The sequence below is a fragment of the Sphaerotilus hippei genome (assembly GCF_003201595.1).
GTDB lineage: Bacteria > Pseudomonadota > Gammaproteobacteria > Burkholderiales > Burkholderiaceae_C > Sphaerotilus > Sphaerotilus hippei.
On sequence record NZ_QJJS01000017.1, the window covers coordinates 1 to 102,526 of the forward strand.

The window sequence follows — 102,526 nt, forward strand, 5'->3', positions numbered from 1 at the left end:
GATCGCCCCCATCGCCATGGAAGAAGGTCTGCGCTTCGCCATCCGTGAAGGCGGCCGCACCGTCGGCGCCGGCGTCGTTGCCAAGATCCTGGACTAAGCTCTTTGTGTGACTGTGGTGGAGCGGTCCCGGTGACGGGACCGCTCTGCCCTTTCAATTCGCGGCCTGGCCTTGCTCAGGCCGCCTTGCTCTTTTTGAAGGAATCGTCATGCAAAAGCAAAAGATCCGCATCCGCCTGAAGGCGTTCGATTACAAGCTGATCGACCAGTCGGCCCAGGAGATCGTGGAAACCGCCAAGCGCACCGGCGCCATCGTCAAGGGCCCGGTGCCCCTGCCGACGCGCATGCAGCGCTTCGACATCCTGCGTTCGCCGCACGTCAACAAGACCTCGCGCGACCAGTTCGAGATCCGCACCCACCAGCGTCTGATGGACATCGTGGACCCGACCGACAAGACGGTCGACGCCCTGATGAAGCTCGACCTGCCGGCTGGCGTGGACGTCGAGATCAAGCTGCAGTGATCGCTTGACCGCCGCAGGCGACCGGCCTGCGCGGACTGAAAAAACCCCTGGGGCCTCACGGCCTGCAGGGGTTTTTTTTCGTCAGTCGGCCCAGCGCAGCATCGCCTCGTCGCGCCAGTAGGTGACTTCGCTGTAATAGAAGGACCACACGCACTCGGTGCAACCGCGGCCGCAGCAGCTGACCGGCACCTCGGGAGGTGCCGGCAGCTCGATGCCTTGCCGGGCGGCACGGGCCTGCACGGCCTCGATCAGCGCCTCGGCTTCACGGCGTTCGGCGGGGGTCCAGTTCATCAGGGCTTGGTCGGGAATCATGCGCGGTTTCTACCACGCGCCGGCCGACCCCGGACCCGCCGACCCTTCACTCGGGCTCGATGCCCGCCGCCTTGATGATGCGGCCCCACTTCTGGGTCTCGGCGCGCTGGAAGGCGGCCAGGCCGTCGGAGGTCGTGGTGTGGGCCTCCGTGCCGCTGCTCTCGAAGAAGGCCCTGGCCGGCGCGCTGCGGGTGGCCGCATGCAGCAGCTCGTTGAGGCGCTGCACCACCGGGGCCGGGGTGCCCGCCGGCACGTAGGCGGCAAACCAGTAGCTCATGTCGTAGCCCTTGACTCCCGCCTCGTCGATGGTGGGCACGTCGGGCAGCAGCGGCAGGCGCTTGTGCGTGGACACGCCCAGCGCCCGCAGCTTGCCCGAGCGCACATGCGGCACACCCGTGCCGGTGTCGGGGATCATCATGTCGATCTGGCCGCCCAGCAGGTCGGTGATGGCGTTGGGGTTGCTCTTGTAGGGCACGTGCAGGATCTCGGTGCCCGAGAGCTGCTGGAACATCTCGCCCGCCACGCGGCTGGAGGCGCTGCCACTGCCGAAGGTGAGCTTGCCCGGGGCCTTGCGGGCGGCCGCGACCAGTTCGGCCACGCTGCGGTAGGGCGAGCCGCTGTTGACCACCAGCACCTGCCCCCCACGCGCGAGCACGGTGAGCGGCACGAAGTCCTTGACCGCGTCGTAGCCGGTCTTCTTGTAGAGGTGCTCGTTGGCGGCGTGGGTCGTGTTGGTCGCGATCAGCACGGTGTAGCCGTCGGGGGCGGACCGGGCGACGGCCTGGGTCGCCGGCATGCCGCTGGCTCCGGCCTTGTTCTCGACGATGACCGTCTGTTTCGTGTCCGCGCCGACGGACTGGGCCAGGGCGCGGGCGAGCATGTCGGTGGCGCTGCCGGCGGCGAACGGCACGACGAAGGTGATGGGCCTGGCCGGGTAGGCCTGGGCCCGGGCCAGCAGCGGCGTGGCCAGCGAGGTGGCCAGAGCCAGGGCCAGCAGCGTGCGGCGAGGCCGCGCATGAGGGGAACGGGCAGCGATCATGGTTCTGGTCTCCGGTGGGATGTGTGTGGGCAAAAGAAGGATCAGCGGGCCGACCGCAGATGCGGCAGCAGCCTGGCATCGAGCTGCAGCGGCAGCTCCAGCAGCAGGAAGGACAGCGCCTTGCCGTGGCTGTCGAGGTTGAGCGTGTCGTTGACCCCGCCGTCGAGCACGTCGTCGAGCACGAAGTTCATCGCCTGCAGGTGGGGCAGCAGGTAGCGGCGCACGGCCGTGGGCTGCCGGTGGGCGAACTGAAGGGCGACGGCGGCGGGGGTCACCTGCTCGACCAGCGCGGGCCAGAGCGCCGGGTGCCAGGCGATGACGCTGATGTTGCTGCGGTTGCCCTTGTCACCGGTGCGCCCGTGGGCGGCCTGGTGCAGGGGCACGGTGATCGATGGGGATGCGCTCATGGCCAGGGCCTCGGGTTCAAGGGTTCAAGGGTTCAATGAGGCGCCAGCGTGAGGGCACCCGCTCGCGCGGCACCAGCCCGGACACGGTGTCCAGACGCGCGCGCAGCGAGGTGCGCACGCCCCCGCCACCCGCCGGGCCGCAGGTGTAGAGCGCCGTGACCTCCCGCGTGAGCCGCTGGGCGGCGTCGCGGTCGGGGTGGGCCAGGGCCACCCGCAGCCGCACGTCACGGGCGCCGTGGTCGGGTCGGGCCTCGATCCAGCGACCGGCGTCGTCGGCGAACACGCTGGCCACGCCGATCAGGTCCAGCCGCAGCGGCCCCAGGCCATCCAGCCGCTCGCGCAGCACCTCGCCGGCCAGGCGGGCCCGGCCCTCGGCTCGCACGCCGGCGTAGGAGATCTCGCCTTCGGCCAGCCAGCCGGTCTCGTGGCAGACGTTGACCTTCAGCGTCGCCGGTCGCGGATGGCCGCGCACCCCGCTCAGGCGCACCCGGTCGGGACCGACCTGCTCCAGCTCGGCAGCGGACAGGTCGGCCACGACGTCGGGGGTCAGGTAGGCCGCCGGATCGTGCACCTCGTAGAGCAGCTGCTCGAGCACCGTGTGGCGATGGATCACGCCCCCCGTGCCGGCCGGCTTGCCGATCGTGCAGTGGCCGTCGGCCTCGATCTCGGCGATCGGATAACCCAGCCGGGCCAGGCCCGGCACGTCCTTGACGCCCGGGTCGGCGTAATAACCCCCGCTGACCTGTGCGCCACATTCCAGCAGGTGCCCGGCCATGGTCGCCCGGGCGAGGCGATCCCAGTCGTCGCGGGCCCAGCCGAAATGGGCCAGGGCCGGGCCGACCACCAGCGACGGATCGGCCACCCGGCCGCAGACCACGATCTGGGCGCCGGCCAGCAGCGCATCGGCGATCGCCTCGGCGCCCTGGTAGGCGTTGGCCGACACGATGGACAGGCCCTGCAGCGCCGGCCCCATCACCTCGTCGAGCAGGGCACGACCCGCGGCATCGCTCAGGTCGTCGCCCTCGACCACCGCGATGCGCGGTGGCGCCAGGCCCAGTTCGGCCGCCAGCGCCTGCAGCCGGCGTGCCGCGCCGGCCGGGTTGGCCGCCCCGAAGTTGCTGACGATGCGCACCCCCGCCGCGAGGCAGCGGGCCAGCACCGGGCGGACCAGCTCGTCGAGCAGCGGCTCGTACCCGCCGTCCGGATCGCCACGCCGCGCCAGCTGGGCCAGCGCCAGCGTGCGCTCGGCCAGGGTCTCGAAGATCAGCACGGCCGGCCCACCGCTGGCGATCAGCGCGTCGACCACCGGGCCGGCCGCATCGGTGCGGTCGCCGGAAAAGCCTGCGGCGCAGCCCACGCGCAGGACGGATGTGTGTGCAGTCACGGGTTCGGGTCTCCTGATGCGCACTCTAGGCAGACCGGTTTATGCTGTGAATTCGAATTTTCAGATGAATTGATCGGAATGGCAGATGAATGTATCGCTGCGCCAGCTGCACGCCTTCCTGATGCTGGCCGAACAGCGCAGCTTCACCCGTGCGGCCGCGGCCTGCCACCTGTCGCAGCCGGCGTTCAGCGCGATGATCCGCAGCCTGGAGCACTCGCTCGGCCTGAAATTGTTCGACCGCAGCACCCGCCATGTCGCCCTCACGGCCGAAGGCGAGGCCTTCGTCGAACCCGCCCGGCGGGTGCAGGCGGAGCTCGAGGTGGCGCTGGCGGGCGCGCGTGACGCGGCGGCGCTGCGGCGCGGCCGGGTGTCGCTGGCGCTGCTGCCTTCGCTGGCCGCGGGCTGGCTGCCCGACGTGCTGGCGCGGTTCCGGACCGCCCACCCGGGCATCGAGCTGGAGGTGAGCGACGGGCTGTCGGAGGACTGCATCGCGCGTGTCGCCAGCGGCCGGGCCGACTTCGCGCTGGCGGCCATCCGCGCGGACACCCCCGAGCTGCAGGCCCGACCCTTCTGCCACGACGACTTCCACCTGGTCTGCCGGGACGACCACCCGCTGGCACGGCAGCCGGTGCTGACGGTCGAGACCCTGGCCGCCTGGCCCTTCGTGCACCTGTCCCGCGTCAGCAGCGTGCGCCAGTACCTGGAGGCGGCCTTCCATCCCCAGCCGATGAACACGCTGATGGAGGTCGACCAGCTCGCCACCGTGATGGGCATGGTGCGTGCGGGCCTGGGCATCAGCGTCGTGCCCGCCCTGGCCCTCTTCCACTTCGACCAGCCCGGACTGGTGACCCGGCCGCTGCCCTGGCCGGGCCTGACCCGCCAGATCTACCTGGTGCGCCGGCGCGACCGCAGCCTGTCGGTGGCGGCCCAGGCGCTGCACGACCAGGCCCTGGCCGAGCGCCCCTGAACAGACCGCGGGGGCGCGGTGATCAGGTCGCAGGCGGAGTCGCGGCCTCGATGAGGATGGCCCGGAAATCGTTCACGTTGGTCAGCGTCGGACCGGTCACGACCGAATCGCCCAGCGCCTGGAAGAAGCCGTGGCCGTCGTTGTCGTCCAGGTGGCGGCGTGGATGAAGGCCCAGGCGCCAGGCCCGGGCCAGCGTGTCGGGGCCGATGAGCGCACCGGCGATCTCCTCGACCCCATCCACCCCGTCGGTGTCGCCGGCCAGCGCATGCACCCTGGGCAGGCCGTCCAGCCCGAGGGCCAGGGACAGCAGGCACTCGACGTTGCGCCCGCCGCGGCCCTGGCCACGCACGGTGACGGTGGTCTCGCCGCCCGACAGCAGCACGCAAGGGGGCACGAAGGGCTGGCCGCGCAGCACCACCTGCCGCGTGATGCCGGCCAGCACCTGGCCGACGTCGCGGGCCTCGCCTTCGAGGCTGTCGCCCAGGATGTGGGGCGTCACCCCCGCCGCGCGGGCCACGTGCGCGGCCGCCTCGAGCGCGATCTGGGGGGTGGTGATCATGCGGGTCCGGCTGCCCGACAGACGCGGGTCGCCCGGCTTGACGGTCTCGCCTCGCCCGCTCTCGAGCAGGGCCCGCACCGCCTCGGGCACGCGGATGTGATGGCGCTCGAGGATGGCCAGCGCGTCGGCACAGGTGCTCGGGTCGGCCACCGTCGGTCCGGAGGCGATGTCCTGCGGAGCATCCCCGGGCACGTCGGAGATCAGCAGCGTGACCAGCCGGGCCGGATGGCAGGCCGCCGCCAGGCGACCGCCCTTGAGCGCCGACAGGTGGCGGCGCACGCAGTTCATCTCCGAGATGGTGGCCCCGCTGCCGAGCAGGGCGGTGTTCACCGCCTGCTTGTCGGCCAGGGTCAGCCCCGGCCCCGGCGCCACCAGCAAGGACGAGCCCCCGCCGGAGATCAGCGCGATCACCAGGTCATCGGCCGTCAGGCCGCTCACCAGCGCCTGCATGCGTTCGGCCGCCCGGGCTCCGGCGGCATCGGGCACCGGATGGGCCGCCTGCACGATCTCGAGGCGGGAACACGGCACCTCGTGGCCGTAGCGGGTGATGACCAGGCCTTCGAGCGGGCCGGGCCAGTGGTCCTCCAGCGCCCGGGCCATCGCAGCCGACGCCTTGCCCGCGCCGATGACGATGGTGCGACCCCGGGGCGGCGGCGGCAGGTGGGGCGGCAGGCAGGACGCCGGCTGTGCCGCGGCGATGGCCGCGTCGAACATCTGGCGCAACAGGATCGGGTGATCGGTCATGTCGTCTCGCGGTGAGGTCGCACCAGCCTCAGGTGGGTGATCTCAGAAGCCGCGCCCAGCCGCTTGGGCGGGCCCCAGTAACCGGTGCCGCGGCTGGTGTAGATCCAGAGGTCCTGCAGCCGGTGCAGGCCGGCGGTGAAAGGCTGCTGCATCGGCACGAACCATTTCCAGGGCAGGAACTGCCCGCCGTGGGTGTGGCCGGACAGCTGCAGATCGTAACCCGCGCCCGCGGCCAGCAGCGCGCTGCGCGGCTGGTGGGCCAGCAGCAGCCGCAGGCCCGCGTGCGCCGGGGCACCGGCCAGCGCGGCATGCGGATCGCTGCGGTGGCCGGGCTCGAAGTGGTGCGCGCCATGGTCGGCCACCCCGGCGACCACCACCGCCGCCCGGCCGTGCTGGATCACCACATGCTCGTTGAGCAGTACCTGCACGCCCAGCTGGCGCAGGTGGCGGATCCAGGCCGGCGCGCCGCTGTAGTACTCGTGGTTGCCCGTCACGAAATAGCTGCCGTGGCGCGACTGCAGCTCGGCCAGCGGCGCCACGTGCACGGCCAGCTGCTCGACCGAGCCGTCGACCAGGTCCCCGGTGATGGCCACCAGATCGGCCTGCAGGCGGTTGACCCGCTGCACGATGGCCCGCAGGTAGGCCGCACCGATGGTCGGCCCGACATGGATGTCGCTGATCTGCGCGATGGTGAACCCGTGCAGCGCGTCGGGCAGATCGGCGATCGGCACGTCGACCCGGACCACCGCCGCGGTCCGGCGGGCGTTGAACAGCCCGACGAGCGTGGCCAGCGCCGACAGCAGCAGCACGGCCAGCGCACTCCCGCTCGACCAGCCCGGGGCCGCCGCGGCGCTCCAGCCGGCCCAGCCGAGCATCGTCAGCGTCAGCAGCAGCAGCTCGCGCAGCACCGTGCCGACCAGCACGCTCGAGAACCAGCCCATCAGCAGCAGCCCGGCCCAGCCGAAGCCCTGGGCGAGGCGGTCGTGCCGATGGCGGGTGCCCAGCACCGACCAGGGGATCAGCACGGTGGACCCTGCCAGCAGGCCCCACAGCAGCACCGCCGTCATCGGCCAGTGGCCCACCAGGCCCCCGGACAGGCGCCAGGCCACGAGTCCGTGCAGCAGGGCCGACACGGCAAGAAAGGGCAACCAGGGTCTCATCGTGCGCAGATGAGGCCATGACCGCGGACCGCAAGCCCCGGCGCCGCGGGCCTTCGGTTCAGTGCAGCAGCGGCAGGCGGGCCACTCGCTGCTCGATGTCCGCCAGCACCTGGTTGTAGCCAGGCTCGCCCACGCCGCCGTACTGGCGACGGAAGTCGGCCTCGGTCAGGAAGCTGGGCAGGCCGTCGATGTCGGGCATGAAGTCGGACTCCTGCAGGGCCTCGGCCATGCGGGCCTGGAACCCGAGCGCATCGTGCACCGCCCGCTGCCCGATCCGGGTGCCCGCCCGATCGGCGGCCAGGTCGTCGAAGCTGAAGCCGCTGCCTTCACGGGTGTCGCCGACCTCCTTGTAGACGCCGATCGCGTCGGCCAGGCGCCCGCCCCCTTCGGCGGCCAGCACGGCCGAGACCAGGAAATGCAGCGGGTGATCGTCGCGGCCCCGCAGCTGGACCAGCCTCAGGCTGGGCTGGGACCAGCCGCGTGCGGCGGGCACGATGCGCGCCAGGGGCTGGCGTGCGGTGTAGAGCGCCAGCGTGATCAGCGCCGCGCGGTTCTCGTGGGCGGCAAACACCGACACCGCCGTCGGGTCCGGTCGATCCGCCCCCTGCGCAAAGGCGACCGTGCGCTGACGCGCCAGATCGGTGAGCGCGGGCAGCAGCGCGGCCATCATGACGTCGTGCCCCTCCGGCAGGGCCGCGGACGGTGCGACGAGCTGCACCAGCCGATCGTTGTAGAGCTTCAGCCGCGCCTGCAGCTCGGCCGGCACCACCGCCGTCTTCACCAGATCGACGAACTCGGGCTTCCAGAGGTAGGAGATCACCAGCCCCTCGTCGGTCAGCGCCACCCGCTGGACCATCGCCACGCCCATGCGCAGCTCCTCGTCGACCTGATAGTGGCGGGCCACCTGATGCAGCACGATGCCGGCCAGCCAGGCCGGCACGGGCAGGCGGCCGAGCCAGAGGGAATCCAGTTCGGGCAGCCCCTGGTCGGACTGCAGCAGCCGGGCCTGCACATTGAGCCAGTGGCTGCCCAGCGGACTGCGGGGCACGTGCACGCTGGCGTACACGTCGGCCACTCCGGTCGCCAGGTCGACACGGGCCGAGCCGTGCAGCAGACGCTGGCTGACGTCGTTGAGCAGCACGTCGAGGTCGCGCGGCGACGCGGCGAAGTTGCGCACCGTGCCCGGAGGGGCGCGGCGAGGATCGGCATCCCGGAGCATGGAGCGCGCGCGCGCGATGTCAGCCGGCGTCAGCTCGGAGCCCCGCAGCACGCGGGGCTGCTGCTCGAAACAGAGCCAGACGGCCAGCAGCAGCATCAGGATCAGGCCAAGCAGAGGCAGGAGGACAAACTTGGTCAGGGTTTTCATGTCCACATCCTATCGACAGGCCGAGGAAAACCCTGAAGGGTCGACAATCAAAACCTTTCATCACCCGGTTCCCGATGAACGACATCACGAGGGTCCAATGGACCGACGCCGCCGGTCAGGCGCACAGCGCCCGCTGGGTGTGCGACAGCGATCGCCCGCCGCCGCGGCGCATCGTGCCGGCCGACGACCGCATGCCCGCCGACACGGCCTACCGGCTGGCCTGCGAAGGCACCGGCCTGCTCTGGCAGGGCGACTACCCGAATGCACGGCTGATGCTGCAGGCACTGACGCGTCGGCTCGACCGGGGCCCACGCCGCACGCACGCCGGCCGGCAGGCCGCGACGGCCCCGGCGATGCATCCGATGACGGCCGCCTTCCACCAGCAGCGCCAGGCCCAGGCCCAGCGTGCCCGGGTGCTCGGCATGCTGCTGCTGCCGGTCGACTGCGGTGATGTGCTGCCCCTGCGCCGGGCGCCCGCCATCGAGGTGGCCTGCGCGCAGGCCCAGGGCACGGCCACCTCGGCCTACGTGATGCCGCTGCGCCACCTGCTGGGACTGATCGGCGCCCATGAGTGGCGCAAGAAGGGGGTCGACGTGCCGGCCACCGGAGGGCGCATCCATGCGCATTACGGCGTCTTCTCGCCGGTGCGGGGTGAATATGTGCAACTGGTGGCGCAGGCTCCCCTGCCCGCCGCCTGCCAGCGGCCGGAAGGCGTGGCCTTCGACATCGGCACCGGCACGGGTGTGCTCGCCGCCGTGCTGGCGGCCCGTGGCGTGCCACGCATCACGGCCACCGACACCGAGACGCGCGCCCTGGGCTGCGCGCTCGAGAACCTGCAACGACTGGGCTGTTCCGATCGGGTGGAGCTGCTGCAGACCAGCCTGTTCCCGGCCGGCCGGCAGGCCGACCTGATCGTCTGCAATCCGCCCTGGTTGCCCGGCCATCCCAGTTCATCGCTGGAACACGCGATCTACGACCCGGACAGCCGCATGCTCAGGGGTTATCTGGACGGGCTGGCGGCGCACCTGAGGCCGCAGGGCGAAGGCTGGCTGATCCTGTCGGACCTGGCCGAACACCTGCACCTGCGCGACCGGGCCACGCTGCTCGCGTGGATCGAGCAGGCCGGGCTGAAGGTGATCGACCGCCTGGACGTGCGCCCCATGCACAAGCGGGCGAGTGACGCCGAGGACCTGCTGCACGCCGCCCGCTCGGCCGAAGTGACCTCGCTCTGGCGACTTGGCCGGCGGTGAAGTCCGGAAACAGAAAAGCCAGCTGCGAGGCTGGCTTTTCTGACGAAAACCGAGGTTTCCGTTGAATTTGGTTGCGGGGGCTGGATTTGAACCAACGACCTTTGGGTTATGAGCCCAACGAGCTACCAGACTGCTCCACCCCGCGACTGAAGATCGAATTATATACCGGAAAATCGTTTCGCTGCTGAATATCGTTCAGATCGAACATTCAGCACCACGAAGCCGATGCCGTTCAAACAAAAAAGCCAGCGCACGACACGCTGGCTTTCTGGCAGAAAGAACTTCTGCTGAATTCTGGTTGCGGGGGCTGGATTTGAACCAACGACCTTTGGGTTATGAGCCCAACGAGCTACCAGACTGCTCCACCCCGCGACTGGAATATCAATTATATGCCGAACTTCGTGCCGCTTGCAAGTGTTTCCGGTGATCTTGTGTTCACCTTCCGGCACCTGCCACGCGGCAGAAGCCCTGCAGACCTCACTCGGCCTTGGCGTCGCCTTCGACCACGGCGACTTCGCCGGCTTCCGGACGGTCCACCAGCTCGACGTAGGCCATCGGCGCGTTGTCGCCAACACGGAAGCCCATCTTCAGGATGCGGGTGTAACCACCCGGACGAGCGGCGTAGCGCTTGCCCAGCACGTCGAACAGCTTGACGACGTTGTCACGGCTGCGCAGACGGTCGAAGGCCAGGCGCTTGTTCGCCAGGGTCGGGGTCTTGCCCAGGGTGATCAGGGGCTCGACGACGCGACGCAGTTCCTTGGCCTTGGGGACCGTGGTCTTGATGGCTTCGTGCTCGATGAGCGAGTTGGCCATGTTGCGCAGCATCGCCAGGCGATGGGAAGAGGTGCGGTTCAGTTTCCGCAGACCGTTACGGTGACGCATGGTGCTTTCCTTGCTTTGTATACCGGCGGCCGGATCAGGTACCGCCGGGTGCACCGGGCCCGAGGGCCCGTATCGTTCAGCGCTGGATCAGCGCTTGTCCAGACCTTGGGGCGGCCAGTTTTCCAGGCGGGCACCCAGGGTGAGACCGCGGGAAGCCAGGACTTCCTTGATCTCGTTGAGCGACTTGCGACCCAGGTTCGGGGTCTTCAGCAGCTCGGTCTCGGTGCGCTGGATTAGGTCGCCGATGTAATAGATGTTCTCGGCCTTCAGGCAGTTGGCCGAACGCACCGTCAGCTCCAGCTCGTCCACCGGACGCAGCAGGATCGGATCGAAGTGCTGGGCACGCGGGGCCGGCTGGTCGAAGGCGATCAGATCGCTGCCTTCCAGCTGGGCGAACACGGCCAGTTGCTCGACCAGGATCTTGGCCGAGGCACGGATCGCTTCCTCCGGCGAGATCGCGCCGTTGGTCTCGATTTCCATGACCAGCTTGTCCAGGTCGGTGCGCTGCTCGACGCGGGCGCTCTCGACGGTGTAGCTGACGCGACGGACCGGGGAGAACGAGGCGTCCAGCACGATGCGCCCGATCGACTTCGTCGGCTCGTCGGCGTAACGGCGCAGGCTGCCCGGCACGTAGCCACGGCCCTTCTCGACCTTGATCTGCATGTCGAGCTTGCCACCCTGAGCCAGATGGGAAATCACGTGCTCGGGGTTGATGATCTCGACGTCATGCGGCGTCTGGATGTCGGCGGCCGTGACCGGGCCTTCGCCATCCTTGCGCAGCACCAGCGTGACTTCGTCGCGGTTGTGCAGACGGAACACGACGCCCTTGAGGTTCAGCATGATGTGAACCACGTCTTCCTGGACACCGTCGACCGTCGAGTACTCATGCAGAACACCCGCGATCGTCACTTCGGTCGGCGCGTAGCCGACCATCGAGGACAGCAGCACACGACGCAGGGCGTTGCCCAGCGTGTGACCGTAGCCGCGCTCGAAAGGCTCGAGGGTGACCTTGGCGCGATGACCGCCCAGGGGCTCGACATTGATCGCTTTGGGCTTCAGCAAATTCGTTTGCATTGAAAGTTCCTGTCAATACCCTCGGCTCGTTACACCGATAAGGCTGATGAACCCGCCAGGCCAGCAGCCGGAGCCACATGGCCGGATAGCAGATAAGGCTGGACGCCGGCGAGGACCGCCAACGCCCGCACGAAGATCAGCGCGAATACAGTTCGACGATCAGCGACTCGTTGATGTCGGCGCCGAATTCATCACGGTCCGGCGCCTTCTTGAAGACACCTTCCATCTTGGCCAGATCGACGCTCACCCAGGCCGGCAGGCCGATGGAGTCGGCCAGCTTCAGCGCTTCGACGATGCGCAGCTGCTTCTTCGACTTCTCGCGCACCGACACCACGTCACCGGCCTTGACCAGGAACGACGGGATGTTCACGCACTGGCCGTTGACGGTGACCGCCTTGTGCGAGACCAGCTGACGCGATTCGGCACGGGTCGAACCGAAGCCCATGCGATAGACGACGTTGTCCAGACGCGATTCCAGCAGCAGCAGCAGGTTGGCACCGGTGTTGCCACGACGGCGCTCGGCTTCAGCGAAGTAGCGGCGGAACTGACGCTCCAGCACGCCATACATGCGCTTGACCTTCTGCTTCTCGCGCAGCTGGATGCCGAAGTCGGACGTACGCGAGCCCGAGGTGCGGCCATGCTGACCCGGTTTGGTCTCGAACTTCGACTTGTCGCTGATCGAGCGGCGGGCGCTCTTCAGGAACAGGTCGGTGCCTTCGCGGCGGGAAAGTTTGGCCTTGGGGCCGAGGTAACGTGCCACTGTGGAATCCTTGGTTTTGCTTGACGCAACCCGATCGGGGCTGCGCAAGTCTGCGGCGCATCAAGCGCGGCAGACGGTGGGCTTACGGGCCGACAGGATGTCGACCTGAAGAATGGAAAGGCCAGCAAGACGCGATCGATGGACCTCGTCTTGATGACCTGTTCCAACGGAGAATCCGGCGGGCACGACTGTGCTCACCGGAGAACTCGGTATTCTAGCAGAAGAACCTGGCTGCCAACGGCATCCAGGTCCTGTTCAGCGCATCAGATGCGACGACGCTTCTGCGGACGGCAGCCGTTGTGCGGGACCGGCGTCACGTCGGAGATCGACGCGATGCGGATGCCCAGCGAGGCGAGTGCACGAACCGAAGACTCGCGACCCGGGCCCGGGCCCTTGATCTTGACGTCGAGGTTCTTGATGCCCTGTTCCTGCGCAGCACGACCAGCCACTTCGGCGGCGACCTGGGCAGCAAAAGGCGTCGATTTGCGCGAACCCTTGAAACCCTGGCCACCACTCGAAGCCCAGGACAACGCATTGCCCTGACGATCGGTGATCGTGATGATGGTGTTGTTGAAGGATGCGTGCACGTGAGCGACACCGTCCGCAATGTTCTTGCGAACCTTCTTGCTGACGCGACGCGCGGCGTTGTTGACTGGTGCTTTTGCCATAAATGACTCTCTTCAGCCCGAGGGCTTACTTCTTCAGCGCGGCAGCGCCCTTCTTCGGACCCTTGCGGGTGCGGGAATTGGTGCGGGTACGCTGACCACGCACCGGCAGGCCGCGACGATGACGGAAACCACGGTAGCAACCCAGATCCATCAGACGCTTGATGTTGATCGAGATTTCGCGACGCAGGTCGCCCTCGATCGTCAGGCGGCCGACTTCGTCACGGATCTTTTCCAGATCGGCGTCGCTCAGGTCCTTGACCTTCTTGTCATACGAAATACCGCAGTTCTCGCAGATCTTCTGCGCGGTCGTACGGCCGATGCCGTAGATCGCAGTCAGGCCGATCTCGGCGTGCTTGTGCGGCGGAATGTTGATACCAGCAATACGTGCCATGTGCGTCCTCTATACGGTTGCAGCGGTGCCCAGGGGCTCAGCCCTGACGCTGCTTGTGGCGCGGGTCGGTGCAAATGACACGAACCACACCCTTGCGACGGATGATCTTGCAGTTGCGGCAGATCTTCTTGACGGATGCGGAGACTTTCATGGTCTTCTCCTTGATCGGCTTGCGCTCGTCTTCCGGGACTCGGATTCAATCGCTCACTTCGCCCGGAAAACGATGCGAGCACGGAACAAACCTTGGGGCATGCATTGTCCAGCCTTCTGGCCACCAGGAACGCTGCGCCCCATCAAGGGTTCACATCATTCCGGCACCGACTGGGCAGCACAGGCCCGTGTTCAGCTGACGCGGAGACCGCGTCGGGACGGATCCAGAGGACCCGACCCGTATTCTTTGACCGTCAACCTGCCTTGAAGCTGGACTTCTTGAGCAAGGTCTCGTACTGCTGAGACATCACATAAGACTGGACCTGCGCCCAGAAATCCATGGTCACCACGACGATGATCAGCAACGACGTTCCACCGAAATAGAACGGCACGTTGTACTTCAGCACCAGAAACTCGGGCAGCAGACACACCAGGGTGATGTAGGCCGCACCCCCCAGCGTGAGCCGGGCGAGGATCTTGTCGATGTACCTGGCGGTCTGGTCACCCGGACGGATGCCCGGGATGAACGCGCCACTCTTCTTCAGGTTGTCCGCGGTCTCACGGCTGTTGAAGACCAGCGCCGTGTAGAAGAAGCAGAAGAACACGATCATGGCCGCATACAGCAGCACGTAGATCGGCTGTCCCGGCGACAGCGCCGAGGACACATCCTTCAGGGAGCGCATCAGCCAGCTGTCGCTCTGCCCCGTCGCGATCCAGCCGACCACCGTGGCGGGCAGCAGGATGATGGACGATGCGAAGATCGGCGGGATCACGCCCGACATGTTGATCTTCAGGGGCAGGTGCGACGACTGACCGCCATACACCTTGTTGCCGACCTGGCGCTTGGCATAGTTGACCAGGATCTTGCGCTGACCCCGTTCGACGAACACCACCACGTACGTCACACCGATCACGATGCCGACGATCAGGATCGCGACGATGATGCTCATCGCACCCGTGCTCACCAGATTCAGCAGCCCGGCGATCGCGCTGGGCAGACCCGCAGCGATGCCGGAGAAGATCAGGATCGAGATCCCGTTGCCCAGGCCACGTTCCGTGATCTGCTCACCCAGCCACATCAGGAACATCGTCCCGGCGGTCAGGCTGACGATCGTGCTCACGCGGAACAGCACACCCGGGTCGATCACCAGACCAGGCGAGCCTTCCAGCGCCAGGGCGATGCCCATGGACTGGAACAGCGCGAGACCCAGCGTGCCATAACGCGTGTACTGTGTCGTCTTGCGTCGACCGGCTTCGCCTTCCTTCTTCAGCTGCTCCAGCGCAGGCACCACGTAGGCCATCAACTGCATGATGATGGACGCCGAGATGTACGGCATGATGCCGAGCGCGAACACGGTGAAGCGCGACAGCGCCCCGCCGGAGAACATGTTGAAGAGGTTCAGGATCCCGCCCTGCTGACCCTTGAACAACTGGGCCAGCTGATCGGGATTGATGCCCGGAACCGGTATGTGAGCACCGATCCGGTACACCACCAGCGCAAGCAGCAAGAACACCAGTCGGCGACGCAGGTCACCGAACTTGCCGCTCTTGGCCAGCTGAGTTGCGTTGTTTGCCACAGGTAACCTGTTCAGCGATGTGGGACGTCAGATCGTCTGCGATCAAGCAGCGATCGAACCACCAGCCGCTTCGATGATTGCCTTCGCACCAGCGGTTGCGCCGATGCCCTTCAGGACAATCTTCTTGCTCAGTTCGCCCGACTTGATCACCTTCACGACCTTGATCATGTCAGCCACCAGGCCGGCCTGCTTCAGGACCAGCACGTCGACTTCTTCGACGGCCAGGGCCTGCAGCTGCGACAGGGTGATCTCGGCGTTGAACTTCAGCAGGTGCGACTTGAAACCCCGCTTGGGCAGGCGACGCTGCAGAGGCATCTGACCGCCTTCGAAGCCCACCTTGTGATAGCCACCAGCACGCGACTTCTGACCCTTGTGACCACGGCCAGCCGTCTTGCCGAGGCCCGAACCGATGCCGCGGCCGACACGACGCTTCGCGTGCTTGGCACCCGAGCTCGGCTTGATCGTATTGAGTTCCATGACTACTTTCCTCGTTGCAAGGTGCTCAGAGCACCTGCAGCAGATACGAGATCTTGTTGATCATGCCGCGCACAGCGGGGGTGTCTTGCAACACCGACTCGCTGTTGACACGACGCAGCCCGAGACCACGCACCGTGGCGCGGTGCGAAGCACGCGTGCCGATGGGGCTGCGGACCAGCTTGATCTTGACCGTCTTTTGTTCCGACATCATCAGCTCCCGGCGATCAGTTGAAGATCTCTTCGAGCGACTTGCCACGCTTGGCAGCCACTTGAGAAGCGGTCGTCATGCGCGACAGTGCGTCGAAGGTCGCCCGGACCATGTTGTACGGGTTCGACGAGCCGAGGCTCTTGGCGACGATGTCAGTCACGCCCAGAACTTCGAAGACCGCGCGCATCGGGCCGCCGGCGATGATGCCGGTACCAGCAGGAGCCGGTGCCAGCAGGACCTTGGCAGCGCCGTGTTCGCCGGTCACGTTGTGGGGCACCGTGCCGTTGCGCAGCGGGACCTTGACCATGCCGCGGCGAGCGGATTCCATGGCCTTCTGGACGGACACGGGCACTTCACGCGCCTTGCCCTTGCCCATGCCGACCCGGCCGTCACCGTCGCCAACGACGGTCAGTGCAGCAAACGCCATGATCCGGCCGCCCTTGACCACCTTGGTCACGCGGTTCACCTGGATCATCTTCTCGCGCATGCCGTCGTCGCGACCTTCGTCAGCGACTTTCGGTTGAAACTTAGCCATTTTGTGTTCCTTCGTCAGCGTACGAGGCGCTTAGAACTGCAGACCGCCTTCGCGGGCTGCGTCGGCCAGGGCCTTGATGCGACCGTGGTAGGCAAAGCCCGAGCGGTCGAATGCGACCTTCTCGATGCCAGCGGCCTTCGCCTTTTCGGCGATGCGCTTGCCAATCAGCACGGCGGCGTTCACGTTGCCACCCTTGCCGGAGGTTGCCAGCTGCTCGCGCACTTCCTTTTCGGCCGTGGATGCGGAAGCCAGCACCTTGCCGCCACACTCGGAGATCACGCTCGCGTAGATGTGGAGGTTGGAGCGGAAGACCGTCAGGCGAACGCTGCTTTGCAGGGCGATGCGCACGCGGGTCTGACGGGAGCGACGCAGACGCTGTTCTTTTTTGTTCAACATGATGCGGCTCCTTACTTCTTCTTGGTCTCTTTGAGCGTGACCTTCTCATCCGAATAACGGATGCCCTTGCCCTTGTAAGGCTCGGGGGGACGGAAGGCACGCACCTCGGCAGCCAGCTGGCCGACGACCTGGCGGTCAGCGCCCTTGATCAGCACTTCGGTCTGAGTGGGGCACTCGACCTTGATGCCGGCAGGCATTTCCTTGACCACCGGGTGAGAGAACCCGATCTGCAGGTTCAGCTTCTGACCGGCGGCCTGGGCACGAAAGCCCACACCGACCAGGTTCAGCTTCTTCTCGAAGCCCTTGCTGACGCCGTTGATCATGTTGTTCACCAGCGCACGCATGGTGCCGGACATGGCATTGGCTTCAACCGACTCGTTGACCGGAACGAAGCTGAGCGAGCCAGCATTGTTCTCGATCGTCACCAGCGGGTGGCGAGCACGCACCAGCGTGCCCTGCGCACCCTTCACGCTGATCTGATCAGCGCTGATCGACACGTCCACACCCTGAGGGACGGCGACCGGCATCTTTCCGACGCGGGACATTTGCGATCTCCTCAGTTAGGCGACGTAGCAGAGCACTTCACCACCGATGCCGGCAGCGCGCGCTTTGCGGTCGGTCATCACACCCTGGGGCGTGGTGACGATGGCGACACCCAGGCCATTCATGACCTGGGGAATGTCGTGGCGGCCCTTGTAGATACGCAGACCGGGGCGGCTCACGCGCTCGATGCGCTCGATCACCGGGCGACCCGCGTAATACTTCAGTGCGATTTCGAGTTGGGCCTTGGCAGCCTCACCCTTGATAGCGTAGCCGTCGATGTAACCCTCGTCCTTCAGCACTTGCGCAATAGCGATCTTGAGCTTGGAGGACGGCATCACCACAGCGGTCTTCTCGACCATCTGGGCGTTGCGAATGCGGGTCAGCATGTCGGCGATAGGATCACTCATGCTCATGGAATAACTCCTGTTCGTACCCTAAGGACGCCGGATTACCAGCTCGCCTTGACGACACCAGGGATGTCGCCACGGAAAGCCAGTTCACGAATCTTGGTACGACCAAGACCGAATTTGCGGAACGTACCGCGGGGACGACCAGTGATCTCGCAACGAGCGCGCAGACGGGTCGGATAAGAATTGCGAGGCAGCTTTTGCAGCGCCAGACGGGCCAGGTAACGCTCGTCTTCCGACTTGCCCTGGTCGCCGATGATGGCCTTCAGCTCAGCGTACTTCTTGGCGTACTTGGCGACGAGCTTCTCGCGCTTTTCTTCACGCTGGATGAGAGAGAGTTTTGCCACGTCGCACCTCAGTTCTTGAACGGGAAGCGGAAGGCGGTCAGCAGCGCCTTGCACTCGTCATCGGTCTTGGCCGTGGTCGTGATGCTGATGTTCAGACCACGCAGAGCATCCACCTTGTCGTACTCGACTTCCGGGAAAATGATCTGTTCCTTGACACCGATGTTGTAGTTGCCGCGACCGTCGAACGAACGACCCGAGATACCGCGGAAGTCACGGACGCGCGGCAGCGCGATGGTGACGAAACGGTCCAGGAATTCGAACATCCGCACGCCACGCAGGGTGACCATGCAGCCGATTGGGACACCTTCACGGATCTTGAAGCCGGCGATGGCCTTGCGGGACTTGGTGACCACGGGCTTCTGGCCCGCGATCTTGGTCAGGTCGCTCACGGCGTGATCCATGACCTTCTTGTCCGACACGGCTTCGCTCACACCCATGTTCAGGGTGATCTTTTCGAAACGCGGCACTTCCATGACGGAGGAGTAACCGAACTTCTCGACGAGCGCAGGAACCACCGTTTCACGGTAGTAGGCCTGCAGACGAGCTTGTTGTTGCGCCATTCTCAACCCCTGCCTCAGGCTTTGATCTCTTCGCCGCTGGACTTGAAGACGCGCACTTTATTGCCGTCTGCCAGCAGCTTGATCCCGACGCGATCGGCCTTGCCGGTCGCGGGATTGAAGATCGCCACATTCGATTGATGGATAGGCATGGTCTTGTCGACGATGCCACCGGTCGTGCCCTTCAGCGGGTTGGGGCGCACATGCTTCTTCACCATGTTGACGCCTTCGACCACCAGGTGATCGGCATCCACACGCAGAGAAACACTGCCGCGCTTGCCCTTGTCGCGACCAGTCAGCACGATGACTTCGTCGCCTTTGCGAATCTTGTTCATGGCCTGTCCTTCGCGGTTGGCTTAGAGCACTTCCGGAGCCAGCGACACGATCTTCATGAAGCGCTCGGTCCGCAGTTCGCGGGTCACCGGGCCAAAGATGCGCGTGCCGATCGGCTCCAACTTGGCATTCAGCAGCACAGCCGCATTGCCATCGAACTTCACGAGCGAACCGTCTTGACGACGGACGCCCTTGGCGGTGCGTACAACGACTGCGCTGTAAACCTCACCCTTTTTCACGCGACCACGCGGTGCAGCTTCTTTGATGCTGACCTTGATCACGTCGCCGATACCGGCATAACGACGCTTGGAACCGCCGAGCACCTTGATGCACATGACGGACTTCGCACCGGTGTTGTCCGCGACATCGAGTCGCGATTGCATTTGGATCATGTCTATCCCCAACTTATCCCGTGCTCACAGCCACATGGCCACCAACGCGGTCAGTCTTGGGCCCGTCACGCGATCACTGGACATCAGCGATCGCGGCTTGGGGCGGAACCAGATTGCGCCACGTACGGCATGGCACGTGTGCAAGCCAGAAGAGACGTAAATTATGGCAGGTATCGCAGGACATTGCAAGTAAAGAAGCGCCCGTTCGACACGGACGCGCGCCGCTCCCCGCGCGCCCCTCAGTCGTAGACTTCGGCGTCCGGATCGGTGGCCTCCAGCTCGTAGCTGGCGGCCAGCATGGCCAGGCGCGCGACCACGCCATACATGTAGAAGCGGTTGGGCGCACTCGCCCCCGGCTTGACGCCCGGACGCGGCAGATGATGGCTCTGGGCGAAGGCCAGCGGCACGAAACGCGCGCCCGGCGCATTCAGGTTCTCGTCGACGCCCCGGTCGGCGTGGATGCGATAGAAACCGCCGACCACGTAGCGATCCATCATGTAGACCACCGGCTCGGCCACCGCATCGTTCATGCGCTCGTAGGTGGGCACGCCCTCCTGGACCAGCATCCGGCAGACCTGCGGCCCGCTCCCGGCCAAGGCCGACAGATCGCGGCGGCGGCGGTCGAGCGCGTCGAGCTCCTTCGCGTCACGCACGGTCATGCTGCCCAGGCCGCTGGCACCGCTGTCGGCCTTGACGACGACGAACGGCTTCTCGTTGATGCCGTACTCCTTGTACTTGCGCCGGATCTTGCCCAGCAGCGCATCGGCCCCCGCCTTCACGGCCTCCAGGCTGGCCCCCTCGCCCACGTCGACATCGCCGCAGGACGCGTACATCGGGTTGATCAGCCACGGGTCCATGCCCAGCAGCTTGGCGAACTTCTTGGCCACCTCCTCGTAGGACTGGAAGTGGTTGGCCTTGCGGCGCACCGATCCACCGGCGTGCAGGGGCGGCAGCAGGTACTGCTCGTGCAGGTCCTCCAGCATGCCCGGGATGCCGGCCGACAGCTCGTTGTTCAGCAGGATGGTGCAGGGATCGAAGTTCTTCAGCCCGAGCCGGCGCTCGGTGCGCACCAGCGGCTCCACCGTGATCTGGTCGCCGTCGGGCAGGTCGATGGAGACGGACTCGGTGATGGCCGGATCCAGCGTTCCCAGGCGCACGTTCAGCCCGGCCAGCATGAAGATCCGGCGCAGCCGGGCCACATTGGTCATGTAGAAGCTGTTGCGGGTGTCCTGCCCGGGGATCAGCAGCAGGTTCTTCGCCTCGGGGCAGATCTTCTCGATGGCCGCCATCGCGGCCTGGACCGCCAGCGGCAGCATGTCCTCGGTCAGGTTGTTCCAGCCGCCGGGGAACAGGTTGGTCTCGACCGGCGCCAGCTTGAAGCCGGCGTTGCGGATGTCGACCGAGGTGTAGAAGGGCGGCGTGTGCTCCATCCATTCGAGCCGGAACCAGCGCTCGATCGCCGGCATCGACTCGAGGACACGGGCCTCGAGTTCGTTGATCGGGCCATTCAATGCGGTGACGAGATGCGGGACCATGGAGTTCTCGGTGTATCGAAGGGACAAGTCAGGGTTGACCCCATTCTAGGAACGAAGCCGACGCCCGGCGGCGCCAGACGCAAAAAGGGCCGCACGAGGCGGCCCTTCGACGACAAAGCGTCCGTGCTTACCGGTGGTAAGCCGTCTCGCCGTGCGAGCTGATGTCCAGACCTTCGCGCTCTTCCTCTTCGGTCACGCGCAGACCCACCACCAGATCCACCAGCTTGAAGGCGATCACGGAGACCACGGCGGACCAGACGACGGTGATCAGCACGGCCTTGGCCTGGATCAGCACCTGGCTGGCGATCGAGTAGGCGTCCGGAGCGATCATGCCCACGGTCACCCAGTCGGCCACCGCGCTCGGGCCACCCAGGTTCGGCGAGTTGAACACGCCGGTCAGCAGCGCACCCAGGATGCCACCGACACCGTGCACGCCGAACACGTCCAGCGAGTCGTCGGCGCCCAGCATCTTCTTCAGGCCCGAGACACCCCACAGGCAGACGAAGCCCGCCAGCAGACCGATGATCAGCGCACCGACGATGCCGACGTTGCCGGCGGCCGGGGTGATGGCCACCAGACCCGCCACGGCACCGGAGGCGGCACCCAGCATCGACGCCTTGCCCTTGGTCAGGGACTCGCCCAGGCACCAGGCCAGCACGGCGGCAGCCGTGGCGAAGAGCGTGTTGATGAAGGCCAGGGCGGCGAAGCTGTTCGCCTCGAGGGCGGAGCCGGCGTTGAAGCCGAACCAGCCCACCCACAGCAGCGAGGCACCGACCATGGTCAGCGTCAGCGAGTGCGGGGTGAAGGCTTCACGGCCGTAACCCAGGCGCTTGCCCACCATGTAGGAACCCACCAGACCGGCCACGGCGGCGTTGATGTGCACGACGGTACCGCCAGCGAAGTCCAGCGCGCCCATCTGCCAGATGAAACCGGCCTTGGCGTTCATCGCGTCGACCACGTCGGCCGCGGCATAGGCATCAGGACCCATCCAGTACCAGACCATGTGGGCGATCGGCGCGTAGCTGAACGTGAACCACAGCGTCGTGAACAGCAGCACCGCGGAGAACTTGATGCGCTCGGCGAAGGCACCGACGATCAGGCAGCAGGTGATGCCGGCGAACGTCGCCTGGAAGGCGGCGAAGACGATCTCGGGGATGTAGACGCCCTTGCTGAAGGTCGCGGCCGGCACGAAGGTGCCGGCGACGTTGTCCCAGAGGCCCTTCATGAACAGGCGGTCGAAGCCACCGAAGAAGGCATTGCCCTCGGTGAAGGCCAGGCTGTAGCCGTAGATGGCCCACAGCACGACGATCAGCGAGAAGGTCACCATCACCTGCATCAGCACCGACAGCATGTTCTTGGCGCGCACCAGGCCGCCGTAGAACAGGGCCAGGCCCGGTACGGTCATCAGGATGACCAGCAGCGTGGACAGCATCATCCAGGCGGTGTCACCCTTGTTGATGACGGGGGCGGCGGCAGCGGCCGCCTCGGAGGCCGCCTCCATCGCAGGGGCGGCGGCAGAAGCGGCCTCGACCACCGCGGAGGCCGCATCGGACGCGGCCTGGGCGAAGCTGGTCTCGGCAAAGCCGAATGCCGCCAGACCCAGTGCGAGAGTCGCGAGGAATTTTTTCAGCATGGTTGTCTCGTTCTTGCTCGGCGGAATCAGAGTGCGTCCTTGCCGGTCTCGCCGGTACGGATGCGCAGGACTTGCTCCAGGGAAGTGACGAAGATCTTGCCGTCACCGATCTTGCCGGTGCGGGCCGCACCCTCGATGGCCTCGATGACCCGGTCGACGATCGAATCGTCGACGGCGGCCTCGACCTTCACCTTCGGCAGGAAGTCGACCACGTACTCGGCGCCACGGTAGAGCTCCGTGTGGCCTTTCTGACGGCCGAAACCCTTCACTTCGGTGACGGTGATGCCCTGAACGCCGATGCTGCTGAGGGCTTCGCGCACTTCGTCGAGCTTGAACGGCTTGATGATGGCCGTGACCATTTTCATGATGTTTCCCTTTCAGGATGGAACCCCGACCGCTTGCGACGAATCGAGTGTGTGCTGTCACCACCCACGCATTGATCGGATCGATCACCGCGTGCTGGTTGTTGAGTGATCCGTGAAGCTGTTCTGCAGCTTCCATGCCACCCACTGGCACGGGAAACACGCCGCGGGACACGCCCTCCAGTGGAGCGCCGCACGAACCGAAATGGTCCGCACGCACCAAGAGCGGCGCCACCCAGTGCACCACATTCGTGCAACCCCCATCAGAGGGAGACGCGCCCGCTTCGCATCTGTGCAGAATTCCTCCGATGAACCGTGTTCCGCTCGGTGCAGGGAGAAATTCATGTCGCTGGCCATCGTCCACAGCCGCGCGCTGCTGGGCCTGCAGGCACCGGAAGTCACCGTCGAGGTGCATCTGGCCAACGGGCTGCCCAGCTTCACGCTGGTCGGGCTGGCCGACACCGAGGTCAAGGAGGCCCGCGAGCGCGTGCGGGCCGCGCTGCAGAACAGCGGCCTGACCTTCCCGCACAACAAGCGCATCACGGTCAACCTGGCCCCGGCCGACCTGCCCAAGGAAGGCGGGCGCTTCGACCTGCCGATCGCGCTGGGCATCCTCGCCGCAGCAGGCCAGATCGAGGCCGGTGCGCTCGAGGACTACGAATTCGCCGGCGAACTCTCGCTGGGCGGTGACCTGCGCCCGGTGCGGGGCGCACTGGCCATGACCCTGGCGCTGCAGCGCAGCCACGCACCCCGCTGCCTCGTGCTGCCCCGGGCCAGTGCACAGGAGGCCGCCCGGGTGCCCCGGCACCCCCTGCGCTACGCCGACCACCTGCTCGATCTGGTGCAGGCCTTCGGTCCGGGCGAGCACCCGACCCCCTTGCCCCGGCCCGAACCCAGGCCGCCGGAACACCAGCTGGGCCCACCCGATCTGCGCGACGTCAAGGGGCAGGCCAGCGCCAAGCGGGCCCTCGAGATCGCGGCCAGCGGATCGCACAGCCTGCTGCTGGTCGGCCCGCCGGGCACGGGCAAATCCATGCTCGCGCAGCGCCTGGCGGGGCTGATGCCCGCGCTCTCGGAGGCGGATGCGCTGGAATCGGCCGCCATCCTGAGTCTGGCGGGCCAGTTCCTGCCGGAGCGGTGGGGACAACGGGTGCTGCGCAGTCCGCACCACAGCGCGTCCGCCGTGGCCCTGGTCGGCGGGGGCTCTCCGCCCCGCCCCGGCGAGGTCTCGCTGGCCCACCTGGGGGTGCTGTTCCTCGACGAGCTGCCCGAATTTCCGCGCGCGGCCCTGGAAGCCCTGCGCGAACCGCTGGAGAGCGGGCGCATCACCATCTCGCGCGCCGCCCGGCAGGCCGAGTTCCCGGCCCGCTGCCAGCTGGTGGCCGCCATGAACCCCTGCCCCTGCGGACAGCTGGGCTCGGCCCTGCAGAGCTGCCGGTGCAGCCCGGACACGGTGCACCGCTACCAGTCGCGCCTGTCGGGTCCGCTGCTCGACCGCATCGACCTGCGGGTGGAGGTGCTGGCGGTGGATCCGGCCGCGCTGGCTCGGGCCCCGGACGGCGAACCGAGCGAGGCCGTGGCCACGCGGGTCGCGCAGGGGCGCGAGCGCCAGTTCCGTCGCCAGGGCTGCAGCAATGCCGACCTGGGCAGCGCCGACCTCGACACCCACATCCAGGCCACCGGCGCCGCGGCCGACTTCCTGCACGCCGCCGCCCGGCGACTGGGCTGGTCCGGCCGCAGCGTGCACCGGGTGATGCGTGTCGCCCGCACGATCGCCGACCTGGCGAACAGCGAAGACACCCAACTGGGCCATGTCGCCGAGGCCATCCAGCTGCGCCGGGCGCTGCCGGGCACCTGAGGCCCGGGCTGAGGCGACAATCCGCGCATGATCGACAGCGCCCTGCCCCCTCCCGCTTTCCTGACCAAGCTGTGCCGGCGCGACGAGCTGGCACGGCGCCTGGCCCACCTGCCCCGGCCGCTGGTGTTCACCAACGGCGTCTTCGATATCCTGCACCGCGGCCACGTCAGCTACCTGGCCCAGGCCCGTGCGCTGGGGGCCAGCCTGGTGATCGGGCTCAACAGCGACACCTCGGCACGCACGCTGGGCAAGGGCCCGGACCGCCCGCTCAATGCCGAGGCCGACCGGGCCTGCGTGCTCGCCGCGCTCGACAGCGTCAGCCTGGTGGTGCTGTTCGACGAGTCCACCCCGTGCGAGCTGCTGAAGGACGTGCGCCCCGACCTCTACGTCAAGGGCGGCGACTACGACATGGAAACGCTGGAGGAGACCCGGCTCGTGCGCCAGTGGGGCGGCACCTCGCGGTCCATCGCCTTCGTCGACGGTTATTCGACCACCGCCCTGGTGCGGCGCATCCGGGCCTGACGCGATGGCTGCACGCTTTCATCTGGACCCGACCCAGACGCTCTGCACCGGCCTGAGCTTCAAGCTGCCGGCCGGCGCCGCCCGCCACGCCCAGGTGCTGCGGCTGCAACCCGGTGATCCGCTGCTGCTGTTCAACGGCACGGGTGGCGAGTGGCAGGCCGAGATCCTCCGCATGGGCCGCCAGGACGTGGAGGTCGAGGTCGGCCGCCATGTCGAGCGCGAGGTGGAGCTGCCGCTGCAGGTCACGCTGGTGGCCGGCATGCCGGCCAACGACCGCTTCGACTGGCTGATCGAAAAAGCCTGCGAACTGGGCGTGGCAGTCATCCAGCCGACGCTGTGCGAGCGCTCGGTGCTGCGCCTGAGCGGCGAGCGGGCGGACAAGAAGCGGGACCACTGGCAGGGTGCCGCCGCCGCCGCCGCCGAACAGTGCGGCGCCACCCGGGTGCCGGTCGTGCGACCGGTGCGCACGCTGGAGCAGGTGCTGCGCCAGCAGGACGGTCCAGCGCAGCCCGGTGACGCCCACTGGATCCTCAGCCTGGCCGAGGCACGATCGCTGCCGCAGCGATGGAACGAGTGGCAGGCCCCGCGCCAGACCCTCACGCTCTACAGCGGCCCCGAAGGCGGCTGGAGCCCGGACGAAGAAAACCGCCTGCGCACCGCCGGCGCGCTGCCGACCCGGCTCGGCCCCCGGGTGCTGCGCTCCGAGACGGCGCCGATCGCGGCACTGGCCTGGATCGCCACCCAGCTCCACCCCTGAGGGGATACCCTATCCCGCACCTGAATGCCCGCGGGCGGAGAACCCGCCATGCAGGCGCAACACAGCTGCAGGTCATGCAAAAAACGCATGTAATCACTTTGTAATCCCGGGAGGGCGGCCTCTACACTGATTTCAGGCATGTCGAAAGCGCTCTTCCCGAACGCTTCCGAGATGCCTTTTTCTACTCTGGAGCCTCCCCGATGAACCACCCTGCCATGGCCGGCGTTGACGTCAACGCACCCTCCTTCGTCAAGAACGCCAAGCTGATCGCCTGGGTCGCCGAGATGGCCGCCCTGACGCAGGCGTCCGCCATCCACTGGTGCGATGGCAGCGTCGAGGAATACGACCGCCTGTGCCAGCAGCTGGTCGATGCGGGCACCTTCAGGAAGCTCAATCCTGTCAAGCGCCCGAACAGCTACCTGGCCTGCTCGTCCCCGAGCGACGTGGCTCGCGTGGAAGACCGCACCTTCATCTGCTCGAAGGTGAAGGAAGAAGCTGGCCCGACCAACAACTGGATGGCCCCGGCCGAGATGCGCACCCTGCTGCAGACGGGTGAGAACGCCCTCTTCAAGGGCTGCATGAAGGGCCGCACGATGTACGTCGTGCCCTTCTCGATGGGCCCGCTGGGTTCGCCGATCGCCCACATCGGCATCGAGCTGTCGGACAGCCCCTATGTCGCCGTCAACATGCGCATCATGACCCGCATGGGCCGCGCCGTGTACGACGTGCTGGGCATCGACGGCGAGTTCGTGCCCTGCGTGCACACCGTGGGTGCGCCGCTGGAAGCCGGCCAGGCCGACGTGACCTGGCCCTGCAACACCACCAAGTACATCGTCCACTACCCCGAGACCCGCGAGATCTGGTCCTACGGCTCGGGCTACGGCGGCAACGCGCTGCTGGGCAAGAAGTGCTTCGCGCTGCGCATCGCCTCGACGATGGGCCGTGACCAGGGCTGGCTGGCCGAGCACATGCTGATCCTGGGCGTGACCTCGCCCGAAGGCAAGAAGAGCCATGTCGCCGCCGCCTTCCCGAGCGCCTGCGGCAAGACCAACTTCGCCATGCTGATCCCGCCGGCCGAGCTGGGCGACTGGAAGGTCACCACCATCGGCGACGACATCGCCTGGATCAAGCCGGTCGACGGCAAGCTGCGCGCCATCAACCCGGAGGCGGGCTACTTCGGCGTCGCCCCGGGCACCAACTTCAAGACCAACCCGAACTGCATGGCCTCGCTGGACCGTGACGTCATCTTCACCAACGTCGCGCTGACCGACGACGGTGACGTGTGGTGGGAAGGCATGACCGACGAGCTGCCCTCGCACCTGATCGACTGGCAGGGCAAGGACTGGACGCCGGAGACCGCCCGCCTGCCGGACGGCAAGCTGCGCCCCGCCGCCCACCCGAACGCCCGCTTCACCGTGGCGGCCGGCAACAACCCCGCGCTCGACCCCGAGTGGGACAACCCGGCCGGCGTGGCGATCGACGCCTTCATCTTCGGTGGCCGCCGCTCGACCACCGTGCCGCTGGTGACCGAAGCCCGCGACTGGGTCGAAGGCGTCTACATGGCCGCCACGATGGGCTCCGAGACGACCGCCGCGGCCGCCGGCCAGATGGGCGTCGTGCGCCGCGACCCGTTCGCGATGCTGCCGTTCATGGGCTACAACATGAGCGACTACTTCCAGCACTGGCTGAACCTGGGCGCCAAGCTGAAGGCCGAAGGCGCGACGCTGCCGGCCATCTACTGCGTCAACTGGTTCCGCAAGGGGGCGGACGGCAAGTTCGTGTGGCCGGGCTACGGCGACAACATGCGCGTGCTGCAGTGGATGCTGGGCCGCATCGAGGGCCAGGCCCAGGGCAGCGAGAACATCTTCGGCGTCAGCCCGAACTACGGCGACCTGGACTGGTCGGGCCTGGACTTCAGCGAAGCGCAGTTCAACAGCGTCATCGGCATCGACCACGCCGCCTGGCAGCAGGAGATGAAGCTGCACGGCGACCTGTTCGAGCAGCTGGCCTACCACCTGCCGGCCGAACTGACGGCGACCAAGGCGAAGATCGAAGCCAAGCTGGCGTCCTGATCCTGCGGCCCGCCCGATGAAAGAAGCCTGCCGGGTGACCGGCAGGCTTCTTGTCTTCAGGGACGGCGCAGCGCGGCGCGGAGGTCTTCGGCCAGACCGGGGTTGGTGTGCTCGCAGCGGCGGGCCGCGAATTCCAGCTCGCGACGTGCGCGGTGCTCACCCACCTCGGTGAGGTAGCGGTTGACGGCACCGAACACCCGGCCGATCCACACCGGGGCGTGGAGGGCGCGGTGACCCATCGGAAACGTCTGACTCATCATGATCTGTACTCCTGTCGGTGACGGGGGGATTCAGCGGGCGCCAGCCGAAGCGGCGTCGTCGCGCATCTGCACGGCCCGCGCGGCGGCGCGCAGGTCGGCGGCATAGGACGGCTGCGACTTCTCGTAGGCCTGGGCCCACTCGATCAGCTCGCCGGCCGTCTGCGGCTCACGCACCACCGGTGCGGCGTGGAAGATCGCCTGCACGGCCTGATCGGCCCCCTTCAGCAGCGCAGCGAAGGCGTTGCCGAAAAAGCGGGCTCCGGGCATGGCGCCGGACTGGGCAGCAGGATGAAAGGGAACCATGATCATGGCCATTGCAGAACTCCTTAGGGAAAACCCTTGATGGACGTGATTCTAGGGATAACCCTAGATATACAGATAGCAGGTCTTGTGAATCATCATCATTCAGGACATGAATGACTTGAGCCATGAACTTCCGCACCCTCGACCTCAATCTGCTGAGGGTCTTTGACGTCGTGATGGCCGAACGCAACCTCACCCGTGCGGCCGAGCAGCTCTCGATGACCCAGCCGGCCGTCAGCAATGCCTTGCGCCGACTGCGCGAGACCGTCGGCGAAACGCTGTTCACGCGGGGTGCGCAGGGGGTCGTGCCGACCGCCCGGGCCGAGGCGCTCTGGCCGGAGGTGCGGGTCGCGCTGGCCCATCTGCGGGACGCGTTCGAGCCGACGACCTACGACCCGCGGACCCAGCCGCTCACCGGCCGGCTGGCGATGGCCGATGCGGTGGCCGCCCGGCTGCTGCCGGTGCTGCTGCGCCGGCTGGAGTCCAGCCAGGCGATGGTCGACCTGCGGGTGCTGCCGCTGCTGATGCGCGACCCCAGCACGCTGCTGGAACGGGGCGAGGCGGACCTGGCGATCGGCCACTTTCCCGAACTGGTCACCCGCATGGTGACCCTGGGCAGCTCGGCACCGCTGCGCCAGCGGCAGCTGGAGGAAAGTGAGTACGTCTGCGTGATGCGACGGGGGCACCCGCTGGCCGGGGAGGAGGCGCTGACGCTCGAGGCCTACTGCGCGGCGCAGCACCTGCTGGTGAGCTTTTCAGGCCGGGCCCACGGCGTGGTGGACGAGGTGCTGGTGGGCATGCAGCGCAGCCGGCGGGTGGTGCTGGCGGTGAACCAGTTCTACACCGCCGGGCTGGTGATCGCGGCGACCGACCTGCTGACGGTGCTGCCGCGGGCCTACCTGTCGGTGATCGGCGCGGCCGAGGCCCTGGTCAGCCGGCCGCTGCCGCTGCGCCTGGCCCCGCTGCTGATCCACATGGTCTGGCACCGCCGCCACGACACCCAGCCCGCCCACCGCTGGCTGCTGGAGCAGGTGGCGGCGGCCTCCTCGCCTCAGCCGGCGGCCGGGGCCGACAGCTCGGTCCAGAGGTAGGCGAACTCCAGGGCCTGCAGGTGGGCCCGCTGCTCGTTGTCGGCCGCACCGCCGTGACCGCCCTCGATGTTCTCGAAGTAGAGCACCGGGTGGCCCGCCGCCTCGAGCCGCGCCACCATCTTGCGGGCGTGCCCGGGATGGACCCGGTCATCGCGGGTCGAGGTGGTGAACAGCGCCCGCGGGTAGCGCACGTCGGCACGGACGTGCTGATAAGGGCTGTAGCGCTCGATCCAGGCCCACTGCTGCGGCACGTCCGGGTTGCCGTATTCGGCCATCCACGACGCCCCGGCCAGCAGCAGGTGGTAACGCTTCATGTCCAGCAGCGGCACCTGGCAGACCACGGCACCGAACAGGTCCGGGCGCTGGGTCATCGCCGCGCCGACCAGCAGGCCGCCGTTGCTGCCGCCCATGATGCCCAGCCGGGCCGGGCGGGTCACGCCGGTGCGCACCAGGTCCTCCGCCACGGCGATGAAGTCGTCGTAGCTGCGCTGCTTGTGCTCGCGGATCGCGGCCTGGTGCCAGGCGGGGCCGAACTCGCCCCCCCCGCGGAGGTTGGCGACGACCAGCACCCCGCCGCGCCCGTACCAGGCCAGGCCGAAGCCGGCCGAATACCAGGGCTGCAGCGAGACCTCGAACCCGCCGTAGCCGTACAGCAGCGTCGGGTTGTCGCCATCGGGCTCGACGCCACGGGGCCAGATGACGAAATACGGCACCCGGGTGCCATCGGCACTGGTGGCGTGGCGCTGCTCGACCCGCATGCCGTCCGTGTCGAACCAGGCCGGGCGCTGCTTGAGCACCTCGACGCCGGCCTGGTCGGCCCGGGCCAGCATCAGCGAATCGGGCGTCAGGAAGTCGGTGTAGGTGACCCAGCAGTGCTCGGCCAGCGGGTCATCGACCAGGTGGGGCTCGTGCAGCGCGGCGATGCCCAGCGCGCCCGGGCCGGGCAGGTCGATCGCGCGGCGCTGCCACGCGCCGTCGACGAGGCGCAACGCCTCGACCCGGTTGGCCACCTGGTCGAGCAGGTTCAGCAGCAGGTGGTCGCGGGTCCAGGTCGTGCCACCCAGCGAGCAGGTCGGGGTCGGGACGAACAGCGCCGTCCAGGCCGGCTGGCCGGCCAGCAGATCGTCCAGCCGGGCGATCAGCAGCGAGCCCGCCGGATGGGTGTGTCCGTCGTCGGTGACCAGCGCGCTGCGCAACTCGAGCAGCGCCCACTCGCGGTGCAGGCCGAGGCTGGCGTCGTCGGGCTTGGGCAGCGGCAGCAGGCGGCCATCACCGGCCTGCAGCCACATGCGGGAGGTGTAGAAATCGAGCGAACGGCCGAACACCACCCGCTCGTGACCGGGCGTGTCGTCGTGGCGGGCCCAGACCGAGACGTCGCCGGACTCGCCCTCGTGCACCGTCACCGCCGCGGACAGCGGCGTGCCGCGCGACCAGCGCCGGACCACGCGGGGATAGCCCGAATCGGTCAGCGTGCCGGGGCCGAAGTCGGTGGCCACCAGCAGCGTGTCCTCGTCCAGCCAGTCGACCTCGCTCTTGGCCTCGGGCAGCTCGAAGCCGCCAGCGACGAAGGCCCCGGTCACGACATCGAACTCGCGCACGACCACGGCGTCGGCACCGCCGCGCGACAGGCGCACCAGGCAGCGCCGCCAGTCCCCGCCCGGGCGGGGCGACAGGAACACCGCACCGTGCCAGACCCAGTTCTCGCCCTCGGCCGCCGCCAGGGCGTCGAGGTCGAGCACCGGCTGCCAGTCGGGCGCCGGCTGGCGGTAGGAGTCCAGCGTCGTGCGCCGCCACAGGCCGCGCCGGTGCCCGGCGTCCTGCCAGAAGTTGTAGAACTGCGGACCGACGCGGCGCACATGGGGAATGCGCTGCGGCGCATCCATCAGCGCCAGCAGCCGGGGCCGGAACTCGAGGTACTCGGGGCGCGCCGTCAGCTCGGCGCTGGTGCGGGCGTTGTGCGCCTGCACCCAGGCCAGCGGCGCCTCGCCCGTGACGTCCTCCAGCCAGAGGTGGGGGTCCGGGGCCTCAGGCATAAGGATCGGCAAAACCGAGGCCGGCCAGCACCTCGCGCTCGCGCGCCTCCATGATCTCGGCCTGCTCCTCGTCGTCCTCGTGGTCGTAGCCCTGGGCGTGCAGCGTGCCGTGCACCAGCAGGTGGGCGTAATGGGCGACCAGGTCCTTGCCGGCCTCCTTCGCCTCCCGCTCGACCACCTCGGCGCAGATCACCAGGTCGGCGCTGACGACCGGCTCCTGGGTGTAGTCGAAGGTCAGCACGTTGGTGGCGTAGTCCTTGCCGCGGTAGTCGCGGTTCAGCGCCAGGCCCTCGTCGGCCCCGACGATGCGCACCGTGATCTCGCCCGGCAGCTCCAGGGCGGCGCGCACCCAGCGCATCACCTTGTGGCGCGGCAGCACGGCGCGGTGGCGGGGGTCGGCGAATTGCAGCGACAGACTGAGTTCGGGTTTCATCAGGAAAGCGCCTTGGCGGCGTCGTAGGCCTCGACGATGCGGGCGACCAGCGGATGGCGCACGACGTCGGTGGCGGTGAATCGGGTCATCGCGATGCCGTGCACATGGCGCAGCACCCGGGCGGCATCGAGCAGCCCGCTGAGGTGGCCGCGCGGCAGGTCGACCTGGCTGAGGTCGCCGGTGATGACGGCGCGGCTGCCGAAGCCGATGCGGGTCAGGAACATCTTCATCTGCTCGGGCGAGGTGTTCTGGGCCTCGTCGAGGATGATGAAGGCGTGGTTGAGCGTGCGCCCGCGCATGAAGGCCAGCGGGGCGATCTCGATCAGCCCCTTCTCGAAGGCCTTGCTGACACGGTCCGGCCCCATCAGGTCGTGCAGCGCGTCGTGCAGCGGGCGCAGGTAGGGGTTCACCTTCTGAGCCAGGTCACCGGGCAGGAAACCGAGCCGCTCGCCGGCCTCCACCGCCGGGCGGGTCAGCACGATGCGCTGCACCGTGTTGCGCTCCAGCGCATCGACCGCGCAGGCCACGGCCAGGAAGGTCTTGCCGGTGCCCGCCGGACCGATGCCGAAGGTGATGTCGTGCGACAGGATGTTCTGCAGGTAGCTCACCTGGTTGGCGGTGCGGCCGCACAGGTCGGGCCGGCGGGTGCTGAGCACGAGCTCCGGTCCCGCTCCGGCGGGCGACTGCCCCGGCGCCGGCGCCCCGGGGCTCATCAGCTGGGCCAGCGTCAGCTGCAGCTCGGCGGGATCGATCTCCCGGTCGGCGCGCTCGTGGAGGTGCTGCAGCAGGTCGATCGCCTGCTGGGCCGCCGCACGCTCCCCCTCGACCTGGAAGGACCCGTGGCGACGGCGGATCTGGACCGCGAGCGCCACCTCGATGCTGCGCAGGTGGGCATCGAGCGGACCGCACAGACGGGACAGACTCAGGTTGTCGGGGGCGGTGAAAGCGTGTCGGAGGATCAAAGCAAGCGTGTGAAGTTACTGGCCTTGGCCAAAAACTCGATTGTGCCGGGCCCGGCCGGGGCAAGGCGCTCCGGCAGAATCAAAAAGTGCTGCCCGCCACCTCAACCGATGCCCACACGTGCCCGACACCGTCGTCCTTGATTCACCCCCCGCGCCGCGCCGCCGGCTGCTGACCCTGCTGGAAAAGGCGGTCGCAGCGCTGCACCCCGCCCGCTGGGGAGCGCTGGTGCTGGCCCTGGTGCTGGTGGGGGCATGGGCCACCCACTGGTGGTCTCCCGCCCCGGCCACGGCCCTGCTGCGCATGCAGCACGCCCAGCAGATCGTCACCACCACCGGCGGGCAGGCCCTGGAGCGATCGACCACGCTGGTGCAGCTGCCCTTCCGGCAGACCCGCAGCCTGCCCCCGGAGCAGACCCTCTGGTTCCGCTGGAACCTGGACCTCAAGGCCGCGGCCGACCCCCGCTCCGGGCTGAGCGGGGTGTATTTCGAGCAGATCTGCGGGGCGGCACGGATCTGGTTCAACGGCCGCCTGATGTTCGAGCGGGGCCGGCTGAACGCCCCCGATGCGGCCGACTGCCTGGAGCCCATCCTGGTCGCGCTGCCCGCCGACCTGCTGCACGCCGGACGCAACCAGCTCGACCTGCAGCTGGCCGCCCACGGGGTGCCCCAGGTCGTCTCGGCCAGCCACGCCGGCCTGGTCTCCCCGGTGCTGATGGGCGACTACCGCACGCTCGACCAGATGCGCCGCCACCAGCAGGCCTTCAACGTCAGCGCCACGATGGCGCTGGCCACCGTCGTGGCCTGCGTGGGCCTGGCGGCGCTGGGCCTGGGTGTGGCCAGCCAGCTGCCCTACCTGGGTTATTTCGGTGCCGCCAGCCTGGGCTGGGCGCTGGTCTGCGCGCTGATGCTGGGGGCCACGCTGCCCCTGCCACCGCTGTGGACCCAGTGGCTGATGAGCACCGTCGTGCCGCCGGTGGCGGTGGCGGGCATGCTGTTCCTGCTGCGCTACTGCGGCCTGAGGCTGTCGGGGCTGGAGCTGTCGATGGCGCTGCAGTGCCTGGTCGTGCCGCTGAGCCTGCTGGTGGCCGGGCCCGAGCGCCTGCACATGGTCGCGCCCCCCTGGTTCATGATCCTGGCCATCGAGATGCTGGTGACGATCGGCGCCTTCCTGCACCGGGCCTGGGCGCTGTCGCGCCCCGACTTCTGGGTCGGCGCCACGGCGCTGATGGCCGGTGCGGTGACGCTGCTGTCGGAGTGGCTGCTACCCGACGGACCGGTGCTGCTGGTGGGCAAGCATGCGATCAGCGTGCTGCTGATCACGATGTTCGCCGGCATGGTCTGGCGCATGCAGCTGCTGTTCCAGAGCGCCCTGCAGGCCGCCGAGCAGGCCCGCCAGATGGCCGAGCGCCGCGCCCACGACGTGCAGGCCGACATGGAGCAGAACTTCGGCCAGATGGCCGAGCTGCGGGTCGAGCAGGTGACCGCACGCGAGCGCAAGCGCATCGCCGCCGACCTGCACGACGACCTGGGCGCCAAGCTGCTGACCATCGTGCACACCAGCGAGAGCGAGCGCATCGCCACGCTGGCCCGCGAGGCGCTGGAGGAGATGCGGCTGTCGGTGCGGGGCCTGACCGGCCGGGCCGTGCAGCTCGGCGACGCGATCGGCGACTGGCGCAGCGAGGTGATGATGCGGCTGTCGCAGGGCGGGGTCGAGCTGGCCTGGGACACCCCCGACGACCTGCTGATGAGCGAGCGGGCGCTGAGCGCACGGGCCTATGTGCAGACCACCCGCATCCTGCGCGAGGCGGTGAGCAACGTGCTCAAGCACAGCGGCGGCTCCAACTGCGAGATCTCGATCCGCCTGGAGGCCAACGACTTCGAGCTGATCATCTCCGACAACGGCAAGGGCATCCCGATGGAGCTCGACGGCAAGCTCGACCGGGGCCACGGCATGTCGACGATGAAGGGGCGGGCCAAGCAGCTGCAGGGCCAGTGCCTGGTGGAATCGGGCCCGGGTTATGGCACGACGATCCGCCTGACCCTGCCACTCTGAGCCGGCCGCACCAGGCCCAGGGCGCACGAAAGTCGACGAAGCGTGCAGGAGTGCCTGCACGGTTCCACGCGCGGGGGAACCGGCGACGGCGACACCCGCCATGCGGAGCGATTCTTCCCTCACACTAGATTTTGATGTGCGGCGGCACCTGACGACCGCCACCCCAGGAGAGAAGATGAAACAGATACTGCTGCTTGAAGACCTGCCCGAAATCCGCGCCTGGCTGCGCGCCCTGGTGCTGCAGGTGTTCCCGGGTGCGACCGTCGTCGAATCGGCCCGGGTGCACGACGCGCTGCAGCAGGTCACGGCCCAGCGCTTCGACCTGGCGATGATCGACCTGGGCCTGCCCGACGGCTCCGGCGTGAAGGTGGTGCAGGCGCTGCGCGAGGCCCAGCCGGACGCGCAGTCGGTGGTCGTGACCATCCACGACGACGACGACCACCTCTTCCCCGCGCTGCAGGCCGGTGCCTATGGCTACCTGCTCAAGGAGCAGCCGCGCGAGCAGCTGATGGAGCACCTGCAGCGCATCAGCCAGGGTGAGCCGCCGCTGTCGCCGTCGATCGCGCGGCGCATGATTTCCTATTTTTCCGCCCAGGCCAACCGCCCGCAGTTCCAGCAGCCGGCCTCGACGACCGACCTGCTGATGCCCAATGTGCAGCTGACCGAGCGTGAGCGCGAGGTGCTGCTGCGTGTGGCCAAGGGCTTCACGCTGCCCGAGATCGGCGTGCAGCTGGGCCTGAGCCGCCACACCATCGCCGACTACGTCAAGCAGATCTACCGCAAGCTCAACGTGAGCTCGCGCGCCGAGGCCGCACTGGAAGCCCAGCGCCTGGGCCTGTTCCGCCGCTGAACGGCCGTGTCCGCCGGAGCCCGGGCGGGGGCGCCCCATAATCGCGCCCCATGATCGGACGACTGACCGGCACCCTGGCTGAAAAATCGCCACCCCTGGTGCTCATCGATGTGAACGGTGTCGGCTATGAAGTCGACGTGCCGATGAGCACCTTCTGCAACCTGCCCCACCTGGGCGAGCGGGTGTCGCTGCACACGCACTTCGTCGTGCGCGAGGACGCGCAGCTGCTCTACGGCTTCCTGACGCTGGCCGAGCGCGAGACCTTCCGCCAGCTCGTCCGCATCACCGGCATCGGCCCGCGCATCGGCCTGGCCGTGCTGTCGGGCCTGAGCGCCGGCGAGCTGGCTCAGGCGGTGAGCACCCAGGAGGTCGGCCGGCTGGTCAAGGTGCCCGGCATCGGCAAGAAGACCGCCGAGCGCCTGCTGCTCGAGCTCAAGGGCAAGCTCGGCCCCGATCTGGCGCTGCCCGGTGCGGTGATCCACACCGATGCCCAGGCCGACATCGCCCAGGCGCTGATGGCACTGGGCTACAACGAGAAGGAAGCGGCCGCCGCCGTCAAGGCGCTGCCGGCGGACATCGGCGTCAGCGACGGCATCAAGCAGGCGCTGAAGGCCCTGGCGCGCTGAACGCCTGACGCTGCCGCGGACCCGCGCCGCCCATAATCGCGCATGGCCATCCAGACCGACAACCTCGTCGCCGCCCTCCCCGGCCCGTCGTCCCGCCGCGTGGTGAGCGCGGCCCCCGCCACCCCGCAGGAAGAGGCGATGGAGCGTGCGCTGCGCCCCAAGCTGCTCGACGAGTACGTCGGCCAGGCCAAGGCGCGCGAGCAGCTGGAGATCTTCATCGGCGCGGCGCGCAAGCGCAACGAGGCGCTCGACCATGTGCTGCTGTTCGGCCCGCCGGGCCTGGGCAAGACGACGCTGAGCCACATCATCGCCGCCGAACTGGGCGTCAACCTGCGCCAGACCAGCGGCCCGGTGCTCGAGAAGCCCAAGGACCTCGCCGCCATCCTGACCAATCTGGAAGCCAACGACGTCCTGTTCATCGACGAGATCCACCGCCTGTCGCCCGTGGTCGAGGAAATCCTCTACCCGGCGCTGGAGGACTACCAGATCGACATCATGATCGGCGAGGGCCCGGCGGCGCGCTCGATCAAGCTCGACCTGCAGCCCTTCACGCTGGTGGGCGCGACCACGCGCGCGGGCATGCTGACCAATCCGCTGCGTGACCGCTTCGGCATCGTCGCGCGGCTGGAGTTCTACAGCGCCGAGGAGCTCACTCGCATCGTCAGGCGCTCGGCCGGCCTGCTGAACGCCCCCATCGACGACGAAGGGGCGATGGAAGTGGCGCGCCGCTCGCGCGGCACCCCGCGCATCGCCAACCGGCTGCTGCGCCGGGTGCGCGACTACGCCGAAGTCAAGAGCGACGGCCGCATCGTCAAGAAGATCGCCGACCTGGCGCTGACCATGCTCGACGTCGACCCGCGCGGCTTCGACGTGATGGACCGCAAGCTGCTGGAGGCGGTGGTGCACCGCTTCGACGGCGGCCCGGTCGGGCTGGACAACGTGGCCGCGGCGATCGGCGAGGACGCCGGCACGATCGAGGACGTGATCGAGCCCTACCTGATCCAGCAGGGTTTCCTGCAGCGCACGCCGCGCGGGCGCATCGCCACGCTGGCGGCCTACCGGCACCTGGGGGTCACCCCGCCCAAGGGGGGCGGCATTCCTGGACAGGCCGGCGCCGATCTGTTCGACGAGTGAGTCGGGCCGGGTCGGCTCAGCCCGGGTCGCGTCCGCCGTCGCCGGCTTCGTCGAGGGTCGGCTCGGTCTCGAGGTGGGTCGTGTCGCCCCAGGCGACCATCGTGAAGACGCCGTCGGTCCAGAGCAGGCGGTTGATGCTGGCGTTGCCGAGCTGCCAGGTGCGCGGCGCCTCGAGCGCCATGCCGGTGGCGGCGCGGTAGAGGCAGTCCAGCACCCCGCCGTGGGCCACCAGCGCGATGGTCTCGCCCGCATGGGCCTGCGCCAGGCGCGAGGCGGTGTCGACGCAGCGCTGGTGGAACTCGCGCAGCGTCTCCGCGCCGTCCGGGCGGAAATCCGGATCCCGCTGGCGCCAGCGCTGCACGTCGCCGGGGTGGCGGGCGGCGATCTCCTCGACCGTCTGCCCCTGGAAGCAGCCGAACCGGCGCTCGCGCAGCCCCTCGTCCTGCTGCACGGGCAGGCCGGTGCGGCCGGACACCGCCAGCGCGGTGTCGCGGGCACGCTGCAGGTCGGAGGCATAGAGCGCCGCGAGTCGCTCCTCGCCCATCGCCGCGCCCAGGCGGGCGGCCTGCCAGCGCCCCCGGTCGTTGAGCGGGATGTCGAGCTGGCCCTGGAGGCGGGTGTCCACGTTCCAGGCGGTCTCGCCGTGGCGGATCGCGAGGATGCGGGTGGTGCGGCTGTAGGGCATGTGGCGTTCAGCCGCGCAGGCGGGCGTTGAGCGTGTAGGTGCCGGTCAGCGAGGCCTCGGCCAGCACATGGCCGGCGATGGCCGCGCGCACCTCGGGTCCGGTGAAGCTGCCGTCGACCGGGCAGCGCTCGAGGTCGAGCGCGTGCAGGGTGAAGACGTAGTGGTGCAGCAGGCTGTCGTTGAACGGCGGGAACGGCCCGTCGTAGCCGTGGTACGGCCCGCTGCGGTCGGCGTCGCCGGCGAACCAGCCGGTGTAGTCGTTCAGGCCGTGGCGGGCGCCGTGCAGCGTGGCCGGGCCGGGCTTGCCGCGGGCGGTGAAGCCCCGGCTGAACTCGCCTTCGGCCAGGCCACGCAGGCTGGCGGGCAGGTCGACCATCACCCAGTGGAAGAAGTCCACCCGCGGCAGATCGGCCGGCACCTCGCGGTCGGGCTGGTTGACGTCGTCGCCGCGGCTGGGCACGTCGGGGTCGTGGCAGATCAGCACGAAGCTGCGCGTGCCTTCGGGCACGTCCGTCCAGGCCAGCGCCGGGCTGAGGTTGTCGGAGAACGTGACGGTGGTCGACGCGTCGGGCCGGCCGGCCGCGAGGCGCTCGGCGATCGGCTGGCCGTCGGTCAGGCTGGTGCTGGTGAGCTTCATCGGTGGGTCTCCTGGCTTCGAGGTGTCGGGCACCGGGGCGCTCAGACGCCCCAGACGATGTCGCGGTCCGCGCTGCGGGCGCGCTGCATCATGTCGATCAGCGGCCAAGCCCGCTGGCGCAGGGACACTTCCGGCGGCCGGGGCGCCGGACGGCCCTCCTGCGCGGCCAGCGCGGCCGCCTCGCGGACCGCCTGTTCCTCGCCGCGGATCGCGGCCTCGAGCGCCTCGATCAGCCCGGGCATGTGCTCGGGCAGGAAGATGCCCCGGGGCGCCGGCTCGCGGCCCATCAGGCCCAGCAGGCGATCGCCCACGGGAGCGGTCATGATGACGTCGCCAGCGGCCTTGGACTTGAACTTGTAGATCATGGTCAGCGCTTCCGGTCAGGGTGGGACAACACGGCAGCGATGCGCTCCTCGAGGGTCCGCGCCAGGGCTCGCCGCTCCAGGCCGGTGGTCGAGACCACCGGCAGCAGTCGGACATGGACCGTCAGCTCGCGGGCCGTGGCGATCCACCAGAGGCTCTGCAGCAGGCTGGTGTCGCCGATGTAGGCCGCCCGCGGGCTCACCGCGTGACCCGGTTCGGCATAACGCAGCACCAGCGGCTGGACCGGGGTGTTCGTGGTCACCGCGGCCTGCAGCAGGTTCGCGTGGAAAGGCAGCACCGCGGCACCGTCGGAGGTCGTGCCCTCGGGGAACACGGCCACGGTCTGGCCCGATTGCAGCGCGGCGGCCATCTCGTGCACGACCCGCAGCGCATCACGCTTGCTTTCGCGCTCGATGAACAGCGTGCCCGCCGCGCCGATCAGCCAGCCCAGCACCGGCCAGCGCTTCACGTCGGCCTTGGAGACGAAGCGGGCGTGCGGGCAGACCGCATGCACCGCGATGATGTCCAGCCACGACACGTGGTTGGCCACCAGCAGGTGGCCCCCGTCGGGGCAGGCCCCTTCGCTGCCCAGCCGCACGCCCAGGCGCCGCAGCAGCCCCGCCGACCACCAGGTGATCAGGCGGTGGCGGTGGGCCTCCTCGCTGGACGGCCCGAAATGGCGCGCGGCGATCCAGACGCCGTGGAACACGTGCGCGACCACCGCCAGCAGGCGGGCCACGCCATGGGCCGAGCGGATCACCGGCGGCTCCGGGCGTCAGCCACGGTCGTAGGCGACCGTGCCCGCCACCAGCGTCGTGCGCACGCGGCCAGGCAGTGCCATGCCGGTGTCGGCAAAGGCGAACGGGGTGTGCTTGCCCTGGCTGCTGAGCGCGTCGGGCGTGACCGGCCAGGTGCTCTTCGGGTCGAAGACGCAGAGGTCGGCCACCCCGCCTTCGACCAGGCGGCCGGCGCTGGAGGACAGCGAACCCAGCGCATCCCCGAGCACGCGCACCGGGTCGCAGGTCACGCGGGCCAGCGTCGGCGCCAGCGCCAGGCCCTGGTCGGCGCCCCACTTCAGCGCCAGGCTCAGCAGCAGCTCCAGCCCGGTGGCCCCCGGCTCGGCCTCGGCGAAGGGCAGCGTCTTGGCGTCGCCCTCGACCGGCGTGTGGTCGGAGACCAGCGCGTCGATGGTGCCGTCGGCCAGGCCGGCACGCAGCGCGTCGCGGTCACGGCCCTGGCGCAGCGGCGGGGTCACGCGCATCGACGAGTTGAAGTAGCCGATGTCGACATCGGTGAGGTGCAACGAGTTGATGCTCACGTCGGCGGTGACCGCCAGGCCTTCGGCCTTGGCACGGCGCACCAGCTCGACCCCGGCCGCACTCGACAGGCGGCACAGGTGGATGCGCGCCCCGGTGATGCGCATCAGCTCGAAGATGGTGTGCAGCGCGATGGTCTCGGCCGCCACCGGCACGCCCGACAGGCCCATGCGCGTGGCCATGCCCCCGCTGGCGGCGACCCCCTTGCCGAGCCAGTAGTCCTGCGGCCGCAGCCAGACGGTGTAGCCGTGGGTCGAGGCGTACTGCATCGCCCGCTGCAGCACCTGGGTGTCGCGGATGGCGACCTCGGCCTGCGAGAAGCCGACGCAGCCGGATTCGGTCAGCTCGACCATCTCGGTCAGCGTCTCGCCCTTCAGGCCGCGGGTCAGCGCGCCCAGCGGAAACAGCCGGCACAGGCTGAGCTTGCGGGCGCGGAACTTCAGCATCTCGACCAGGCCGGGCTCGTCGAGCGCCGGATCGGTGTCGGGCGGGCAGACCAGGCTGGTCACGCCACCGGCGGCCGCGGCGTTGAGCTCGCTCTCGAGCATGCCCTTCTGCTCGGCGCCCGGCTCGCGCAGCCGCGCGGCCAGGTCGACCAGGCCGGGCGCGACCACGCAGCCGCTGGCGTCGATGGTGCGGGCGGCCGGGAAGTCGGCCGGCACGCTGCCCAGGCCCACGATGCGACCGGCGGCGATCGCCACGTCGGCCTGCTCGTCTCGGCCGGAGGCCGGGTCGATCACCCGGCCGTTCTTGATCAGGATCTTCATGGTCTGTCTCTCTCCGCCTCAGGCTTCGTTGCCCGCGATGATGGACATCACCGCCATGCGCACCGCGATGCCGAAGGTCACCTGCGGCAGGATCACGCTGTGCCGGCCGTCGGCGACGGACGAATCGATCTCGACGCCGCGGTTGATCGGGCCCGGGTGCATGACGATGCAGTCGGGCGCGGCCAGCGCCAGCTTGGCTTCGGTCAGGCCGTAGCTCTTGAAGTACTCGCCGGCGCTGGGCAGCATCGCCCCGGCCATGCGTTCGTTCTGCAGGCGCAGCATGATGATCACGTCGGCATCGCGGATGCCTTCGGCCATGTCGTGGCAGACGCGCACGCCCATCTCGCGCAGATCGCCGGGCACCAGCGTCTTGGGGCCGACCGCCCGGATCTCGGGCACGCCCAGCGTGGTCAGCGCGTGGATGTCCGAACGCGCCACGCGCGAGTGCACGATGTCGCCGACGATGGCCACCCGCAGCTTGGTGAAGTCCTTCTTGTAGTGCCGGATCGTGTACATGTCCAGCAGGCCCTGCGTCGGGTGCGCATGGCGGCCGTCACCGGCATTGACCACGTGCACATGCGGCGCGCAGTGCTGGGCGATCAGGTAGGGCGCGCCCGACTCGCTGTGGCGCACGACGAACATGTCGGCATGCATCGCCGACAGGTTGGCGATGGTGTCGAGCAGGCTCTCGCCCTTGCTGGCGCTGGACTTGGCGATGTCGAGGTTCAGCACGTCGGCGCTCAGGCGCTTGGCGGCGATCTCGAAGGTGGTGCGGGTGCGGGTGCTGTTCTCGAAGAACAGGTTGAACACGCTCTTGCCGCGCAGCAGCGGGACCTTCTTGACCTCACGCTCGTTGACCGCGAGGAAGGTGCTGGCGGTGTCCAGGATGTGGTGCAGCACCGCACGCGGCAGGCCTTCGATGGACAGCAGGTGGATCAGCTCGCCATGGCTGTTGAGCTGGGGATTGCGGCGTGACAGCATCAGCTCGCCTCCTCGACGGAAAAACGGAAACGGCCGCCTTCGTCCCGGGCCAGGGAAAGCTGCTGCGCCCCCGGCAGGGTGATGCGCGCGGCAGCGAAGGCGGGCTGGATGGGCAGCTGGCGCCCGCCACGGTCGACCAGCACCGCCAGCGTGACCGAGGCCGGGCGACCGAAGTCGAACAGCTCGTTGATCACGGCGCGGGTGGTGCGCCCGGTGTAGAGCACGTCGTCGATCAGGATGATCGGACGCCCGTCGACCGAAAAAGGCAGGTGGGTGGCGTCGGCGGTGGAGCCCAGGCCGCGCGAGCCGAAATCGTCGCGGTGCATGGTGCTCGAGATGACCCCGTGCGGCGTCGCCAGGCCCAGGTCACGCTGCAGCCGTTCGGCCAGCCAGGCGCCACCGGACCACACGCCCACCAGCACGGCATCGGGCATGAGCAGGCTGCGCACGCCGGCCAGCAGCTCGCTGTAGAGCGCCTCGGCGTCGAGTTGCAGACTCATCGGGTCTCCTTCAGGTCTTGTTCGTGGAAGTACTGTTCGAGCAGCAGGGCCGCCGCCGCCGCATCGGCGTCACGCGCCCCGGCCGACAGGACCTCGGTCGTGCTGTAGCGCTCGTCCACCTCGTGGACCGGCAGCCGGAAGCGGCCGTGCAGCTGGCGCCCGAAGCGGCGCGCCAGGCGGGTGTTCTCGTGTTCGGCACCGTCCGGGTGGAAGGGCACGCCGATCACCAGCGCGTCGGGCTGCCACTCGCGGATCAGCGCGGCGATGCGGTCGAAACGGGCGTCGCCTTCGGCGGCCACGGTCGTCAGTGGCGTGGCGCTGCGCAGCAGCCGGTTGCCCGAGGCCACCCCGGTGCGTTTGCGGCCAAAGTCGAAGGCAAGAAAGGTCTGGGCGGGGCGCGGGGTCTGCGGAGCCGACGTCATGCGTGCCCGGCCTCCTGGGACAGCATGCCCGGATCGATGCCGAGCAGCGCCAGGGCGCGCCGGTAGCGGTCCTCGACCGGGGTGTCGAAGATCACCCCCGGATCGGCGGCCACCGTCAGCCAGCCGTTGCGGGCCAGTTCGTCCTCGAGCTGGCCGGCGCCCCAGCCGGAATAACCCAGCGTGATCAGCACCCGCCGGGGGCCGGCACCACCGGCAAGAGCCTCCAGCACGTCCCGGCTGGTGGTCATCTCCAGGCCATCGGGCACGGTCAGCGTGGAGCTGAAGCTCGCGCCATCGTCGGAGACCCGGTCGTGCAGCACAAAACCACGTTCGGTGTGCACCGGGCCGCCGTAGTAGACCGGCAGGCCGATCAGGTCCTCGCGCTCGAGTGACAGCTCGACCTTCTCGAACAGGTTGGCCAGCGTGATGTCGATGGGCCGGTTGATGACCAGCCCCAGAGCGCCGCGCTCGTTGTGCTCGCAGAGGTAGACGACGGCGCCGGAGAACGAGTCGTCCGCCATGCCGGGCATGGCAATCAGGAACTGGTTGGTGAGATTGATGCTTCCTGCCTCGGCCATGGCGGGAATTGTAGCCATCACGCACACTGGCGCCATGCCCATCCGCACGACAACCGCACTCGATCCGGTCGACGCCGCCCTCGTCTGGTTCCGCCGCGACCTGCGCCTGCACGACCATGCAGCGCTCTACCACGCCCTGCGGCACGCCCGCCGGGTCTGGTGCGTCTTCATCTTCGACACCACCATCCTCGACGGCCTGCCCCCGGCCGACCGGCGCGTGGAGTTCATCCACGCCAGCGTGGCCGAACTCGACCGCCAGTTGCGCGCGCGGGGCGGCGGCCTGCTGGTGCGCCACGGCGACCCGCGCACCGAGATCCCCGCGCTGGCCAGCGCACTGCGGGTGCAGGCCGTGCATGCCGGACGCGACCACGAGCCGGCCGCCGTGGCGCGCGACGCCCAGGTGCTCGGCCACCTCGCCGACCTGGGCATCCTGATGCACACGCACAAGGACCAGGTGGTCTTCGAGGCCAGCGAGGTGATGACGGCCAACGACACCCCCTACGGCGTGTTCACGCCCTACAAGAACGCCTGGCTGCGCCGGCTGACGCCCTTCTACCTGCGCGCCTACCCGGTCGAGCGCCATGCCGCCGCGCTGGCGGCCCCGCCCGCGGCGCTGGACCGCGGCGTGCCGAGCCTGAACGACCTGGACTTCCTGCCCACCGGCATGGCGCCACGGCTGCACCCGGGCGAAAGCGGCGGCGAACACCTGCTGCTCGACTTCCTCGAGCGCATCGACCACTACGACCAGACGCGGGACTTCCCGGCCGTCAAGGGGCCGAGCTACCTGAGCGTGCACCTGCGCTTCGGCACGGTCAGCATCCGCCAGCTGGCGCGGCTCGCCCACGAACGCATGCAGGGGGGCTCGCGCGGGGCGGAGGTGTGGCTGTCGGAGCTGATCTGGCGCGACTTCTACCACCAGGTGCTGCACCACCATCCCCGCATCGTCGACCATTCCTTCCGGCCGGAGTACGACGCCATCCGCTGGGCCCACGGCAAGCAGGCCGACGCACTCTTCGCCGCCTGGTGCGAAGGCCGCACCGGCTACCCGCTGGTCGACGCGGCGATGCACCAGCTCAACCAGACCGGCTACATGCACAACCGGCTGCGCATGGTGGTGGCCAGCTTCCTGACCAAGGACCTGGGCATCGACTGGCGCCGCGGCGAGCGCTACTTCGCGCTGCAGCTCAACGACTACGACCTGGCCGCCAACAACGGCGGCTGGCAGTGGGCCGCGTCGACCGGCTGCGACGCCCAGCCCTACTTCCGCATCTTCAATCCGGTCAGCCAGAGCGAGAAGTTCGACGCGGGCGGCAAGTTCATCCGCCGCTACCTGCCGCAGCTGGCCGGCCTGAGCGATCGCTCCATCCACGCCCCCTGGCAGGCCTCACCGCTGGAACTGGTCGCCGCCGGCATCGTGCTGGGGCGGGACTATCCACACCCGGTGGTCGACCACGCCCAGGCGCGCGAGGCGACGCTGGAGCGCTTCGCGGTGGTCAAGTCCAAGGCGATCGCGCGTCCGGCCTGAGCCGCGCTCCGGCCCCGAGCCGGGACCGGGGCCGGTCCGGGCGTCAGAACAGCTCGACGTCGCCGCAGCTGCCTTCGTCGGTGAGCTGGCCGGCGGCCACCAGCACGCTGTGCGAGCAGACCTGGTTGCGACCGTTTTCCTTGCCGTGGTAGACCGCCCGGTCGGCACGCTCGAACGCCGCCTGCGGCGTGTCGCCCGGGCGCACGTCGCTGAAGCCGATGCTGGCGGTGACCCGGCCCACGCGCGGGAACGCAAAGGCCTCCAGCGTCGAGCGCAGGCGCTCGAAGGCGGCATGGGCCGCGGTCTCGTCGGGCGCGGCCAGCAGCACGACGAACTCCTCGCCACCGAAGCGATAGAGGCGGTCGTCGTAGCGGAAGGTGTTGCGCATGATGCGTGCCACCAGCACCAGCACCTCGTCGCCGATCAGGTGACCGTAGCTGTCGTTGACCCGCTTGAAGAAGTCGATGTCGATCACGCCGAGCCAGTGGCGGCGGATGCTGGCGTGCCGGCGGCTCTCGCTGTCCTCGTCGTCCGACATCTCGGAGCCGGGGCCGTAGAGCCGGGTGGCCTCCAGCACCGTCGCCTTGAGGAAGGTCTCGTCGAAGCTCTTGCGGTTGAGCAGGCCCGTCAGCGTGTCGCGCTCGCTGTAGTCGAGCAGGCTGAGGAAGTTGCGGTGGATCTTGAGCACGGCCTGCGCCATGCGCACGCGCACCACGTCGAGCTCGGAGGGCAGCACCAGCTCGACGACCCCCTCGACCTCCCGCTCGCTGGCCATCGGCAGCAGCACATGACAGCCGTCGGACAGGGTGCGGTGCACCACCCGGACCTGGGTGTAGCACTCAGCATGGTCGGGCATGGCCTGCAGCAGCAGCAGGTCCTGGCGCGGCATCGACACGTCGAGCTCGGCCACCAGGTCCCCCCGGCGCTGAGCCCCCGAGCGCAGCCAGCGCTGCTCATTGCCCGGCTCGCCCAGCACCCGCCACAGCACCACCGAGACCACCGGCAGCAGATCGATGAAGGCCGACAGCAGCGTCGCGTCGACCATCTCGCGGTCGCGCGACCGGGTCATGTCGGCGACATGCTCGAGCGGCTGCACCGCCGTCGGCTCGGACAGAGACAGCCGTTCGGCCGGGAGGGAATGCCGGGGCAGCGCCTCGTGCTGGCTCATCGGGGCGCCCCGGCGTATTGCTGGATCAGGGCCAGCAGCTCGTCTTCGCTGTAGGGCTTGCCGAGGTAGTGGTTGGCGCCCAGTTCGATGGCGATGTCCCGGTGCTTCTGCGCGATGCGCGAGGTGATCATCACCACCGGCAGCGCCGCCGCCGAATGGTCGGCGCGGATGTTGCGCAGCAGGTCGAACCCGTCCATGCGGGGCATCTCGATGTCCGACAGCACGACGGCCGGTCGCTCGGTGGACAGCAGGTCGAGCGCCTCCAGTCCGTCCTTGGCCAGCGTGACCCGATAACCCTCGCGCTCCAGCAGGCGGCGGGTGATGCGGCGCACCGTCAGGGAGTCGTCGACCACCATCACCAGCGGGGCGGGACGGGACGACTCCTGCACCACCGGCTCGGTCGGCTCGACCTGCGCGAGCTGCATCAGCCGGCGGGCGGGCTCGTCGTAGACGGTGGCCAGCGCCAGCGGGTTGTAGATCAGCGCGACCGAGCCGGAGGCCAGCAGCGTCATGCCGGCCAGGCAGCTGACCCGCGAGAGCTGCGGCCCCAGGTTCTTGACCACCACTTCATGGCTGCCCTGCACCTCGTCGACATGCAGCGCCACCCGGTGCTGGGCCGAACGCACCACCACCACCGCGACGGTGCGGCTCACCTCGAGGCTGCGGCCGCTGGCGTCCATCAGCGCGCCCAGCCAGTAGAACGGCAGCTTCAGGCCGCCGTAGGAATAGCTGCCGCTGGCATAACAGGCGCCGATGCCCGACGAGGGCACCCGCTGCACCAGCTCCACCAGATTGGACGGCACCGCGATCGACCGACCGCCCGCGCGCAGCATCACGACCTGCGTGACGACCGTGGTCAGCGGCATCACCAGCTTGACGCGGGTGCCCCGGCCCGGGTTGGTGCGGGTCTCGACCCGCCCGCCCAGCGCCTGCACGTCCGAGCGCACGACGTCCATGCCGACCCCTCGGCCGGCCAGCTCGGTCACCACGTGCACCGTCGACAGGCCCGGCGCGTAGATCAGCTGGGCCAGGTCCTTGTCGCTGATCTTCGCGTCGGCGGTGATCAGGCCCATGTCGACCGCCCGCTCGCGCACGCGGGCCAGGTCCAGGCCGGCACCGTCGTCACGCACCTCGACGCTGACCTCGTTGCCCTCCTGCTCGAGCGTGATGGTGATGCTGCCGGTCGGATCCTTGCCCTGGGCCTGGCGCACCGCGGCGGCCTCGATGCCATGGGTCACGCAATTGCGCAGCAGGTGCTCGAAGGCCGCGGTCATGCGGTCCAGCACCCCGCGGTCGACCTCGATCGAGCCGCCGACGATGTCGAAGCGCACCTGCTTGCCGGTCTCCTTGGCCGCCTGGCGCACCACGCGGTAGAGGCGCTCGGACAGGCTCTCGAACTCGATCATGCGCGTGCGCAGCAGGTCGCTCTGCAGCTCGCGGGTCAGGCGCGCCTGCACCGCCAGCTCGTCCTCGGCGGTCTGCAGCGTGCGGTGCAGCGTGCTGCGCACGGTGGCCACGTCGTTGACCGACTCGGCCATCATGCGGGTCAGTTCCTGCAGACGGGTGTAGCGGTCGAGCTCGAGCGGATCGAACTCCTGCGCCGCCGCCCGGGCCGCCTCGCGGCGCGACTCGAGCTGCGTCTCCGCCTGCAGCGCCACGTCGTGCAACTGCTGGTTGAGGCGCTCGAGGTTGTCGGTCAGGTCGACCAGCGACCCGCGGATCTGGCCGATCTCGGACTCCAGGCGCGAGCGGGTGATGCTCACCTCGCCGGCCAGGTTCACCAGGCGATCGAGCAGGGCCGCACGCACGCGCACCGGCTGCGGCGTGATCGGCGCCCGGTCGGGCGGCGCCTTGCTGCCGGTGGGGCCGCCGCTGGACAGGAAACGGGCCCAGTCGACCGTCGCGCCGGCATCGTCGGTCGGCGCCGGAGCCGCCGGCCGGGGCTCGGCGGCCTCGGGCTCGAGCGACAGCAGCGGCCCGCGGTCGGTGTCGTCGGGCAGCGGATCGGGCTGCTCGGCCCCGTCGGCGTCGAAGGAGACCAGCGGGAGCGGACGGGTGTTCCACGCGCCCAGCGCGCTGGACGGGGACAGCAGTCCGAACTGGGTCGTCGAGGGGGCATCGCTGCGGTGCGCCTGGCACAGCCGCTCGAACCCGGCCGACAGCGCATCGCTGCGCTGCTGCAGCCGCTCCAGGCCGGCCACCAGCACCGCCCCGGCATCGGCCGGCGCGGCCGCCGCCTCGGCCTGCAGGCGCTCGATCGCCGACTCGAAACGATGGGCCATCTCGCCCAGCCGCATCGCCCCGGCCAGACGGGCGCCGCCCTTGAAGGTGTGCAGCGTGCGCATGCAGGCGGTCGCACCGGCCGGATCGGTCGGTGCCGCGCGCCAGGCCTGGATCTGCTCACCCAGCAGCGGCAGCAGCTCCTCGGCCTCTTCCTCGAAGATCGGGAACAGGTCGTCGTCGACCTGGTCACGCTGCTCGATGTCCGCGTCCGCGTCGAGCAGCGCCGGATGGTCGTCGTCGGCACGGGACTGCATCGCCGAGGCCAGCACGGAGGCGGCTGCGCCCCCTTCGGCACGCGGCTGGTGCAGCGGATCGGCCTCGGGCAGATCGGCGAAGCCGGAGACGAGATGAGCGTCGATCTCCTCCACCACGTCGGGCAGGTCGTCCGGCAGTTCATCCGGCCCATCGCCGGGCAACCCGTCCGGCGACTCGACCAGGGCCGCCTCGTCCACGTGCAGCAGGCGCTGCATGGCCGCGCCACGCCAGTCGTCCAGCCGATCCAGCAGCGAGGCCTCGGGGCTGCGCAGGAAACCGGCGGCGAACTGGTGCAGCAGCCGGCGGATCTCGTCACCGACCTCGACGAACAGCTCGGCATCGGCCGGCTCGCCGTGCCCGATGCGGTCGGACATCAGCAGCGCCTCCTCGAGGCCGCGCGCCAGCATCGACAGGTCGTGGAACCCGACGGTCGCCGAGTTGCCGGCCAGCGAATGGGCCAGGGCCATCGGCTGCTCGCCGACCGGCCGGTGCAGCTCCAGGCCCCACTCGGCCAGCTCCGTGCTCAGGCGCCGCGACAGCTCGTCGGCCTCGTTGAGGTAGATGTTGAACAGCGGGATGGCCAGGCGCAGCGGGCCGATGACCTTGACCAGCTCCTCGTCGGGCACCACCGCCGCCATCTCGTCGAGCAGCACCGGCTCGGGCGTGGACGCCCGGAAGGCATCGAGCTGGATGACCTCGGCCGTGGGCAGCAGGTCCTCGCCCGGCAGGGCCCCGGACTCGCTCTCCGGTCCGGATTCGGATTCGGATTCGGATTCGGATTCGGATTCGGATTCGGATTCGGGCTCGGGCTCGGGCTCGGGCTCGGGCTCGGGCTCGGGCTCGGGCTCGGGCTCGGGCTCGGGCTCGACGGATTCTGGCGCCGACACATCGAACGACAAGGCGGGCTCGTCGGCCAGCGACAGGTCCACGTCGTCGGCCACGGTCGAGCCGGTCGGCTCGACCTCGGGCGTCCAGGACGGGGCGGCGGACACCTCGATCGGCAGGTCCACGGCCTCGACCGCCGCCTCGAGCTCGACCTCGGCGGGACGGCCGGGCGGCAGCTCGAGCAGCAGGTCGATCAGGTGGGCGTCGCCGTCGGCGCCGGCGAGGACCGGCTCCGGCGCGCCCCAGATGGAGGCCAGCTCGACGGGCCGGGTGGCCTGCAGGGCCTCGAAGATCGGCGCGGCCTGGGCCTCGTTGAACACCTCGAGGTCGACCTCGTCGACCTCGACGCCGGGCAGCTCGATGACCGCCTCGGGCGCGGGCTCGCCGGAGGACATCGGCATCGGGATGCGCATGAGCTCGCCGGCCAGGCGCAGCGTGTCGGCCGCGGCGATGACCGGCTCGGCAGCGAACATCGTGTCGTCGCGCCGGGCCACCGCATCGGTCCAGGCCTGCAGGAAGTCGAAGGCGTCGGCGGTGACGGTCAGCAGGTCGTGGCTGGCCGGCCTCTGCTCGGCCATCCAGTGGTTGTAGAGCTGCTCGCAGGCCCAGGCGGCATCCCCGAACGCCGTCAGCCCGACCATGCGCGAGCTGCCCTTGAGCGTGTGGAAGGCACGACGGACCCGCGTGAGCTCGTTGAGGTCCGCGGGCATCTTCAGCAGGGCCGCACAGGCTTCGCGCGCCTGCTGCAGCACCTCGGCCGACTCCTCGAGGAACACCTCGCGCATCTCGTGGTCGTCCTCGAGACCGGTCGCCGCCTCGGGCTCGGACTGCAGCGACATCGGCCGGGAGATCAGCGGGGGCGTCAGCGGATCGAGCCCCATCGGGCCGGTGGCGGTGGCGACGAAGTCGTCCATCGCCCGGGCGATGTGCTCACGCACCGCACCCAGCGTGCCGGGACCGGCACCGGCCTCGGCCGCCTGCTCCAGGGCCGCGCGGGCGGTGGACACGCTGGCGGCCAGGTCGGGCTTGTCGCTGACCTCGCTGCGGCGGGCCAGCTCCTGCAGGCGCTCGGACACCTCGCCCAGCCCGAGCTCGTCGCGGCGCATGGCCTCGGCCAGCGACTGGGCGTGGTCGATGACCTCGGTGGCCGAGGCGCTGCGGCCCATCACCGGCGCGAGCACGCCGTTGGCCTCGTCGAAGCGGAACAGCGACTTGGCCAGCGCCGGCTGCACGCCGAGCATGTCGATCAGGAAACCCAGCGCACCGAGGTTGGCGGCCAGGCGCTGGAACACCACCCAGGCCTCCGGACCGCCCGGATCCAGGTCGTGGTGCAGCAGGATGTCGGTGTGCTCGCGCATCTGGATGACCGCCTGGGTCGCCGACGGCACGTCCAGCACCGACAGCACCCCGCGCATCGAACCCAGCAAGCCGGGCACCGCCGCCAGCAGCCCGCTTTCGCTCGGGCTGCGGAAATACTGGTCGATCTGGCGCTCGACCTCGTGCAGCGACGAGCGCAGTTCCTGCACCACGCTGCCCATGGTCTGGCGGTCCGACACGCGCCGGTAGAGCTCCTCCATCCAGGGCTCGAGCGGCTGGGCGGGCTGTCCGGCCACCACCGCGTCGATGCGGGCGGCCAGCAGCGCGGACCGGTCCGGCTGGTCGGGCTGGTCCAGCTCGCCATCGTCGAGCGCGGCATCGAGGTAGAGCAGGCTGGTCGCCACCTCCATGGCCACCGGCAGGTGCGGGCGTCCGCCCGCCTGCTGCGTGCGGCGGGCGGCCGTCAGCAGCGCCTCGCCGAGCAGATGACCGTCGACCGACAGCTGCTGCAGCGCATCGCCCACCAGGGTGAACGCCTCGACCAGCATGCCCTGGCGATGGCCGTCGCCCGAAGCGGCGCCGTTCCAGACCTCCTTGGCGGAGGCCACCCGCTTGCGGGCCTGGATCAGCAGGGACGGATCGTGGCGGCCGTAGACGGGCTCGTTGTACTCGGGCTGGCCCTCGTCCTCGAGGGCGTAGGCCTGGTGCACCGCGCGCAGCGCCGGGGCGACCACGTCCTGCCCGGGCCAGGCCCGGGCGCAATGGAACAGCAGGTCGTGGGCCAGGCGATCGGAGATCTCCGCATCCCCCTTGACCCGGCTGCGCAGCTGGGACATCACCCGCGAGCCGGTGCGCTTGACGTACAGGTCCACCGGCCAGAGGTTCAGGCCCCAGGCCTCGTAGAAGCCGGCGGCCAGGCGCCACAGCGTGGTCTCCTGGCGGGCGCCCACGCTGGCCGCACCGGCGGCCAGCTGGCGGGCATCGGCGGCCAGCGCCCGGCCCGCGGCCGCGGCCTGGCCCCGCACCAGGCCCAGCAGCCGCTTCTCGAATTCACCCTGCATGCGGGCATCGGGACGGGCCGCGGGCTCGCCGGGGCCTTCGATGTCACGCCAGCGCCAGTCGTGCAGCCACAGGTCGGCCGGGTGCACACGCTCGGCGCTGACCCCCTCGAGCAGCGGCCGCATCTGCGCGAACAGCGATACCGCCGCCACGGGCTTGCCCGCGAGGCGGCGCCCCAGGTAGTCGAGCAGCGCGAAGGAGGCCCGCTCGATGGCCTCGACGCCGGCGGCGTCGAGCTTGCTCGGCTTGGCGACATAACGCTGGATCAGCGCTTCGGCCGCACGCAGCAGCATCGCCCCTTCGGGCACGTTGACCAGCTCGAGCGCACCGACGCCCTGGTGCACCTGCTGGCGCGCCTGGCGCAGGATGGTCGGCTCGACGTCGTCGATGTCGGACTGGCGGGTCGACTCGACCTCGCGCAGATAGCGCCTCAGCGCCTTGTGTGCTGTCTCCAGCGTGCGACGCAGTTCCTCATGCACCCAGGACAGGGTGCTGACATCGTCGGTCACGGCTTCGCTGTGCGGGTCCATCGGCGTGTATCAGGTGATCTTGAACCGTGCCACCGACTGGCGCAGCTCCTCGGCCGTGCGGGAAAGCTGTCGCACCAGCTGAGCGGTTGAACGGGTGCCTTCGCCGGTCTGCTCGGTCACGGCGAAGATGTGCTGGATGTTCTGGGACACCACGGTGGCCGAATCGGCCTCGCGGCGCGCCTGGGTGGAGATGGCCTCGATCAGCTCGGCCAGCTGGCGCGACACCCGGTCGATCTCGCCCAGCGCGGTGCCGGCGTTGTCGGACAGCTTGGCGCCTTCGACCACCCCTTGCGTGGAGCGCTCCATGGCCGCGACCGCATCGGCGGTGTCGGTCTGGATGGTCTTGACCAGCACGGCGATCTGCCGCGTGGCGTCGCCGGAGCGTTCGGCCAGCCGCTGGACCTCCTCGGCGACGACGGAAAAACCGCGCCCCGCCTCACCGGCGGAGGCCGCCTGGATGGCCGCGTTCAGCGCCAGCACGTTGGTCTGCTCGGTGATGTCGGAGATCAGCTCGGTGATCTCGCCGATCTCCTGCGAGGACTCGCCCAGGCGCTTGATGCGCTTGGAGGTCTCCTGGATCTGCTCGCGGATGGTGTTCATGCCGCCGATGGTGTCGAGCACCGCGGTCAGGCCCGAGGCCGCCGCCGACAGCGACTCGCGCGCCACGGCCGCCGACTGCTGCGACTGGCCCGAGACCCGCTGGATGCGCCCGGCCATCTGCAGCACCGCCTCGCCGGTGTCGCGGATCTCGCGCAGCTGCTCGTCGGAGGCGGCCAGCAGCTCGGTGGACGTGGCCTCGACCTGCTGGGTGGTGTCGGCCACCCGCGCCACCGTGCCCTGGACCTGGGCGACCAGCGAGCGCAGCTCCTCGACGGTGTAGTTGACCGAATCGGCGATCGCGCCGGTGATGTCCTCGGTGACGGTGGCCTGCTGGGTCAGGTCGCCCTCGGCGACCGACTGCAGCTCGTTCATCAGGCGCAGGATGGCCGCCTGGTTGGCATCGTTGACCCGCTTGGCCTCACGCTCCTGGCGCTCGGCTTCCTGGCGCTGGATGTCGGCCAGCAGCGCCCGCTGGCGCTGGTCGTGGGTGAACACGCGCAGCAGGCCGAAGGCCCCGATCGCGCCGACCAGCAGCGAGGCGGCCAGCAGCGCGACGTTGAACCAGCCGATGCCCCCGGCGGCGGACAGGCTGGCCTGCACCCCCTCGAGGCCCTGGCGCAGCTTTTCGCTGCCGCCCAGGATCGCCACCTCGGCGTCACGCGCCGCCACCAGCCCCTGCAGGCTGTCCTGCACCGCGGCGGCCTGCTCGCGCAGCCCGTCCTGGGTGCGGATCACCTGCTCGAGCCGCTCGCGGGTGACCGGGTCGCGCGAGGCGCCCAGCCGCCGGGCGGCATCACCGTCAAGCAGGCCCTGGGCCACGTCACGCAGCGCGCTCAGGTCCTTGCCCAGCAGGAACACCGCCTCCGGCGACACGCCCTGGATCGACAGCACCTCGTTGGCCGACTTGCCGACCCGCTGGGTCAGCATCATCAGCTGGCCGGCCGCCGAGATCTCGGCGGCGGCCGCGCCCTGCTGGACCTTCTGGGCCAGCACCGCCTGGGTCGACTCGAGCAGCGCACCGGACTGCTGGCTGATGGCCCGCAGGAATTCACCGGCCCGAGTGAGCAGCCGCTGGCGCTCCAGCACGACACGCGCCTGCTTCTCGGCCTGGTCCACCAGCGGCAGCAGCACCTCCAGCTGGCCACGCACGGGCAGCGGCGCGGCGTCGATGCCGGCGCCGGCATCCCCCGCATGCAGGCCGCGCACGTTGCGGGCCAGCACCTGGGCCGATTCCCGCACCTCGGCAAACGCCGGCTCCTGCCCGACCATCGCCTGCAGCACGGACTTGGACAGGCGCTGGGACTGCATCAGCGCCTGGCCGGTCGCCCCGACCTGGGACGCGCTGCCCCCGGCGGACCGCACGGCCAGCACCGACGACAGCACCAGGCCCAGCACCCCCACGGCCAGGATGACGCCCAGCACACGCTGCTGGCGGTCGGCCGACAGGTGGCCGATCAGCGGCAGGCGTGCACCGCTGCCCGGACGGGGCAGCGCGGGCCGGTCGTGCACCGGCAGGCGGGTCGGGTGGTAACCGGTGGCCAGCTCCGACGGAGCCGCTTCGCTGATGATGGAACCCGGCTCCGGCGCCACGGTCGTGCGGTCGCTCGGATCCTGCACCGTGTCGGGCGCATCCAGGTTCATGTCCAGGGACAGGTAGGCGCTGCCGTAGATGGCCGGGTCGGTCCCCGCGGCCTTGTCCTGCTGTTGCCCCTTGCCCTTGAACTTGTCGATCAGACTCATCCCCGCCTCTACTTTCATGCTTCGGTTTAGGGCCTATCGGCCGGGCGGCGTCAAACCACAGTGGCAATATGCAAAAACCGCTCGTCGCGTGACAAAGCCGCCAGACTCAGCACCTGCCAGGTCCGGCCCGACGCATCGTTCCAGGCGGCGGTCACGAAGGCCGGGTGCACGGTCGAGGCGATCGGCGCCGGCGTGAGCTGGGCGATCTGGCGCAGCCCGGCGAGCTTGTCGACCAGCAGCGCCGCATTGATCTCGAGGCCCGGATTGAAGGCGACCAGGCGGGCCTGCTCACGCGCGGCGCCCGGCACCGACTGGCGCAGGCCGAGGAAACCGCCCAGGTCGACCACGCCGGTCAAGGCCCCGCGCAGATTGGCCACGCCGAGGAACCACGACATCGTGTGGGGCACGGGCTGCAGCTCGCCGGGCTGGAAGATCTCGCCGGCCTCGGCCAGCGGCAGCAGGAAACCGAAGCCGCAGGACTCGATCGCCAGCCAGCCGGCACTGGGCTCGGAGGTCTGGGCTTCCTGGAGCCGCTCGGCCAGCCGCCCCTGGAGTTCACGCAACGCTTCCCTGTTGGCCATGGTGTGTCCAGCCTCAGCCGAAGGCCCGGATCTTCTGGACCAGCAGGTCCGGATCGACGGGCTTGACGACGTAATCGCGCGCGCCCTGGCGCATGCCCCAGACCTTGTCGGTCTCCTGGCTCTTGCTCGTGCACATGATCACCGGCACGTCGGAGAACTGCGGATCACGGGTGATGGTGCGGGTGAGCTGGAAACCGTTCTGGCCCGGCATCACGACGTCCATCAGGATCAGGTCGGGTTTTTCCTCGGCGATGCGGCGCAGGGCCTCGTCACCGTTCTCGGCCGTGCGGACACGGAAACCGCGCCGCACCAGGATTTCCGTGAGGAAATGCAGCTCGGTCTTGGAGTCGTCGACCAGAAGGATGTTGTGGATCGTCATGCCGGGTCTCCCTTGTGCGATCACAGGGCCCGCGGTGCGGACCGGCGCCCATCGGGCAAGCTGCCCATCAGACCGTCACCCGACCGTACTGATGCACCGCCCGCAGCAGCTGGTCCTTGGTGAACGGCTTGGTCAGGTAATCTTCCGAACCCACCATGCGGCCACGCGCCTTGTCGAACAGGCCGTCCTTGGAGGACAGCATGATGACCGGTACCGTGGCGAACTGGGGGTTGCGCTTGATGATCGCGCAGGTCTGGTAGCCATCGAGCCGCGGCATCAGGATGTCGCAGAAGATCAGGTCCGGTCGATGGTCGCTCACCTTGGCCAGCGCGTCGAAACCGTCCTCGGCCAGCAGGACCTCGCAGCCCCCCTGCTTCAGGAAGATCTCGGCACTGCGCCGGATGGTGTTGCTGTCATCGATGACCAGCACGCGGGTCACCGCCGTTTCACGCGGCCCGACAGTTGGAGTCTGCACTTGTTCCACGAAAGGTATGTTCCTCGTTGCTGATGCGGACCGGCGACCGGAAATCGGCTCTAGAACTGCACCATTTCAAAGTCTTCCTTGCGGGCACCGCATTCTGGACAGACCCAGTTCATCGGCACGTCTTCCCAGGCCGTGCCCGGGGCGATGTCGTGCTCGGGGTCGCCGGCGGCTTCGTCATAGATCCAGCCACAGATCAGGCACATCCAGGTTCGAGAGGTACTCACGCGGCGTTTTCAGCTTGTCTACAATGATCGAAGATTGTAGCGATAGCCCGTGGCCGGAAAGCCCTGGGCGCGTGGGCACCTACAACAGATTTCTCAGAATCTCCCAGAGCTTTTTTGCTCCAGGCTTTTGTGCTCACCTTTGCACGGACCCGGGCCCGGTCGGTCTCGAGGTGAGCGGCGAGCGTTACCCCTCATGAAGCCCAGCACCCCCGAAACCGACAGCATCGAGAACCCGGAGCTCACCGGCCCGGTCTGCGTGATGAGCTTCAACGCCAGCGACGCCAGCGGCGCCGCCGGCATTGCCGGCGACATCGCCACGATCGCCGCGATGGGCGCCCATGCCCTGCCGGTCATCAGCACCATCGTGATGCGCGACACCGCGGAAGTCTTCGACCAGACGCCGCTCGATGGCGACACCGTGGTCGAGCAGGCCCGCATCGTGCTCGAGGACACGACGATCGGCGCCTGGAAGGTCGGCTTCCTCGGCACGGCGGAAAACGTCGGCTCCGTGGCCGAGGTGCTGTCCGACTATCCGGACGTGCCGCTGATCACCTACCTGCCCTCGCTGTCCTGGATGGACGACGAGGACGCGGCCCAGGCCTACCTCGATGCGCTGCGCGAGCTGGTGCTGCCGCAGACCGAGGTGCTGGTCGGCAACCACAAGACGCTGACCGACTTCCTGCTGCCCGAATGGGACTCGGAACGCCCGCCGTCGGCCCGTGAACTGGCCGTGGCCGCCGGCGAACACGGCACCCGCCACGTGCTGGTGACCGGCATGCCGCTGCCCAACAACTTCGTCGACAACGTGCTGGCCACGCCGCAGGGCGCGATCACCGGCGAGAAGTTCGAGCGCTTCGACACCGCCTTCGTCGGGGCCGGCGACACGCTGTCGGCCTCCATCGCCGCGCTGATGGCCACCGGCCAGGAGCTGCACATGGCGGTGGCCGAGGCGCTGGCCTTCCTCGACCAGGCGCTCGACGCCGGTTTCCGTCCCGGCATGGGCGGCGTGCTGCCCGACCGCTTCTTCTGGGCGGTGCCGCCGGAAGACGAAGAAGGTGAACCGGACACGGCCGCCAACGGCGACGACACCCAGACACCCCACCCCCGCAACATCCACTGATCCCATGACGACCAATGCCGAGCTGTTCGAGCGCGCCCAGCGTGTCATCCCCGGCGGCGTGAACTCGCCGGTGCGGGCCTTCCGCGCCGTGGGCGGCACGCCCCGTTTCATCAGCCGCGCCGACGGCCCCTACATGTGGGACGCCGAGGGGCAGCGCTACATCGACTACATCGGCTCCTGGGGCCCGATGATCCTGGGCCACGGCCACCCGGCCGTGCTGGGTGCCGTGCAGCAGGCCGCGCTGGAGGGTTTCAGCTTCGGCGCGCCGACCGAGCGTGAGGTCGAGCTGGCCGAGGAGATCCTGTCGCTGGTGCCCAGCTGCGAGCAGATCCGCCTGGTCAGCTCCGGCACCGAAGCGGCGATGACGGCCATCCGGCTGGCCCGCGGCGCCACCGGCCGCTCCAAGCTGATCAAGTTCGAGGGCTGCTACCACGGCCACGCCGACGCGCTGCTGGTCAAGGCCGGCTCGGGCCTGGCGACCTTCGGCAACCCGACCTCGGCCGGCGTGCCGCCCGAGGTCGTGCAGCACACGCTGGTGCTCGAGTACAACAACCTCGAGCAGCTCGAGGAGGCCTTCCGCCTGCACGGCCCGGACCTGGCCTGCGTGATGATCGAGCCGATCGCCGGCAACATGAACTTCGTGCGGGCGCAGGTGCCGTTCGTCCGGCGCATCCGCGAGCTGTGCGACCAGCACGGCGCGCTGTTCGTCTTCGACGAGGTGATGACCGGCTTTCGCGTCGCGCTCGGCAGCGCCCAGAGCCTGTACGCGCAGGCCATCCCCGGCTTCGCGCCGGACATCAGCGTCTTCGGCAAGGTCATCGGCGGGGGCATGCCGCTGGCCGCCTTCGGCAGCTCGCGCCGCATCATGGGCCACCTGGCCCCGCTGGGCACGGTCTACCAGGCCGGCACGCTGAGCGGCAACCCGATCGCCACCGCCTGCGGCCTGGCCACGCTGCGCGAGATCCGCCAGCCGGGCTTCTTCGAGGCCCTGTCGGTCAAGACCCGCCGCCTGGTCGACGGCCTGAAGGCCGCGGCCGACGCCTCGGGCGTGCCGTTCTCGGTCGACAGCCAGGGCGGCATGTTCGGCTTCTTCTTCATGCCCGAGCTGCCGCAGAACTACGGCACGGTCATGACCACCGACCAGGCCCGCTTCAACCGCTTCTTCCACGGCCTGCTGGACCGCGGGGTCTACCTGGCCCCGGCGCTCTACGAGGCCGGTTTCGTCAGCGCGGCCCACACCGACGCCGACATCGACGCGACCATCGCGGCCGCGCGCGAGGTGTTTGCCCATGAGTGAGCTGCAGCAGCCCCGCGCCCTGTACCCGACCGGGCTGATCGAGTTCGACGGCCAGCCGGCGGTGCACCTGCGCGCGCCCGGCGGCGCCCAGGCCACCGTGCTGCTGCACGGCGGCCACGTGGTGTCGTGGATCCCCGCCGGCGGCGAGGAGCAGCTCTACCTGTCGCCCGCCACCGCCTACGGCGAAGGGTCGGCGGTGCGCGGTGGCGTGCCGGTGATCTTCCCGCAGTTCAACAACCGGGGGCCGCTGCCCAAGCACGGCTTCGCCCGCAACCGGGGCTGGACGCTGCAGCAGGCCACGGTGCGCGGCGAGCACGCGTTCGCGGTGCTGCGCCTGGTCGACGACGAGGCCTCGCGCGCGCTGTGGCCGCATCCCTTCGAGCTGGAGCTGACCGTCAGCGTGGACGCCGGCCGGCTCGAGATGGAGATGGCCGTGGTGAACACGGGCGACACGGTGATGAGCTTCCAGGCCGCGCTGCACACCTACCTGGCCACGGCCGACGTGCGCCGCGCCCAGCTCGAGGGCCTGCTCGACCAGAACTACCACGACGCCGTGCTCGACCAGCCGCGCCAGCAGTGGATCGACGTGGTGTCGATCACCCAGGAGCTGGACCGCATCTACTGGAACGCGCCACCGGCGCTGACGCTGCGCGAGGCCGGGCGGCGCCTGAGCATCCGCTCCAGCCAGTTCGAGGACGTCGTGGTCTGGAACCCGGGCCCCGAGAAGTGCGCCCAGCTCAAGGACATGCCCGCCGATGGCTGGCTGGGCATGCTGTGCGTCGAGGCCGCCCAGATCGGCGTGCCGGTGGTGCTGGCGCCGGGCCAGGAGTGGACCGGCATGCAGACCCTGATCGCCGAGAACTGACGCCCGCGGCGCGCGTCAGCCCGGTTCGCCGAAGCTGACGCCGATCTCGCGGGCGCACTGCAGCAGCGCGTGGTCGGGCGGCACCAGCCGGTTGCGGCCCGCGACCTCGTGCAGCGGCACGTCGCACAGGCGACCGCCCTGCAGCGCCACCATGCGCCCGCTGACGCCCTGCCGCACCAGCCCCGCGGCCGCATGACCGTACTGCGTCGCCAGCACCCGGTCGAAGGCGGTGGGCGAGCCCCCGCGCTGCACATGGCCCAGCACGGTCGCGCGCACCTCGGCACCGACCAGGGGCTGCAGCTGCGCACGCAGCACATGGGCCACGCCGCCCAGGCGCACCGGGTCGCTGGCATCGTCGACCCGCTGGCCCACGGTCAGCTCGCCGCCCACGGGCTTCGCCCCTTCGGCCACGCAGATCAGCGTCGAGCGCCGGCGGGCGCTGCGCTCGCGGCACAAGGCGGCGATCGCCTCGACGTCGTAGCCGATCTCGGGCAGCAGGATCACGTCGGCCGCGCCGGCCACACCGGCCTCCAGCGCGATCCAGCCCGCGTAGCGGCCCATGGTCTCGACGACCATCACGCGGCCGTGGCTCTGGCCGGTGGTCTGCACCCGCTCGAGCGCATCGGTGACGGTGGCCACGGCGGTGTCGAAGCCGAAGCTGCGCTCGGTGCCCTCGATGTCGTTGTCGATGGTCTTGGGCACGCCGACCACCGAGAGCGAACCGACCGAGGCCAGGTGCTGGGCGATCGTCATCGTGCCGTCGCCGCCGATGACCACCAGGCTGTGCAGCCCCAGCCCGTCGTGCACGTAGCGCGCCACCTCGTCGGAGACGTCCCGGTCGCGCCAGGCGAAGGGGCTGGCGGTGTTGCTCGTGCCCAGGATGGTGCCACCCGTCGCGAGGATGCCGCTGACGTCGTCCCAGCCCAGCGGGCGCACGCGGCGCTCGATCAGGCCGAGGAAACCGTCCTCGATGCCGACCACCTCGGCACCGCACTGCTGGATCAGCGACTTGGTCACCGCCCGGATGACCGCGTTGAGGCCGGGGCAGTCGCCGCCGCCGGTGAGGATGCCGATGCGCATGGTCTGGAAATCCGCCGTGAACGTGATGCATGCAGTCTATGCGCAGCCGCGGGCACGGCGCTTGCGCCCGACCATGACATGGGCCCGGGCCTCACTTCTAGAATCCGATCATGCACATTCATATTCTCGGCATCTGCGGCACGTTCATGGGCGGCGTGGCCGCACTCGCTCGCGAGGCCGGTCACCGCGTGACCGGCTGCGACGCCAACGTCTACCCGCCGATGAGCGACCAGCTGCGCGCGCTGGGCATCGAGCTGATCGAGGGCTTCACCCCCGACCAGATGGCCCTGGAACCCGATCTCTACGTCGTGGGCAACGTGGTCAGCCGCGGCAATGCGCTGATGGAGGCCATCCTCGACGCCGGACGGCCCTACACGAGCGGGCCGCAGTGGCTGGCCGAGAACGTGCTGCAGGGCCGCCACGTGCTGGCCGTGGCCGGCACGCACGGCAAGACGACGACGACCTCGATGCTGGCGTGGATCCTCGAGCACGCCGGCCTGCAGCCGGGTTTCCTGGTCGGTGGCGTGCCGCAGAACTTCGGCGTGTCGGCGCGGCTGGGCGCGACCGGGCCGATGAGCCCCTTCGTGATCGAGGCCGACGAGTACGACACCGCCTTCTTCGACAAGCGCAGCAAGTTCGTGCACTACCGCCCGCGCACCGCGATCCTGAACAACCTCGAGTACGACCACGCCGACATTTTCCCGGACCTGGCCGCCATCGAGACCCAGTTCCACCACCTGGTGCGCACCGTGCCCGCCAGCGGGCGGCTGGTGGTCAACGCCCGCGAGGACAGCCTGCAGACCGTGCTCAAGCGCGGCTGCTGGAGCGAGGTGCTGCGCTTCGGCGCCCGCAAGGAAGAGCCCGGCGCGCTGCGCGCCCGGGGCGAACCGCACGCCTTCGACGTGCTGCGCGGCAGCATGAAGGTGGCGCGGGTCGAGTGGGCGCTGCTGGGCGAGCACAACCAGCTCAACGCGCTGGCGGCCCTCGCCGCGGCCGAGCACGTGGGGGTCACGCCGGAGCGGGCCGCCGCGGCGCTGGCGGCGTTCCAGAACGTGCGGCGCCGGCTGGAGCGCCGGGGCGAGGCCGGCGGGGTGACGGTCTACGACGACTTCGCCCACCACCCCACCGCGATCCACACCACGATCAACGGCCTGCGCCGCAAGGTCGGCACCGCACGCATCCTGGCGGTGTTCGAGCCACGCTCCAACACCATGAAGCTGGGCACGATGAAGTCGCAGCTGCCCTGGGCGCTGGAAGAGGCCGACCTGTCCTTCTGCCATGCCGGCGGCCTCGACTGGGACGCCCGCGAGGCGCTGCTGCCGATGGGCGCGGACGCGCAGGTCTGCGCGAACCTCGACGCCCTGGTGAAGGCCGTGGTGCAGGCGGCCCGCCCCGGTGACCAGGTGCTGTGCATGAGCAACGGCGGCTTCGGCGGCGTGCACGAGCGGCTGCTGGGCGCGCTGGCCGCCCGCGGCTGAGTCCGGAGCCGCCGATGGCCACCACCCACCTGCTCTACCTGCACGGCTTCCGCTCCTCGCCGCAGTCGTTCAAGGCCCGCTGCATGGCCGCGCACATGGCGCAGGCCCATCCCGAGGTGGTCTGGTGGTGCCCGCAGCTGCCGCCCTCGCCGGCAGCGGCGATCGACCTGCTGCTCGCGGGCGTGGCCGGCTGGCCCGCCGACGGCGCGGCCGTCATGGGCAGCTCGCTGGGCGGCTTCTACGCCACCGTGCTGGCCGAGCGCCTGGGCTGGCGGGCGGTGCTGGTCAACCCGGCCGTGAACCCGGCCCGCGACCTGGCCCGCCACATCGGCGAGCAGACGTCCTGGCACGACCCGGCCGAGCGTTTCCATTTCGACCCCGCCTTCATCGGCGAGCTGCAGCGCCTGGCGCCGGGCGAGCTGGCCCGCCCCGGGCGCTACCTGACCCTGGTCGCGCAGGGCGACGAGGTGCTGGACTGGCGCGAGATGAGCGAGCGCTACCGGCACACCGACCTGCGCGTGCTGCCCGGCGGCGACCACGCGCTGAGCGATTTCGAGACCCATCTGCCCGAGGTGATGCGCGTCCTGGGCCTGTGAGGTCCAGGGGCGTGCCACCCTCCCGCGTCCGACCCACCCAGCGAGAAGAAGCATCCCCATGAGACTCCAGGACAAGGTTTCCATCATCACCGGCGCCGCCCAGGGCATCGGCCAGGCCACGGCGCTGAAGTTCGCCACCGAAGGGGCGATCGTCATCGCCTGCGACGTGCAGCCCGAGGCGGTGCAGGCCACCGTCGAGCGCTGCCGCGCCCTGGGTGCGCGGGCCGAGGGCTTCGTGGTCAGCGTGACCGACCGGGCGCAGATCGATGCGATGGTGCAGGCGGTGCTCGGGCGGTTCGGCCGCATCGACGTGCTGGTCAACAACGCCGGCATCACCCGCGACGCCCGGCTGCAGAAGATGACCGAGGCCCAGTTCGACGCCGTCATCGACGTCAACCTGCGCGGGGTCTTCCACTGCGCCCAGGCCGTGGTCGACACGATGATCGGACAAGGCAGCGGCGTGATCCTCAACGCCAGCAGCGTGGTGGGCCTGTACGGCAACTTCGGCCAGACCAACTACGCGGCGGCCAAGTCCGGGGTCATCGGCTTCACCAGGACCTGGAGCCGGGAGCTCGGCCCCAAGGGCGTGCGGGTGAACGCGGTCGCGCCGGGCTTCGTCGAGACACCCATCCTCGCGACGATCCCCGACAAGGTGCTGCAGCAGATGCGCGACGAGGTGCCGCTCAAGCGCCTGGGCCATCCGCAGGAAATCGCCAACGTGTACGCCTTCCTCGCCAGCGACGAGGCCAGCTACGTCAACGGCGCGGTGATCGAGGTCTCGGGCGGATTGACGCTCTGAAACAGCCTGCCTGACCCGGGATGGCGGCGCTCACCCGCTTCCCGGCGACAATCGGGGCATGTATGCCCTGTTCGATGAAGCCGGCAAGTTCCTTGCCGGGCGTGTGATGTCCGAAGCCGACAGTTCGATGCAGATCGAACTGGAGTCGGGCAAGCGTGTCAAGGTCAAGTCCGCCAATGTGCTGATGAAGTTCGAGAAGCCCGGCCCCGCCGAGCTGATCGCGGAGGGCCAGCGTCTGGCCGAGGAGATCGATCTCGACCTGGCCTGGGAATTTGCGCCCGATGCCGAATTCGGATTCGCCGACCTGGCGCGCGACTATTTCGACGCCAAGGCCGGCCTGACCCACCAGGCCGCCGCGCTGTTCCGCCTGCAGGCGGCGCCGCACTATTTCCGCCGCGCCGGCAAGGGCCAGTTCCGCAAGGCGCCCGAGGAGATCGTCAAGGCCGCGCTGCTGGCCATCGAGCGCAAGGCGCAGATCGCCGCGCAGATCGAGGCCTGGGCGCAGGAGCTGGCCGACGGCAGCTGCCCGCCGGCCGTGCGCGAGCAGCTCTACAAGATCCTGTTCCGCCCCGACAAGAACGCGCCTGAGTACAAGGCCGTGGTCGAGGGCTCCCGGCGTGCGCAGCGCGCGCCGCTGGACCTGCTGACCGCCGCCGGGGCCATCGACAGCCCCTACCAGTTCCACTGGCGGCGTTTCCTGTTCGACCAGTTCCCCAAGGGCACGGGTTTCCCGTCCGGCCTGGTCGCCCCCGAGATCCACGACGACCTGCCGCTGGCACCGGTGCGGGCGTTTTCGATCGACGACTCGGCCACCACCGAGATCGACGATGCGCTGTCGGTCCAGGGCCTGGGCAGCGGCACGGTGATCTTCGGCGTGCACATCGCCGCCCCCGGCCTGGCGATCACGCCGGATTCGGCCATCGACCGGATCGCCCGCGAGCGCCTGTCGACCGTCTACATGCCGGGCTGGAAGCTGACCATGCTGCCCGACGAGGTGGTGCAGCGCTACACGCTGCAGGAAGGCCGCGACTGCCCGGCGCTGTCGCTCTACGTCACGATGGACGAGGCGACGCTCGAGATCAAGGGCAGCGAGACCCGGATCGAGCGGGTGCCGATCGCCGCCAACCTGCGCCACGACCAGCTCGACGCGCTGATCACCGAAGCCGCGCTGACCGGCGAGGCGCCGGCCGACTTCCCCTTCGCCCCCGAGCTGAGCTTCGGCTTCCGCCTGGCGCGGCACCTGAAGGCCGGGCGTGAGGTGGTGCGTGGCAAGCCCGAGAACTTCAACCGCCCGGACTACAACTTCAAGCTGGTCGATGCCCGGGGCCAGGCGCCGGTCGCGCCGCCCGAGGGCAGCGAGACGGTGCTGATCAGCGAGCGCCGCCGCGGCGCGCCGCTGGACACCATCGTCGCCGAGGCCATGATCCTGGCCAACAACACCTGGGGCGGCTGGCTGGCCGAGCTGGGCGTGCCGGGCATCTACCGCAGCCAGGCCAGCATGGCGCCGGGCATCAAGGTGCGCATGGGCACCCGGGCCGCGCCCCACGCTGGCATGGGCGTGGCGCACTACACCTGGGCGACCTCGCCGCTGCGCCGCTACGTCGACCTGGTCAACCAGTGGCAGATCATCGCCTGCGCGCGCAACGGCCGCACCGCCGCGCTGGTCGCGCCCTTCCGGCCCAAGGACACCGCGCTGATGGCGGTGATCTCCGGCTTCGACGCCGCCTACACCGCCTACAACGGCTTCCAGAACGGCATCGAGCGCTACTGGACGCTGCGCTGGCTGGAGCAGAACGGCGTGACCGAGATCGAGTGCTCGGCCATGAAGGACGGGCTGGTGCGGGCCGACACGCTGCCGCTGGTGCTGCGCGCCGTGGGTGCCGAGCAGCTGCCGCGTGGCGCCCGCGTGCGGGTGCGCCTGGGTCGCCCTGACCTGCTGACGCTCGACACCAGCGGCACCGTCGTCGCCCGCCTCGACACCGACACCAGCGCGCCGGCCGCCGAGGAAGCCGACGAGCAGGAGGACGTGGCCGAAGCGGCCCCGCTGTCGCTGGCCATCGACCTGTCCGAGGCCGAGCCGGCGGTGCCGGCCGAAGGCGCCGGCGCCTGACGCCCGGCACCGGACCTGCACCACACCCGGGAGCCCCTGCCTCATGTGGCGACGTCTGAAGCGACTCTCGACCCTGCAGATCGCGCTGCTGGTGTCCGCGGCCGTGCACGCCGTGCTGCTGACCCTGCGCCTGGCCGATCCGGAAGGTTTCCAGCGCATCCTCCAGGACACGCCGCTGGAGGTGGTGCTGGTCAACGCCGGCAACTCGACCGCCCCGCCGAAGGCCCAGGTGATCGCCCAGCGCGACCTGGCCGGCGGGGGCGACGCCGACAGCGGCCACGCCACCTCGCCGCTGCCGCCCTCGCCCACCGCCCAGACCGGCGATGCGGCCGAGGACACGCAGCGCCAGATCGAGCAGAAGCAGGTGCAGCAGATGGAGCTGCTGGCGCAGATCCGGCGCGAGCTGGCCAAGCTGCCCCAGCCCGATCCCGCCCGCGAGAGTGGTGCGGTCGCCCGCCATGCCGACGAGGAGCGCCGCCGCCAGCTGCTCAACCTGCTGGCCGAGATCGACCGGCGCATCCAGGAAGAGAACGCGCGGCCACGGCGGCGCTACGTCAGCCCGGCCGCCCGCGAAGGCGTGCACGCGATCTACTACGACGAGCTGCGCCGCCGCATCGAGGACACCGGCACCCGCAACTTCCCCGAGAACAACGGCCAGCGCCTCTACGGCGAGCTGATCGTGCAGGTCGCGGTGGATGCGCAGGGCCGGGTGGTCGAGGTCGAGCTGGTGCGCTCGTCGGGCAACCCGGCGCTCGACCGGCGGGCGCTGGCCATCGTGCGCAGCGCCGCGCCATACGGCCGCTTTTCCGCGGCGATGAAAGCCCAGTTCGACCAGCTGGTCTTCGTCTCCCGTTTCCGATTCACCCGCGACGAGGGCCTGCGCGCAGCCGTGGAAGACACCGGCTCGCGTGAGCGCCGCCCCTGATCGCCCTGCCTGACTTTCACACCATGGACCGCTACGTCGTCATCGGCCACCCGGTGGAGCACAGCCGCTCGCCCGCCATCCACGCCCTGTTCGCCGCCCAGACCGGCGAGCACATCGACTACCAGCGCCAGCTCAGCCCGCTGGACGGCCTGGTCGACACGGTGGAGCAGCTGGCCGCCCGGGGCGTGCGCGGCTGCAACATCACCGTGCCGTTCAAGTTCGAGGCCTTCGAGCTGATCGCCAGCCGCAACCCGGCCGGACTGAGCGAGCGGGCACGGCGCGCCCGGGCCGTCAACACGCTCGGCCTGGACGCCTCGGGCTGGTGGGCCGACAACACCGACGGGGTCGGCCTGACCCGCGACATCGAGCGCAACGCCGGCGTCACGCTGCGTGGCAGCCGGGTGCTGCTGCTGGGCGCGGGGGGCGCCGCCGCCGGGGTGCTGGCCCCGCTGCTGCAGGCCGGCGTGGCCGAGCTGGTGATCGCCAACCGCACGCAGGAACGCGCCGAGGCGCTGGTGCGCAGTCACGCCGACCTGGCGCAGGCCCAGGGCGCGACCCTGCTCGCCCGCCCGCTGGCCGACGCCGGCCGGGCCTACGACCTCGTCATCAACGGCACGGCCAGCAGCCTGGCCGGCGCCGGCGTGCCGGTCGGCCCCGAGGTGCTGCGCCCGCAAGGCTGGGCCTGGGACCTGATGTACGGCGCGGGCGCGCTCGGTTTCCTCGACTGGGCCGCCGGGCACGGCGCACGCGGGCGTGACGGCCTGGGCATGCTGGTCGAGCAGGCCGCCGAGGCGTTTTTCCTGTGGCGCGGCGTGCGCCCGGACACCGCGCCCGTGCTGGCACGGCTGCGCGCCGAGGTCGACGCCTCGCTGGGAAAGCGCTGAAGTGAGCCGCGGACCGGTGCTGCGCGGGCACCTGCTGCGCCTGGGGGGCCTGTGCCTGGTCAGCGCACTGGCGCTGCAGCTGTTCTTCGCGCTGCGCATCGGGCTGATGGTCGTCGTCGATCCGCAGTCCACCAGCTTCCAGCGCAGCGAGGCCTGGCGCCTGCTGACCGAACGCCTCGAAGTGCCGTGGAGCCAGTCGTGGCGCCCCTACGGCCAGATCTCGACCGCGCTCAAGCGGGCGGTGATCGCCAGCGAGGACGCCGGTTTTGCCGAGCACAGCGGCGTCGAGTGGGACGCGATCGAGAAGGCCTGGGAACGCAACCAGCAGGCCGAGGAGCGCGCCCGCCTGGCCGACGAACGGCAGGCCCGCCGCCAGGAGCGGGCCGCCGCGGCCGGCAGGCCCGTCACCGCGAGCGCGCCGGCCAAGGCCGTCGCCAAGGTGGTGGGCGGCTCGACCATCAGCCAGCAGCTGGCCAAGAACCTGTTCCTGTCGGGTGAACGCACCGCCATGCGCAAGGGGCAGGAATTCGCCGTGACGATGATGCTCGAGGCGCTGCTGAGCAAGCGCCGCCTCTACGAGATCTACCTGAACAACGTCGAGTGGGGCGAAGGGGTGTTCGGCGCGCAGGCCGCGGCGCGGCACTACTTCCGCGTCGACGCCGACCGGCTGTCGACCGGCCAGGCCGCCCGGCTGGCGGTGATGCTGCCGGCCCCCAAGCGCTTCGAGCAGCGCCCCGGCTCGGCGTACCTGGGCGCGCGGGCCGGCACCGTGGCCGCCCGCATGGGCGCGGTCGAGCTGCCCTGATCCCCCCGACCTGACAGAATGCCGCCATGACGACATCCCGGACCGAGGACATCGCCGCCACCGCCGCCCGCCTGGTGGTGGAAGAAGGACTGGAGTACGGCCCGGCCAAGCAGCGGGCCGCCCGGGCGCTGGGCTGCGCACCACGCCAGGGCGAACTGCCCGACAACGACCAGCTCGAGGCCGCGGTGCGCGAGTACCTGGCGCTGTTCTGCGCCGACACCCAGCCGCAGGAGCTGGCCGCCCTGCGTGCGGTGGCGCGGCGCTGGATGGAACGCCTGGCCGAATTCCGGCCCCACCTGACCGGTGCGGTCTGGCGCGGCACCGCCACTCGGCTGTCGGCAGTGCACCTGCAGCTGTTCTGCGATGACAGCAAGAGCGCCGAGATCACGCTGCTCAACCAGGGCGTCGACTACGACGTCGGCAGCGTGCGCGGCCCCCGGGGCGTGATGGTCGACGTGCTGAGCCTGGGCGAACGCTGCCGCGACCTCGACGACACCGTGACCGTGCACCTGACCATCCTCGACCACGACGACCTGCGCGGCGCCCTGCGCACCGACGCCTGCGGGCGCACCGCACGCGGGGACCTGGCCGCGCTGGAACGGCTGATGCAGGCCGGCACCGGGACGGGTGGCCCCGCATGAACCGGCGCCAGCTGACCTTCGGCGCGCTCGGCCTGGGGGCGCTGGGCGCCGGGGTCGGGGCGCAGCTCTGGCGCCGCCAGGGCGAGGCGGATCGCTCCCGGGCCGTGCCCGAGAGCGTGTGGCTGCAGCAGGTGGAACGCCACGGCAGCCCGGCCCCGCTGGCGCTGGCCGACTGGCGCGGCCGCCCGCTGGTGCTGAACTTCTGGGCCACCTGGTGCCCGCCTTGTGTCAAGGAAATGCCCGAGCTGGACCGTTTTGCCCGCAGTGCCGCGGCGCACGGCTGGACGGTGATCGGCATCGCGATCGACAAGGCCGAAGCGGTCGCCCGCTTCCTCGAGCGCACGCCGGTGAGCTTCCCGATCGGCGTGACCGGTTTTGCCGGCACCGAGCTGGCGCGCACGCTGGGCAATGCCAACGGCGGCCTGCCCTACACCGTCGTCATCAGCGCCGCCGGCGTGCTGACGCACCGCAAGCAGGGCCCGACCGACCACGCCGAACTGGCCGCCTGGGCCGGCCTGGCGGATCGGGTCTGATCGTCGTGCATCGGGCTTGACGTGGGTGGATGCCCCGCCGAATTTTGCCGATATCATCGTAACGAACTGCATCCCCGACCGAAATGCGCGTAAAGTAATGGGTTCGGCGTCAAAATCGCATTAACAAAGCACATTCATCCGTCATCGGCATGTCGCATTCATCGACCCGCCTCCATGACCCGCAGACACCGAACCTTGCAGATCGACACCCAGCCTTCGGGCACGGTCGGATGACCGTCACCCCGGGAGGCCGGCGATCGGCGCAGGGCGATCCGCAGGGCCCGACCCGTCGGACGCCCCCGACCCCACCACCCAACCAGGATGGAACCACCACATGGACCTTCGCAAGCTCAAGACCCTGATCGACCTGGTCTCGGAATCCAACGTCTCGGAACTTGAAATCACCGAAGCCGACGGCAAGGTGCGCATCGTCAAGAGCGCGCCCGTCACCACCGTGATGGCGATGGCCCCCGCCGCCGTGGCCCCCGCCGTGCAGCCGGCCGCCTCCCCCGTGGCCGCCGCCGCGCCGGCCCCGGCGCCCGCCGCGGCCCCGACCGGCCATGTCGTGACCTCGCCGATGGTCGGCACCTTCTACCGCGCCAGCTCGCCGGGCGCCAAGCCGCTGGCCGACGTCGGCCAGCAGGTCAAGGAAGGCCAGTCGGTGTGCATCATCGAGGCGATGAAGATCATGAACGAGATCGAGGCCGACCTGGCCGGCACGATCGGCAAGGTGCTGGTCGAGAACGGTCAGGCGGTCGAATACGGCCAGCCGCTGTTCATCATCGAATAAGGCTCTCCAGATGTTCAAGAAGATCCTGATCGCCAACCGGGGCGAGATCGCGTTGCGCATCCAGCGTGCGTGCCGCGAGATGGGCATCCAGGCGGTGGTCGTCTACTCCGAGGCCGATCGTGACGCCAAGTACGTCAAGCTCGCCGACGAGGCGGTGTGCATCGGCCCGGCCGCCTCGGCCAAGAGCTACCTGCACATGCCGGCCATCATCTCGGCGGCCGAGGTGACCGACGCCGAGGCGATCCACCCCGGCTACGGCTTCCTGTCGGAGAACGCCGACTTCGCCGAACGCGTGGAACGCAGCGGTTTTGCCTTCATCGGCCCGACACCCGAATCGATCCGCCTGATGGGCGACAAGGTCTCGGCCAAGGACGCGATGATCAAGGCCGGCGTGCCCACAGTGCCCGGCTCGGCCGGCGCGCTGCCCGACGACCCGGCCGAGATCATCCGCATCGGCCGCGAAGTCGGCTATCCGGTGATCATCAAGGCGGCAGGTGGCGGTGGCGGTCGTGGCATGCGGGTCGTGCTCGACGAGAGCTCGCTGCTGGCCTCGGTCGAGATGACCAAGGCCGAGGCGGGTGCCGCCTTCGGCAATCCGGCCGTGTACATGGAGAAGTTCCTCCAGAACCCGCGCCACATCGAGATCCAGGTGCTGGCCGACCAGCACGGCCACGCCGTCTGGCTGGGCGAGCGGGACTGCTCCATGCAGCGCCGCCACCAGAAGATCATCGAGGAGGCACCGGCACCGGGCATCCCGCGCAAGATCCTCGAGAAGATCGGCGAACGCTGCGCCACCGCCTGCAAGAAGATCGGCTACCGCGGCGCCGGCACCTTCGAGTTCCTGTTCGAGAACGGCGAGTTCTTCTTCATCGAGATGAACACGCGGGTGCAGGTCGAGCACCCGGTGACCGAGCTGATCACCGGCGTGGACATCGTGCAGCAGCAGATCCGCATCGCCGCCGGCGAGGAGCTGCCCTTCACGCAGAAGCAGATCGAGCTGCGTGGCCACTCGATCGAGTGCCGCATCAACGCCGAGGATCCGTGGAAGTTCGTGCCCTCGCCGGGACGCATCACCATGTGGCACCCGCCGGGCGGCCCCGGGGTGCGGGTGGACTCGCATGCCTACACCAACTACTACGTGCCGCCGCACTACGACTCGATGATCGGCAAGATCATCGTGCACGGCGACACCCGCGAACAGGCCCTGGCGCGCATGCGCAGCGCCCTGAGCGAGACGCTGGTCGAGGGCATCAACACCAACATCCCGCTGCACCGCGAGCTGATGTCCGACCCGGGCTTCGTGCAGGGCAGCACCAGCATCCACTACCTCGAGCACTGGATCGCGGCGCGCAAGCGCTGAGCCGGGCCGCAGAAAGTCCTGCCGATGACGACAACGACCATGGTCGAACTCACGCTGTTCGCCCCCGCCAGCCAGGTGGATGAACTCTCGGACGCGCTGATGGAGCTCGATGCCCTGTCGGTGACGGTCGAGGACGCCAACGCCGACACGCCCGACGAGGCGCCGATCTTCGGCGAACCCGGCATGCCCGCCGCGTTCGCCGAGCAGATCCGCGGCTGGCAGCACTCGGTGCTGAAGGCGCTGTTCGCCCACGAGGAGGCGGCCACGTCGGCCGCGACGCTGCTGCTGTCGCAGGAGATCGACGGCCTGCACGTGCAGGCGATGGAGCCGGTCGTCGAGCAGGACTGGGTGCGGCTGACCCAGTCGCAGTTCGCCCCGGTGCCGATCACCGAGCAGTTCTGGATCGTGCCGTCGTGGCATGAACCCCCGGCCGGCGCGACCCAGGTGATGCGCCTGGACCCGGGCCTGGCCTTCGGCACCGGCACCCACCCGACCACGCGCATGTGCCTGCGCTGGATCGCCCACCACGCCAGCGAGATCCCGGCCTGGCCGCGCACGCTCGACTACGGCTGCGGCTCGGGCATCCTCGCCATCGGCGTGGGCCTGTTCGGCGGGCGGCACATCGACGCGGTGGACATCGACCCGGCCGCGGTCGAATCGACGCTGGCCAACGCACGGGTCAACGGGGTCACGGTCAACGTCGGCCTGCCCGACCTGGCCAGCGGCACCTACCCGCTGGTGCTGGCCAACATCCTGGCCGCGCCGCTGAAGCTGCTGGCCCCGCTGCTGAGCCAGCACGTGGCCCCGGGCGGCCACCTCGTGCTGGCCGGCATCCTGGAGCGCCAGATCGACGAGCTGAAGGCGGCCTACGCCCCCTGGCTGACGCTCGAGGTGGCCGATCAGGAAGACGGCTGGGTGCTGCTGAGCGCACACCGCCCCTGAGCACGGCAACGACCGCGCCATGAGCCTCGCCACCTCCTGTTCGCACTGCGGCACGGTCTTCCGTGTCGGCCATGAGCAGCTGAAAGCGTCCGAGGGCTGGGTGCGCTGCGGTCATTGCCAGCAGGTCTTCAACGCGCTGGAAGGCCTGTTCGACCTGGAGCGGCGCGAGCCGCTGTCGAACTACGACCTGGCCGAGTCCCGGCATGGCGACCCGCTCACCGCGGTCGCCGACGAGAACACGGTGTTCGGCTTCCGCGACGCGGTGGAGGCTCCGGCCACCAGCGTCGACCACGGCAGCCTGTTCGACCACTTCGTCTATCGCAGCGACGACGACGCCGACCTGCGTCCACCCGCGCCGCTGCCGCCACCCACCTGGCCGGACGTGCCGCTGGACCTGCCGGCGGCGCCTGCCCCGGCGCAGGTCGCCGCGCCGCCTGCGCCTGCGCCGGCGCCCGCCCAGCCTTATCCGATCTACGCCCAGCTCGAGGATCCGTCCTGGATCGAGACCCGCCCGGCGATGTTCTCGGACCTGTCGGCCCTGCGCCAGCGCCAGACCGAACGGGTCGAGGCCGGTCTGCCGGTGGCGTCGGCCGAGCTCGCCCACATCGACATCGAGCCGGAGCTGGCGCCGACCCCGCCGGTCGAGCCCCCCGAGGCGCTGTCGATCGAACTGATCGATCCCGATCCGGCCACTGAAGCCGCGCCTGAAATCGCGCCCCTGCCGGAGCCCTTCATGGACACCGCCGGCCTGGACGAGCCGTCGTGGGCGCCCGCCTCGCCGCCGGAGCCGGAGCCGGAGCCGGAGCCGGAGCCGGAGCCGGAGCCGGAGCCGGAGCCGGAGCCAGAGCCAGAGCCAGAGCCAGAGCCAGAGCCAGAGCCAGAGCCAGAGCCGATCCTGCTGCAGGATCCGGTCGGCGAGCACCTGTCCGTGCCCGACACGCTGGCGCCGCTGCCGCAGGCTGACCTCGAGAGCGCTGCGGCAGCCTCGGCACCGGTCATCGCAGCCGACATGACGCCGGAAGCAGCGCCGGCGGCCACCCTCGCCCCCGTCATCGACGAGGCGCTGTCACTGCCCGTCCTGGTGTCGATGCCGGACGGTCCGCGGCGTGAGCCTGATTTTTCAGCACTGGGCGTGCTGCCGCTGCAGGCCGGACCGGCCGAGGCGATCGACCCCGAGGTCGATGCACGGGGGGCGCAAGCGCCCTCGCCACGGCCTTCACCCCAGACCGTGGCGCACCTGCTGACCCAGGAGGATGCGTCGTCGTTGCATGCGGGGGTCGAAGCCAGCCCAGGATCTGCCGAAGTGGCCCCCCCCGAGGTCGTCGAGGCTGCGGTCGAGATCACCGCCCCCACGCCGGCGCAGGCGCCCCACCCGGAAGAGATCGTGGCCACCGTGCCCGACACCCCGCTGGTGGCGAGCGACGACACGCCGCTCATCGAGGAGCCGGCAGCCCCCGAGCCAGAGACGGTGACGGAGGCCACCACCGAGCCCTTGCCGGCCTTCGTGCGGGAAGCCGACCGCAAGGCGCGGTGGCGGCGGCCCTGGGTGCGTGCCACGCTGGCGCTGGTCGTGCTGGTGGCCGGCATCGGACTCACGGGCCAGCTGGCCTACCACTGGCGTGATCTGCTCGCGGCACGATCGCCGCTGGCGGCCCGCCTGCTCGAGCCGATGTGCCAGTGGCAGGGCTGCCAGCTGGCGGCACCACGTCAGCTGGAGGCGCTGGCGGTGGACAGCACCGCGCTGACCCAGCCGCCGGGCATCGACGGCTACAAGCTGCAGTTGCAGCTGCGCAACCGCACCGACCACATCGTGGCCGCGCCCTGGATCGACCTGACGCTGACCGATGCATCGGGGGCGGTCATCAGCCGCCGCATGCTCAAGCCGGCCGAGTTCAAGCAGGCCGAGACCCTGTCGGCCCAGGACGACGTGACCTGGCAACTGGAATTCACCGCCAAGGATGCCCACCGCATCAACGGCTACACGCTGGCGGTGTTCTACCCCTGATCGGCCACCGGCCGGCCAGGGGAGAGGCGATGGATCAGGCGCGGGCCTGGGCCAGCAGCGTCTGGGCGTCGCTGACTTCCAGCTTGCCACCTTCGTCCAGGTTCAGCGCCTTGACGACGCCGCCTTCGACCAGCATCGAATAACGCTGGCTGCGCAGGCCCAGGCCCTTGACGCCCAGGTCCAGCGTCAGGCCGGTGGCCTTGGCGAAGTCGGCGCTGCCGTCGGCCATCATGCGCACCTTGCCCTGAGCGCCTTCCTGGCGGCCCCAGGCCCCCATCACGAACGCGTCATTGACCGACAGGCACCAGATCTCGTCGACGCCAGCGGCCTTGAAGGCGGCCGCCTGCTCGATGTAGCCCGGCAGGTGGCGGGCCGAGCAGGTCGGGGTGAACGCCCCCGGGAGAGCGAAGATCGCGATCTTCTTGCCGGCCGTCTCCTTCGTGATGTCGAAGGCGTTGGGGCCCAGCGAGCAGCCGTTGCCCTCGACCTCGATGAATTCGTACAGGGTGCCGGCAGGCAGGGTGTCACCGATCTTCAGCATGGTTGTCGTTCCTCTTGAAAATGAAATGGCCAGTTCGACGGGGTCGTCGACCGGCCATGAAAAAACCGACTGCCAGTATCCCAGCGAGTCGGTTCAGGGCGAGGTACGGAGCCCGAAGACCCCGCATCGCATCAGCTTTTCAACGTCAGGTCAGACCAGACGAGCCTTTTCGATCAGGCGCGTGACGGTCCAGGCCTTGGTCTTGGAGATCGGACGGCATTCCGAGATCTCGACCAGGTCACCCATGTGGAAGTCGCCATTCTCGTCATGAGCATGGTACTTGCGCGAATGGGCCACGATCTTGCCATACAGCTCGTGCTTGCTGCGACGCTCGACCAGGACCGTGACGGTCTTGGAGCGCTTGTCGCTGACCACGCGGCCGACGAAGGTGCGGGTGTTCTTGGACTTGACGGCGGCTTGGGCTTCGCTCATTTGGCGGCTCCCTTCTTCTTCTCGGCCAGGATCGTCCGTGCACGAGCGATGTCGCGACGGGTGTTGCCCAGGGTCGAGGTGTTGGTCAGCTGTTGGGTGGCCTTTTGCATGCGCAGACCGAAATGGGCCTTCAGCAGTTCGCTGATTTCCTTTTCGATTTCTGCGACATCCTTGGCACGGAGTTCAGAGGCGTTCATGCGTGTGCTCCTTGCGCTCAGGCGCCGAACTGACGGGTCACGAAGGTGGTGCTCAGCGGCAGCTTGGCCGCAGCCAGCGTGAACGCTTCGCGAGCCAGTGCTTCGGGCACGCCATTGACTTCGTAGAGGACCTTGCCCGGCTGGATTTCAGCAACCCAGTATTCCGGGTTGCCCTTGCCGTTACCCATCCGCACTTCAGCGGGCTTCTGGGAGATCGGCTTGTCCGGGAAGATCCGGATGAAGATCCGGCCACCGCGCTTGATGTGGCGCGAGATGGCACGACGGGCAGCTTCGATCTGGCGGGCCGTCAGACGACCACGCTCGGTCGCCTTCAGACCAAAATCGCCGAACGACACCTTGGCGCCGCGGGTAGCGACGCCGGTGTTGCGGCCCTTCTGTTCCTTGCGGAACTTGCGACGCGACGGTTGCAACATTCCAGTTCTCCTTAGACTGCGGGAGCGCCGTCCGGCTTGCGGACCACACGCTTCACAGCAGGCTTGTCGCCGGCAGCGGCGGCGCCCTTGTCGGCTCCGTCGGCCGGAGCTTCATTGCGGCCACGGCCAGCACCGGCAGCGGGACCACGCGGACCACGGCGGTCGCCCGGGCGGTCGTTGCGCGGGCCACGGCGGCGGCGGTCATCCTCGGGACGCTCTTCGCCACGCAGCACCGGCGATTCGCCGTTGGCCAGGCGGTCGCCCTTGTAGACCCACACCTTCACGCCGATGATGCCGTAGGTCGTCTTGGCTTCGGAGAAGCCATAGTCGATGTCGGCACGCAGGGTGTGAAGGGGCACGCGGCCTTCGCGATACCACTCGGTACGAGCGATTTCGATGCCGTTCAGACGGCCGGCCGACATGATCTTGATGCCCAGGGCGCCCAGACGCATCGCGTTCTGCATCGCACGCTTCATCGCGCGGCGGAACATGATGCGCTTCTCGAGCTGCTGGGTGATCGAGTCGGAGATCAGCTGAGCATCGACTTCAGGCTTGCGCACTTCTTCGATGTTCACTGCGACCGGCACGCCCAGCATCTTGGCCAGTTCGAGCTTCAGGTTCTCGATGTCCTCGCCCTTCTTGCCGATCACCACGCCCGGACGTGCCGAGAAGATGGTGATGCGGGCGTTCTTGGCGGGGCGCTCGATCAGCACGCGCGACACGGCAGCGCTCTTGAGCTTCTTCTTCAGAAACTCGCGAACCTTGATGTCTTCGGCCAGCATGCCAGCGAACTGGGTGTTGCCGGCGTACCAGCGCGACGACCAGTTGCGCGTGACCGGCAGGCGGAAGCCGATCGGATGGATTTTCTGTCCCATGACTTTCTACCTGCCTTATCAGTTGCCGACGGTCACGTAGATGTGCGCGGTGGGCTTGCTGATGCGGTTGCCACGGCCTTTGGCGCGGGCAGAAAAACGCTTCAGCGTGGCACCTTGCTCCACGTAGATCGAGGTGACGCGCAGCTCATCGATGTCGGCGCCGTCGTTGTGCTCGGCGTTCGCGATGGCGCTTTCCAGCGCCTTCTTGATGATGCCGGCCGCCTTCTTCTGGGTGAAGGTCAGGATGTTCAGGGCCTGATCCACCTTCTTGCCGCGGATCATGTCAGCCACCAGACGACCCTTGTCGCAGGACAGGCGCACACCACGGACGATTGCTTTGGTTTCCATCGTCGCCGCTCCTTAGCGCTTGGCCTTCTTGTCCGCAGGGTGACCCTTGAACGTACGGGTCAGTGCGAACTCGCCCAGCTTGTGGCCGACCATCTGGTCGGTCACATAGACGGGCACGTGCTGCTTGCCGTTGTGCACGGCGATCGTGATGCCGATGAACTCGGGCATGATCGTCGAGCGACGCGACCAGGTCTTGACGGGCTTCTTGTCCTTGATGGCAACCGCCTTCTCGACTTTGGCGAGCAGGTGGTAGTCAACGAAAGGACCCTTCTTGAGTGAACGAGACATTGTTCGCTGCCCCTCTTACTTCTTGCGACGCGACACAATGAAGGTCTGCGTGCGCTTGTTGTTGCGGGTACGGTAGCCCTTGGTGAGGGTGTTCCACGGCGACACAGGGGCCTGACCCTCGCCGGTGCGGCCTTCGCCACCACCGTGCGGGTGATCCACCGGGTTCATGGCCACACCGCGAACGGTCGGACGGATACCCTTCCAACGCATCGCACCGGCCTTGCCGTACTGGCGCAGGTTGTGCTCTTCGTTGGAGACCTCGCCGATCGTGGCGCGGCAGTCGATGTGGATCTTGCGAACTTCGCCCGAGCGCAGGCGAACCTGCGCGTAGACACCTTCACGCGCCATCAGCGTCACCGAGGTGCCGGCCGAACGGGCGATCTGGGCACCCTTGCCCGGCTTCATCTCGACGCAGTGGATGGTCGAACCCACCGGGATGTTGCGGATGGGCAGCGTGTTGCCAGCCTTGATCGGCGACTCGGCGCCGCTGATCACGGTCTGACCGGCTTCCAGGCCACGCGGAGCGATGATGTACGAACGCGCGCCGTCGGCGTAGCACACCAGAGCGATGTGGGCCGTGCGGTTCGGGTCGTACTCGATGCGCTCGACCTTGGCGGGGATGCCGTCCTTGTTGCGCACGAAGTCCACCACGCGGTAGTGGTGCTTGTGACCACCGCCCTTGTGGCGAACCGTGATGTGACCGTTGTTGTTGCGGCCGGAGTTCTGCTTCTGGGGTTCCAGCAGCGAAGCTTCAGGCTTGCCCTTGTGCAGGTGCTTGTGCACCACCTTCACAACGCCACGGCGACCGGGCGATGTGGGTTTGACCTTGACGACAGCCATTACGCGGCCTCCCCGGAGAAGTTCAGTTCCTGGCCTTCCTTCAGGGACACGTAAGCCTTGCGCACGTGGTCACGACGGCCGATGCGGCCGCCGAAGCGCTTGGTCTTGCCCTTCTGGTTGACGACTTGCACCGAGGCCACTTCCACCTTGAACATCAGTTCGACGGCGGCCTTGATCTCGGGCTTGGTGGCGTCCTGCAGCACCTTGAACAGCACTTGATTGTGCTTTTCGGCGATGCTGGTGGCCTTTTCGGAAATGATCGGCGCGACGAGCACCTGGGCCAGACGGCCCTCATCAAACTTGGCGGTGCTCATGCGAACATCTCCTGCAGCTTGTCGATCGCACCCTTGGTCACGACGATCTTCTTGTAGAAGACCAGCGACAGGGGATCGGCGTAACGCGGCTCGACGACCAGCACGTTGGCGAGGTTGCGCGAAGCCAGGAACAGGTTCTCGTCCACGGCATCGGCGATCACCATCACGTGATCCAGATTCATGGCCTTGAGCTTGTCGGCCAGCAGCTTGGTCTTGGGGGCATCGATCGCGAGCGAGTCGATCACCACCAGACGGCCTTCACGGGCCAGCTGCGAGAAGATGGCGGCCATGCCGGCGCGGTACATCTTCTTGTTGACCTTGTGGCTGAAGTTTTCTTCAGGCAGGTTCGGGAAGATCCGACCGCCCCCGCGCCACAGCGGCGACGAGGTCATACCGGCGCGAGCGCGGCCGGTGCCCTTCTGGCGGAAAGGCTTCTTGGTCGAGTGGTGAACCTGCTCACGATCCTTCTGGGCGCGGGTGCCTTGACGGGCATTGGCCTGATAGGCCACCACGATCTGATGGATCAGCGATTCGTTGTAGTCACGTGCGAACACGGCGTCAGAAGCGTCGACCTTGGAGGTCGCCTGACCCTGCTCGTTCAGGAGCTCGAGCTGCATCAGTTGGCCCCTTTCTTGAGCTTGACCTTGACCGCCGGACGCACGGTGACGAAGCCACCCTTGGCACCCGGAACGGCGCCCTTGACCAGCAGCAGCTGGCGGGCTTCGTCCACACGGACGATGTCGAGGTTCTGGGTCGTGCAGGTCGCATCGCCCCGGTGACCGGACATCTTCTTGCCCGGAAACACGCGGCCCGGATCCTGCGCCATCGAGATGGAGCCCGGAACGTTGTGCGAACGGGAGTTGCCGTGCGAAGCGCGCTGCGAACTGAAGTTGTGGCGCTTGATGGTGCCGGTGAAGCCCTTGCCGATCGAGGTGCCTTGCACGTCGACCATCTGGCCTGCCTGGAACATGCTCACGGGCAGCGTGGCGCCCAGCTTGTACTCGGCAGCCACGTCGGCGGACACGGCGAATTCGCTGATCAGCTCGCCGGCTTCGACGCCAGCCTTGGCCATGTGGCCAGCTTCCGGCTTGGTCACGCGCGATGCCTTGCGGGCACCGTACACCACCTGAAGGGCGCTGTAGCCATCGGCTTCAACGGTCTTGACCTGGGAGACGCGGTTGTTCGACACGTCGAGCACCGTCACGGGCACGGCGTCGCCGTCGTCCGTGAAGATGCGCATCATGCCCACCTTGCGGCCCAGCAATCCCAGGCGCTTGCCCAGACTTGAGGTCGTCATGGTTTTTCTCCAATGCCCGACAACGATTGGCCGGGCTGACTGATGTAGCCCTGCCGCGCCGATGACCCCCAAGGCCACCCCGCTGCGCAGGACGAACGAAACGGACGCAAGAAACCTCGACGCCCGAAAAGCTCACGAGTCTATCACAGCCGGCCTGCCTCATCAAGCAGCAACCTCACCCGGCCGGCAGGTGCGGCAGGTTGTCCCTGCACACGGTGGACAAGCCTGTCGAGAAGCCCTGCATGACTCTCGCAAGTCACTGTGAGCAAAGGATTTTTTCTGGGTTGCCCGCGCAGCGGGCAGAGGCCGCCGGAGTTGTCCCTGCCGGCGGTGGATAACCCTGTCCACAACCGGTGGCCAGTGTGCACAAGTCGCTGTCAGCCGGGGCGATGTGCTGGATTGCCTACGAAACAGGCAACAGCAGGTACAGCCAGGTCTCGCTCAGCGCCTGCTCGCCGACCCGCAGGAACAGCCGCAGGTCCGCGGCCGCCTCACCTTCGGGCGTGAAATCGAAGCTGGCCCGCCAGTGCCCCGGCACCCCATCGGGCACCGCTTCGGTGAAGGCCAGCGAGAAGCGGCCGCTCGACGACGACAGCACCGGCTCCGGCCTCACGCCGAAAGGCAGTTGCGCAAGCGGGCCGCCCTGGAAGTCGACCACGAACTTGCGCACCCCGGCCGGACGCGGCTGGCCGGGCTGCCCCCCCCGCCCCAGGCGGGTCGCGGTGACGCGGGCCAGCGGCGTCGGATGCGGCTCGTCGGCGCTCCAGTGCAGCCGGTAGTCCAGCGCGTAGCGGTTGCCGGCCCGGGCCGGCGCACGCGGCACCCAGAGCGCGACGGTGTTGTCGTGGATCTCGTCGTCGGTCGGGATCTCGATGAGTTGCACCGCCCCTTCGCCCCAGTCGCCCAGCGGCTCGACCCACAGGCCGGGGCGGCGGTCGTAGGCCACGCCGTCGAGGTAGTGGTCGAACACCCGGTCACGCTGCAGCAGGCCGAAGCCGCGCAGGTGCGACGCCTCGAAGGCCGAGGCACTGGTGCGCGACGGGTTGTTCAGCGGACGCCAGAGGTGCTCGCCGTTGTGCATCCAGATCGCCAGGCCGTCGGAGTCGTGCACCTCGGGGCGCCAGTCGATCTGCGAGGGCTTGGCGGTCTCCGAGTACCAGTACATCGAGGTCAGCGGTGCCAGGCCCAGCCGGGCGATGTCGCGGCGCAGGAACAGGCGGCTGCTGACCTCCATCACCACCGCGGCACCACGGTCCATGACGAAGCGGTAGGCGCCCGCGAGGCTGGGCCCCTCGAGCAGCGCATGCACCGTCACGCGGGTGCCGCCGTCGGCGGGCGGCTCGAACCAGAAACGGGTGAAGGACGGGAACTCCTCCGGCCGGTCGTGCAGCGCGACGTCCAGCGCCACGGCCCGGGCCGACAGCCCGTACTGGTAGAGCTCGCCGATGGCGCGGAAGTAGGACGCCCCGAGGAAGGCCACCCAGTCGTTGCGCTGCCAGGGCAGCGACTGCGGGTCCCCGAGGCGGCTTTCCTGGAAGCGGAAGCCCGCGAAGCCCGCGCCGGCGGGCAGCAGACGGGCCGGGCTGTCGGCCGGCATGTCGAAGTAGGACGGGTCGTAGAGGATCTCGCGCGCCTGCTGCCGGTCGGCCGGGCCCTCGAGCAGGTGCATGTGCACCGGCGTCTGGAAATAACGCCCCAGGTGGAAGAAGGTCAGCGGGAAGGCGCCGGGCCCGTCGCGGAACGGCGCGAGCTCGGTCTTGAAGCGGATCTTGCCGTGGGCGTCGTAGTCGATGCGCTCGAGCACCTCGCTCGACAGCGGCGGCGCCGGCTGGTGGGGGCGGGCCGCCAGGTCACGGGCGCGGGCCACGAGCCCGTCGAAGGAAAAGGGCTCGGGGGCGCCGAGCTGCAGGCCCGCGGCCGCCTGGGCCGGCAGGCCCACGGTCGACGACAGCGCCAGCGCACTGCCGGCCGCGGTGAGGAAGGAACGGCGATCGATCATCGGGCGGGACTCTCCGGTCGGATGGCGGCCGGCCTGAAGCCTGCTGCGGCGCACCATGGGTTCATGGGGCCATCCTAACGCGTGACAAATTCACGCCGGACGAACGCGCCCGTCAAGCCCGGCGCGGCGCGCGCACCGGCGGACGCTGCAGCCGCCAGCGCTCGTGGGCCGTGCGCAGATGGGCCAGCTCGGTGGCGAGCGAGTCCCAGGCCGACGTGTCCATGCCCTGCGCCGGCTCGACGCTGGCGGGCAGGGCCCGCCGCGACGCCAGGCCCGGCCCGGCCAGCACCACGCTGTTGGCGCCACGCTCCTCGTCCTCGACCTCCAGCACCGCGTCGTTGAAGCTGCGGCGCAGGCGGTCGAGGTGCAGCTCGTGCTGCGGATGGCCGCGGAACAGGTTGACCGCCAGCAGGCCGCCCGGCCGCAGCGAGGCGCTGCAGTCGTCGTAGAAGCGCTGCGTGGCCAGCACCGACGGCAGGCCGCTGTAGTCGTAGCCGTCGACCAGCAGCACGTCGAAGGCCTCGGGCGAGGTGCGCACCCAGCGGGCGCCGTCGCCCTGCGTGATGCTCAGGCGCGCGTCGTCGGGCGGCACCTCGAACTCGTCGCGCAGGGCGATGACGTGCGGATTGATCTCGACGACCTCGATGCCGCTGGCCGGCAGGTGACGGTGGCAGAACTTGGCCAGCGAGCCACCGCCCAGACCGAGCATCGCGATGCGGGCCGGCTGCGGGTGGAAGAGCAGGAAGCCCATCATCAGCCGGGTGTAGGCCAGCGCCAGCGCATCCGGTTCGGCCACCCGCATGAAGCTCTGCACCTCGTGGATGGAGAAGTGCAGCGCCCGGGTGTGGCGGGTGTTGTGCACGAAGGGGCGGACGTGGTCGTCGGGGTCGGCAGGGGAAGACATGCGGCGGCGAGGGGTTCGGGTCCCGGGCCGACAGTATGCGGGACCACCACCCGCCGCCTCGCCCCGGAACGGGGCGGCGGGTCTAAAATCGCGCGCTTGGCGCCCGGGACCCCGACCCGTCGCGCCCGCCTCTCCCCGCTGCCCGCCGGCCCGACCGCGGCCGGCCGTCAGCACTCCTTTCCCCGCCGCGAGCCCGAACATGTCCTTCACCACGCCCACCGCCCTCACCGCCCTCTCGCCGTTGGATGGTCGCTACGCCGGCAAGCTGACCGCGCTGCGTCCGCTGCTGTCGGAGTACGGCCTGATGCACCGCCGCGTGCAGGTCGAGGTGGAATGGTTCATCGCGCTGTCGGACGCCGGTTTCGCCGAGTTCCAGCCGCTGTCGGAGGCCTCGCGCGGCCTGCTGCGCTCGCTGGTCGTGCGTTTTTCCGAAGAGGACGCCCAGGCGATCAAGGACATCGAGAAGCGCACCAACCACGACGTCAAGGCGGTCGAGTACTGGATCAAGCAGCGCTTCGAGGGCCATGCCGAGCTCGAGGCCCATGGCGAGTTCGTGCACTTCGCCTGCACCAGCGAGGACATCAACAACACCAGCCACGCGCTGATGCTCAAGGCCGCGCGCGACGAGGTGCTGCTGCCCACCATCGACCGCCTGATCGCCAAGCTGACCGCCCAGGCCCAGGCCTTCGCCGCCGTGCCCATGCTCAGCCGCACCCACGGCCAGACCGCCAGCCCGACGACGGTGGGCAAGGAGATCGCCAACGTCATCGCCCGCCTGCGCAACGCCCGCGAGCGCATCGCCGGCGTGCAGCTGCTGGCCAAGATGAACGGCGCGGTCGGCAACTACAACGCCCACCTGTCGGCCTACCCGGAACACGACTGGGAAGGCTTCAGCCGCGGCGTGGTCGAAGGCGCGCTGGGCCTGAGCTTCAACCCCTACACCATCCAGATCGAGCCGCACGACTACATGGCCGAGCTGTTCGACGCCTTCACGCGGGTCAACACCATCCTGATCGACTGGAGCCGCGACGTCTGGGGCTACATCAGCCTGGGCTTCTTCAAGCAGCGCACCAAGGAAGGCGAGGTCGGCTCCTCGACCATGCCGCACAAGGTCAACCCGATCGACTTCGAGAACGCCGAAGGCAACTTCGGCCTGTCCAGCGCGCTGCTGACGCACCTGGCGCAGAAGCTGCCGATCAGCCGCTGGCAACGTGACCTGACCGACTCGACCGTGCTGCGCAACATGGGCGTGGCGCTGGGTTACGCGCAGCTGGGCTACGACAGCCTGCTGCGCGGCCTGGACAAGCTCGAGCTCAACGCCGCCTCGCTGGCCGCCGACCTCGACGACGCCTGGGAAGTGCTGGCCGAGCCGATCCAGACCGTGATGCGCCGCTACGGCCTGCCGCAGCCCTACGAGCAGCTCAAGGCCTTCACCCGCGGCCAGCCGATGACCCGCGAGCTGATGCAGGGCTTCATCGCCGACCTCGCCCTGCCCCAGGCCGAGAAGGACCGCCTGCTGGCGATGACGCCGGGCAGCTACACCGGCCTGGCGGCCGACCTGGCGCGGCGCATCGGCTGAAGCGGCAGACCGACGATGACCTTCACCGAGCAACTCGCCCGCGCCGCGCGCCTGCACGACTCCCTGCTGTGCGTGGGGCTGGACCCGGAACCGTCGAAGTTCCCGGGCGCCTGGAGAGGCGACCCGGAGCGCAGCTTCGAGTTCTGCGCGCGCATCGTCGACGCGACCAAGGACCTGGTCTGCGCCTTCAAGCCGCAGATCGCCTACTTCGCCGGCCAGCGGGCCGAGGCCCAGCTCGAGCAGCTGATGGCCTACATCAAGCGCACGGCGCCCGAGGTGCCGGTGATCCTCGACGCCAAGCGCGGCGACATCGGCTCGACCGCCGAGCAGTACGCCCGCGAGGCCTTCGAGCGTTACCAGGCCGATGCGGTGACGCTGTCGCCGTTCATGGGCTTCGACACGATCGAGCCGTTCCTGCGCTGGCGCGACAAGGGCGTGATCCTGCTGTGCCGCACCTCCAACCCCGGTGGCAACGACCTGCAGATGCAGCGCCTGGCCGACGTGCCCGGCCAGCCGCGGCTGTTCGAGCACCTGGCCACGCTGGCTCAGGGCCCCTGGAACACCACCGGCCAGCTCGGCCTGGTCGTGGGCGCGACCTTCCCCGAGGAGATCGCCCGGGTGCGCGAGCTCGCGCCGACGCTGCCGCTGCTGATCCCGGGCGTGGGCGCCCAGGGCGGTGACGCGGCCGCGACGGTGCGCGCCGGCCTGCGCGTGAACCCGGCCGGAGAGACGACCGGCCCGATCATCGTCAACAGCTCGCGGGCGGTGCTGTACGCGAGCAGCGGCGACGACTTCGCCCAGGCGGCCCGCCGGGTCGCGATCACGACGCGCGACGCGTTGAACTCGGCACGCTGAAGCCCGCCGAGCGCCGGCGCCTCCGCAGCCCGGCGGCTACAGTGGCGGCATGACCCGTCGCCGTGCCCTGCTCGCTTCGTCCCTCGGCCTGCCCGCCTGGCCCCTGGCCGCCTTCGCCACCGACCGGGCGGCCGCCCCGCCCGCCACCGAGCGGGTGCTGCGCTACGCGCTGCCCGCGGCCGAGACCGGCTTCGATCCGCAGCAGATCAGCGACCTCTACTCGCGCACCGTCACCGGCCACATCTTCGAGGCGCTGTACGACTACGACCACCTGGCGCGGCCGCAGCAGCTGGTGCCGATGCTGGCCGAGGCCATGCCCGAGATCGATGCGCTGCACCAGACCTTCACCGTGCGGCTGCGCCGGGGCGTGCTGTTCCACGACGACCCGGCCTTCCAGGGCCGCCCGCGCGAGCTGACCGCCGAGGACGTGGTCTACACCTTCAAGCGCCTCTACGACCCAGCCACCAAGAGCTCGAGCCAGCCGGCCTTCGAGGAGCTGGGCGTGATCGGCCTGCGCGAGCTGCGCCAGGCGGCGCTCGACGAACGGCGCCCCTTCGACTACGCCGCACCGGTCGAAGGCCTGCAGGCGCTGGACCGCTACACCGTGCAGTTCCGCCTGCGCGAGAGCCGGCCGCGCTTCGTGACCGCGCTGGCCTCGCCGGACATCTGGGGCGTGATGGCTCGCGAGGTGGTCGAGCGCTACGGCGACCGCATCATGGAACACCCGGTGGGCACCGGCCCGTTCATGCTGGCCGAGTGGCGGCGCAGCTCGCGCATCGTGCTGGTGCGCCACCCCCGCTACCGCGAGCGCCACTACGACGCGCGCCCCGCCCCCGGCGATGCCGAGGGCCAGGCCCTGCTGGCACGCTTCAAGGGCCGGCGGCTGCCGATGATCGACCGGGTCGAGCTGTCGATCATCGAGGAGGCCCAGCCCCGCTGGCTGGCCTTCCTCAACGGCGAGCAGGACCTGCTGCAGATCGTGCCGCCGGACTTCATCGGCCAGGCCATCCCCGGGGGGGAACTGGCCCCGCACCTGGCGCGGCGCGGGGTGCGCAAGTACCGGGTGCCGAACTCGGACGTGAACTACATCGTCTTCAACATGGAGCACCCGACGGTCGGCGGGCTGGAGCCGGCCCAGGTGGCGCTGCGCCGCGCGATCTCGCTGGGCCACGACGTCGACCGCGAGATCCGCATCGCCCGACGGGGCGAGGCCATGCCGGCCCAGCAGCTGACCACGCCCGGCACCAGCGGCCACGACCCGGCCTTCCGCACCGACGCCAACGCGCACAGCCCGGCGCGTGCGCGTGCGCTGCTCGATCTCTACGGCTTTCGCGACCGCGACGGCGACGGCTGGCGCGAACGGCCCGACGGCTCGCCGCTGACGCTGGAGCTGCTGGCGCAGTCGGACCAGTCCAGCCGCCAGCTCGACGAGGTGTTCAAGAAGAGCATGGATGCGCTGGGCCTGCGGGTCGAGCTGAAGGTCGGCCAGTGGGCCGAGAACCTGAAGGCGACCCGCGCGGGCCGTTTCATGGTGTGGCGGGTTGGCTCCAGCGCCGCCTCGCCCGACGGCCAGGGCGCGATGGAGCGGGCCTACAGCGGCTCGATCGGCAAGGGCAACCTGGCACGGCTGCGGCTGCCCGCCTTCGACGAGGTCTACCTGCGCCTGCAGGGCCTGCCCGACGGCCCGGAGCGCGAGGCGCTGTTCCGCCAGGCCAACAAGCTGGCGCTGGCCTACATGCCCTACCGCGTGACGGTGCACCGCATCGTCTGCGACCTGGCGCATGCGCCGCTGCAAGGCTACCGGCGCCCGCCGTTCTGGCTGAGCTGGTGGAGCTTCGTCGACATCGAGCCCCGCCCGACCCGGCGCGACTGACCCCCGGCGGCGTGTCGTTCAGGCGCCGTGCTGGCGCACCCACTGGACGATCTGCGCCGCGCCCATCGCCCCGCTGAGCCGCGCCACCTCGTGGCCGCCCCGGAAGGCGATCAGCGTCGGGATGCTGCGGATGCCGTGGCGCGCCGACGCCTCGGGGCAGGCGTCGCTGTCGACCTTGACGAACAGCGCCTGCCGGGCGAGCTGGGCCGCGGCGGCCTCGAACTGCGGCGCCATCTGCCGGCACGGGCCGCACCAGGCGGCCCAGAAATCCACCACCACCAGCCCTTCACCGCGTTCGATCAGCCGGGCCAGGCCGGCGTCGTCCAGCGCCACCGGCCGTCCCGGCAGCAGCGCCTTCGCGCAGCGGCCGCAGACCGGGTCCTGCGCCAGGCGTTCGGCCGGCACGCGGTTGGTGGCCAGGCAATGGGGACAGACGAGGTGCATGGTGATCTCCTTCGAGCCCTCCATGTCGGGTCGACCCGGGCGGACTCAAGGGCCGACGACCGGCCTGGCGCCGCCTCGCCACGGCCCGGGGCCTCAGCGCGGCGGGCGGTCGCCGTGGCGCGGGCCGCCCTGCGGCGGCTCGCCCGGACGCGGCAGCTGCGCGAGCCACTCGCGCACCTTCTGCTGCTGGGCCGGCTGCAGGCTGTCGAAGAAAGCCGCCGCTGCGGTGATCAGCTCGGCCTGCTGGAGGCGCCGGGCCTGCAGGTGGGCATCGACCTGGGCCAGCGCACGGGCGCTGTCGAAACGTGCACCGGCCACCAGCGCCTGCAGATCGGTGGGTGACATCGGCCCGGCACCGGGCTCGGGCGCGCGTCCGTCCGAAGGCGGCGCCGGGCGGGGCCCTGGCTGGCCGCGGCCCGGGTGCATCGCCTGCAGGCGGGCGGACAGGGTGTCGAGCCGCTGCTTCTGCGCCGCGTCGAGCGACAGGTCGCGGGCCAGGCCCTCGAGGGCCCTCGCCGCATCGGGAGCCTCGTGGCGGCGCTCGTGGCGCTCGCCCGGTCCGCCATGCTGGCGGGATTCGCGGGGGTCCCCGCCCCGGCCGTCCTGCGGACCGTGGCCGCAGGCCGTCAGGCCACCCGCCACCAGCACCGACACCAGCACGCCGGCGGCCAGCCGCCGCAGGGGCGAGGCCCCCTTCTTCCACCCTTGATGTTCCATGACCAGATCCTTTGCGGGGCCACGCACGGCCCGTTCAACCGACAGGAGGTCATGGTGCAGAGGCCGTGCTGCCTCCGGCTTGCGCCCGGGTAACGAGGTGTGTCGATTCATGAAGCGGCGGTCACCACCGGCAGCTCGACACGCGCCTCCAGCCCCGGTTCGGCCAAACGCAGCTGCAGCGTGCCGCCATGGGCCCGGGCCACGAGGCGGCACAGATAGAGGCCCAGCCCCACCCCGCCGGTGCTGCGCTGGCGGGCATGGTCCGGGCGGTGGAAAGGCTCGGCCAGGCGCTGCAGCTGCCCGGGGTCGACCCCGGGGCCGTGGTCGCGCACGGTCAGCACCAGCGTGGCCGGCGCCCCGGCCGTTCCGGCCTGCAGCGCTAGCGCCACGCGCACCGGCACCGCCGCCGCGCCCCCGCCATGGCGCAGCGCGTTGTCGATCAGGTTGCGCAGCAGCAGCGCCAGCCGGGTGCGGTCCAGCGCCAGCGGGGGCAGGTCGTCGGGCAGGTCGAGCACCAGCGTGGCCGCGGCCGCCGGCTCGACATGCTGGTCGATGACCTGGTGCACCAGCGCCACCACGTCGGTCGGCTCGCGCTGCAGCACCGCATGGGGCTGGGCCAGGCGCTCGCTCTCGAGCAGGTCGCTGATGAGGTCGCGCATCTGGCCCAGGTCACGCAGCAGCGCGTCGCGGGCGCTGCCCTCGGGCACCAGCTCGACGTTGAGCCGGGCGCGGGTCAGCGGCGAGCGCAGCTCGTGGCTGATGGCCAGCAGCAGCGCCCGCTTGGCCTCGAGCATGCCGGCCAGGTCGGCGGCCATGGTGTTGACTTGGGTGGCCACCTCGCCCAGCTCGTCGTGCCGGCGCACGGGGATCGGCTGGTCGAACTCGCCCCGGCCGTAGCGCTGCGCCCCACGGCGGATGTCCTCGAGCGGGCGGAACAGGTGGCGCACGATCAGGTAGGCCAGACCGGTCAGGCCCAGCAGCACGGCCAGCGTCAGCCAGCCGATGCGGCGCGGGCGCCGCACCCAGCCTTCGGTGTCGAGCTCGAAGCGCAGCACGTGGCCGTCGGCGGTGAAGCGGGTCAGCCAGTGCGGCGGCGGGCCGGGCGGGTGGTCGACCAGGCGGCCCATGCCCTCGGGCTGGCCGCGCCCGCCGGACCGGGGCGGCCAGGGGCGGTCGCTGGCCGCGTCGAAGGCCGGCGGCATCGGTCGGGAGGGCGGTGAAGAGTCCCAGTCGACCCGCGGGCCGCGGATGTGGATGGACAGCGGCAGGCGCTCGGCCAGGGCCCGGGCCCGCCCGATGTCGGGCGGCTGGCCGATCTCGGCGGCCAGGCGGTCGACGTAGTCGGCCACCAGCGGGCGCACCACGCCCTGCCAGCCGCCGGAGAACGCCCGCTGCATGCCGCCGAGGAAGATGGTGCTCATCGCCGCGCCCAGCACCAGGAACAGCACCACCAGCTTCACGCCGATGGAGCGCCGGCCGTGGTGCGGCCAGCGCTCGCGGGCACGCTGCCGGCCGCGGGCCAGCCAGTCGGGCAGCTTCATGCCGGCGCCCGCGCCGCCGCGAAGGCATAACCGGCGTTGCGCAGCGTCTTGATGCACTCCAGCGGCTCGAGCTTGCGGCGCAGGCGCGAGACCAGCAGGTCGACCGCGCGGGTGTAGAGGTCGGCGTCCTGGCCACGCAGCCGGTTGAGGATCTCGTCGCGGCTGAAGACCTTGCGCGGCTCGCCGGCCAGCAGCACCAGCAGCTCGAATTCGGTGCCGGTCAGCTCGACCGGCTCGCCCAGGCGGAGCACCTCGCGGCGCGCCCGGTCGATCTCCAGGCCCTCGAAGCGCAGCGCACCGGGGTCGTCGGCCGGCGGATCGGCCGCGGGCCGGGCACGCCGGCGCAGGATGGTCTGCAGCCGGGCGGCCAGCTCCCGCGGCTCGAAAGGCTTGGGCAGGTAGTCGTCGGCGCCCAGCTCCAGGCCGACCACCCGGTCGGCCAGCTCGCCGCGGGCGGTCAGCATGATGACGGGCAGGTCGCGCAGCCGCGCCTCGGCGTGGTGGCGCAGGGTGCGGCAGAACTCGAAGCCGTCCATCTCGGGCAGCATCACGTCGAGGATGACGGCATCGAACGAGGCGCACGACTGCAGCAGGGCCAGCGCCTGGCTGGGCCGGGTGGCGGCCTGCAGCGCCATGTCGAAGCGCTGCAGGTAGGCCGCCAGCGGCGCCGCCAGGTGTTCGTCGTCATCGACCAGCAGGAGGTGGTGGGTCATTGCCATGGCATGCTCGCACGTCGGCGCCCGGCCGGGCAAGCCCACCCCGCCCGCTCAGCCCCAGTGCCGGCCGCCGTGGTGGCCGCGGCCACCACGCTGGTCGAGGAACTCGCGCACCTTCTGCTGCTGCGCGGGCTTGAGGCTGTCGTAGAAGGCGGCCGCCGCGGCGATCAGCTCGGGGCTGCCGCTGCGGATCGCGTCGGCCTTGCCATTGACCAGCGCCTGGGCACGGGCGGTGTCGAAGCGCTCGCCGGCGATGATCGCCTTGAACTCCTCGCGCGGGCCGCCCTGGCCGGGTGCGCCCATCATCATCGTGCGCTGGGCGCGCATCTTCGTGGCCAGATGGGTCAGCAGCGCCTTCTGCGCCGCGTCCAGCTCGAGAACGCTGGCGACCCGGTCGACCATGCGCTCCTGATGGCGGGCCATGTCGGCCTCGGTGCGCGGGCCGCCCCGGCCGGTCATCTCGCCGATCGGGCCGTGGCCGCAGGCGCTCAGGCCGCCGGCGATCAGCGTGGCGCCGAGGGTGCCCAGCAGCACGCGGCGCAGGCGGGTCGAGGAGAAGCGGGACGAGAAGGAGGAGAAACGGGACATGGTGCAGACCTTTCGGGACGGGGACCGTCCGGGTGGACCCGGTGTGTCCGGGGCAGGTCTGCATCGTGGCGCCGACGCCCCGCGCCGTCCTTGCAGCGCGGTATCGGCGTGTATCGTTTCATGTCATCGGCAGCTCGGTGTAGAAACGCCCGCCGTGGAAGATCAGCGGGCTGGCGTCCTGCCGGTAGCGGCACTGCTCGACCTCGCCGACGAAGATGACGTGGTCGCCCTCTTCGTAGCGGCTGCGGTTGTGGCACTCCAGCACCGCGGCCGCGCCGTCGATCAGCGGCGCGCCGCCCGCGCCTTCGCGCCACTCGAGTCCGGCGAAACGGTCCAGCCCCTTGGAGGCGAACCGCTCGGCCAGCTCACGCTGCTCGGCCGCCAGGATGTGGATGGCGTAGTGCGAGCCGGCGGCGAAGGCCGACATCGAGCCGGCCTGCCGCGACAGGCTCCACAGCACCAGCGGCGGGCTCATCGAGACGGAGTTGAAGGAGTTGGCGGTCAGGCCCACCGGCGAGCCGTCCGCGGCCCGGCCGGTCACGATCGTGACCCCCGTGGCGAACAGGCCCAGCGCACTGCGGAAGTCCTGGCGGGTGAAGGCCGGCACCGGCACGGCGGCACCCGGGGTGAAAGGAGTCGATTGGCTGTCCATGTCCCGGGCATTGTGCATCGGCCGTGCGACGGCCGTGCGGCACGGGTCGCCCCGGGCCCGGCTCCTAGAATCCGCCGATGCCCGCCTCCCCTGTGCCGCCCCTTCGCCTCGATCTCCCTCCCGCGCCGCGTGGCCTGGCCCGCCTGTGGCGGCTGGCCGTGCTGGCGGTGCTGGGTTTTGCCTCCGGCCTGCCGCTGGCGCTGACCGGCCAGGCCATGCAGGCCTGGCTGACGGTCGAGGGCGTCGACCTGGCCACCATCGGCTTCCTCAGCCTGGTCGGTCTGCCCTACACCTTCAAGTTCCTGTGGGCGCCGCTGATGGACCGCTTCGAGCTGCCCTGGCTGGGCCGGCGGCGCGGCTGGCTGGTGCTGACCCAGCTGGCGCTGGCCGGTGCGCTGGTCTGGATGGCCGCCACCGGGCCGGCGGCCTCGACCTGGGCGTTCGCGCTGCTGGCGCTGCTGGTGGCGCTGCTGTCGGCGTCGCAGGACGTGGTGATCGACGCCTACAGCGCCGACGTGCTGCCCGCCGCCGAGCGCGGCCTGGGCTCGTCGCTGAAGGTGCTGGGCTACCGGCTGGCGATGATCCTGTCGGGCGGGGTCGCGCTGATCTGGACCGACGGCGCCCAGGGCGGCGGCTGGAGCTGGCCCGAGGTCTACCGGCTGATGGCGCTGATCATGGTCGGCGCGGCGGTGCTGTCGGCGGTGGCGCTGCCACGCCTGCCCGACGTGCCGCGGCCCGACGGCATCGCACGCAACGACCTGATCGGGTTCGTCGCGGTGGTGGCCGCCGCCGCCGCCGGCGTGCTGCTGACCGACCAGCTGCTGAACCCGCTGGCCCACGCCCTGGTCGAGGTCCTGGCGGCCGGCACGCCCGCCGACCCCGCCGCCCAGGCGCTGCGTGGCAAATGGGCCGACGTGCTCGGCCTGCTGCTGGGCATGGCGGTGACGCTGCCGCTGGCGGCCTGGGCCGCGCGCGCCGCCCGCTTCGACACGCTGCTGGGCGGCCTGCGCGACTACTTCGGCCAGCCCGGGGCCTGGGCCTTCCTGGCGTTCATCGTGCTCTACAAGCTGGGCGACGCGTTCGCCGGCTCGCTGATGACGCCGTTCCTGCTCAAGGCGATGGCCTTCAGCTCGGCCGAGGTCGGACTGGTCAACAAGATCATCGGCCTGTGGCTGACGCTGGCCGGTGCGCTGGTGGGCGGGCTGCTGATGCTCAGGCTGGGGCTGTGGCGTGCGCTGGTGCTGTTCGGGCTGCTGCAGATGGCCAGCAACCTGGGTTTCTGGTGGCTGGCGGTGAACGGCGCCGGCGCCCTGCCCGGCCTGGAGATCCCGGCCTTCGACTGGGGCCTCGTCAGGCTGGCGAGCGCCACCCGGGTCGACGGCGGCCTGCTGATGGTGGTGGCCGGCGAGAACCTGTCGGGCGGCATGGGCACCGCCGCCTTCGTCGCGTTCCTGATGAGCCTGACCAGCCAGCGCTACACGGCGACCCAGTACGCGCTGCTGTCGGCGTTCTCGGCGATCGGGCGGGTCTGGGTCGGGCCGATGGCCGGCGTGCTGGTGGAGTCGATCGGCTGGCCGGACTTCTTCCTGCTGTCCACCGCCGCCGCGCTGCCCGCGTTGTGGCTGCTGTGGCGACTGCGCCAGCCCCTGCTGGCGCTGGAGACGCCCGCGGCCGGCACGCCGGCCGACGACTGAAATCCGGCACCCTAGAATCATCCGGACCGCTGCGGTCCGCCGCCGCCCCCGGCCCACCCTCGACACTGCCGCACGCACCATGAGCCTTCACTTCGTCACCGACGCCCGGCTGGACACCCGCATCGACCTGCACCGCGACGGCTGCCATTGCCCGCGGCACCAGCGCCGCCTGTTCACCGGCCTGCTGGGCGCCGGCGCCCTGGTCGGCGGCACGCCGGCCTGGGCCCGCGAAGGCGTGGACGTGGGCGGGCGCTCGCAGTTCTCCAAGCTGGTCTCGGCCGAGCAGATCGAGCAGGCCGCGTCGGAACAGTACGTGCAGCTGACCCAGGAAGCGCGCCAGAAGAAGGCGCTGGCGCCGGTCAGCCACCCGCAGCAGATCCGCCTGCAGGCCATCGCCGACCGGCTGATCCCCTACACCTACGAATGGAACCCGCGGGCACGCCAGTGGAAGTGGGAGGTCGTGCTGCTGGGCGAGCAGACCGTCAACGCCTTCTGCATGCCCGGCGGCAAGATCGCCTTCTACTGGGGCATCCTGCAGCAGCTGCAGCTCAGCGACGACGAGGTCGCGATGATCATGGGCCACGAGATGGCCCACGCGCTGCGTGAGCACGCCCGCGAGCGGCTGGGCAAGCAGACCGCCACGCGGGGCGCGATCGAGCTGGGCGCGATGCTGCTGGGCCTGGGCGAGCTCGGCCGCACCGCCGCCGGGCTCGGCGGCCAGCTGCTGACGCTGAAGTTCGGCCGCGAGGACGAGTCCGAGGCCGACCTGGTCGGCCTGGAACTCGCCGCCCGCGCCGGCTACGACCCCGAGTCCGGCGTGACGCTGTGGCAGAAGATGCAGGCCGCCAGCAAGGGCGCGCCACCGCAGTTCCTGTCGACCCACCCGTCGAGCGGCACCCGCATCAGCGACATCCAGGCCAACATCCCGAAGGTCGCCGGCCTGTACGAGCGCGCGCAGAAACCCGCGCGCCGCTTCGGCCCGCCCGCGGCCAAGGCCTCCTGAGCGCGCCGCGCCTCAGGTGCCGCGCACGTGGGGGTTGCTGCGCCGCTCGCGGCCGAAGCTGCTCTCCGGGCCGTGGCCGGGGATGAACACCGTGTCATCGCCCATCGGCCACAGGCGACCGGTGATCGAGGCGATCAGCGTGTCGTGGTCCCCGCCGGGAAAGTCGGTGCGGCCGATGCTGCCCGCGAACAGCACGTCGCCGACGAAACAGCGCTGCGCCTCCCGGCTGTGGAACACCACGTGGCCGGGCGTGTGGCCCGGGCAGTGGCGCACGTCCAGCGTGCTGTGGCCGATCTGCACCGTGTCCCCGTCGTGCAGCCAGCGGGTGGGCGTGAACATCTCGGCCGGCGGAAAGCCGAACATCAGGCTCTGCTGCGGCAGGCCGTCGATCCAGTAGCGATCACCCTCGTGCGGACCGATGATGGGCAGACCCAGCTCGCGCGCCAGCGTGCCGGTGCCACCCGCATGGTCGATGTGGGCGTGCGTCAGCCAGATCTGCTCGAGCGTCAGCCCGCGGCGGGCCACCTCGGCCCGGATGCGGTCGAGGTCGCCGCCCGGGTCGATGACCGCCGCCTTCAGGGTCTCATCGCACCAGACCAGCGAGCAGTTCTGCTGGAAGGCGGTGACGGGGATGGTGTGGTAGTGCAGCATGGCCGCCGGCTTCCCTCGACAGTGAATGGAACTGGGCTGGAGTATCTCTGAGCCGCCGGGAGGCGTGTCCGGCCGCCTGACACGCATGGGTCACTTCGATCCGACGCATTCTGTCGGATCACTGCGCAAGATCCCTGCTCGTCAAGACCGCACGAACAGGAGACTCCGCATGCCACGCAGACCGCGCTACACATGGCTGCTTCGCAATGCCATCAAAGGCAGAGAACCCGTCGATGGCGACGCTGACTCCCCGCTGCTGCGCCTCTGGCTGCTGAGGCTGCTCGTCCCGCTGTACGGTCATCGCCAGCTGATCCTGGCGGACGACTTTTCCAACGAAGCCGTGGCGCGCGCCGCCGGCCTGCAGGCCTGGCTGCCCATCTGCCTGGAAACCTTCGACCCGACCGCCATCCGCACACACCTGCGTGAACGCCACCAGGCCGCCGAGACCGAAGCCGCACAGCACCCTCTGCTTCAACGCCTGCCCACCATCCTGGCCGGCAACGTCCAGCGCCTGGGCCGGCTGCTGTCGCTGACGGAGTGCGAGTCGGCCGTGCTGGTGTTCCTGACCCAGGTCCACCACAACCGCCTGCTGGACGACGCCTGCGACCTCCTGGGCGACCTCTCCAGCACCCGCGTGGAGCACGCGCTGTCCGTGCTGCTCGGCAACGCACCGAGCGAAATCGGCCACGCCCTGGCGCGGGAGGGCATCCTGCACCGCAGCGGCCTGGTGCGCTTGAACCGTCAGGGCGCCACGAACCTGCGCGCCAAGATCGAACTTCTGTCGGACAGCCTGGCCGACCTCATGCATTCCTGCGCCGTCGACCCGATGGAGTTGCTGCAGGACCGCGTCGCGCGCTGCGACCCGCCCCAACTCGCCCTGACGGATTACCCCCACCTCGCGCCACACCTCCAGATCCTGCGCCCCTACCTCCAGCAAGCACTGAATGGCGGGCAACGCGGCGTCAACGTGCTGCTGTGGGGCCCGCCCGGGACCGGCAAGACCCAACTGGCCAGAGCGCTCGCTGCCGACCTCGCACTCCCGCTGTTCGAGGTCGTCAGCCAGGACGCCGAAGGCGACGCCATCGAAGGCCACACCCGCCTGCGGGCCTACCGCGCCGCCCAGACCTTCCTGGAAACCCGCCCGGCCCTGCTGGCCGTCGACGAGATGGAAGACCTCTTCGGCGTGAGCATGGACATGTTCAACCGGGCCCGGGGCAAGCCCAAGGCCTGGCTGAACCGTGCCCTGGAGATCAACGCCGTGCCCACGCTGTGGATGTCGAACAGCGTCGACCAACTCGATCCGGCCTTCCTGCGCCGATTCGACCTCATCATCGAGATGCCCATTCCCCCGCAGGACCGTCGGGAAAACATCCTGCGCTCCGCGGGCGGCGACCTGCTCGACGCGCCTCGTCTGGCACGCCTGGCCAGCATCGAGGTGCTGTCACCGGCGGTCGTGGCGCGTGCGGCCCAGGTCGTGCGATCCGTCCGGGACCACCTCCCGGGGGAACAGGCCCCGGAAGCGGTCGAACGGCTCATCGCCAGCACCCTCAAGGCGCAGGGACACACTCACCACGCGGCGGCGGCCACCCACGTCGGACCTGCCTTCTGCACCGAATTCCTCAACGCCGACGCCGACATGGCCGATGTGTCCCGGGCGCTGGCCCTGCAACCCAGCGCGCGACTGTGCCTGGCCGGCCCGCCCGGCACCGGCAAGTCCGCCTACGCCCGCTGGCTGGCGTCGGAGCTTGGCCGACCGGTGCTGGAATGCCGGGTTTCGGACCTCATGTCGAAGTGGGTGGGAGAAAACGAGCGCAACGTGGCCGCCGCCTTCGAACGCGCCGACCGCGACGGCGCCGTCCTGATCATCGACGAGATCGACAGTTTTCTCGGCGATCGGCGCCATGCCGAGCACGAGTGGGAATCCCGCCTGGTCAACGAAATGCTGGTGCGCATCGAACGCTTCCCCGGCATCCTCGTCGTCACCACCAACCGGCTGGACCACCTCGATCGGGCCGCTCTGAGGCGCTTCGACCTCAAGGTGACTTTCGGCCCGATCCGCGTCCACCAGGCCTGGACGCTGCTGGACCGGCACTGCCAGCTCCTGGGCCTGCCCTCGCCCAACGAGGAACTGCGGTCTCGGCTGGGCGCCCTGTCCACCCTGACGCCGGGCGATTTTTCGGTCGTGGCGCGACAGGCACGCTTTCGCCCCGTCACCGGACCCGGCGCCTTCGTGCGGGCCCTGGAGTACGAATGCCGAGTGAAGGAAGGCACAAAACCGTCCATCGGATTCACGCCCGGTCCGTGACGCCCGAGAGGCGCGTCGCCATGATCCGGACAGGGAGAAAAAACACCATGAGAACCAGCCAGGGAGCGGCTCAGGGCAGTCATGCGGCGATCGCGCTCGAACTGCTGCGGCGCATTCCGCGCGTCGGGCACACCACGGCGCAACAACTGCGCGACCAACTCGCCGCAGCGGGCATCGTCCGCGACGAGCGCACCCTCCAGCGCCAGCTCAAGCGCTTGATCGAGCAGTTCGACATCGAGTGCGACGACCGCAGCAAGCCGCATGCGTACCGCTGGAAATCGCACGCGGCCACGCTGTCGATGCAGCGACTCACCAGCCAGGAATCGCTGCTGCTGACCCTGGCCGAACAGCACCTGAACAGCCTGCTGCCGCCCACGCTCATGAAATCCATGGCGGGCTTCTTCGCCCAGGCCCGGAGCAACGTGGACCCGCGTGCGCCGCATGAAGCGCCCTATGCCAACGACCTTGACCGCCAATGGCGGCACAAGGTGCGGGTGGTCAGCGAAACCCAACCGCTGCTGCCGCCCCAGATCGACCCGCAGGTGTTCGACGCCGTGAGCCATGCGCTGTACCTCAACCACTGGCTGAACATCGAGTACCGCAACGCGGCCAAGGCCCTCGTGCAGGCGCGGGTCATGCCGCTCGGATTGGCGCAGCAGGGGCCGAGGCTCTATCTCGTGGTCCGGTTCGAGGGGTATGACAACGAACGCAGTCTGGCGCTGCACCGCATCGTCCGGGCCGAAGTCGGTCCGTCGCGTTTTGATCCGCCGCCGGGATTCGACCTGCAGAGGTATGACGAAGACGGAAGGTTCGGGTTTGGTGAGGGCGAGAAGATTCGGTTGAAATTCCGCATCGAGAAAGCCGCCGGGCAGCACTTGCTGGAAACACCGTTGTCGGAGGATCAGACGTGCGTTGAAGGAAAAACGCATCTGACGTTCACAGCCACCGTGGTGAGGTCAGAGCAGTTGAGGTGGTGGATTCGAAGTTTTGGAAATGCAATTTCAACCACCAGCCCACGAACAATTTAATCAAAACAAGGTTGCAACCATGAGTTTTCAGTGGGGTGTATTGGGCCCTGGACGCATCGAGAGTATTCGACGCGTCCGGACGTTGGGACTGGCGGCCACCACGCGCCATTTCAACGAGCGGGCAGTACCCGGCCTCGGCGGCGTGTGGTTCGGCAAACAACTTTTCCTGGCGACGTTGGGCGTACTGGTTGCAGAGCGTGCCGATGCGCGAGGCGGCCAAGTGACGAATATCGCCGCCGCGAACGCGATTGAGGCGATTGCCTGCTGGCTGGCCCTTCACGGCGAGCACCGGAGTGGGGACAGTCGCTTGCGCGGCAGTACCAAGCTGGTTGGGCACACCGATCTGAGTTTTAAAAAAGTCCGTCGACCGGGGTTCTATGTCACCCAACCGATGCGCATGACCACCGTGACCGCCCTGCCAGCCCTCGGACTGGTTGAGGCTGCGGGCAGTCGCTTTAATTCCTTCACCTGCAGCGCGGAGGGACAGATTTTTGTCGAGGCCGTCTGCGAAGGCTCCCGGCCATTTAACCAAAGTGTTCTCGACTACCTGGTGAAGTGGGTTTGCGGTGAGGTCCATAACGTCGACAGCAATGCATTACGCCGTGCACTGTCGCCGCTGCAACCCTTGCCGCCCAGAGCCCGTGAGCTACTCCGTGCCCGTTTGCAACAGGGTGCCGCCAGCGAGCCGGCAGAAGACCGGATGCGGCGTGATGACGCGCTTAATTGGATCAAGTCACGACAGGGCGGGACGGTACCTGTCGCCTGGGCCAGCAGGCCCACACAAATCAGGTCAGCAGAGCATTGGGCCGATCTGCACGCCGGTGCCTTGTTCTTTCTTGCGCGAGACGCCGCGCTGGCTGTGCTGAACGAACTGGAAATCGAGATCGGTAGCCCTGATCGGCGCCTTGCACTCGGAGCCGCAGTACCACAGCACGTACGAAATGCCCTCGACGCACTGCGTGTGACGGCACAGGCATTTCTGGACACAGGGAGCCCAACCGACGAAGCACGGACTTTCTGTCGGGAGTGCGCGTCTGCCTCGGAGGACGAGGTTCTGAGACATCTGGTAAGCCGTGACGGGCGGATTCTGCGGAGGCTCGGCAACGACCTGTGTGCCGGACCAGCATTCCAGGGTGGCGAGCGCCATACCGAACCGGATGAGTCCAACCCAGAAGCGGCACCTTCAGTAGAAGGCCCTGCCTGGCCGGCGGGAATTTCTCGGCGCATTCACAACCTATGGTGGCTTGGACTGGATCTCGAAGGTCAACTAGACGACTGGCTGGTACCGGCTACCGAGGAGACCGCTCATGTCTGACAACAAGTTGTGTCCCAGGTCACTGGTTCAGTATTTCGATGCGCCGGACGACTATCGCAGCTCCTTTGGCTGGATGTGTGGCTACTCGGCCGACCCAGCATTCTTGAATGAAGCCGTGGAGCGTTTCACTCGCGAAACACTGGGGCAGCGTGCGCATCGCGGCCAGGTATCACTGGCCCTGCTGCTCGACCCGGGGCACCCTGCCATCGAGCCAGTGGAAGTTCCCGGCTTGGCCCATCTGCCTCTGAAGCGAACCACTAAACGACCATTTCGGCTGCTGCACGCGAAGGTCGCACTGCTGGGCTTTCGCCACGAATCCGGAAATGGCCGCTGGCGACTGCGGCTGATCGTGTCTACAGGCAACTGGACCCGCCAGACCATCGAAGAGAGCTTGGACCTAGCTTGGTGCATTGATATCGACTCGGAAGAAGTCAATCCCGATCACGCTGTAGCCAACGAGGATGTGGAGCAGCGCTGCGCCGATATCAAGGCCGCCTGGTCGATGCTGGATTTTCTTCATGGCCTGTTCGACCTGCGCCTGCTGGATTCGGGGCAAGGGTTACTTCACAGCGAAACCGTTTTGGCCCGCGCAGCACTGGCCGACTGGGTCGAGGACTGCACTGCCTGCGCCCGCCCGCGTCCGCGCTTTGTCGACAACCGGCGCCAAGCACTGCTCGAACAATTGGTGCCGAATGTGCTGGAAATCGCCGGCGAGAGTCGGCGCAACTATCTAGCCATGGGGTCGGGCTTCTTCGAGTCAGCTTCCTTGAATACCCACGGAACGGTACCGTCGGTGCTGGGTGCAATTGTCGAGCGGCTACGTAGCGCTGCGCTGCTCAGCAAAACATCCACCGAGATCGACGTCTTCGTCAATCCGAACGCGTGTCAAGCCGTGGCCGGCGCACTTGCGACCATGCGCGCCAAACACTGGTCGGTACGACCCGCATCGCAGATGAAGCCCGTGTTTGGGCCGAATTCCCAACGCATGCTGCACGCCAAGTTCATCTTCAGCGCACGTTCTCAAGGGAATTCCAACGCCTGCAACGGTGCCTGGGCCTACCTGGGCTCGGGCAACCTGACCGGACCGGGCTTCAGCCAAGCCATGTCCGCAAGAGGAGGCAATCTCGAAGCCGGCGTAATTTTCGCCCCCGAGGGGTTGGAGTGGCATCAACAGGGCAAATGCGATCCACGGGGCGTCATCACCAACCTGCTACCGATCCATTGGGCCTCCGAGTTCGAATGCGATCACGCGCTGGCTGAGGGTAGTGACATGCCTGAGCCTGGAGCACCCTTCGTCGCACCGCCAGTGGCTTGGCTGAGTTGGGCCGACGCCGAGGTCGGCGGTGTGCTGCAGGTGGTATCGCCGCCAGAGCCGGATGTGACGGTACTTGATGCCTCGGGCAATCCGTGTGCGAGGACGCCGGAGGGCTTCCGCTGGCTGGAACGCAAACCGCGACAAGTCCGCCTGCGCTGGCAGGACACCGGCTTGACGCGTGAATGCCTGGTGCCTGTGATGGACCAGGGCGATTGCATGAAGCTCTTGCCTGAAATCGGTGCTACAAGAGCGAGTTTTTGACGCCCCCGATGCCCGACAACCAGCCCCTGCCCCCCGCGCCTGAAGCCCTCGGCGACCTGGCGGCGTTCGCCGAACTCGACGACCCGCGCAGCCGGCGTTGCCGCTACCCGCTGGAGGAGTTGCT

At 69.4% G+C, this 102,526-nt stretch carries 108 protein-coding genes and 2 tRNA genes; 39 read left to right on the forward strand and 71 right to left on the reverse strand.

Annotated features, from left to right (window positions below; translation table 11 throughout):
• On the forward strand, nt 1-97 hold a 97-nt coding region (locus tag C7444_RS15670), incomplete at its 5' end, for an EF-Tu C-terminal domain-related protein (RefSeq protein WP_082016399.1).
• Nucleotides 98-206: 109 nt separating this feature from the next.
• Nucleotides 207-518, forward strand: coding sequence for a 30S ribosomal protein S10 (gene rpsJ / locus C7444_RS15675; RefSeq protein WP_110401797.1), 312 nt, complete (start codon nt 207-209; stop codon nt 516-518).
• Nucleotides 519-599: 81 nt separating this feature from the next.
• Here the strand turns inward: rpsJ and C7444_RS15680 are convergent, their stop codons facing one another.
• From C7444_RS15680 to C7444_RS15695, 4 genes are read right to left on the reverse strand one after another with little or no spacing between them, the layout of a single operon-like run.
• Nucleotides 600-830 (reverse strand): oxidoreductase-like domain-containing protein, encoded by a 231-nt coding sequence (locus tag C7444_RS15680; RefSeq protein WP_245909596.1) that lies wholly within the window; start codon nt 828-830, stop codon nt 600-602.
• 46 nt (nt 831-876) lie between these two features.
• Nucleotides 877-1,869 carry a Bug family tripartite tricarboxylate transporter substrate binding protein gene (locus tag C7444_RS15685; protein ID WP_110401799.1) on the reverse strand — a complete coding sequence of 331 codons (993 nt, stop codon included), beginning with the start codon at nt 1,867-1,869 and terminating at the stop codon, nt 877-879.
• A 41-nt stretch (nt 1,870-1,910) separates the two neighbouring features.
• Nucleotides 1,911-2,276 carry an AtuA-related protein gene (locus tag C7444_RS15690; RefSeq protein ID WP_110401800.1) on the reverse strand — a complete coding sequence of 122 codons (366 nt, stop codon included), beginning with the start codon at nt 2,274-2,276 and terminating at the stop codon, nt 1,911-1,913.
• A gap of 16 nt (nt 2,277-2,292) precedes the next feature.
• Nucleotides 2,293-3,660 (reverse strand): acyclic terpene utilization AtuA family protein, encoded by a 1,368-nt coding sequence (locus tag C7444_RS15695; protein ID WP_110401801.1) that lies wholly within the window; start codon nt 3,658-3,660, stop codon nt 2,293-2,295.
• An 85-nt stretch (nt 3,661-3,745) separates the two neighbouring features.
• Between C7444_RS15695 and C7444_RS15700 the strand changes: the two genes are divergently transcribed.
• Complete coding sequence (locus C7444_RS15700) at nt 3,746-4,627, forward strand: LysR family transcriptional regulator (RefSeq protein ID WP_110401802.1); 882 nt, start codon at nt 3,746-3,748, stop codon at nt 4,625-4,627.
• 22 nt (nt 4,628-4,649) lie between these two features.
• Here C7444_RS15700 and C7444_RS15705 read toward each other — a convergent pair whose 3' ends face one another.
• The 3 genes from C7444_RS15705 to C7444_RS15715 are packed head-to-tail and all read right to left on the reverse strand — an operon-like array spanning nt 4,650 to nt 8,456.
• Nucleotides 4,650-5,930 carry a glycerate kinase type-2 family protein gene (locus tag C7444_RS15705; protein WP_110401803.1) on the reverse strand — a complete coding sequence of 427 codons (1,281 nt, stop codon included), beginning with the start codon at nt 5,928-5,930 and terminating at the stop codon, nt 4,650-4,652.
• Nucleotides 5,927-7,090: a metallophosphoesterase gene (locus tag C7444_RS15710; protein ID WP_110401804.1), complete on the reverse strand. Its 1,164-nt coding sequence runs from the start codon at nt 7,088-7,090 to the stop codon at nt 5,927-5,929. Before C7444_RS15710 ends, C7444_RS15705 begins: the two co-directional genes overlap by 4 nt.
• Nucleotides 7,091-7,148: 58 nt before the next feature.
• Nucleotides 7,149-8,456: a YfiM family lipoprotein gene (locus C7444_RS15715; protein WP_110401805.1), complete on the reverse strand. Its 1,308-nt coding sequence runs from the start codon at nt 8,454-8,456 to the stop codon at nt 7,149-7,151.
• Between the two features lie 74 nt (nt 8,457-8,530).
• On the opposite strand from C7444_RS15715, the gene C7444_RS15720 reads away from it, so the two are divergent.
• A complete protein-coding gene (locus C7444_RS15720; RefSeq protein ID WP_110401806.1) occupies nt 8,531-9,706 on the forward strand; it encodes a methyltransferase in 1,176 nt (391 codons plus the stop codon).
• 68 nt (nt 9,707-9,774) lie between these two features.
• Here C7444_RS15720 and C7444_RS15725 read toward each other — a convergent pair.
• The 22 genes from C7444_RS15725 to C7444_RS15830 form a co-directional block, all read right to left on the reverse strand.
• Nucleotides 9,775-9,851: transfer RNA gene (locus C7444_RS15725), tRNA-Met, on the reverse strand.
• Nucleotides 9,852-10,001: 150 nt separating this feature from the next.
• A tRNA-Met gene (locus C7444_RS15730) sits at nt 10,002-10,078 on the reverse strand.
• A gap of 105 nt (nt 10,079-10,183) precedes the next feature.
• Nucleotides 10,184-10,588, reverse strand: coding sequence for a 50S ribosomal protein L17 (rplQ, locus tag C7444_RS15735; protein ID WP_110401807.1), 405 nt, complete (start codon nt 10,586-10,588; stop codon nt 10,184-10,186).
• An 87-nt stretch (nt 10,589-10,675) separates the two neighbouring features.
• Nucleotides 10,676-11,662, reverse strand: coding sequence for a DNA-directed RNA polymerase subunit alpha (locus tag C7444_RS15740; RefSeq protein WP_110401808.1), 987 nt, complete (start codon nt 11,660-11,662; stop codon nt 10,676-10,678).
• Between the two features lie 136 nt (nt 11,663-11,798).
• Nucleotides 11,799-12,422, reverse strand: coding sequence for a 30S ribosomal protein S4 (gene rpsD, locus C7444_RS15745; protein ID WP_110401809.1), 624 nt, complete (start codon nt 12,420-12,422; stop codon nt 11,799-11,801).
• A 263-nt stretch (nt 12,423-12,685) separates the two neighbouring features.
• Nucleotides 12,686-13,090: a 30S ribosomal protein S11 gene (gene rpsK, locus C7444_RS15750; protein WP_012348925.1), complete on the reverse strand. Its 405-nt coding sequence runs from the start codon at nt 13,088-13,090 to the stop codon at nt 12,686-12,688.
• Between the two features lie 25 nt (nt 13,091-13,115).
• Nucleotides 13,116-13,481 carry a 30S ribosomal protein S13 gene (gene rpsM, locus C7444_RS15755; RefSeq protein ID WP_110401810.1) on the reverse strand — a complete coding sequence of 122 codons (366 nt, stop codon included), beginning with the start codon at nt 13,479-13,481 and terminating at the stop codon, nt 13,116-13,118.
• A 37-nt stretch (nt 13,482-13,518) separates the two neighbouring features.
• Nucleotides 13,519-13,632: a 50S ribosomal protein L36 gene (gene rpmJ / locus C7444_RS15760; protein WP_012348927.1), complete on the reverse strand. Its 114-nt coding sequence runs from the start codon at nt 13,630-13,632 to the stop codon at nt 13,519-13,521.
• Nucleotides 13,633-13,885: 253 nt separating this feature from the next.
• Nucleotides 13,886-15,208, reverse strand: a complete 1,323-nt coding sequence (gene secY / locus C7444_RS15765) for a preprotein translocase subunit SecY (protein ID WP_110401811.1) — start codon at nt 15,206-15,208, stop codon at nt 13,886-13,888.
• A gap of 42 nt (nt 15,209-15,250) precedes the next feature.
• Complete coding sequence (rplO, locus tag C7444_RS15770; RefSeq protein WP_110401812.1) at nt 15,251-15,685, reverse strand: 50S ribosomal protein L15; 435 nt, start codon at nt 15,683-15,685, stop codon at nt 15,251-15,253.
• A 25-nt stretch (nt 15,686-15,710) separates the two neighbouring features.
• The gene (gene rpmD / locus C7444_RS15775; protein ID WP_211317581.1) at nt 15,711-15,893 is read right to left on the reverse strand and encodes a 50S ribosomal protein L30; all 183 of its coding nucleotides are present in this window, start codon (nt 15,891-15,893) and stop codon (nt 15,711-15,713) included.
• Nucleotides 15,894-15,909: 16 nt separating this feature from the next.
• Nucleotides 15,910-16,428 carry a 30S ribosomal protein S5 gene (gene rpsE, locus C7444_RS15780; RefSeq protein ID WP_110401814.1) on the reverse strand — a complete coding sequence of 173 codons (519 nt, stop codon included), beginning with the start codon at nt 16,426-16,428 and terminating at the stop codon, nt 15,910-15,912.
• Between the two features lie 30 nt (nt 16,429-16,458).
• The gene (rplR, locus tag C7444_RS15785; protein WP_110401815.1) at nt 16,459-16,824 is read right to left on the reverse strand and encodes a 50S ribosomal protein L18; all 366 of its coding nucleotides are present in this window, start codon (nt 16,822-16,824) and stop codon (nt 16,459-16,461) included.
• Between the two features lie 11 nt (nt 16,825-16,835).
• Nucleotides 16,836-17,369 carry a 50S ribosomal protein L6 gene (rplF, locus tag C7444_RS15790; protein ID WP_110401816.1) on the reverse strand — a complete coding sequence of 178 codons (534 nt, stop codon included), beginning with the start codon at nt 17,367-17,369 and terminating at the stop codon, nt 16,836-16,838.
• Nucleotides 17,370-17,384: 15 nt separating this feature from the next.
• Nucleotides 17,385-17,780, reverse strand: a complete 396-nt coding sequence (rpsH, locus tag C7444_RS15795; protein WP_110401817.1) for a 30S ribosomal protein S8 — start codon at nt 17,778-17,780, stop codon at nt 17,385-17,387.
• Between the two features lie 35 nt (nt 17,781-17,815).
• On the reverse strand, nt 17,816-18,121 hold the full coding sequence (rpsN, locus tag C7444_RS15800; protein WP_110401818.1) for a 30S ribosomal protein S14: 306 nt from the start codon (nt 18,119-18,121) through the stop codon (nt 17,816-17,818).
• An 8-nt stretch (nt 18,122-18,129) separates the two neighbouring features.
• Nucleotides 18,130-18,681, reverse strand: a complete 552-nt coding sequence (rplE, locus tag C7444_RS15805; RefSeq protein WP_110401819.1) for a 50S ribosomal protein L5 — start codon at nt 18,679-18,681, stop codon at nt 18,130-18,132.
• A gap of 14 nt (nt 18,682-18,695) precedes the next feature.
• On the reverse strand, nt 18,696-19,013 hold the full coding sequence (rplX, locus tag C7444_RS15810; protein ID WP_110401820.1) for a 50S ribosomal protein L24: 318 nt from the start codon (nt 19,011-19,013) through the stop codon (nt 18,696-18,698).
• A gap of 21 nt (nt 19,014-19,034) precedes the next feature.
• Entirely contained in the window at nt 19,035-19,403 is a 369-nt protein-coding gene (rplN, locus tag C7444_RS15815) for a 50S ribosomal protein L14 (protein WP_011831006.1), read from the reverse strand.
• A 239-nt stretch (nt 19,404-19,642) separates the two neighbouring features.
• Nucleotides 19,643-20,938, reverse strand: a complete 1,296-nt coding sequence (gene gshA, locus C7444_RS15820) for a glutamate--cysteine ligase (protein WP_110401821.1) — start codon at nt 20,936-20,938, stop codon at nt 19,643-19,645.
• Between the two features lie 127 nt (nt 20,939-21,065).
• The gene (locus C7444_RS15825) at nt 21,066-22,568 is read right to left on the reverse strand and encodes an ammonium transporter (RefSeq protein ID WP_375136939.1); all 1,503 of its coding nucleotides are present in this window, start codon (nt 22,566-22,568) and stop codon (nt 21,066-21,068) included.
• A 29-nt stretch (nt 22,569-22,597) separates the two neighbouring features.
• The gene (locus C7444_RS15830; RefSeq protein WP_110401823.1) at nt 22,598-22,936 is read right to left on the reverse strand and encodes a P-II family nitrogen regulator; all 339 of its coding nucleotides are present in this window, start codon (nt 22,934-22,936) and stop codon (nt 22,598-22,600) included.
• Between the two features lie 340 nt (nt 22,937-23,276).
• Here C7444_RS15830 and C7444_RS15835 point away from each other — a divergent pair, with 340 nt between their 5' ends.
• The 4 genes from C7444_RS15835 (at nt 23,277) to C7444_RS15850 (ending at nt 28,142) form a co-directional block, all read left to right on the forward strand.
• On the forward strand, nt 23,277-24,791 hold the full coding sequence (locus tag C7444_RS15835) for a YifB family Mg chelatase-like AAA ATPase (protein WP_110401824.1): 1,515 nt from the start codon (nt 23,277-23,279) through the stop codon (nt 24,789-24,791).
• Nucleotides 24,792-24,818: 27 nt separating this feature from the next.
• Nucleotides 24,819-25,313, forward strand: a complete 495-nt coding sequence (gene rfaE2 / locus C7444_RS15840; RefSeq protein ID WP_110401825.1) for a D-glycero-beta-D-manno-heptose 1-phosphate adenylyltransferase — start codon at nt 24,819-24,821, stop codon at nt 25,311-25,313.
• Nucleotides 25,314-25,317: 4 nt separating this feature from the next.
• The gene (locus tag C7444_RS15845) at nt 25,318-26,070 is read left to right on the forward strand and encodes a 16S rRNA (uracil(1498)-N(3))-methyltransferase (protein WP_110401826.1); all 753 of its coding nucleotides are present in this window, start codon (nt 25,318-25,320) and stop codon (nt 26,068-26,070) included.
• A 200-nt stretch (nt 26,071-26,270) separates the two neighbouring features.
• On the forward strand, nt 26,271-28,142 hold the full coding sequence (locus C7444_RS15850) for a phosphoenolpyruvate carboxykinase (GTP) (protein ID WP_110401827.1): 1,872 nt from the start codon (nt 26,271-26,273) through the stop codon (nt 28,140-28,142).
• 56 nt (nt 28,143-28,198) lie between these two features.
• Here the strand turns inward: C7444_RS15850 and C7444_RS15855 are convergent, their stop codons facing one another.
• Both C7444_RS15855 and C7444_RS15860 read right to left on the reverse strand, forming a co-directional pair.
• Nucleotides 28,199-28,399 (reverse strand): hypothetical protein, encoded by a 201-nt coding sequence (locus C7444_RS15855; RefSeq protein WP_146219411.1) that lies wholly within the window; start codon nt 28,397-28,399, stop codon nt 28,199-28,201.
• A 33-nt stretch (nt 28,400-28,432) separates the two neighbouring features.
• On the reverse strand, nt 28,433-28,711 hold the full coding sequence (locus tag C7444_RS15860; protein WP_170130776.1) for a hypothetical protein: 279 nt from the start codon (nt 28,709-28,711) through the stop codon (nt 28,433-28,435).
• 119 nt (nt 28,712-28,830) lie between these two features.
• Between C7444_RS15860 and C7444_RS15865 the strand changes: the two genes are divergently transcribed.
• Entirely contained in the window at nt 28,831-29,796 is a 966-nt protein-coding gene (locus tag C7444_RS15865; protein ID WP_110401830.1) for a LysR family transcriptional regulator, read from the forward strand.
• On the opposite strand, the gene C7444_RS15870 is transcribed toward C7444_RS15865, so the two are convergent.
• Genes C7444_RS15870 through C7444_RS15880 form a run of 3 tightly spaced genes read right to left on the reverse strand, consistent with a single transcriptional unit; the run spans nt 29,757 to nt 33,224 of the window.
• Nucleotides 29,757-31,829 (reverse strand): prolyl oligopeptidase family serine peptidase, encoded by a 2,073-nt coding sequence (locus C7444_RS15870; protein WP_110401831.1) that lies wholly within the window; start codon nt 31,827-31,829, stop codon nt 29,757-29,759. The two genes, C7444_RS15865 and C7444_RS15870, sit on opposite strands and share 40 nt — an antisense overlap.
• The gene (gene ybeY, locus C7444_RS15875; RefSeq protein ID WP_110401832.1) at nt 31,822-32,262 is read right to left on the reverse strand and encodes an rRNA maturation RNase YbeY; all 441 of its coding nucleotides are present in this window, start codon (nt 32,260-32,262) and stop codon (nt 31,822-31,824) included. The genes C7444_RS15870 and ybeY overlap by 8 nt, the downstream gene beginning before the upstream one ends.
• On the reverse strand, nt 32,262-33,224 hold the full coding sequence (locus tag C7444_RS15880) for a PhoH family protein (RefSeq protein WP_110401833.1): 963 nt from the start codon (nt 33,222-33,224) through the stop codon (nt 32,262-32,264). Before C7444_RS15880 ends, ybeY begins: the two co-directional genes overlap by 1 nt.
• A gap of 118 nt (nt 33,225-33,342) precedes the next feature.
• Here C7444_RS15880 and C7444_RS15885 point away from each other — a divergent pair, with 118 nt between their 5' ends.
• From C7444_RS15885 to ruvB, 4 genes are all read left to right on the forward strand, one after another.
• Entirely contained in the window at nt 33,343-35,277 is a 1,935-nt protein-coding gene (locus C7444_RS15885) for a sensor histidine kinase (protein ID WP_110401834.1), read from the forward strand.
• A 175-nt stretch (nt 35,278-35,452) separates the two neighbouring features.
• Nucleotides 35,453-36,127, forward strand: coding sequence for a response regulator (locus C7444_RS15890; protein ID WP_110401835.1), 675 nt, complete (start codon nt 35,453-35,455; stop codon nt 36,125-36,127).
• 50 nt (nt 36,128-36,177) lie between these two features.
• Entirely contained in the window at nt 36,178-36,753 is a 576-nt protein-coding gene (ruvA, locus tag C7444_RS15895) for a Holliday junction branch migration protein RuvA (RefSeq protein ID WP_110401836.1), read from the forward strand.
• 42 nt (nt 36,754-36,795) lie between these two features.
• Nucleotides 36,796-37,887, forward strand: coding sequence for a Holliday junction branch migration DNA helicase RuvB (gene ruvB, locus C7444_RS15900; RefSeq protein WP_110401837.1), 1,092 nt, complete (start codon nt 36,796-36,798; stop codon nt 37,885-37,887).
• Nucleotides 37,888-37,903: 16 nt separating this feature from the next.
• Here ruvB and C7444_RS15905 read toward each other — a convergent pair whose 3' ends face one another.
• From C7444_RS15905 to C7444_RS15945, 9 genes are read right to left on the reverse strand one after another with little or no spacing between them, the layout of a single operon-like run.
• Nucleotides 37,904-38,572 carry a histidine phosphatase family protein gene (locus C7444_RS15905; protein WP_110401838.1) on the reverse strand — a complete coding sequence of 223 codons (669 nt, stop codon included), beginning with the start codon at nt 38,570-38,572 and terminating at the stop codon, nt 37,904-37,906.
• 7 nt (nt 38,573-38,579) lie between these two features.
• Entirely contained in the window at nt 38,580-39,209 is a 630-nt protein-coding gene (locus C7444_RS15910; RefSeq protein WP_110401839.1) for a YbhB/YbcL family Raf kinase inhibitor-like protein, read from the reverse strand.
• A gap of 41 nt (nt 39,210-39,250) precedes the next feature.
• Entirely contained in the window at nt 39,251-39,574 is a 324-nt protein-coding gene (locus C7444_RS15915; protein WP_110401840.1) for a DUF1840 domain-containing protein, read from the reverse strand.
• A gap of 2 nt (nt 39,575-39,576) precedes the next feature.
• Complete coding sequence (locus C7444_RS15920) at nt 39,577-40,332, reverse strand: lysophospholipid acyltransferase family protein (RefSeq protein ID WP_245909597.1); 756 nt, start codon at nt 40,330-40,332, stop codon at nt 39,577-39,579.
• Between the two features lie 15 nt (nt 40,333-40,347).
• Nucleotides 40,348-41,655: a dihydroorotase gene (locus C7444_RS15925; protein WP_110401841.1), complete on the reverse strand. Its 1,308-nt coding sequence runs from the start codon at nt 41,653-41,655 to the stop codon at nt 40,348-40,350.
• Between the two features lie 18 nt (nt 41,656-41,673).
• Nucleotides 41,674-42,636: an aspartate carbamoyltransferase catalytic subunit gene (locus tag C7444_RS15930; protein ID WP_110401842.1), complete on the reverse strand. Its 963-nt coding sequence runs from the start codon at nt 42,634-42,636 to the stop codon at nt 41,674-41,676.
• On the reverse strand, nt 42,636-43,136 hold the full coding sequence (gene pyrR, locus C7444_RS15935; protein ID WP_110401843.1) for a bifunctional pyr operon transcriptional regulator/uracil phosphoribosyltransferase PyrR: 501 nt from the start codon (nt 43,134-43,136) through the stop codon (nt 42,636-42,638). Before pyrR ends, C7444_RS15930 begins: the two co-directional genes overlap by 1 nt.
• Nucleotides 43,133-43,558 carry a Holliday junction resolvase RuvX gene (ruvX, locus tag C7444_RS15940; protein WP_110401844.1) on the reverse strand — a complete coding sequence of 142 codons (426 nt, stop codon included), beginning with the start codon at nt 43,556-43,558 and terminating at the stop codon, nt 43,133-43,135. Before ruvX ends, pyrR begins: the two co-directional genes overlap by 4 nt.
• Nucleotides 43,555-44,136, reverse strand: a complete 582-nt coding sequence (locus C7444_RS15945) for a YqgE/AlgH family protein (protein ID WP_110401845.1) — start codon at nt 44,134-44,136, stop codon at nt 43,555-43,557. Before C7444_RS15945 ends, ruvX begins: the two co-directional genes overlap by 4 nt.
• A gap of 34 nt (nt 44,137-44,170) precedes the next feature.
• Between C7444_RS15945 and C7444_RS15950 the strand changes: the two genes are divergently transcribed.
• On the forward strand, nt 44,171-45,661 hold the full coding sequence (locus C7444_RS15950) for a cryptochrome/photolyase family protein (RefSeq protein ID WP_110401846.1): 1,491 nt from the start codon (nt 44,171-44,173) through the stop codon (nt 45,659-45,661).
• A 43-nt stretch (nt 45,662-45,704) separates the two neighbouring features.
• On the opposite strand, the gene C7444_RS15955 is transcribed toward C7444_RS15950, so the two are convergent.
• The 7 genes from C7444_RS15955 to C7444_RS15985 all read right to left on the reverse strand — a co-directional run bounded on the left by C7444_RS15955 (nt 45,705) and on the right by C7444_RS15985 (nt 57,145).
• Nucleotides 45,705-46,829 (reverse strand): GGDEF domain-containing protein, encoded by a 1,125-nt coding sequence (locus C7444_RS15955; RefSeq protein ID WP_110401847.1) that lies wholly within the window; start codon nt 46,827-46,829, stop codon nt 45,705-45,707.
• Entirely contained in the window at nt 46,826-53,158 is a 6,333-nt protein-coding gene (locus C7444_RS15960; protein ID WP_110401848.1) for a hybrid sensor histidine kinase/response regulator, read from the reverse strand. The genes C7444_RS15955 and C7444_RS15960 overlap by 4 nt, the downstream gene beginning before the upstream one ends.
• Nucleotides 53,159-53,167: 9 nt before the next feature.
• Nucleotides 53,168-55,498 carry a methyl-accepting chemotaxis protein gene (locus C7444_RS15965; RefSeq protein ID WP_110401849.1) on the reverse strand — a complete coding sequence of 777 codons (2,331 nt, stop codon included), beginning with the start codon at nt 55,496-55,498 and terminating at the stop codon, nt 53,168-53,170.
• Between the two features lie 50 nt (nt 55,499-55,548).
• Nucleotides 55,549-56,079 (reverse strand): chemotaxis protein CheW, encoded by a 531-nt coding sequence (locus tag C7444_RS15970; RefSeq protein ID WP_110401850.1) that lies wholly within the window; start codon nt 56,077-56,079, stop codon nt 55,549-55,551.
• Between the two features lie 13 nt (nt 56,080-56,092).
• Nucleotides 56,093-56,458 (reverse strand): response regulator, encoded by a 366-nt coding sequence (locus C7444_RS15975; RefSeq protein WP_110401851.1) that lies wholly within the window; start codon nt 56,456-56,458, stop codon nt 56,093-56,095.
• 67 nt (nt 56,459-56,525) lie between these two features.
• Nucleotides 56,526-56,897, reverse strand: a complete 372-nt coding sequence (locus tag C7444_RS15980) for a response regulator (protein WP_110401852.1) — start codon at nt 56,895-56,897, stop codon at nt 56,526-56,528.
• A 95-nt stretch (nt 56,898-56,992) separates the two neighbouring features.
• Nucleotides 56,993-57,145, reverse strand: a complete 153-nt coding sequence (locus C7444_RS15985; protein ID WP_110401853.1) for a rubredoxin — start codon at nt 57,143-57,145, stop codon at nt 56,993-56,995.
• Nucleotides 57,146-57,359: 214 nt separating this feature from the next.
• On the opposite strand from C7444_RS15985, the gene thiD reads away from it, so the two are divergent.
• Genes thiD through C7444_RS16000 form a run of 3 tightly spaced genes read left to right on the forward strand, consistent with a single transcriptional unit; the run spans nt 57,360 to nt 60,448 of the window.
• Nucleotides 57,360-58,286, forward strand: coding sequence for a bifunctional hydroxymethylpyrimidine kinase/phosphomethylpyrimidine kinase (gene thiD, locus C7444_RS15990; RefSeq protein ID WP_110401854.1), 927 nt, complete (start codon nt 57,360-57,362; stop codon nt 58,284-58,286).
• A 4-nt stretch (nt 58,287-58,290) separates the two neighbouring features.
• Nucleotides 58,291-59,583 carry a glutamate-1-semialdehyde 2,1-aminomutase gene (gene hemL, locus C7444_RS15995; RefSeq protein WP_110401855.1) on the forward strand — a complete coding sequence of 431 codons (1,293 nt, stop codon included), beginning with the start codon at nt 58,291-58,293 and terminating at the stop codon, nt 59,581-59,583.
• Complete coding sequence (locus tag C7444_RS16000) at nt 59,576-60,448, forward strand: D-hexose-6-phosphate mutarotase (protein WP_110401856.1); 873 nt, start codon at nt 59,576-59,578, stop codon at nt 60,446-60,448. The genes hemL and C7444_RS16000 overlap by 8 nt, the downstream gene beginning before the upstream one ends.
• 15 nt (nt 60,449-60,463) lie before the next feature.
• On the opposite strand, the gene C7444_RS16005 is transcribed toward C7444_RS16000, so the two are convergent.
• Nucleotides 60,464-61,528, reverse strand: a complete 1,065-nt coding sequence (locus C7444_RS16005) for a 6-phosphofructokinase (RefSeq protein WP_110401857.1) — start codon at nt 61,526-61,528, stop codon at nt 60,464-60,466.
• A gap of 110 nt (nt 61,529-61,638) precedes the next feature.
• Here C7444_RS16005 and mpl point away from each other — a divergent pair, with 110 nt between their 5' ends.
• From mpl to C7444_RS16070, 13 genes are all read left to right on the forward strand, one after another.
• Nucleotides 61,639-63,006: a UDP-N-acetylmuramate:L-alanyl-gamma-D-glutamyl-meso-diaminopimelate ligase gene (gene mpl, locus C7444_RS16010; protein ID WP_110401858.1), complete on the forward strand. Its 1,368-nt coding sequence runs from the start codon at nt 61,639-61,641 to the stop codon at nt 63,004-63,006.
• Between the two features lie 14 nt (nt 63,007-63,020).
• Nucleotides 63,021-63,602: a YqiA/YcfP family alpha/beta fold hydrolase gene (locus C7444_RS16015; RefSeq protein ID WP_110401859.1), complete on the forward strand. Its 582-nt coding sequence runs from the start codon at nt 63,021-63,023 to the stop codon at nt 63,600-63,602.
• A gap of 58 nt (nt 63,603-63,660) precedes the next feature.
• On the forward strand, nt 63,661-64,401 hold the full coding sequence (gene fabG, locus C7444_RS16020; RefSeq protein ID WP_110401860.1) for a 3-oxoacyl-ACP reductase FabG: 741 nt from the start codon (nt 63,661-63,663) through the stop codon (nt 64,399-64,401).
• Nucleotides 64,402-64,459: 58 nt separating this feature from the next.
• On the forward strand, nt 64,460-66,511 hold the full coding sequence (locus C7444_RS16025; RefSeq protein WP_110401861.1) for a ribonuclease catalytic domain-containing protein: 2,052 nt from the start codon (nt 64,460-64,462) through the stop codon (nt 66,509-66,511).
• A gap of 43 nt (nt 66,512-66,554) precedes the next feature.
• Nucleotides 66,555-67,436: an energy transducer TonB gene (locus C7444_RS16030; protein WP_110401862.1), complete on the forward strand. Its 882-nt coding sequence runs from the start codon at nt 66,555-66,557 to the stop codon at nt 67,434-67,436.
• Nucleotides 67,437-67,459: 23 nt separating this feature from the next.
• Nucleotides 67,460-68,320, forward strand: coding sequence for a shikimate dehydrogenase (gene aroE, locus C7444_RS16035; protein WP_110401863.1), 861 nt, complete (start codon nt 67,460-67,462; stop codon nt 68,318-68,320).
• Between the two features lie 19 nt (nt 68,321-68,339).
• A complete protein-coding gene (locus C7444_RS16040) occupies nt 68,340-69,125 on the forward strand; it encodes a transglycosylase domain-containing protein (RefSeq protein WP_110401896.1) in 786 nt (261 codons plus the stop codon).
• Between the two features lie 26 nt (nt 69,126-69,151).
• Nucleotides 69,152-69,766, forward strand: a complete 615-nt coding sequence (locus tag C7444_RS16045) for a hypothetical protein (RefSeq protein WP_110401864.1) — start codon at nt 69,152-69,154, stop codon at nt 69,764-69,766.
• The gene (locus C7444_RS16050) at nt 69,763-70,299 is read left to right on the forward strand and encodes a TlpA disulfide reductase family protein (RefSeq protein WP_110401865.1); all 537 of its coding nucleotides are present in this window, start codon (nt 69,763-69,765) and stop codon (nt 70,297-70,299) included. Before C7444_RS16045 ends, C7444_RS16050 begins: the two co-directional genes overlap by 4 nt.
• 334 nt (nt 70,300-70,633) lie before the next feature.
• Nucleotides 70,634-71,089, forward strand: a complete 456-nt coding sequence (gene accB / locus C7444_RS16055; RefSeq protein ID WP_110401866.1) for an acetyl-CoA carboxylase biotin carboxyl carrier protein — start codon at nt 70,634-70,636, stop codon at nt 71,087-71,089.
• Nucleotides 71,090-71,099: 10 nt separating this feature from the next.
• Nucleotides 71,100-72,449 (forward strand): acetyl-CoA carboxylase biotin carboxylase subunit, encoded by a 1,350-nt coding sequence (gene accC, locus C7444_RS16060; RefSeq protein ID WP_110401867.1) that lies wholly within the window; start codon nt 71,100-71,102, stop codon nt 72,447-72,449.
• Nucleotides 72,450-72,488: 39 nt separating this feature from the next.
• Nucleotides 72,489-73,391, forward strand: a complete 903-nt coding sequence (gene prmA / locus C7444_RS16065) for a 50S ribosomal protein L11 methyltransferase (RefSeq protein ID WP_110401868.1) — start codon at nt 72,489-72,491, stop codon at nt 73,389-73,391.
• A 19-nt stretch (nt 73,392-73,410) separates the two neighbouring features.
• Nucleotides 73,411-75,396 (forward strand): zinc-ribbon and DUF3426 domain-containing protein, encoded by a 1,986-nt coding sequence (locus C7444_RS16070; protein ID WP_110401869.1) that lies wholly within the window; start codon nt 73,411-73,413, stop codon nt 75,394-75,396.
• 34 nt (nt 75,397-75,430) lie between these two features.
• Here C7444_RS16070 and C7444_RS16075 read toward each other — a convergent pair whose 3' ends face one another.
• From C7444_RS16075 to C7444_RS16135, 13 genes are all read right to left on the reverse strand, one after another.
• Nucleotides 75,431-75,937: a peroxiredoxin gene (locus tag C7444_RS16075; protein WP_110401870.1), complete on the reverse strand. Its 507-nt coding sequence runs from the start codon at nt 75,935-75,937 to the stop codon at nt 75,431-75,433.
• A 150-nt stretch (nt 75,938-76,087) separates the two neighbouring features.
• The gene (gene rpsQ, locus C7444_RS16080) at nt 76,088-76,369 is read right to left on the reverse strand and encodes a 30S ribosomal protein S17 (protein ID WP_110401871.1); all 282 of its coding nucleotides are present in this window, start codon (nt 76,367-76,369) and stop codon (nt 76,088-76,090) included.
• A complete protein-coding gene (gene rpmC / locus C7444_RS16085) occupies nt 76,366-76,566 on the reverse strand; it encodes a 50S ribosomal protein L29 (RefSeq protein WP_110401872.1) in 201 nt (66 codons plus the stop codon). The genes rpsQ and rpmC overlap by 4 nt, the downstream gene beginning before the upstream one ends.
• A 17-nt stretch (nt 76,567-76,583) precedes the next feature.
• Entirely contained in the window at nt 76,584-77,000 is a 417-nt protein-coding gene (gene rplP / locus C7444_RS16090; RefSeq protein ID WP_110401873.1) for a 50S ribosomal protein L16, read from the reverse strand.
• A gap of 11 nt (nt 77,001-77,011) precedes the next feature.
• Nucleotides 77,012-77,875, reverse strand: coding sequence for a 30S ribosomal protein S3 (rpsC, locus tag C7444_RS16095; RefSeq protein WP_110401874.1), 864 nt, complete (start codon nt 77,873-77,875; stop codon nt 77,012-77,014).
• Nucleotides 77,876-77,893: 18 nt separating this feature from the next.
• Nucleotides 77,894-78,223, reverse strand: coding sequence for a 50S ribosomal protein L22 (gene rplV, locus C7444_RS16100; RefSeq protein WP_110401875.1), 330 nt, complete (start codon nt 78,221-78,223; stop codon nt 77,894-77,896).
• A 12-nt stretch (nt 78,224-78,235) separates the two neighbouring features.
• Nucleotides 78,236-78,511 carry a 30S ribosomal protein S19 gene (gene rpsS / locus C7444_RS16105; protein ID WP_110401876.1) on the reverse strand — a complete coding sequence of 92 codons (276 nt, stop codon included), beginning with the start codon at nt 78,509-78,511 and terminating at the stop codon, nt 78,236-78,238.
• 15 nt (nt 78,512-78,526) lie between these two features.
• The gene (gene rplB / locus C7444_RS16110; protein ID WP_110401877.1) at nt 78,527-79,351 is read right to left on the reverse strand and encodes a 50S ribosomal protein L2; all 825 of its coding nucleotides are present in this window, start codon (nt 79,349-79,351) and stop codon (nt 78,527-78,529) included.
• Nucleotides 79,351-79,665, reverse strand: coding sequence for a 50S ribosomal protein L23 (rplW, locus tag C7444_RS16115; protein ID WP_110401878.1), 315 nt, complete (start codon nt 79,663-79,665; stop codon nt 79,351-79,353). Before rplW ends, rplB begins: the two co-directional genes overlap by 1 nt.
• Nucleotides 79,662-80,282, reverse strand: coding sequence for a 50S ribosomal protein L4 (gene rplD, locus C7444_RS16120; RefSeq protein WP_110401879.1), 621 nt, complete (start codon nt 80,280-80,282; stop codon nt 79,662-79,664). The genes rplW and rplD overlap by 4 nt, the downstream gene beginning before the upstream one ends.
• Complete coding sequence (gene rplC, locus C7444_RS16125; protein ID WP_110401880.1) at nt 80,282-80,962, reverse strand: 50S ribosomal protein L3; 681 nt, start codon at nt 80,960-80,962, stop codon at nt 80,282-80,284. The genes rplD and rplC overlap by 1 nt, the downstream gene beginning before the upstream one ends.
• A 403-nt stretch (nt 80,963-81,365) precedes the next feature.
• A complete protein-coding gene (locus C7444_RS16130) occupies nt 81,366-82,961 on the reverse strand; it encodes an OpgD/OpgG family glucan biosynthesis protein (protein ID WP_110401897.1) in 1,596 nt (531 codons plus the stop codon).
• A gap of 112 nt (nt 82,962-83,073) precedes the next feature.
• Nucleotides 83,074-83,865 carry a fused MFS/spermidine synthase gene (locus C7444_RS16135; RefSeq protein ID WP_110401881.1) on the reverse strand — a complete coding sequence of 264 codons (792 nt, stop codon included), beginning with the start codon at nt 83,863-83,865 and terminating at the stop codon, nt 83,074-83,076.
• 199 nt (nt 83,866-84,064) lie between these two features.
• Here C7444_RS16135 and purB point away from each other — a divergent pair, with 199 nt between their 5' ends.
• The 3 genes from purB to C7444_RS16150 are packed head-to-tail and all read left to right on the forward strand — an operon-like array spanning nt 84,065 to nt 88,172.
• A complete protein-coding gene (gene purB, locus C7444_RS16140; protein WP_110401882.1) occupies nt 84,065-85,444 on the forward strand; it encodes an adenylosuccinate lyase in 1,380 nt (459 codons plus the stop codon).
• Between the two features lie 15 nt (nt 85,445-85,459).
• A complete protein-coding gene (pyrF, locus tag C7444_RS16145; RefSeq protein ID WP_110401883.1) occupies nt 85,460-86,299 on the forward strand; it encodes an orotidine-5'-phosphate decarboxylase in 840 nt (279 codons plus the stop codon).
• A gap of 49 nt (nt 86,300-86,348) precedes the next feature.
• Nucleotides 86,349-88,172, forward strand: coding sequence for an ABC transporter substrate-binding protein (locus C7444_RS16150; protein WP_110401884.1), 1,824 nt, complete (start codon nt 86,349-86,351; stop codon nt 88,170-88,172).
• Between the two features lie 18 nt (nt 88,173-88,190).
• Here C7444_RS16150 and trxC read toward each other — a convergent pair whose 3' ends face one another.
• The 6 genes from trxC to C7444_RS16180 all read right to left on the reverse strand — a co-directional run bounded on the left by trxC (nt 88,191) and on the right by C7444_RS16180 (nt 92,830).
• A complete protein-coding gene (gene trxC / locus C7444_RS16155) occupies nt 88,191-88,616 on the reverse strand; it encodes a thioredoxin TrxC (RefSeq protein ID WP_110401898.1) in 426 nt (141 codons plus the stop codon).
• Nucleotides 88,617-88,709: 93 nt separating this feature from the next.
• Nucleotides 88,710-89,333 (reverse strand): hypothetical protein, encoded by a 624-nt coding sequence (locus C7444_RS16160; RefSeq protein ID WP_110401885.1) that lies wholly within the window; start codon nt 89,331-89,333, stop codon nt 88,710-88,712.
• A gap of 107 nt (nt 89,334-89,440) precedes the next feature.
• Complete coding sequence (locus C7444_RS16165; protein ID WP_110401886.1) at nt 89,441-90,874, reverse strand: HAMP domain-containing sensor histidine kinase; 1,434 nt, start codon at nt 90,872-90,874, stop codon at nt 89,441-89,443.
• Nucleotides 90,871-91,587, reverse strand: a complete 717-nt coding sequence (locus C7444_RS16170) for a response regulator transcription factor (RefSeq protein WP_110401887.1) — start codon at nt 91,585-91,587, stop codon at nt 90,871-90,873. Before C7444_RS16170 ends, C7444_RS16165 begins: the two co-directional genes overlap by 4 nt.
• 54 nt (nt 91,588-91,641) lie before the next feature.
• Nucleotides 91,642-92,178, reverse strand: coding sequence for a Spy/CpxP family protein refolding chaperone (locus C7444_RS16175; protein ID WP_110401888.1), 537 nt, complete (start codon nt 92,176-92,178; stop codon nt 91,642-91,644).
• A gap of 118 nt (nt 92,179-92,296) precedes the next feature.
• Nucleotides 92,297-92,830, reverse strand: coding sequence for a flavin reductase family protein (locus tag C7444_RS16180; protein ID WP_110401889.1), 534 nt, complete (start codon nt 92,828-92,830; stop codon nt 92,297-92,299).
• Between the two features lie 77 nt (nt 92,831-92,907).
• On the opposite strand from C7444_RS16180, the gene C7444_RS16185 reads away from it, so the two are divergent.
• Together C7444_RS16185 and C7444_RS16190 are read left to right on the forward strand one after the other, a co-directional pair.
• Complete coding sequence (locus tag C7444_RS16185) at nt 92,908-94,524, forward strand: AmpG family muropeptide MFS transporter (RefSeq protein WP_110401890.1); 1,617 nt, start codon at nt 92,908-92,910, stop codon at nt 94,522-94,524.
• A gap of 79 nt (nt 94,525-94,603) precedes the next feature.
• Nucleotides 94,604-95,527 carry a M48 family metallopeptidase gene (locus C7444_RS16190; protein WP_110401891.1) on the forward strand — a complete coding sequence of 308 codons (924 nt, stop codon included), beginning with the start codon at nt 94,604-94,606 and terminating at the stop codon, nt 95,525-95,527.
• A 12-nt stretch (nt 95,528-95,539) separates the two neighbouring features.
• Here C7444_RS16190 and C7444_RS16195 read toward each other — a convergent pair whose 3' ends face one another.
• Complete coding sequence (locus tag C7444_RS16195; protein ID WP_110401892.1) at nt 95,540-96,178, reverse strand: MBL fold metallo-hydrolase; 639 nt, start codon at nt 96,176-96,178, stop codon at nt 95,540-95,542.
• A 169-nt stretch (nt 96,179-96,347) separates the two neighbouring features.
• Between C7444_RS16195 and C7444_RS16200 the strand changes: the two genes are divergently transcribed.
• From C7444_RS16200 to C7444_RS20035, 4 genes are read left to right on the forward strand one after another with little or no spacing between them, the layout of a single operon-like run.
• Nucleotides 96,348-98,483 carry an AAA family ATPase gene (locus tag C7444_RS16200; RefSeq protein ID WP_170130777.1) on the forward strand — a complete coding sequence of 712 codons (2,136 nt, stop codon included), beginning with the start codon at nt 96,348-96,350 and terminating at the stop codon, nt 98,481-98,483.
• Nucleotides 98,484-98,530: 47 nt separating this feature from the next.
• On the forward strand, nt 98,531-99,511 hold the full coding sequence (locus C7444_RS16205; protein WP_110401894.1) for a helix-turn-helix transcriptional regulator: 981 nt from the start codon (nt 98,531-98,533) through the stop codon (nt 99,509-99,511).
• Nucleotides 99,477-100,826: a hypothetical protein gene (locus tag C7444_RS20030; RefSeq protein WP_146219413.1), complete on the forward strand. Its 1,350-nt coding sequence runs from the start codon at nt 99,477-99,479 to the stop codon at nt 100,824-100,826. Before C7444_RS16205 ends, C7444_RS20030 begins: the two co-directional genes overlap by 35 nt.
• Complete coding sequence (locus tag C7444_RS20035; protein ID WP_146219414.1) at nt 100,819-102,402, forward strand: phospholipase D-like domain-containing protein; 1,584 nt, start codon at nt 100,819-100,821, stop codon at nt 102,400-102,402. The genes C7444_RS20030 and C7444_RS20035 overlap by 8 nt, the downstream gene beginning before the upstream one ends.
• Nucleotides 102,403-102,526: the final 124 nt, after the last annotated feature.

Coding starts and splice junctions, on each gene's coding strand:
- rplQ (WP_110401807.1), bottom strand. CDS start 10,588: ATGCGTCACCGTAACGGTCTGCGGAAACTGAACCGCACCTCTTCCCAT.
- C7444_RS15890 (WP_110401835.1), top strand. CDS start 35,453: ATGAAACAGATACTGCTGCTTGAAGACCTGCCCGAAATCCGCGCCTGG.
- rpsJ (WP_110401797.1), top strand. CDS start 207: ATGCAAAAGCAAAAGATCCGCATCCGCCTGAAGGCGTTCGATTACAAG.
- C7444_RS15955 (WP_110401847.1), bottom strand. CDS start 46,829: ATGAGCCAGCACGAGGCGCTGCCCCGGCATTCCCTCCCGGCCGAACGG.
- C7444_RS16015 (WP_110401859.1), top strand. CDS start 63,021: ATGGCCACCACCCACCTGCTCTACCTGCACGGCTTCCGCTCCTCGCCG.
- C7444_RS15680 (WP_245909596.1), bottom strand. CDS start 830: ATGATTCCCGACCAAGCCCTGATGAACTGGACCCCCGCCGAACGCCGT.
- rpsC (WP_110401874.1), bottom strand. CDS start 77,875: ATGGGACAGAAAATCCATCCGATCGGCTTCCGCCTGCCGGTCACGCGC.
- rplP (WP_110401873.1), bottom strand. CDS start 77,000: ATGTTGCAACCGTCGCGTCGCAAGTTCCGCAAGGAACAGAAGGGCCGC.
- rplB (WP_110401877.1), bottom strand. CDS start 79,351: ATGGCTGTCGTCAAGGTCAAACCCACATCGCCCGGTCGCCGTGGCGTT.
- C7444_RS15970 (WP_110401850.1), bottom strand. CDS start 56,079: ATGGCCAACAGGGAAGCGTTGCGTGAACTCCAGGGGCGGCTGGCCGAG.
- C7444_RS20030 (WP_146219413.1), top strand. CDS start 99,477: ATGCAATTTCAACCACCAGCCCACGAACAATTTAATCAAAACAAGGTT.
- C7444_RS16045 (WP_110401864.1), top strand. CDS start 69,152: ATGACGACATCCCGGACCGAGGACATCGCCGCCACCGCCGCCCGCCTG.
- rpsM (WP_110401810.1), bottom strand. CDS start 13,481: ATGGCACGTATTGCTGGTATCAACATTCCGCCGCACAAGCACGCCGAG.
- C7444_RS15915 (WP_110401840.1), bottom strand. CDS start 39,574: ATGATCTACAAGTTCAAGTCCAAGGCCGCTGGCGACGTCATCATGACC.
- purB (WP_110401882.1), top strand. CDS start 84,065: ATGTCCTTCACCACGCCCACCGCCCTCACCGCCCTCTCGCCGTTGGAT.
- thiD (WP_110401854.1), top strand. CDS start 57,360: ATGAAGCCCAGCACCCCCGAAACCGACAGCATCGAGAACCCGGAGCTC.
- C7444_RS15835 (WP_110401824.1), top strand. CDS start 23,277: ATGTCGCTGGCCATCGTCCACAGCCGCGCGCTGCTGGGCCTGCAGGCA.
- C7444_RS15685 (WP_110401799.1), bottom strand. CDS start 1,869: ATGATCGCTGCCCGTTCCCCTCATGCGCGGCCTCGCCGCACGCTGCTG.
- C7444_RS15700 (WP_110401802.1), top strand. CDS start 3,746: ATGAATGTATCGCTGCGCCAGCTGCACGCCTTCCTGATGCTGGCCGAA.
- C7444_RS16135 (WP_110401881.1), bottom strand. CDS start 83,865: ATGTCTTCCCCTGCCGACCCCGACGACCACGTCCGCCCCTTCGTGCAC.
- C7444_RS15850 (WP_110401827.1), top strand. CDS start 26,271: ATGAACCACCCTGCCATGGCCGGCGTTGACGTCAACGCACCCTCCTTC.
- C7444_RS15960 (WP_110401848.1), bottom strand. CDS start 53,158: ATGGACCCGCACAGCGAAGCCGTGACCGACGATGTCAGCACCCTGTCC.
- C7444_RS15965 (WP_110401849.1), bottom strand. CDS start 55,498: ATGAGTCTGATCGACAAGTTCAAGGGCAAGGGGCAACAGCAGGACAAG.
- C7444_RS15870 (WP_110401831.1), bottom strand. CDS start 31,829: ATGCCTGAGGCCCCGGACCCCCACCTCTGGCTGGAGGACGTCACGGGC.
- rplD (WP_110401879.1), bottom strand. CDS start 80,282: ATGCAGCTCGAGCTCCTGAACGAGCAGGGTCAGGCGACCTCCAAGGTC.
- C7444_RS15865 (WP_110401830.1), top strand. CDS start 28,831: ATGAACTTCCGCACCCTCGACCTCAATCTGCTGAGGGTCTTTGACGTC.
- C7444_RS16000 (WP_110401856.1), top strand. CDS start 59,576: ATGAGTGAGCTGCAGCAGCCCCGCGCCCTGTACCCGACCGGGCTGATC.
- rplX (WP_110401820.1), bottom strand. CDS start 19,013: ATGAACAAGATTCGCAAAGGCGACGAAGTCATCGTGCTGACTGGTCGC.
- C7444_RS15985 (WP_110401853.1), bottom strand. CDS start 57,145: ATGTGCCTGATCTGTGGCTGGATCTATGACGAAGCCGCCGGCGACCCC.
- rpsS (WP_110401876.1), bottom strand. CDS start 78,511: ATGTCTCGTTCACTCAAGAAGGGTCCTTTCGTTGACTACCACCTGCTC.
- mpl (WP_110401858.1), top strand. CDS start 61,639: ATGCACATTCATATTCTCGGCATCTGCGGCACGTTCATGGGCGGCGTG.
- trxC (WP_110401898.1), bottom strand. CDS start 88,616: ATGCACCTCGTCTGTCCCCATTGCCTGGCCACCAACCGCGTGCCGGCC.
- rplC (WP_110401880.1), bottom strand. CDS start 80,962: ATGACGACCTCAAGTCTGGGCAAGCGCCTGGGATTGCTGGGCCGCAAG.
- C7444_RS15690 (WP_110401800.1), bottom strand. CDS start 2,276: ATGAGCGCATCCCCATCGATCACCGTGCCCCTGCACCAGGCCGCCCAC.
- gshA (WP_110401821.1), bottom strand. CDS start 20,938: ATGGTCCCGCATCTCGTCACCGCATTGAATGGCCCGATCAACGAACTC.
- C7444_RS16070 (WP_110401869.1), top strand. CDS start 73,411: ATGAGCCTCGCCACCTCCTGTTCGCACTGCGGCACGGTCTTCCGTGTC.
- C7444_RS20035 (WP_146219414.1), top strand. CDS start 100,819: ATGTCTGACAACAAGTTGTGTCCCAGGTCACTGGTTCAGTATTTCGAT.
- prmA (WP_110401868.1), top strand. CDS start 72,489: ATGGTCGAACTCACGCTGTTCGCCCCCGCCAGCCAGGTGGATGAACTC.
- C7444_RS16205 (WP_110401894.1), top strand. CDS start 98,531: ATGAGAACCAGCCAGGGAGCGGCTCAGGGCAGTCATGCGGCGATCGCG.
- pyrF (WP_110401883.1), top strand. CDS start 85,460: ATGACCTTCACCGAGCAACTCGCCCGCGCCGCGCGCCTGCACGACTCC.
- C7444_RS16150 (WP_110401884.1), top strand. CDS start 86,349: ATGACCCGTCGCCGTGCCCTGCTCGCTTCGTCCCTCGGCCTGCCCGCC.
- C7444_RS16190 (WP_110401891.1), top strand. CDS start 94,604: ATGAGCCTTCACTTCGTCACCGACGCCCGGCTGGACACCCGCATCGAC.
- C7444_RS16175 (WP_110401888.1), bottom strand. CDS start 92,178: ATGTCCCGTTTCTCCTCCTTCTCGTCCCGCTTCTCCTCGACCCGCCTG.
- aroE (WP_110401863.1), top strand. CDS start 67,460: ATGGACCGCTACGTCGTCATCGGCCACCCGGTGGAGCACAGCCGCTCG.
- rplO (WP_110401812.1), bottom strand. CDS start 15,685: ATGGAACTCAATACGATCAAGCCGAGCTCGGGTGCCAAGCACGCGAAG.
- rplV (WP_110401875.1), bottom strand. CDS start 78,223: ATGGAAACCAAAGCAATCGTCCGTGGTGTGCGCCTGTCCTGCGACAAG.
- ruvA (WP_110401836.1), top strand. CDS start 36,178: ATGATCGGACGACTGACCGGCACCCTGGCTGAAAAATCGCCACCCCTG.
- C7444_RS15705 (WP_110401803.1), bottom strand. CDS start 5,930: ATGACCGATCACCCGATCCTGTTGCGCCAGATGTTCGACGCGGCCATC.
- C7444_RS15845 (WP_110401826.1), top strand. CDS start 25,318: ATGGCTGCACGCTTTCATCTGGACCCGACCCAGACGCTCTGCACCGGC.
- rpmJ (WP_012348927.1), bottom strand. CDS start 13,632: ATGAAAGTCTCCGCATCCGTCAAGAAGATCTGCCGCAACTGCAAGATC.
- C7444_RS15925 (WP_110401841.1), bottom strand. CDS start 41,655: ATGAAGATCCTGATCAAGAACGGCCGGGTGATCGACCCGGCCTCCGGC.
- C7444_RS16075 (WP_110401870.1), bottom strand. CDS start 75,937: ATGCTGAAGATCGGTGACACCCTGCCTGCCGGCACCCTGTACGAATTC.
- rplR (WP_110401815.1), bottom strand. CDS start 16,824: ATGTTGAACAAAAAAGAACAGCGTCTGCGTCGCTCCCGTCAGACCCGC.
- rpsQ (WP_110401871.1), bottom strand. CDS start 76,369: ATGAGCGAAGCCCAAGCCGCCGTCAAGTCCAAGAACACCCGCACCTTC.
- C7444_RS16025 (WP_110401861.1), top strand. CDS start 64,460: ATGTATGCCCTGTTCGATGAAGCCGGCAAGTTCCTTGCCGGGCGTGTG.
- rpmC (WP_110401872.1), bottom strand. CDS start 76,566: ATGAACGCCTCTGAACTCCGTGCCAAGGATGTCGCAGAAATCGAAAAG.
- rplF (WP_110401816.1), bottom strand. CDS start 17,369: ATGTCCCGCGTCGGAAAGATGCCGGTCGCCGTCCCTCAGGGTGTGGAC.
- C7444_RS16005 (WP_110401857.1), bottom strand. CDS start 61,528: ATGCGCATCGGCATCCTCACCGGCGGCGGCGACTGCCCCGGCCTCAAC.
- C7444_RS16050 (WP_110401865.1), top strand. CDS start 69,763: ATGAACCGGCGCCAGCTGACCTTCGGCGCGCTCGGCCTGGGGGCGCTG.
- C7444_RS15945 (WP_110401845.1), bottom strand. CDS start 44,136: ATGGCCGAGGCAGGAAGCATCAATCTCACCAACCAGTTCCTGATTGCC.
- C7444_RS16200 (WP_170130777.1), top strand. CDS start 96,348: ATGCCACGCAGACCGCGCTACACATGGCTGCTTCGCAATGCCATCAAA.
- C7444_RS15710 (WP_110401804.1), bottom strand. CDS start 7,090: ATGAGACCCTGGTTGCCCTTTCTTGCCGTGTCGGCCCTGCTGCACGGA.
- C7444_RS15830 (WP_110401823.1), bottom strand. CDS start 22,936: ATGAAAATGGTCACGGCCATCATCAAGCCGTTCAAGCTCGACGAAGTG.
- C7444_RS16195 (WP_110401892.1), bottom strand. CDS start 96,178: ATGCTGCACTACCACACCATCCCCGTCACCGCCTTCCAGCAGAACTGC.
- rplN (WP_011831006.1), bottom strand. CDS start 19,403: ATGATCCAAATGCAATCGCGACTCGATGTCGCGGACAACACCGGTGCG.
- ruvB (WP_110401837.1), top strand. CDS start 36,796: ATGGCCATCCAGACCGACAACCTCGTCGCCGCCCTCCCCGGCCCGTCG.
- C7444_RS16165 (WP_110401886.1), bottom strand. CDS start 90,874: ATGAAGCTGCCCGACTGGCTGGCCCGCGGCCGGCAGCGTGCCCGCGAG.
- C7444_RS15855 (WP_146219411.1), bottom strand. CDS start 28,399: ATGAGTCAGACGTTTCCGATGGGTCACCGCGCCCTCCACGCCCCGGTG.
- C7444_RS15910 (WP_110401839.1), bottom strand. CDS start 39,209: ATGAAGCTCACCAGCACCAGCCTGACCGACGGCCAGCCGATCGCCGAG.
- rfaE2 (WP_110401825.1), top strand. CDS start 24,819: ATGATCGACAGCGCCCTGCCCCCTCCCGCTTTCCTGACCAAGCTGTGC.
- C7444_RS15930 (WP_110401842.1), bottom strand. CDS start 42,636: ATGCTGTCACGCCGCAATCCCCAGCTCAACAGCCATGGCGAGCTGATC.
- C7444_RS15950 (WP_110401846.1), top strand. CDS start 44,171: ATGCCCATCCGCACGACAACCGCACTCGATCCGGTCGACGCCGCCCTC.
- C7444_RS15975 (WP_110401851.1), bottom strand. CDS start 56,458: ATGACGATCCACAACATCCTTCTGGTCGACGACTCCAAGACCGAGCTG.
- C7444_RS16160 (WP_110401885.1), bottom strand. CDS start 89,333: ATGGAACATCAAGGGTGGAAGAAGGGGGCCTCGCCCCTGCGGCGGCTG.
- C7444_RS16170 (WP_110401887.1), bottom strand. CDS start 91,587: ATGACCCACCACCTCCTGCTGGTCGATGACGACGAACACCTGGCGGCG.
- C7444_RS16180 (WP_110401889.1), bottom strand. CDS start 92,830: ATGGACAGCCAATCGACTCCTTTCACCCCGGGTGCCGCCGTGCCGGTG.
- C7444_RS16185 (WP_110401890.1), top strand. CDS start 92,908: ATGCCCGCCTCCCCTGTGCCGCCCCTTCGCCTCGATCTCCCTCCCGCG.
- rplE (WP_110401819.1), bottom strand. CDS start 18,681: ATGGCGCAACAACAAGCTCGTCTGCAGGCCTACTACCGTGAAACGGTG.
- C7444_RS15715 (WP_110401805.1), bottom strand. CDS start 8,456: ATGAAAACCCTGACCAAGTTTGTCCTCCTGCCTCTGCTTGGCCTGATC.
- pyrR (WP_110401843.1), bottom strand. CDS start 43,136: ATGAGTCTGCAACTCGACGCCGAGGCGCTCTACAGCGAGCTGCTGGCC.
- C7444_RS16030 (WP_110401862.1), top strand. CDS start 66,555: ATGTGGCGACGTCTGAAGCGACTCTCGACCCTGCAGATCGCGCTGCTG.
- accC (WP_110401867.1), top strand. CDS start 71,100: ATGTTCAAGAAGATCCTGATCGCCAACCGGGGCGAGATCGCGTTGCGC.
- C7444_RS15720 (WP_110401806.1), top strand. CDS start 8,531: ATGAACGACATCACGAGGGTCCAATGGACCGACGCCGCCGGTCAGGCG.
- ybeY (WP_110401832.1), bottom strand. CDS start 32,262: ATGAAACCCGAACTCAGTCTGTCGCTGCAATTCGCCGACCCCCGCCAC.
- C7444_RS15905 (WP_110401838.1), bottom strand. CDS start 38,572: ATGCCCTACAGCCGCACCACCCGCATCCTCGCGATCCGCCACGGCGAG.
- rplW (WP_110401878.1), bottom strand. CDS start 79,665: ATGAGCACCGCCAAGTTTGATGAGGGCCGTCTGGCCCAGGTGCTCGTC.
- accB (WP_110401866.1), top strand. CDS start 70,634: ATGGACCTTCGCAAGCTCAAGACCCTGATCGACCTGGTCTCGGAATCC.
- ruvX (WP_110401844.1), bottom strand. CDS start 43,558: ATGACGTCGGCTCCGCAGACCCCGCGCCCCGCCCAGACCTTTCTTGCC.
- rpsH (WP_110401817.1), bottom strand. CDS start 17,780: ATGAGCATGAGTGATCCTATCGCCGACATGCTGACCCGCATTCGCAAC.
- C7444_RS16130 (WP_110401897.1), bottom strand. CDS start 82,961: ATGATCGATCGCCGTTCCTTCCTCACCGCGGCCGGCAGTGCGCTGGCG.
- rpsK (WP_012348925.1), bottom strand. CDS start 13,090: ATGGCAAAAGCACCAGTCAACAACGCCGCGCGTCGCGTCAGCAAGAAG.
- C7444_RS15740 (WP_110401808.1), bottom strand. CDS start 11,662: ATGCAAACGAATTTGCTGAAGCCCAAAGCGATCAATGTCGAGCCCCTG.
- hemL (WP_110401855.1), top strand. CDS start 58,291: ATGACGACCAATGCCGAGCTGTTCGAGCGCGCCCAGCGTGTCATCCCC.
- fabG (WP_110401860.1), top strand. CDS start 63,661: ATGAGACTCCAGGACAAGGTTTCCATCATCACCGGCGCCGCCCAGGGC.
- rpmD (WP_211317581.1), bottom strand. CDS start 15,893: ATGTCGGAACAAAAGACGGTCAAGATCAAGCTGGTCCGCAGCCCCATC.
- C7444_RS15860 (WP_170130776.1), bottom strand. CDS start 28,711: ATGATCATGGTTCCCTTTCATCCTGCTGCCCAGTCCGGCGCCATGCCC.
- rpsE (WP_110401814.1), bottom strand. CDS start 16,428: ATGGCTAAGTTTCAACCGAAAGTCGCTGACGAAGGTCGCGACGACGGC.